Here is a 112082-nt window from a genome sequence, read left to right on the forward strand (position 1 = left end):
ATTGCGAAGCCTTCTGCCATCAATAAGCCACCCAATAAAACGAGGAACAGCAATGCCAACGTTTTAAAGCCGGGATAGCGCGTCACCAGATTATTGATTTTTTCAGCAGTCATTACCATCACGATTGCAGACGAGACAATCGCCGCGACCATAAGCGGGACATCACTTGTCAAACCGACGGCGGTTATCACCGAGTCCATTGAGAATACCGCATCCACAGCAACAATCTGCAGCAGCACTACCGCTAATCCAGTACGAGCATGAGTCGAGTGGCCAGATTCATTGTGATTTAACCAGCTCCACAACTCTTTCAGGCTTTTTGCCAATAAGAATGCACCACCCGCGATCATGATCACGTCTCTTCCAGTAAACGCTTGGTTTACGACGGAAAACAGTGGTTGAGTCAACTGCATAATCCAAGAGATAGAAAAAACCAATGCAATACGAGCAATAACGGCAAGGCCGATGCCAAGGTTTCTTGCCAGTTTACGTTGATGCAGTGGCAATCTTTCACATAGGACGGAGATAAAAACGACGTTATCAACGCCTAAGACAACTTCAAGCGCAAACAAAGTGGCAAAAATCGCCCAAGCCTCTGGTTGCATGAAAAGTTCTAACATGAGTACGCCTCCAGTGATGGGAAGACATACGGTGAAGGGTTCTGTCGACTAAAGGGGTCGTCCATTAATTATTTATACCTCTGTTACTTAAGGATCTTGAGTAAATCACCAAACAATCAACAACACAATGGCTATTTTTAATAGGTAATGACGGCTTTTCATTCGTACACAAACTATTCAGCCCTCGCACTAGAAAGATAAATAAAATAGAAATTCTAAAATTGAAGAAAGAAAAACGCCAAAGACCTAACAAATCCAAGAGAGTTCTTTAATCTTACAAAGCTCAAATTATTTTTACGCAACACGTTAAATACATTGAGCTCAAAGCGAAAGATGCTCATTTACGAGATAAACAATAGTAAAAATTTGTTTCATCCTGATATACTGCCAAAAATCATAAGAAACCATGCTATTTATGGACTACATTGCTCTTTCACGCATTAGCCTAAAACATCTCACTGTATTGCATATGTTGTTAACCACTCACAGTGTTACGCTTGCCGCAGAGCGCCTGTGTGTGACACCTTCGAGCGTCAGTAAAACACTTGGGCAATTACGTGAAACGCTGAAAGATGACCTTTTCTATCGCGATGGTACTCGCTTGGTACCAACGGCATTTGCGCTGCACATTGGCCCCTCAATCCATGGCATACTCTCTAGCATGAATGGATTATTACATCAGGGCTCATTTAATCCAGCTTACTATCAGGGCAGTTTCTCATTAGCTATGCGCGAAAGTTCGTTTGAGCTTTTTGCCCCAGTTCTACAGCATTTATCTCAGCAACTCGGTAATCACGCACATTTGAATGTGCATGCAAAAGAGGAAATGAGTTTTGATGCGTTGGTAAGAGGCCAAGTGGACTTTTTGCTGCTTCCACACGATCTTAGCCAGCCGCCCACGCAAAACAAAGACTTGGTATGGCAAACCATTCTGAAAGACGAAATGGTTTGTTTAATGGGACCATCAAATCCACTCTCTAAACAGCCTTTGTCTGTTGAAAGCTACCTCTGTGCAAGACACATTGGGATTCATGATAAAGATCTCTCACAACCTTATTTCGAGCAGAACCTCACACAAAGGCACTCGAAGCGAAATTTGGCTATGCGTGTAGCGGATTTTGGTTCAGCTGCGGTGATGTGTCAGCACTCAGATTACTTGTTCACCTGTTCCAAGCTTTGGGCAAGGGCGGCCATGCAAGCAAAAGGCTTGGTTGAACAATCCCTTCCATTCGATTATGGACAGGTAGCCTACAGCCTCGTTTGGAACAAAGCGAGCTTAAACGATCCGGCTTTAAAATGGCTACAAAAACAATTGCTCGATGCCTGTGCCATGCTAGATGCGTGAGTAAGATAACGAATCAAAACTGCATTACGTGAGTACAGTCGGCACTGCGATGGGGTTACTCACGTAACGTAAAAGTTCTGATTTTAAGCGTTCGATATCATGGCGCGAGCAGACATCCCAAGTTAGCGCCTCCCCCATGACTCCGTGATGTTGAAATGCATTTAAACGGATAAGCACCGATTCAGGTAAAGTACTTAAATAGCGCCCAATCGCTACGATTTCTATATCTAAATCACTTTTCCCTGGAATATGCAGTAACCGAACTTCATACAATTTTTCATGCTTTGCGAGGTACTGAAGCGTTTTGAATACACGATGATTATCACGCCCAGTTAGCCACTGGTGCGTCTCTGTCTGCCACGATTTCAAATCGATCATCGCACCGTCCAGAAAAGGAAGCACACGCTGCCAACCTGTCACTGATAAAGAGCCATTGCTGTCGATGAAACAAGAAAGGTGCTGTAACTCAGGATCTTGCTTGATCCCTTTAAACAGCTCAATAATGAACGGAAGTTGTAAGGTAGATTCCCCACCGGATACTGTAACACCACTGATGAAAAAGTGATGCTTGCGTATCAAATCGAGCATTGTTACCACAGAGTAGTCAGTAATTTTTGGATTAGATTGGTTCTGACATATCTCTATACAATGATCACAGTGGGTGCACTCCTCTTTAAGCCAAACAACGTTGTTGTTTTCGTCGAACTTCAGTGCGTCTGCCGGACATTTACTCACACAATCACCACAGTGATTACAATGGTTTATTGTATGAGGGTTATGACAGTTCAAACACTGATAGTTACAACCCTGTAGAAAGATGACTAGACGATTTCCTGGCCCATCAACACAAGAGAAAGGAAGGATACGAGTGACTTTTGCCAAAAGGCTTCCACTTCGTCTAGACATCTTGTTCTTTCCTAAACCGACCTTTACGCCTGCGTGTAGGTCGGTGTCATTTCATGACTCACCACACGTGGTGAGCGATCTAAAATCCCAGTATTTTTTGCCGCCTCTGCTCCCAGAAACGTCGTATTGGTTCTCGAACCTTCTGCATCATATTTTGCGATATCAGAAAGTTTAACCATGTATCCCGTAACGCGAATCAAATCATTTGAGGCCACATTCGCGGTAAACTCACGATAGCCTGCATTTAATGCCCCTTTGCACAAATTGAACATCGCTTCTGGGTTTGATTTCACCGTTTCATCAATCGTCAAAATATCGCTGATACCTGCACGATAATACTGGTGATGCTCAGCTGTTGCTTGTACATAAGTGACAGGGTCTGGCTCCGTGCCATAAGGAAGACGCACACCTGGCGTAACGCCAAGATCTAAGCTAATACCACCTTGAGCATGTAAGAGCGCTTTGCCATCCAAACCATATTTCACTGGGGTTGACTCCACTAGTTTCGCCAGTGTGGCTGAAACATCATGAGCAAAAGCATTCGCACGTTCATCTTTTCCGTACTGCCCCGTTTGGCCTTCTTTTTCGAACAGAAGGTTCACCGCTTCTGCCATACCATAAATGCCATACATTGGTGCGAAACGGGACTCTTCAATCAATCCTTCTTGCGTCAAAAATCCTTGAAAGAAATTGGACTTTTCATGCAAGTGCGTACTTCTAGCGTCCATCAACTCAACCATTAATTGATGGTATAGAGGTAAAACACTGTTTAAGAAGTCGTTACAATCCGATGCTCGTTCTGCGACTTCTTTTAGGTTCATTCGCACCAGCGTGTTTGAACCACCAGCCAGTGGCAGTGAATTGTAGCAACTTACAATACCAAAACGTGAACCGCTGTAGGCTTTCGAGTGCACAGGGTAATTGGCAATATGAGGCTTACTACACTCGCAAATATTCTGCGTCGCTTGACGAAGTAAATCATCAGGCGTGACCGACTCGTCGTACATGAACGTAAGATTTGGCGCAATCTGCTTGAGCTCGGCGTCCACTTTTAAAATAGTGCGACAAATAATGTTGTCTGTCGGTCCGACATTCACGTGCATAAACGCATCTGGCAATGTGCGATCCAACATGATCCAAAAATGTTTTAACTTTTTGTAAATTTGATTCTCTGTTAGGTCGCCTATGTAAGGCAGCAAGACATCATCCAACTGACCTAAATACACCGGAATATTCGTTACCGATGGAACATGATGGTAAATGATGGTGAGCATATTCAGCGCATCATCGAAATCGTCAGCTGGAAGCAACTCTAGATACTCAGAGCCTTGCGATAGGAACTTAGCGTAATCAGGCAGCACATAGCGTGGTTTGAAAGGTGCATGGCCTTCAAACATATCACAGATGATTCCTTCATCCATTGCTTGTCTTAGCGATGGGGAAATCGACATGTAAGGAATACATGCTTCCGCCTCCAAGGCCAAAAAGTTCGACTTTTGTTTTGGAGAAAGACGAACATCAGTCGCAATGTCTAGAAAACGTTGTTGTAGTTCAGAAAGGCTTTTCATCTGAGATGTCCCTGAAAAAGTAACCACAAACCCACAAGATAAAACATGGATTCTACCCCTAAAGAGTAACGTGATTTTACTCCGGCTTACCTGTTGCCACTAATGAAAATAAACAAAACGTCTATTTCCATAATGGAAATAAGCTAACGCTAAATTAGGTTATTGCAACTTACGCAATTGAAATAATCCAACCATGCACCGAACACGCGCTTTCTCATCGATTGGCCGTCGACAACATGACGCCCGCGCTAATAAATACTCCGCCAGTCAGGCGATTGAACAACTTGGCTCTTCCAGCGACAAACAGCCAATCTGAAGCTTTTACACCTAATAATGCATAAAATGTTAGCCAACTTAGCTCAAACACCACAAATGTAGATGCAAAAATCGCGTATTGAGCCAACAAAGGCGCAGAGGGATCAATGAACTGAGGAAACAAAGCGGTAAAAAAGACAATCGCTTTCGGGTTACTAGCGCCAACAATAAAACCACTAGTGAACGCGCTGATCCCATTCGAGGAGCTTTGGACGGCTGCCGTTTTGTCAAAGTCCGTTTGAGAAGAGCGCAGCGCTTGAATGCCTAACCAAATTAAATAAGCGGCACCACACCATTTGATGATATTGAAGACCAGCTCAGATGAGGCAATCACAACCCCTAACCCGGTAAAAGAAAGCGTTAGTATAATAGTGATCGCTGATAAACTGCCTAGCGCGGTCATGAGGGCAATACGAAACCCACTACTCACACCTTTACTTAAACACAGCAATGAGCTTGGCCCAGGCGATGCAGTGAGCACCAAAATGGCCAGGGTGTAAAAAATCCATGTATCAATTTGCATTGGCATCCCTTCCCGCAAAAAGTTGAGGGTTATATCTCAATCTTTATTGAGATATTCCTAGCTCAGTTTCCATCCATGAAACTCGATTCTTTAATAACCACCTAGTCCCTACATAATTTAGAAACCATTAATAGATAGTTATGCAATCAAAATACGCTCTGCATGCAAGGTTGTAAAGCATGTTTATTTTTCTTAATCATAAAAAGGCTTGGGATCGATTTCTAACGATGACGGAGCGACTGCTCTTTCTATTTTGTGTAGGCTATTTTTCAAATCGACCATCGCCACATCGATATAACGCTGATATTTGCGTGAGTAGAAACACTTCACTTCTGGCTTTAAAGCTTGAGAGTCATTTGAGGACCAAACAATACCAACACGCCCATCACTCAACTCAACAATAGAGCCCACTGGGTACATCCCAACGCAATTAATGAACTTGTAGACTAGGTCTGCATCTAAATGAAATGGCGTTAAACTCAACAAGATTTTAAACGCTTCTGCTGAGCTCATGCCTTTTTTGTAGCAACGATCGGCCGTCAATGCATCGTAAATATCAACAATACAACTCATGCGGCCGTGAATCGGAATCTCATCGCCCTTCAAGCCTCTAGGGTAGCCATTGCCATCTAACTTCTCATGATGCATCAAACAAACATCGCGACTCACATCACTAAGGCCCTTTACATGGAGAATAATCTCACCAGCGAACACTTGATGTAGCTTCATGTGTTCAAACTCTTCAGGTGTTAGTTTTGCTGGTTTATGCAAAATCTTGTCATCAACTTTAATTTTACCTACATCATGAATGATGCCACCAATAGCGAGCTGCTTTAATGTCTGCTTATCTAACCCCAAGTACTTACCAAATGATACTAAAAGGCAAGCCACATTGACGGAGTGTTCCAACAAGTAGGAGTCTTTTTTTCTGAGTGCAGAAACACATTGCAAAGCATCTGAGTCGATAAAAACGCTTTCAATGACATCATCTGCCCAAGCTTCTACCTCATCAACTTCAATGATTTTGCCTTCAAAAGTTTGATTCAATAGTTTCTGCGCCAGATCTTTTGCTTCCGCAATTAGCTTTTTGGCTCGTTTATGTTGAACATCTCTCGAGCGATAAGCGCGTTGAACCTTCGAAAAGTCAGAGGACTTGGGCTCTCGCTCTTCTTCTACGGCAACAATGGATTCATCCACAGGCTTAAAGACACACTTCTGAGAAGATAATGTTTGATCTACCCAAACATACTTCACGCCGCTCGCGGTAAGCTTCTTAATGCCCTCTGGGCTAGATATCCGCCCTGCATTGGCTAAATTTACGCGCTTGTTGTGCTCTATCGCGGTAACAAACATACCAACGCCGACATCAGCGAGCGCAATTTTGATTGAATTTTTTGGATCGTACTGCATAAAAAGAAAGCTTACTCGATATTAACGGCAGTATTATAAGAGATTTGATTAATTGGCGTGATAATAAATTAGAATTGATTACTATTAATGAGCATCCTGTCAATTAATAACCCATCGCGATCACTAAGCCCTTTTTGTTATTATGGTCTTTAGCCTAGCAAATATACAGATATGACACTCAAGAGCAGAACCTCTAACCGACACGTCTTAAAATAACTTGAAGATAATTATTCATAAATATTTATAGATTGCGGACAGCATCAATAACTGTATTTTATAAATGATTTTTACTGTTGACTATTTTTTATAAATGTCGATGATTAGCCGCCTAATCTTAGTATGTTATTAACCTAGTAGCGCATAAAATGATAGCCAAACAATTTGAACTGATACTTTTGTGATTGTAATGTACGCCAACAGATCAACTCTATGTTATCAAACCCCCACACTCATCTCTGATGCTAACACGCTCGAGGAGCAAATATCTTGACCACCATATTTGACCAACAAGCCTCAGATAGTGACCGAGAGTTCCTGAAAATCGTTGAAGAACGATTCATTCATATCTTCGACGTATTTAACGAAGGCCTCTTCTACATGGATGAGTTTGGTACCATGGTATTTTACAACAAAGGCTTCTATGAACAGCTCGGTATTAACGCTGGCCGAATCAGTTTAGAGCAGTGGTTAGAGCTTGTTCATCCTCTTGATCGAGAAAGGCTGTCCACAAGGGTCGATGCGCACATCACGACCAACAATACGAGGGTTACAACCACTTACCGAGTTCGTAAACCCAATGGACAATACGTCTGGATAGAAGGCGTAGCCATGACCAAAGAAACAGAACATGGCCATTACATGGTTGGCAGCCATCGCGATATTTCTGAGCGTAAGCTGATGGAAAGTTACATCCATCAAGTCGCATTTCATGACAACGCGTCAGGCATGGCTAACCGCGCCCATCTCTTGCTGGATATCGAAGACAGTGTACGTACCACCGATTCTTGCGCGTCTATTTGTTATATTCAGATCGAAGACATCAAATCTTACTTGAATCAATATGGCAGCGAACTGGTCGATGGATTAGTAGAGAAGTTGCTACAAACTCTCAGCCACTTGCCCTCTCCAAACAGCTCGGTGTATCGCGTGCATGATGATGACTTTGCGATTTTGATTCACGATGAGTGCTCAATAGAAGCGCTACAGAGTTACGCTGAAAGTTTAAAACAAACCTACCATGAAGCGGTGATTGAAGAAGGCCAATACCTAGGTAGCAACATTAGCATTGGTTTGTATCCTTGTATTGACCCTAGTCACTCCGCAGAGGAAATTTTACGTAAAGCGGCAAGAACTTGTCAGTACGCGAGCGAACAAAATAGAGACCGCGTCGCGGTCTACAGTGAGAAGACGCAGCATGCCGTTGATCGCTACTTCTTTATTGAGCAAGGTCTTAAAAGTGCGCTAGAAAAACAGACATTAAGTGTTAAGTTCCAGCCAATTATTGACGCCAAAAGCTCAAAAGTGGTGAGCTTCGAATCACTAGTGCGCTGGCGTAGCAAAGAGTTTGGCGAAATTTATCCCGACGAGTTTATCCCTGTAGCAGAGAACAAAGGATTGATCGTCGAACTGGGATATCAAGTATTTGCCAAAGCGTGTGAATTCATCAAAAACTACCGTGAACGTTACCAAAACCAAGTTCGTGTTAACGTGAACGTTTCTGTACTTCAGTTGATGAACAGCGAATTCCCTACGCGAATTAAAGCCATGGCGGATGAAGCAGGCGTTGACCCCGAGTCTATTGTTTTGGAACTGACAGAAACGTTTATTTTGGATAATAACCAGACGGCTATTGCCCCCCTAAGCACGCTCAGGGAGTTAGGTTTTGCACTCTCGCTCGATGACTTTGGCTCTGGTTACAGTTCATTAAATAGCTTCTTCGACTTGCCGATGACACAAATCAAAATTGATAAGTCGATGGCATGGAAGACACTGACCAATCGCTCTTCTCAAGAGTATTTGAAGTTTCTTATCACTATGTGTCAGGAAAATAATATTGAAGTGGTGATAGAAGGCATCGAAGACGCAAAAATGTGTGACTTCTTTTCCGAGATGGGCGTCGATTATTTGCAAGGTTATTGGTTCTCTAAACCACTCTCTGTTGCCAGTGCCAGTCGCTATTCATTGAGCTAAACCGTTCTTCGGCGAAATAATCCCAGAATTAACGCTATTCCGCACGGCCACGTTAAGCATGCTGAACTACTCACAGTAAATTTCAGACACTAACTGGCCGTGACGAAAACAACCTTAGAGAGCCTTGATTAACGTAGGCGCTCAAAAACAACACTCTGATCTAAGTGTTCGTGATATTGAGTGTAATCTAAGCCCATATCAAAGATATATTGAGTCACCAAGTTTCTAACGCACTCAATCAATTGGCTCGCTTGCCATGGCTTCTCAAAGTAGCGATCAATACCTGCGGAGTTAATCGCATTAATGGTATCCGTGTGCGTCGCCTGCCCCGTCAGAAGCACTTTACGTGTGCGAACAAAACGACTGTCTTGTGATACCTCTGTCAGTAGTTCCACTCCTGTTTTACCTGGCATGACATGATCGGAAATTATTAATGCGATCATCTCGCCTTCTGCATCAAGCTCATCCATCAGTTCTAGAACTTCACCTGCGGATTCGCAGTCTTCGATATTCAACCACTGATGTAACGGCTCTAAGTCTTGTAGAACCGCGCTTAATACCTCTCGTTGATCATCAACGCAAATTACATTAAGCTTCTCCATGTTCACCCTCTACTGGTAACTTGATTCTAAAAATTGTTTTTTCACTGTCGCTCTTTACCACAATAGAGCCGTTATATCCGGCGATAATGCGTTTCACAATCGACAGCCCTAATCCTAAACCAAACGACAACCCACCCTTTTTAGTGGTGAAGTTTGGCCGGAAAATTTTTCTGCGTGTCGCTTCATCGATTTCTGGTCCGTTGTTAGCAATCGTGACCAAAATTTTCCCCTTACTCTCTCGAGTATGTATTTCGATCCCCGGGTCTTCGGTTTGACCAAGTGCATCACACGCATTCTTTAAAATATTGACCCACACTTGTACGAGTTCGGTTTGAGAGCCAACAAAGTCCGGCAACTCCGCTGGGCTAAAACGTACGCTCACGCGTCTTAAGTCACTTTGCAATAGGGCCAGCGCTCGATTGATTGAGTCATTAATATTAAACGCTTCATCCAAATCGATATCCGTACGCCCCAATTGTTTCACTGAACGTACAATGCCAACAGTATGTTTAGAGGCAATACGCAAATCATGAAGGTCTCGCCCCATTTGCCAGAAACGTATCGCTTCTTCGGGTCTTTTTAACCAATGCTCCGACAGGAAATTATTTGGAACGGCACGTGCGAGATCACGCGCGAGATCCTTGGGTAAGCCGTAATATTTTTCGAAGTGACGCCCCCGCTTTCTCGCTTCGCTGGAAGAGACTTTCTGTCCTTGCATCAAACCAAAATCAAAAAACTGACTCGCTTCCGGATGAACTTCTTCAAGCAATTCCATGATGACCGACTCGAGTCGCTCTGATTTACTGCTTACCACACCAATAGCATTGTTCAACTCATGAGCAATACCCGCAGCAAGCTGTCCTAACGTTGTCATTTGCTCTGCGGTATGCAGCTTTTGTAACGCTTTTTCTTTAGCCAAGGCCTCTTGCATTGCACGCCGTTGACGCCGAGATAACTCGTTCACCATCACAGGCATAAATTGTGTCGTCAATGGTCCGTATGTCACCTCTTCCACCGCGGGCGTATCACGCTGTATCCAAGCCAGTTCAACGTCGGTTTGAGCAATAACTGTCGAAGAGGCCGTCCATGTACCAGAAAAGAAACTATGTACGCCAATAAACGCACCTTGAGACGCAGAAAATACCTGAATTGGCTTCTTGTCGTCTTCCGCATAATAGCCAGCCAACTCTCCTGAAAGCACGTAGTACAACCGATCGTTGTAGCCAGCTTGCTCGATCAGCACCGATCCGGATAAAACCGTTAATCGGCGTTCAAGATGGTTAAAATAGCGTTGTACTAACGCATCTAGTTTCGTTTCGTACATGGGTTACCCAATATGCCCAACGGTATGTAAAATCCAAACCATAACAAAACTAAGTAATACACCAATCACGCCCAGTACTGCACCGATACGAGCCATTTGGCTGCTTTCGACATGCCCAGTAGCATGAGCTAACGCGTTTGGTGGCGTACTGATTGGTAACGACATACCGAGTGACGCGGCAAATGTCACGACTAAGATCAGCGTCACTTCTCCACCCAATGGCGTTAACGAAGTCATCGAGGTACCTAGCGCAGCCATAATCGGCATAAGTAAGTTTGCAGTGGCCGTATGCGACATAAAGTTTGCCATTAACAAGCACAAGAACGCCGCACCAAACAAGACCACATATGGCGAGAACTGATCAAACGGAATACTGTGTACCACCAGCTTCGCAAGCCCTGTTTTATCCAGAGCAAGACCCAGAGCGATACCACCTGACACCAACCAAAGCACGTCCCAAGAAATTTTCTTCAAATCTTCCTTGTTGATAATGCCCGTCAATGAGAATACCGCGACCGGAATTAATGCCACTGTGTAAGAGTTCATCCCATGTGCTGACCCCATCAACCAGAGAATAATCGTACCTGCGAAGGTGACATAGACAATCATCGCTTTTGGTGTTTTCAAAAACTTGCTCTTAATGTTCAGATCGATGGTGGTTTGCTCGGCTTTATACAAAAAGCCAATCAGAAACCACGCTAGTGCCATCATTACAATGACGAATGGCACGCCAAATACCATCCATTCACCAAAGGTAATTAAGTTGTCACCAACCAAATATTTCAGCGCGATAGCATTCGGGGGCGTGCCGATTGGTGTACCAATACCACCAATGTTGGCGGCAACAGGAATACACAAGGCAAACGCAATTCGACCGGGATCTTTAGGCCCAAATACCGCAATCACAGGGGTTAGAATCGACAACATCATCGCTGTTGTTGCGGTGTTTGACATGAACATGGAAAAGACAGCGGTGATCAACATCAAACCCAACATAACGAACTTTGGGTTTTGCCCAAATGGTTTTAGCAACACGCGCGCTAAGTTGACATCCAGCCTGTACTTTGTCGCCGCCATAGCTAAGAAGAACCCACCGAGGAACAGCATAATAATCGGGCTAGCGAAAGTCGCCATTATCTCGTTATATTGCAACAGCTCACCAAAATGTGGCTGCCCTTCTTGCAAGCGAAAAAGCACGATGCTTTTATTCGAAACAAGCAATAATTCGAGCACAATGATAACGACCGAAGTGGCGTAGATTGGAATGGGTTCAAACACCCAACAGAGTGCAGCAAGCAAGAAGATTGCGATCACTCTCTGCTGGACGATAGTAATGCCATCAAATGGGAATGCAGAGAGGGGCATTAACCAAATAAGCAATGGTATCAATGTTGGAATAATGTATTTGAGATAAGGGCGCATAGTACTACTTCTCTTCCTGAGATTGTTAGCCAGACACGTTTGGCGTTTGGAACGCCATTACCCACCGCAATACCGAAGCTTTTAGGCTCTGACTAAGCCTTCAGAGACGAAAAATGCAGTAATGGCTTGTTCCAGAGAAGATTATGCACACTGTTTTCAAACAAAACTTTGGTGCGAGATCAATGAACTTGTTTTCACATTGGAAAACATTTTATATCTGTGTTCAAGCTCACTAAACGCTCACGATTTCAGTGAAATATACTTTTCCATCATAAAGTTAGTTAAGGTTTCTCCCCTAACTTCAGCACGTTGCTGAACCTTAACTTTGAACCCCATTTTCTCGTAGAAAGGTCGTGCAGTGATACTCACCTCAGAGTACAGTCGCTCTATTCCCTTTACTTTCGCCTGTGAAAATAGAAAAGACATCAAATCACGACCAATACCTTGGCCTTGATATTCATGGTGACAAAAGAAATGGTCAATCAGGCCGTCACTTTGCAAATCACAATAGCCAACGACCTGCCCTTCTATTTCCGCGATATAGGGTTGAATAGCATCCATTGTGCGTTGCCATGAATTGAGATCAAAATCTGATGGGGCCCAAGCTGAAACTTGTGATTCGGTATAATCGCGACGATTAATGACTCGTACAGTGTGGTAAAAAAGTGTCCACAATATTGGAGCATCCTCTGTACGATAGCGACGTATTGAGAGCATCGGTTCAACCATTCCTATTCGATAAATACCAAGTATTAACGCAAAGTAATACTGGTGAATTCATCATTTTCAATACCAACCACTAAAGGCTTTTCAAGCTGATCGCTGTTCATCAATACGGTGGTATTTAGCTCTCGACTTGATCTGCGTATTTTGCTTTTTCTGATGATATGTATATTCACAATGTAATCGGAATATTCCTTCGTGACTCCTCCAGAAAACTCCACATGTTCACTTTCATTATCTTGAACCACATGAAATTTTCGATTTGCTTGAATATCAGCGCAGAGTGAAGAGTCACCATAGTTCAGTACAACGGACGTTGGTTCACTATCTTGATTGGCAAAACAGCCAAATGCGAACGTGCATAATGCAAGTATACTTTTTGATTTAAACATTGGTTATTCAATTTCTAGTTATTTTTCTGCCATTTGCATTACCAAACAGCACTCCTTCCGTAATCGCCCATTGTGCCACAGGTGTACGCAAGTCTCTAAATACAGTAAAAGGATGTACGATAAAATTCCGCTAAAAATGGGGAAATCACAATACATCTGAGGATAAACCAGCCTATTTAATCGCCACCAACAACACCCAAGCAATTGTTTTTATTGAATTTAAAAGTAATAAACAATGTAAGCAATATACGTACAAGCTCTTACTTTTTCATACGCAACTAAGCAAGTTAATAGAGAGAGACAATATTGTCTATGCCGCATGTTACAAATCTGCTTACCTCATTATTACGTATGATCCGATATTGTGGCGCTAGCCTTCCCTTCTTTTTAACGAAGGGAAGATTTAACAATAAGGCTTGCACCTATTTTATAGCTAAAATCAATAAAGCATTTCCAACATCGGTTGGTCTAGGAGCGATCAATGAAAAACTCTCTCAGTTTTACTCATCTATTAAAAGTTGGCTTGATATCAATCGCAGCTTTGATGGGTGGATGCACTCAAGGAGATTGGCGTACCGCAAGCAGAGAACCTGCCGGTATCGCGCCTGACCCTTCCAATGTGAAACATGCCGTAATTGAGTTTTATGCCGCAGATGCATTTGGTTGGCGAGGCTGGTTTGCGGTGCACACTTGGTTTGCGATAAAGCCTGAAAATGCGAACGAATATACCGTGTATGAAGTGGTCGGGTGGCGCGTGAATCGTGGACAACCCGCTCTGTATCAATACCAAACGGGCACACCAGATCGCTACTGGTATGGTGCGAAGCCAGAAAAAATACTCTCAATACAAGGTGAAAAAGCCGATAAACTTACCCCCAAAATACAAAGCGTTATCAACCAATACCCTTGGGCTGAAGAATACACGTTGTTTCCAGGACCAAATAGCAATACATTCCCGGCTTGGGTGGGCAAGCAAATTCCGGAGTTAGAACTCGACTTGCCATTTAGAGCAATTGGTAGTGGCTACGCCAACGAGTAAAACAAAAGCTTGGTAACTGGCGCGTTTTACGTTCAGCGCATAGCACTATACCTATTGTGCGTCTTCACCTAACTCGGTTCTGTTTCTTCCGTTGCGTTTTGCTTTATACAGAGCGTTGTCAGCGTCTTTCATTACCGCTTCAATTGGCATATCGTTGCCTTTCCAGTGAGAAACTCCAAGTGATACCGTTACCTTACCAACGACCAGGAAATCGTGTTTTTCTACGTTATGCCTAATCCGCTCTGCGACATCAACCGCGTGATGAACATCCGTCGCTTCAAGGAACATCATGAACTCTTCCCCACCGGAACGGCAAAGATGATCATTCGCTCGGGCTTGCTCTTTCATCAACTGAGCGAATTCTTTGAGTAGATTGTCACCCACATCATGACCATAGTTATCATTGACGCTCTTAAAATGATCAATATCCAAAGCTAAAATAGAAAAAGCGGTGTTTTCTTGCTTAAACAAGCCTAGAACTTTGTCTAAGCCGCGTCGATTTAACAACCCAGTCATCGCGTCTGTTAGCGTATCCAGTTGCAGCTTATCAATGGTTTTTGAAACGAGACCAAACGCTTTGAGGAAACTGAGCTTCAAATGTGAAGCCTCAAAATACCAAGACTTAACCAGCTTCAAATCATCGATGGATGAAGAGTGTTCTTCCACTCCTCGAACAGCGCCAGCCAGTTGCCATAATGGTCTTGAAATAAGTAGAGAGAAGAACCAGATCAACAGCAGAGTTAATAAACCAATTGGAATCGATTTGAAAAATACACTCCACATCTGCTCATCTAGCACCATTAACGTCATTGATTTCGGGCGCTGAGCGACAATTCCCCACCCTGATGATTCAACTGGTGCATACCCTGCTAGCATTTCAACACCGCGAGAGTTCACAATTTCTTTGTTACCACGCTGACCCATTGTCACGGCGTTAATTGCCATATTATCGTTGATCACTTCACCAACCCGCGATTTATCTGGGTGGTAGATCAGCGTATTGCTTTCGTCCACAACGTAAAGGAAAGAGCCATCTTTGTAAGCATGCTGGCTAAGTAATTCCGCAAGAATATTATCCTTCTCTAAGTAGATAGTACCGCCGATATAGCCTAAATATTCATTGGACTGAGAAAATATAGGGTATGAGATCGTTAACAGATAATTTCCTGCGGGTGAGATGAATGGCTCAGTGACAACGGGCGCTTGAGCATTTAAAGATTGACGTTTTCTTTCACCAACGAGCTTTACACCTTTCACCTGAAGTGTCTCTGGTGATACAGAAATAATGACGCCTTTCGCATTAACGACAACCACAGAGTTGAATGATTTGGTTTGCTTTCTCAGCCTCTCCGCCTCTTCGTCAAGAAACTGAGCATCGTGCATCTTATCTTTTAGCAAGTTCGCACTGTATTTTAACTGCGACATTGAGCTTTCTATGAAAGAGTCCGTCATTTCTGACATTTTTTGCGCATAAACGCGGTTGGACTCTAACGTGTTATTGATGATGAGATCTCGTTGCACTCGATAGATCGAATAAAACGCATTGATCAAAGTGACAAGCACGCTGAAAACACACAGGATTACAATAAGGTTTCTAAGATTAAGTTTTTCTTTTCTTCTAAAGGACATTTGCCAACTGCCAGCTTCGATGGCTTTTTGTATGAATGAGCGTATAGGTTATATGAAATTGATTTAATTTTCAGGTAGGAAGTTGGGAGCAGTGTTAAATATTTTCTCACATAATAGAACGCAAAATGAGCTAATAAGAGAATTCAGTGACACAAAATAAATGCCGTGCCACTGTAATATCGCACAACTTTAAGCAAGCTCTGTGCTGGTCATTACCATTGTCTTTAATACATCGACAACAAGCTGATGATCATCTAACTGCGGTAAACCCGATACCGTCACAACCCCAATTAAACCAGAACCCATGATTCGAATTGGGAACGCGCCACCATGAGCACAATACTCACGCGCATCGAGATGTGGCTGATTTTCAAAATCACGCTGCTTTTGCTTATTGTATAGCGAGAGGTAGTAAGAGCTGCGACCATATCTCAATACTGAGTTTCGCTTTCTACGAACCCAATCCAAATGGTCAGCGCACGTTCCTGTCATCGCGTATTGAAATAGCGTTTGTCCAAAACCGTAGACCTCAATAGCCACAGCCGCGTCACAGGCTTCCGCCGCTTCTTTTAAAGCTAAACCAATAGACCACGCAACTTGATGGTTAAACTCTTTCAATTGAAGCTCATGCTCTTGTTGAGCGACGAGCTCAAGCGTTAAGCTCATGATTTCACCTGAATAGTTTTACCCGTTTTACTGCTTTCCAATGCCATCTCAATCAGAGCGATATTCTGTACTGCTTGAACGGCAGGAACCGGGTTATCAGTACCCAAACGAATGGCATCTGCTACACCAACAAAATAAGCTTGATACGCACCTCTCTCCGTTTTGATAGTTTGCGCTCCGTCTTCGTCGTAGCGGACACCGTATAACGCCTCGTCCTCTTCTGACCAAGCATCGTTCTCCGGTAATCGGCCTTCTTTTAAGTAACCTTCTTGAGGATCTAATCCGTATTTTTCATATTTAGCCTCAGTACCCAATACTTTATAACGCAGGTTTGGTTCTGGGCTGTATAAGTTTGAATGTAAATGCACAATATGGTCTGGGTAATGAAGCACTAAGTTGTAGTAATCAATCGTCGTCGCGCCCGGACGCATCATTCGACACTGTGCGTCTATCGCATCTGGCAAACCAAATAACACCAAGGCCTGATCGAGAAGATGGGGAGCAAGATCGAATAAAATACCACCGCCATCTTGAGCCTGCTCTCGCCAGCGTTGACGAACTTCAGGACGGTAGCGATCAAAGTGCGACTCAAACAGCCTCACATCACCTAACTTACCTTGTTCGATAAGCGATTTAACGGTGAGAAAGTCGCCGTCCCAACGCCTATTATGAAAAATGCTCAGAACCAATCCTTTTTCTTCTGCTAAGGCGATCAACTCATTCCCATCTTCTATGCGCGTTACAAACGGCTTTTCGACAATGACATGTTTCCCATTGTTCAACGCGCGCTTTGCGAGCTCGTAGTGCACGTCATTTGGCGCAGTGATGATCACAAGCTCAGCGTCACTGTCATCGAGTAAAGTATTGGCATCAGCAAACCACTGAGCATCTGGCCAATCATTTTGGACCGCTTCCTGTTGACGAGAACTTATTGCGCTCAACATCAAGTTTGGCAGTGCTTTAATGAAGGGTAAGTGGAAAGTTTTTGCTGAATATCCGTAACCAATCACGGCGGTCTTTACGGGATCGTAAGCCATACTAAGATTCCTTATTTCGGTGAAACAACAATACATTCAATATCATTGTGGTCGAGAAGTTGTTTAAAATCTGATTGAGGAGCATGATCGGTAATAACGATGTCGATCTTTGACAAATCACATACATGGTGAAAATTATCGCTTCCAATTTTGCGGGATTCACAAACGACAATGACTTGTTGAGCTTGCTCTATCATGGCTTGTTTCATGGTTGCTTCTAGCTCATTATTTGTCGTCAACCCTCGGGATGACAACGCGCACACACCAATAAACGCCTTATTCACATGATATTGCTTCATTTGCTGTTCTGCTTGTGCACCCAAGATCGCTCTGGCGTAGGGGTCAAAGTGTCCACCTAAGAAATGGACGTCCATTGATTCACTTTTTTCAGCAGCGATTAGTACGTCAATACTGTTGGTGACCACGTTGAGCTTATCTTCTTCACAGCGTGCTTTTTCTACGTAAAGTGGGAGCAGAGATAAGATAGTACTGGTATCAATAACAAGGTGGTCACGCTCATCCAAAAGCTTAGCGGCCGCTTGAGCGAGGCGATGCTTAGTGTCACTAATTGGTCGATTAGAGTACGCCTCTGTAGAGGAAGATATCGGGGCAAGCATGACGCCACCTCGGATTCTTTGTAATCCCGGTAGTTGGCTCAACTTGACTAAGTCTCGACGCGCTGAATCTCGCGAGATGCCAAAATACTCGCAAACTTCCGATAACGTTATTTTGTTTTGTAGCTCTAGCTTGGCTCTGAGCTCTATCAATCGCTCTTCTTGCGTCATTACTTAAATTCACTTAAGTGGTTTTAAGCAATGATGCCACACAGCAATCAAATAACCAATACGGACGCACGCAATATTTGCTTATGCTGATACCAAACAGAATTGTTAAGTTGAGGAGATGAAGAGCGTTTTGCTCATCACCCCCTATCACAAAATGTTTGGTGTAATGTTTACGTTGGTTGGGTCGCTACTTTTTCATCGCTTCTTTAAAAACTTGATTCCAATCTTGTTTCATATCGACAAACAACCAACCTTGCTCTTCACCCACTTTAAATGATTTGTCTAATTTCCCCACGTGAGAGTCTTTATCATACGCCCATTCACGCTTGTCATCCGTGTGATGGATAACCGCTGAAAATCGTGGGCCAGACCCCGCTTTAGTCCACTCTAGCATTTGTAAGTCACCGTCAGAATTACCAAATGCCATCACCGGGCGCTTACCAATGAAGTTCTGGATCGTGACAGGCTTCACCGCTTTATCATTCACAAAATCAATTTCTGGCAAGCGTTGAATCGTTGGCTGTCCATCAACGACCTGATACTCCGCTTTTAATGTCGTCCCAACGATATTTTGCGTTGGGATCCCGTACACTTCTGGTGCCCAAACACGCATGAAATCAATGCCACCTCCAGAAATTATATAGGTCTGGTAGTCATTTGCTCTCAAGTAGTCGAGTAACTCAAGCATCGGTTGATAAACCATTTCAGTGTATGGCTTTCCCGTCGTAGGATGAACGGCCGTTTTCATCCACTCCTTCACTTCTTGATGGAACTGATCAGTCGACATTCCAGAGTGAGTCGCCATAACAAGCTGCATCACACCTTCAAGGCCTTGCTTACCAACCCCCTCCAAGTCACCTTTTATTGCCGAAGCAAAAGGTTCTGTTGTTTTCCAATCAGGATGCTCAGAGGCCATCTCTTTCACTTTATCGATCGCAAAAAACAGCTGTAGATAAACGGGTTTTTCTGCCCATAACGTCCCGTCATTATCAAACGTAGCGATCCTTTGGCTTTCAGGAACATAAGCGTCCGAGCCTTGAGTCGTCGTTTTAGTAACAAACGCCATAATAGCTTGCTTAGCACCGGTGTTGTTCCATGACGGCAGAGGATCTTGCATATCAGCAGCAATGCTATAGCTAGACAGAGCAAAACTTGTCGCAAGGACAATCACCTTTAACTTTATAGCCATTTTAATTCCTTATATTGAGGTACGGGATGCAAATCCAAATGAAAGTATAGTTCACGATTAACAAGCGCAATTCAGAGCAACATATGCAACAACACCACAACGTGACACTGTAATAAAAAACACACTTCAATTAAAGAAGATTACCGATAAAGTGTTGAGTTAACTGGCGTCAACCTGCTCTGAAGTATTTTGACGCCCCTTTTTCTGATTAAGCTCATCAATCACGTAATCCGGAGCCACTTTCTTAAGTTCCGCTAAACACTGTTCAGACTTGGGGTTATCGTACCGAATGTAGATATCACACACTGCATAAAGCTGCTCCGGCGCGCCAGAGATCAAATAAGCTTTTTCAAAAGCGTCCACAGATTTTTTAAGATCTAACTCTTCTTGCAGAACACCATTTAAGTACCAAAAATAACTGTTGTTCTTTGCCATGTTAGCGGCCTTTTCAATTTCGCTAGCGGCATCATGCTTCTCACCAAGTCTTACTAGCGCCAATGACTTCGAGTAATGCAAAGCAGCGTTATCAGGAAAAAGTGTGATTGCTTCATCAAGTACTTGGATAGCTTGTCGATCTTTTTGTTGCGCTCGAAAATTGTCCGCATAGCTTAACCAGACTTGGGGGTTACTTGGCATCAGCTTGGTTAGCTCTGGATAAATCAATGCCGCTTTGTCCCACTCTCGATGCCAACGATATACATCGGCAAGGAGTAATCTAGAAACGTTGTCAGTTTTCTGCGACAAGTAGGATGTTAAATCAGTCACCGCGCCTTCAAGTGACTGTTGCTGCTCCGAACTTAAACTGGCGTAATCTCGAACCAAGTTTATCGCTGCGGTAATTCGAACCATTGCATCGTCATCACTTAGCAACGGGGAAACCAGACGCCAGCGATGATCTATCATATAGGGTTGAGCTCCTACAATTGCTGCTTCACGAATTCCAGCATCTGCATCTTTCAAACCACGAGCGACGGCAACCAAAGCGTTTTGGCTGGGGTAGTTGGCCAGTTCACGTAAAGCATCAATACGCTTTTCTGAAGACAACTTCTTGTTTTGTGCATCATAAGACAATTTTTCGACTTGCTGTGCTAGCGTCATTGGTTCTTCTTGAGATGCTATCTCAACGGGTGAAACTCTATCTGAATTGAGCGGAGGTTTATCTTGAGCCCAAGCGCCTTGGCTTAACGCTACACTCAGCGTGAAAGTTAAAAGTGACTTCGTAAAACGCGTTATCTTTTGCATTGATGAGACCTTACTTTTATAAAACTGGACCAGTTGAATCTTAGAACTTAGTGTCAAAAACAGGTCGATTAGACGCTTTCAGGTGTAAAACCTTATCGCTGTATTTACCGTGTACCACAGGGTTGCCCATCGCTCGTAAAATGTACGCCATTGATTTGTCGACATGCGCAAAAAACTTCTTCCAACCTGCACATAGATAGTTAAGGCCAGGCTCACCTTCTCTGGTGCGAATAAAGCGGTTTTTAGGGCATTCTCCAAAACATGCAAACTGATAATCGCAATTAACACACTGCTGAGGCAGTGTACGACTTTTAGCAAACCCGAATTTCTGCTGGTCAGGGCTATAAGCGAGAGTATCGAGTTTTTCGTGGTGAATATTTCCGATCTTGTATTCCGGGTAAACATAGTGGTCACACGCAAAGACATCACCGTTTGGTTCCATTGCTAAACCTTTGCCACAGATTTCACCTAGCGTGCATAGTGGGTTTTTGCTTCCCATCCATGTTTCCAAACTTGCTTCAAAATACTGTACAAAAACGTTACCAATATCATGCACGACCCACTCATTGAATATCGCGATAAGGAAGTTACCCCATGCTTCATCCGCCACACAAAATGGCTCGACAACTGAATCCTTGTGGCCGGGAATCAGACGTTTATCACCTTGCATTAATTGCTCATTGGGCTTCCAAGTTTGGGGCGCTGTTGCTCTGAAAGTTTGCTGCTCAACAATCGGAATAAACTGCATTTGAGGGGAACGTACTTCATCTCGTAAGAAGCGATACACTTCCAATGGGTTACGGCTGGTCAAGTTGTTCACACACGTGAGCGTTGCAAACTTCACTTCATGCTTATGCAATAGCTCAACGGCGTTCATCACTTGTTTAAATGTACCTCTTCCCGCTCGGTTTGTTCGGTAGGCGTTGTGCATCATCTCAGGGCCATCGATGCTTAAACCGACGAGAAAGTGGTTCGCTTTTAGAAACTCGCACCACTCATCATTAAGAAGCGTGCCATTAGTCTGAAGATCGTTAGAGAGCGTAATACCATGAGGGCGGTATTTATCTTGTAATTCAACAATTCTTTTGAAGTAATCCAACCCCAGCATGGTTGGCTCTCCACCTTGCCAAGAGAAGATAATTTCAGGTGTGTTCTGCCCTTCGATGTATTGGCGGATATAGCTCTCTAAGGTTTCGTCATCCATTATTGGCGAGCACCCTTGCTTATATTCCAACAAATCTTGTTTGCTTAAGTAATAACAATAAGTGCAATCGATGTTGCAAGCAGCACCAATGGGCTTTGCCATCACATGTAAACGCTTAGATGCTTTTCCGTTGAACTGAGGCCCTTGAGTTATGTGCATTCATCACCTTCTTAGTTGCTAACCTGTCCCCAATGATGTCAAACCTAATCATCGAGTTAATCGCCTAGGGTGATGATAATGTTCAATTATTCTCGGCGCTTGTTATAGTGTGTATAACCGTTTGTTATGGTTTTGCTTGCTAGACTTTCAGACCAAAGTTGTTGACGGAGTTGCCGAATGAAGCATCCCAAAAGTAAGATTATTTCCTTTGTCTCAACCATGTCGGTCACGCTGATAATTAATGGCTGTGCAACAACCCCACCACACTCTCTCGCTCAGAAAATCGATCAAGATATGGTTCTTGTCGAAGGTGGGCAGTTTACGATGGGCGCAGATAATCCATCAGCCAAAAAGTCAGAGCGCCCAGCTCGCACTGTTAACGTTGATGGATTCTATTTGTCAAAATTCGAGGTAACTCAATCGCTCTTTGAAGCTGTCACTGGCTCCTCTCTGAGCTACTTTCGAGATCCAAATACACCCGTCAATAATATTAGTTGGCAACAAGCCAATTATTTCATTAAGAAATTGAATGAAAAAACGGGAGAGCATTACCGTCTACCAACAGAAGCAGAATGGGAGTTTGCCGCTAAAGGCGGAATTTTAAGTAAAGGCTTCACTTTTTCTGGATCAAACAATATTGACGATGTGGCTTGGTATGCGAATAACTCGCACAATAAGGCTCATAAGGTAGGTCAAAAGCAACCAAACGAGCTCGGGTTGTACGATATGACAGGTAACGTAGGCGAGTTTGTGATTGATGCTTTTGACGAAGGTTATTACAAAACAGCGCCCAGTGATAATCCGGTAAACGCAAAAGAGGAAAAAGAAAGCCTTGCACACAAGTCTGTACGTGGCGGCAGCTTTGCTTATGACGCAGACGAATCTGAAAACTATCGCCGCGATTTTGCCAGCCAATCCGTCATTATGTCTGACATGGGCCTTAGACTAGCGAAAGACGTAGACTAAACTAAATAGAGAAAGTGGCGCGATAAAGGCTCCACTTTTTACTATTGGTGTTTAATCTCTACAGATTCGCAATAGATGCTTTCAGCTGATCAATAGCCTGCTTAGGAGCATAATTACTCAGCTCTTTTAGACACCTATCGAAAGCAAAAGCGACAGCACCTTTTTTATGATTTCTCGCTAGAACTTCGCATTGAGCATATAAATGTTGAGGGTTCCCACCAACTTTAAACGCAGTCTGCAATGCCTTACTGGCTTCCAGAACTTCACTTTTTTCCAAAGCTAGACCATAAACATACCAGTAGTGAGCGTTAGTCTTTCCTAGTTCTGCGGCATGTTTAAGTAGAGCTTTGGCCTCATCTTCCTTGCCTTGGCGTAACAAAGAAAGACCGGCACTGTAAGGTAATGAGCTGGATTTAGGCTGAGCTTTCATCCCTTGTTGTAACACCCAGAGCGCAGCTTTTTCTTTCCCGAGGCGTCTATACAGGTCCGATAAATTCACGTAACTATTTTCGAAATAAGGCTCGATACTTATCGCTTCTTGGTATAACGCAATTGCCTTATCGATTTCGCCTAAGCTGAGGTATACATTTGCCAAATTGGTTCTGCCGAAACCACGATCGGCGTTAAACTTTTGAATGTCCATGTACTCTTCAAGCGGTGGTTGAATCCTATCTTTTTGTAACGGCGTCATTTGCGCATAGCTGGTCACTAATACCGAAGCCGCCTCCGCCCTCACTGAAAGTACGGGATCATCTAGCAGTGGTTCTAAAATTCGCCATCGATCATGAAACTCATAACCAGACGAGCCCGCGACTGCGCCGAGTCTAATCATTTCATTCTCATTTTTAACGGCCCGTGCGAGCGAAACAGTCGTATTTTGGTCAGTATTGCCGCCCATTCGCTCTAATGCAGAAGCTCGTATGATGTCTTTTAATGATGAATCCTGAGCAGAGTAAGCCAGAGCATTCGCCGCCCCTTTGTGCCCAATTGCATCGGCATAAAACGCGACAGCAAAGTGTTGTTGATTGCGGTATTGAGAGTGAGGAAACCATTCGGCTATCTGCGCATCCGCCCACTGGTTATTCTTATCCTCATGACAAGACGTACATACATTAGGCGTGTCGATGTGTTTACTCAAGTCAGGTCTAGGTACGTGCCAACTGTGGTCTCTACGAGGATCGACTTGCATATAAGTCGTTTCTGGCATGTGACAAGTCGTACATTGTGACGCTTTGGATCCCGCTTCATGGAAGGTATGGTTTTCTGGGGTATATTCTGACGCAATATGACATTGTGAACATACCGCCTCTTCTGGGATGTTTAGCTTTGCCGAATGAGGATCGTGGCAATTGGTGCATGTTACGCCTTTTTCAGCCATTTCAGACTGAAGAAATGAACCGTAAACATAGTCTTCATCGTAAATTTGGCCATCGTGGTAGTAGAGTTCTGGAGTGATCAGGCTTAACCGATATTTATCTAAAAATGAGCCTTGAATGTGCTCACCAGTCTCATTTAACTGCGTTCGACGGCTGTGACATTGTGCGCACGTCTGAACTTGATTTGTTTCTGCGATTGCTTTTGGTTGTAACGTTCTGTGGCCCTTCTCAAATACCCACTCGGTTACCGCTTTAGATAAATTTCGGTCAAAACCATAGTGACTATCTGTATCGAAAAAGCCTCCTGTAGATGCGACCTTTTTCGCCAACTCGATGTGTCCACTTGCAGGGCCATGACACGCTTCACAACCAACATTGATCTCGGACCAAGACGTATTGTAGGTATTTTTGATTGCGTCATAGTTCTTCTTTAAATTGGTCGAATGACAGTCTGCACACATGAAATTCCAATTTTGCCCAGTGTTAGTCCAGTAAAACTCATCTGTCGTTGCTGTCTCTGGATAGAGGTAAAACCAGCGCTGACCACCTTCCGATTTCGTCCTTGAATCCCACGCAAAAGGAATGAGCTGTACACGACCGTCTTCAAACTCCACCATATATTGCTGTAACGGTTCCCAGCCAAATGTGTAGCTAATTTTATAATCATGCCATTGACCATCAGGGCCTTGAATATTGACCCAATACTCCTCGCCTTGTCTAAAAAAACGGTTGGGTTGCCCATCATGCGTCACTGTGCGGTTATCAAAATCACCTTGAACAGATTCTGAGTTTGCATGTTTCATTGCCATATCGTGATGAGAGCCCTTCCAAGCCTCCACCTCTTGTTGGTGACATTCCGCGCACGTTTGCGTGCCGACATATTCCAACCCAAGCTTCGTAGTATTTTGGGGACTCTCTATCACTGATGCCTGGGAAAAAAACGAACCACTCACCATGACGATACCCAAAAATAGACACCGAAACCGACCTGCCCACTGACTCATAACTATCCTTAGTATTTAGATGGTGCAACTTGAATCAATATAGTCGCTAACCCCTTGGTTATACAAATAATTAGAAGTGAAAGGCCTTCAAAATGAGTGCTCCATTCTTCGTCCCCCGATTAGGGAGTATCTCGGTGTTTTTGCTGAAACTTTATTCGTCTCACCAGCAATCTGCACTGGTGTTCATTAGTGACCCATCTCTATTTTTAAAACCTCCCCAAATCATCAGAATGACAAGTATTTTTATTTAGAAACAAATAGTTAAATACACTCAATAACTTATGGTTATAAAGAGTATAAGAGGATTTTTCTATACACATCATTAACTTATGCAGCACCTAAGCACAAGGTTTACTTGTGCTTCTCGTTACTCTCAACCACCTGGAGTTTTTTATGGCAAACCAATTGAGAAAAATCGCAGTAGGCATCGGACTGTTAGCAACGTCCAGCGCAGCGATGGCGGCAGACAAACCCAACATACTTGCAATTTTCGGTGACGATGTCGGTTACTGGAACATCAGCGCATATAACCAAGGTATGATGCGTTACAAAACCCCTAACATCGATCGTATCGCGAACGAAGGGGCTTTGTTTACAGACCATTACGGCCAACAATCTTGTACTGCCGGTCGAGCAGCATTCATTACTGGCGAAGAACCATTTCGCACTGGCTTGCTGACGATTGGTATGCCGGGTTCCGACCATGGGATTCCAGATTGGGCACCAACTATTGCTGACTTACTAAAAGACCAAGGTTATATGACAGCTCAGTTCGGTAAAAACCACTTGGGCGATCAAGATAAGCACCTACCTACCAATCATGGTTTTGATGAATTCTTTGGTAACTTGTACCACCTTAATGCAGAAGAAGAGCCCGAAACCTACTATTACCCTAAAGACCCAGAGTTCCGTAAAAACTATGGTCCTCGTGGTGTAATTAAATCTTATGCCGACGGTAAGATTGAAGATACTGGCCCAATGACGCGTAAACGCATGGAACACGCGGACGAAGAGTTCCTCGAAAGCACTTTATCGTTTATGGAGAAAGCTGTTAAAGCAGATAAGCCTTTCTTCATCTGGCATAACTCTACGCGCATGCACGTGTGGACCCGATTACAAGAGAAGTACCGAGGTAAATCCGGTGTTAGCATTTACGCTGATGGCATGTTAGAGCATGACGATCAAGTCGGCGTATTGCTCGACAAACTCGATGAGTTAGGCGTTGCTGACAACACCATCGTTATTTATACAACAGATAACGGCGCAGAGACCATGACTTGGCCTGATGGGGGCGCAACCCCATTCCACGGTGAGAAAGGCACGACTTGGGAAGGCGGTATGCGTGTGCCTCAACTTGTGCGTTGGCCTGGTGTCATTAAGCCAGGAACGAAAATCAACGAAATGATGGCTCATCAAGACTGGTTGCCAACATTGTTGGCGGCAGCTGGCGTTCCTGACGTGAAAGAAAAGCTTGCTGAAGGTTACAAAGCAAATGGTAAAGACTGGCGTGTCCATATAGACGGCTACAACTTCATGCCATACTTCGAGGGAAAAGAAGAGAAAGGACCACGTGAGTCTCTGCTCTACTTCACCTCAAATGGTGAACTAAACGCAGTACGCTGGAATGACTGGAAACTTCACTTTGCAACTCTAGAAGGAAACCTAAGCGACGCCGTGCGATCTGTACCAAACTGGCCTAAAATCATTCACTTACGTGCAGACCCATTTGAAAAAGGTCCTAGAGAGTCACAAATGTACCTACGTTGGATGGCAGACAACATGTGGTTGTTTGTACCAATTCAAGACGTTGTTGGCGACTTCTTTAAAACGTTACCTGAATACCCAATGCAACGCGGTACAACCATGAACCCTGCTTCTTTAAATTACGACTCTTTGCAGATGCAAGAAAAGATGCAGCAGTTAGAAATGCTTAAACAGGAAGTGAATAAAGTTAAGTAATTTTATTAATCACTCTATAGATTGCGTTACTGAGCCAGCAGAGTTCTGCTGGCTTATATTTGCTGAAGTAAGAACTATTCGTTCAGTTTACTATCGCAAAGAACAAGCATTCTGCCGTAGAGTCCTTTCTTACGAAACCACCTTTATCAAAGACCTGAGCACTTACCACCAGCTTCATCTTAAGTTCGTTTAGACTCATTACTTTCATATTTCAAATAGTTCGTAATCCCTATAGAAATCCTTTTCTCTAGGTGGAATAACCAAATAACCCTATGCGCTCGATAACAAATAGTTGATTTTTTGGAAGCATTGTTTATGTCACATGTTGTAACATTGCTTACCTAACGTATTGTAACAAGAGAGAATTGGATGTCTAAAGCGGAATCATCTTCCAGAAAGTTAAGCTTTATTGTTATTGGCCTCGTTTTTGTGGTTTGGCTATATAGCTTGTGGGCTGATCGAGTAACACCAATCACTGGCACCGCTCGGATTCATTCTTATCTTGTCCGCATTACTCCAGAGGTTTCGGGGAACCTAACTGAAATCCATGTTCGCAATAATCAAGTCGTCAATGCTGGTGATGTGCTTTTCGAAATTGATCCAAGAGATTATCAAATTAATCTGCGTTCAGCCGAAGCAAACTTAGCCATTGCTGGCCAAAACATTGGAGCCAACACCGCGGCTGTTGAAGTGGCACAAGCTAAGGTCATTGAATCACTCGCAGCTCGTGACAACGCAAGAGAACAAGCAGCTCGCGTAACCGAGCTCGCCGCCAAAGGGGTATTGAGTAAATCTGAGCTAGACAACGCCATCGAAGCTAAAGCACGAGCTCAAGCCACATTAGAGGCAGCAGAAGCGTCCTTAGCTCAAGCCAAGCATAATCTTGGTCCCGAAGGGCAAGATAATCCCCAGATTCTCGCAGCTATAGCAAATCTAGAAAAAGCGCAACTCGACTTACAACGAACGAAAGTGATTGCTCCATCAAAGGGGATCGTTTCTAACTTACAACTCACTGTTGGGCAAAAAGCGACGACTGGCTCACCTCTTGTCACTTTCATTGATCCGAGAGGCGTGTGGGTATCAGCGCTTGTTCGCGAAAACTCACTCGAGCATGTTCGTGCGGGACAAAAAACAAAGATTGTGTTGGATGCTTTACCTGGCAGAGTGTTTGAAGGGCGAGTAGAAAGCATTGGTTGGGGTACTGGTGGCAGTAACGACGTCGATCCGACAACTGGCTTTTTGGTTGCAGACAATAATTCCTTAAACGCACAGCGCTATCCTGTAAATATTGTTTTTGAAGGCGGAGATATTCCCGAAAACGTACGTTATGGTTCGAAAGCAACGGTCGCTTTTTTAACTGAGCAAAGCTCCTTTGGAGAGTGGCTGGCCTCTTTCTGGATGAGAGTGTTGAGTATCTGGACTTATGTTTCATAGTTCAGCAAACCCAATCATTAGATTGGTTTTCACTCCGATTCTTTTACTGTTTTACTTACAGTATTCAGGTGCGCCTACTCCCTTTATCGCGCCAATATTCGTTGTGATTTTTCTAACTCTGATGCCATCTAAACCCCCGTTCAACATGATGTTGAAATTGCTGGTAATACTCTCACTTCTCAGCTTTGGCATCGTAACTTTAGCAGGAGCGCTCATGAGCTCCCCTAGTGGCTTCTTACTGTTTACTTGGTCACTTCTCTGTTGGAGTTATTACCGAAGTCATCGCGATCCCAAAGACATCGTTTCGACACTCACTTTGATTGTTGTATTGATTATCGTGGTCACAAGCCAACAAATGGGGTTGTCGCTTGAGGGGTTGCCATGGGTCTTATTTACTAGCTTCATTGTTGCGTTGGTTGCCACATATATTAGCTTTTGGTTATTCCCTGGGGACGAAAAAGATATACAACCAGACCAAACCACTCTTGATGGTGCAAACGAACATATCGGGCTTATCGTCTTTAAAGCAACCGCATTGTGTGTTGTTTTGTACGCGCTAATATCATCTGGAAGCTCTCAAACGCTATTGATCGCAATAACATTTGGCAGCATGATTAAGCACCCAGTTAATCAAGACAGCCATTCCTTTGGGCGGTATCGAATTATCACTACAAGCCTAGGGATCTTGTTTACTATTCCATGCATGCTTGCAGTAGCCACAGGTGCACCTACTTACGTTGTACTTGGCGTTACCATCTTTTGTGGCCTGCAACTAGCGTGTTTTGCAATACGTCGACAGACACACTTAACCATCTATCAATTGCTTTTTACTAACTTCACTGTGCTGACTTACCAGATTATTAACAATACGGGCATCGAATCATTTTCTGCTCAAATGACTCGATTCGTCTCTATTTCTATCGCTATAGTTCTAGGGGTACTGGTTCTAAATTTATTTAGATCAGATCAAGAGGTGAAATAACTGCAGCCTCTCTTTCTTAAACTAACAGCGGCTGAGCGATATGAGCTTTCTCATTGAACGAAGCTTGAATAAATAAAAAAAGCATCGATCTTATACTCACATACAGAGGATTACTCCCTCCCAATAACCATTAACGTCCAATCAGAAGAGAAGAATTTTTCAAGTAAAAAAACAAGACTCGAATTGAGTCTTGTTTATAAATGTGGTCTGGATGAATACAGTTATGGCGTCGCTTTAAAACCGCGGATTAGCTTCTCCCGATACGCCGTAATAACCCTCATGATAGAGTCTTTTACATCCCCTATTTGCTTAGAGGGTTGACACCAAAGGCCAAAACCAAACTTAAAGCCTTCTAGTAATTCACAGACTTCAACGGGCTCTATATCATTATTAGAAAATTCGGAATGAGCCAGCGTTCTAGGAAGAATCGCCCACCCTAGTCCTGCTTCAACCATTTTTACAACAAGAGCCAACTGATCGACTTCTTCATGATTCGAACTGACGATAACTTTTTCACCCATTCCTTCTTCAATGAAAGATCGCAACACAAATTGCTTGCTATTCCTCAACGCAGTTAACACTCGGTCGGGTGCCATAGAAGCCAGTTCACCACCTTTCTGGACAAAGGGAACAAATTCAAAGTGACCTAAAAACGTCGAGTCTAGACTGTGTATTGCACGGCTATCATGTACATTTACAATACCGAACTGATACTCACCGGTCGCTAAACCCTCTTTGATCTCGTTACGGTTACGAACAAAAAAGTTAACTCGCATCATCGGAAAATCTGCCGCTAATTGAACACGAAGTAACACCAGCAAACGATGTGGGATGGCACTAGAATAGGCAATGCTGACACTCTCTAAGCCACCATGAGCAAGGCTCAATGCGACTTTGTCAAACGTACGGGCTTGTTCAATTGTTTGCTTTGCATAGTGGTAAAGAAGGCGAGCATCTTCAGTGGGTTCTACGGAACGGCCAACCCGATTAAACAAGCTCACAGCAAGTAAATCTTCTAAATTCGTAATAACCTGCCCGATGGTTGTTCTGTGCTTATTCAATTTTACAGCAGCCTTGCTAAACGAAAGCTCCTCGTAAACAGCAACGAATGCCAATAGTTGTTCAAGACTAAAATTCATAGGTTTTCTTATATCTTAGGGCTACATGGCTAAACTATCACAAGTTATTGAGAATGCTAGCTCGAAAGAGCGACGGTTAACCCGAGGCTTTTATCCTCATCACTAGATACGTAGTTATTCCGCACGTAAATGCGAAAACTTATCGCACTCACACTCTCCTTAAAGCACGTTCGACATCAGACGTAACTCATTACGAACTCTCTAAAAAATACATTGATGGATTTGATCCTACAAAAGCGATTATTACATTTGTAGGATTTCTCTTATCTTTGCATTCATCAAATAAATAGAGAAAAGCACCATGAACTCAATGCCACATGAGCTTGTGTGGGGTGAAGTTTACTTCCCACCCTTGCTGCTGGTTATTGCATTGGCTTACATGCTCACCATTTTGGTTGGAACCGTTGCGACAAAATTAGGGGTACACAAATACGTTGCGTTTCCAGCACTTGCAGAGCTGAGCCTAATTGTGATTTTTACTGGCGTTATTGGTCGATTCATAACCATCTTTTGAGGCAAATTCCGTGATAAAACGTTATCTAATCACATTTTTATTACTGTGTTCCGCTGGCACTGTAATTTTCAGTTACTACCAATCATACTCAAACAATCCTTGGACTAGAGATGGTCATGTCAGCGCGTACATTGTGTCTATAACGCCCCGTGTAACCGGGCAAGTCATCAAGGTGTATGTTGAAGACAACTCCCAAGTTAATGCGGGCGACTTACTGTTTGAGATTGACCCAAGCATTTATAAAGCGTCTTACCACAAAGCCCAGGCGGCTCAAAAGCAAGCCATTGCGTTATTAGCGAAAGCCAAAAATGAAGAACAACGTGCACTGGAACTAGAAAAGCGTACACCTGGCGCGGTATCGGTGCTGACGTTGAACAATTTGAACAACGCCGTAGAGACAGCAATCGCAAACGTGGAGCTGGCGAAAGCAAACGTCGAAGAAGCAAAACTGAACCTTGATTACACCAAGGTGTACGCTCCAACAAATGGTTACATCACCAATTTTAATCTGCGCACCGGCTCCCAAGTTGTCGCAAACTCACCAGTTGTAGCATTAATTGATGAAGACAGCTTTTGGATCGAAGGCTATTTCAAAGAAACGGATTTAGTTGGTGTTGATCCACAAGATAAAGCATACGTAACCTTAATGATGCACGACGAAATGGTGCTAGAAGGCAAAATCAAGAGCATTGGTTACGGCATCGCGAAGCAAGACGGTAGTACAGGTAACGACCTTCTGCCTAATGTGAACCCTAACTTTCAGTGGATACGCTTAGCTCAACGCATTCCAATTAAAGTGAAATTAGACAACTTACCAAAAGATTTTCAACTACGTGTCGGTATGACGGCATCCATCAAAATCATCAAACAATAAATGCGGTGAAATGTATGTTTAATGCCTCAACCAAAGAAGCAATAAAAGCTGCACTGTCTATCGTTATCGCAATCTGCCTCGCCTTATGGTTTCAATGGGAGAAACCCTATTGGGCAGCGATCGCCGTCGCGGTAATGGCATTAAATGAAAGCTTCGCTCACTCGATAAACAAAGGTCATAATCGCCTAGTGGGAACCCTACTGGGCATCGGCTATGCCTTTTTCCTCATCACAGCATTTTCTCAAGATCGCTTCTTGTTCCTGACTTTTTTTACCCTATTTTTAGGTGTATGCATTTTCATGTCGAGCGACGAAAAGTACGGTTATGTGTTCTCCATAGGCTTTGCTGTGTGCTCTATCATCGCTTGTATGGGAGGGTTTGATAGTCAAGTGACGTTCCATTTCGCAGTACTTCGAATGCAGGAAACTATTCTTGGCATCATTACCTTCTCCGTTGTTTATCGTTTGGTTTGGCCAGTGAATACTGAAGAGAATTTCATTCAACGCTTTGAGAGCAGCCGTGAGGTGTTGCTTAAAGCTATGGACAAACCAAATGACATTGATATTGATGCGCTTGAAACCAACACAACAAACATTGAGAAGATGTGCCAACTACTGGGATTACCGCTCACGGGCAGTTACCACCTCAAAGAACATCGAAAACTGTGGCATCAGCGCCTCGAAGAGATGAAACGTATTCAAGAACGATTACTTGAACAAGTGGAAAAGCCTCACTGTGATGATATTGACTGGAAACCTGTGGCTCAAAACCTGACGCTATTTGATATCGCTCAGCCAACCACGCATCTAATTGGTCGTACCTTATTGACTGAACAAGTGAACCAGAAAACATCTTGGCATCGTGAACACCGGACTTTCATACAGCACTTGAAAGAAGACCGCAGAAAGGTTTTACAAGGAATATCGATGTTTATCACCTCGTTATTGGTTTGGATTTATCTCCCTGTACCAGGTGGGTTTATATTCCCTATGTTGGCCGGTGTCTTTTCATCAATAGTACCTACAATGCCTCCTAGCGTTGTTAAAGATGCCTTCTTTGGCGTTTTGGGAACAGGTTCAGTGATACTGCTGCAATACATCTTCTTGATGCCCATGATGACTGAGCTCTGGCAACTAGGGTTATTTTATTTCATCAATATTATTTTGATTTGGGAGGTATTTTCTACACCACAGCTGATGATCCATAGAGTCTTAGGCGTCAATTTATTGGTGGTATTAACCTCAGGCGCACTTAACTTGACCCCGGAGTATCGTATCGAAACACCTTTACTCATGCTGGTAAACATCATGCTCATTTTGATGATCGCCAAGTTATTTAATGACCTGTTTCATCCCCGCGTAACCGCTTAAACAAGCAATTAAACTTAATAAGGAAATGCTTTGAACAATGGGTTAGATCAAATTACGTAATGGCAAATAACACTGCCCGAAAAGGTAAAAATTAACGACCAAACCAACACACTTTGAACAGGAAACATATGAAATATCAGCAGTGGGAATACTTTAATATCACGAAGTGAGAATAATATTTGAGGTTGAAGATCCCAACATGTAGCTAAAGATGCGCCTCTTTTGAGCCGAGGATGCTTGATCAAATACTCAGCATAGGATGAATAAACCGTCCACAACCCTAACAGCCCAAATAACTCGATGATAGAAATAACTTCCAGACTAAATGGCAATAGTGAAGGCCCACCAATGAGCAAGATAATTGCGAAGATCCACATCTTATTTTTCATTACACATCCTTGCTGCTGATTTACGCTTATTTATTACCAATAACAAAACCAAGTAAAAACTGTTGGCCATAAAAACGCAACCCAATGTTGAATTGCTCATTTCAAGCGTTGAGGTTTTCTCTTATACAAATATTTCCACCCACTAGCGCTCACTGAATGCCACTTTACTCGCGAGACTGATAAGCAGAATACCCGAAACACCTTCAAGAGTTCTTGAGTAACGCTGAGAGTGTGGACGACTAAATACCCAATTACCCACAGATGCGTACAAAACGTTACATGTCGTCGCAAGTGCGCTGAACAGCAAGCCAAGTACTAATAATTGCATTGATGTTGAGCTTGCAGACGTATCAATAAATTGAGGCAGAAATGACAGGAAGAATAACGCTACTTTTGGATTCAAGACGCTGACGATAACACCCTGAACAAACACATTTTTATTATTATCAACGTTTTTGTTTTCAACGATTTTACTTTCTCCACGCCACATGGACAGTAACGACTGAACACCTAAATAAACTAGGTAAGCAGCCCCTAACCATTTAACAACGCTAAAAGCCAAAGCTGAACTCAGAATTATTGCTGACAAACCTAAACATGCCGCTAGTGTATGAAAAAAGTAACCAACACCAAGCCCCAAAGCCGCTTTTAGCCCAGCAGAGAACTTACCTTTCATTGTATTGGAAACAATATAAATTACATCAGGTCCAGGAATCATGTTGATAGCGAGACAAGCGACAACAAATAATAATAGTGAGTTTGAATCCATTCTTTTCTCCAGATTAACTTCTTGCGGGATAACATCTCATCGAACTATGAGTAATGCAACGTCTAGGTTTCCGTTGGTTACCAAAGCGTCGACCGTGGCTCATTGACGTGCCTGCTATCGTAAGAGTCGCGGGGCCGGGGCTAGCGATGGCTGCGATAGCTGATACGACAATCAGTGAATAATTTATCTCTTCCATTTTTACTCTAAGCCTCCACATGAATTTTTATCAACGCTTATCGCGGAATACTCTATTGAATGTACATCAGAAGCGTAATCCTGATTAAAGCACCAAGTGTCACGAATCAAGCTGGGGATTCTCTAATATTTTACTGCTCCAAAATAACATCAAATCCACCATAAATGAGACGCTTTCCATCAAAGGGCATTGGGTTATTCTCAGGACTCATTCGAGGATCACCCATGATCCGCTGCCACCCTGAGTCTCGCACTTCTTTTGAAGGCCAGACTACCCATGAAAACACAACGGTTTCGTTGCTTTCAGCTTTAACTGCCATGGGAAATGATGTGATCTCACCATCTGGTACTTCACTTCCCCACGTCTCAATAACCTTTAAGGCCCCAAACTCCCTGAACATTTCTGCTGCTATTTTTGCGTGTGCGATATACTTTTCTTTATTCGCTGTCGGTACTGCAGCGACAAACCCATCAATGTATGACATAAGTAAACTCCTTTCATTGGAGTTATAACCATAGCTCAATAAAAAGAATGCACATGATGCCAAATCATAGAAGCAGGTACGTAATACAGCTTGAGAGCTACATTCCTAGCTTGGACTTTATATGCATATTTGAAAGGTATGTGTTTGGATCTAGCTTAGTTAGCGTATTTATAATTTCCAAAACGCTCGAATACTCAATACGTTCCTCTTCTGCATGCCCGATCCCACCTATTGTAAAGTGAGTAAAGCGGTAATCACGATAAACGTTTTGAAGCTGGCTAGAAATATCTTTGAGTAATCTTTTACTGAGGCTGAATGCAGGGTACTCACTATTTTCTGAAAGCTCTGCTGTAGATCCAATAGATACAATATTGCATTTATCGTTAAGTGAACCTAAAGCGTTAAGTTCATTGACTAAATTAAGATACCCAATCGGGCCAACATTCATAAACTCAATCAGTTCGTTTGTTGTCAATTTTGAAGACTCTCCCCACATCGACGCCAAATAAACTATGATGTCAAACTTTACACCTTTGAAGCACGTGTAATCTGGTTTTTTCTCCGGACTAACATCAATACGAACAGAAGCTACTCCATCCTCAACTAGCTTTGATCTAGAAATAGTATAAGTTTCTATACCCTGTAAGTTCGTAGCCAAGAACCTTCCTAGACCCTTACTACCTCCAACAATTAAAATCTGCATAACCCTGTTCCTTGGTTAAGATTGTCTTTCATATTATCCGCCAAACTGTGCATTAGGCATCACTTTAACGTTTCTATTGCCCTACTTAGTTCTATCTTCAATTTCATCGAATGGTTCGACTGAAATACGCTCTGCAATTTCACTCATCTTCTTCATTTTTTCTGGGTTACTAGTCTCCCAAAACCGCTCCCAGTCTTCACGTGTTCGCCACTTGGCAATAGTTAAAACCTTTTGGTACCTTATAAGAATGGAGCATAAAATAAACCTTGAGCAAAAAATACTTAAGGGTTGAGGCTCAGGTTTAAAAAATTTATTATTTACGCGCTTACACTATACACCATGATATCTACCAGCTTAAACTCAGTAACCTCCTCACAAAACTCTGGGTCGCCCCAAAGCTCACTGAGATTGTAGTTTAGGTGGACGTGGGCCAAAGTATCTAAGCAGGTTGTAAGAAAACGCTTTCACCTAACCTATGCACTGAAAACGCTAAGCGTTGGGAATCGCTCTTAAATGCTTTGTTGGCTTAACATAGGCTTAGGATTACTTTTTACTTTCTAAGCTTTTTAGCCTTGATCTGTACGCAGAATGAAAACCAACGAAGAAGAATGCATTCGTAGCCACTAGAGCCAGTCCAGCAATCTCGGGCAAATTGTAGCCAGTTATCATTGAAAGAATATAGTACTGAGCACATGCAGCCATAACACACACAGATAATGGACGAAGAAAAGTAACGCTCGGCGATAACTTTTCTTCAGATAACCTATAGAGCATCAATAATACATGTGAAAAATGAACCGTCGATAATAATAATATTATTATTAGCATTAAAACTAGCATCACAAATCTTCCGCTTGAAGTAGACATCTGCGAAGAAATTCCTTCTACGCACCTTTTGCATTTAAAAGAGACTGTTTGTTATAACTCTGATTTTGCCTTTGAGTATAGCTTATGCACGACTTCCAAATTAGAGAAATCTATACAATAAGCTATCTCTATCACGCAACCATTCTTGGACTTCGGACTCCTAATATTTGGTTGCAATACGAGAAGAAAGAGCAAAATTTTTGAACAACTGCTCATCACTTTGGAAGACTAAAGGGCTTGCGCTGAGCCCAAAACTAAAAACAGCAACAGAAATAACGCTGACTAGTTTTCATAGGTTCGTCCCCCTTTGCTTCTAAGAAATCATGATTCAGCTGACAAAAAAGTTATAACACTCGCTAGAGTGGTGAGTAACACTAGCACACAACTTAATTCGACCACAGTAAACACAAAAGCAGAAGAAACCCAAAAACGCTAAGTATTGCGAATCACTCTTAAATGCTTTGTTATGTGAGTTCTAATTTACTGTATTTAAAGCTAATGTAGATTAAACTCCGTTCAGTAACTATTATGAGGCGCAGACTATGGAAAGTTTTCACAGCGATTACAGAAAAGAGTTATGACTTAGGGCAAGACGCATGACTACTGTACGATTTGTCGAGAGCACGGAAAACTGACCAGAGAAAATATTGTACCTCAAGGTTGCGGTAATGTTGAAGACAAAGTAATCGTTAAAGTTACCAGAGTACCTAGGAACTTCTGAGAAACCCAAAGGAACCCCCTCTCAAGGCGGTATTCACTTTAGAACTGTTTGTGGAAAATGTAATAGCCTACTTGGAAGCAAATACGGCGGAGAGCTAATTGATTTCCGCAACGACATTGCTGAGCATCTTAGCAACCTAACTTTTGAGTACTCATTTAATAGAACGACCTACCGTCCGCATAAAACCTTAAAGTTAGCCAAAGCTTTCGTTGATCATTTGTTGGCAGCCACTAGCGTATTCAGACAGGCCACACGATCCTCTGTACACTGAGTTAGCCGAGTTTTTACTTAATGAAGCAGCCCCACTACCTGAAGATGCCGATATTTATTATTGGCTGTATCCATACAAACCGATAAAGATGCTTCGCTCTATTAGATCAATGAACATTCACAACCCGAGCTTTCGAGTTGCAGGAGATATATTAAAATTCTATCCGATAGCTGTTGGTGTTGAAGTATCATATATAAGTGCATAAGTGCGCTTAGACTAGATTTCTCAGAAAACCTGGAGAAAATGAGGTACTACTAATGAATAATGAAATTTGCACCATGGCTATTTAGCTGCAATAGTACATAACGCCGCGTTAAGGGGTGAGCAACGCTATCACCAAGCCTAAGCCATTGCACCGTAAACAAAAAAAAACCAACCTTGAACTGAAATGCCAAGCGTTGGGAATCACTCTTAAATGCTTTGTTAGCTGACTGCTAGCACTAGCTCAATATATCACTCTTATGACTTCCAACCTTTCAATGAGTGCGTCAGCCATCGACTTCAATTTATCTGGCTTTTTCTAGAGTAAGATTTCATTGTTGCTAATACATCAACTCTTAGCTTTTCTAACTGATTGCTCTCATCACCTGTATGGTCTGTGAGCACCATCCCTTCTAACTCATTTAACCATTTGTTAAAGGACTCAGGGTTTTCAGGTAGTAAAAGTAAAGTATTCTGGGGCTCTATTTTTAACGCAACCAGCAATAAGGGCGAAACTTCTCCAGAAATAGCTCCGCCTCTACGCTTCCAAATTTCTACCAAAGAAAAAAGTGCAGGAACCATTTCCAAAGCTTCTTTTTTTCAAGGTTTGTTTCTATAGATTGGTAGTTTTCTATCATCCAGTTATGTAAGAGATTCACCTCTTGGTTTTTAGCATACATTGGCAGTGAGAAAAAACAGACATCATAAGCATTATTATATTCCTTATCATTGTTGCTGCTCCAACTGGTTAGATATATCTATGGTGATTTTTATAGTTCGCAATTTCAGAAATATTTCTTTCAAAGCCAATTTGCTACTACCTACATAGTAATGTGACTTGGCTACTTTCCCCATGTTTTACCAGGCATCAAACAGCCGAGAGTGTCTTGATGATAATTTCCGGCATGGATTAGAATGAATGACCTACCCGGAACATTTTGTAGTTCATATACATTAGGATACCTAGATGAACTATAAGACAATAATTTGTATGTGCCTGCTTTGATTCTTTTGTCAGAGCCCTCCGTCATAGATTCTGGTCCTGCGGACTCAAGCACAAACCAACTTTTACTTACTCCTTCGATAGTCAACTTACCTAAAGTTGTCTCTCGCATTTGCTTTGTACAGTTTAGATTTAATTTAGCTTCATCTAACTTTTTCATTGTTCTGTACCTTACTATCACATCAATGAAATTAACAGAACAGTGTTATTACAACAGGTGTGTTTCATTATTAATGGAGGCATCGCTAACTTACATGAAATTGGGTGTTACGTTTTTTACACCAACTTTAGTGTAGACAGATAACACCCGCTTAAGTGGTGAGCAACGTTACCACAGCACTCAACCATTACACCGTAAACACTAAAACCAACGCATAGTAAAAATACCACGCGTGCCGAACCACTATTGAACAATTTGTTATGTTTATTATCCCCCGCCAGTACATTACCGTAAATGAGCCGAACCATTTCGCGGGCCACAAATTTAGCTTTTACCTGCTGCAAAAAAAGCAGAAAACCCCATAAACACAAAGGATATGAAGAGTGAAAACATAGAATATCGAATGACAGTAAACAACCAAGAACTACTTTAGGATACTTCGAGATATTTTCGCTACTTCTTACGTAATTAAAGAGAAGCACACTAGAAAAAGAAACAAACAAACGTAGATCGTTTTATATCTACTCGGGTCTAGTATTTCCATCTGTAACCCGAGGGAAATACTACTCCCAAGGAGCATTATCATTGAAGATATGAGCACTAGAAAAGCCGCAAATGCTAGTAACTAATACACATCCATGAACTCTCCTTTTCCACAATAAGCATTTAAATATTAACTATAGTTTTCTATACTCGACTAAGAAACATAACGCCGCGGTAAGGGGTGAGCAACGCCACCACTGGACCTGATCTATTGTGCCGTACAAAATGCCAATCGTTAGAAATCCGCCTTAAACGCTTTGTTATGTGCGTGCTTAACGGTAGCCCCTTACAGTGCCCTCGGTTTCACTTTTGTAGTTGCCAAGATACTCACCGCCACAGTTTTCGATAACCTTTTGGGAGGCAGGATTGTCATTTGAACAAGTAACAATAACTGAGTCAGTGACAATATGGCCTCGCACCCAAGCGAGGAGAAATGAGGCTACACCTTTACCACGAGCTGACGGTCTAGTTTCGTAGCCAACATGCCCAATGACATTTTCTACATTGGCATTAAGCCAGATACGCAATAATAAGTTGTGCTGGATAAATAACCGTTTGGTAATTCAGAAGTTGCCCTAGAACGTTCAGCCAAGCCTGATAAGTAAACTTAAGGATCTTGTTCAACGCCGAAATGCTTAGGGATACCCGACTCCAAATATTCTTTCGCGTAACTCGCTAATATAGGAGCTAAATTTGGACTCGCTTCTACTACTTCCAGTAGTGAGCAACGCTACCACTGAACCTAACCTATTGTGCTATAAATACTTAAGCTGAATAAAACCCAAAATGCCACGCGTTGTGAATCCCTCTTAAACAGTTTGTTATGAGGTGCGCTCTCACTGATGTTCAACTAGTCCCATTTTTTCCGCCGTAGCTAAAACATTAAAAGGGCCGCTAATTTCACCAGACAAAACTTCAACTTGCCGCAGGTCTAAATGCTGAATTTTTGAATCACTTGGCTTTTCGAAATAGATAAAGCCTTTTAAGATTCCATTTAAAGTGGTGATGTCTGCCTCATCTAATACAGCCTTGAGATTACTCGCTTCAGCTTGAGTACACTCATAGTCCTTAAGAAAATTAATGTATAGGAAGACTTCCCTCTTATCGTCAATACTCAAGCTTTCAAACCATTCAGATTTAGGGAAATCTAATACTGTTTGTTTACCAATTTTGTCACATTCTTGCCATTTATCATCCCATATTTTCAAGTAACTCAGCTTATCAACTTTTGCTGAGCAGCCAACGAGAAGCAGAAGTAATAGATAAATTAGTCCTTTTTTCATCATAAATCTCTAAGCTAAATAACGACGCCTCATAACGCCTTTTTAAGGGGTGAGCAACGCAATACAAAAGCTTCCGTATACCACCTTAAACACTAAAACAAACGCATTGTGAAAATGCCACGCGTTGCGAATCACTCTTAAACAGTTTGTTATGTGACTTGCCCAAAAACCTAATCACCAAAAAATAGTGGAGAAACAGCCAAGAGAACAGCACAGCTTAACTTAAAATAGAATACCGCTAGGAATACAAAATTCATCTTATTATTTTTAGGAACCGGAGTACCTAACAACACATCTGTTCTAGATGTAATACTTAGCGGAAAATATGTCTAATATAAACACTAAATAGACACTCAACGTTAATAATACCAAATCACCATTAATACGCATGAGAATTGGTACCAATAAAGGCATCAAAAAAAGCAAAGCAGACACATATAAACCAAAGCTTCAGTATGGAAGAAGTAGCAGCCCATTTAAATTTATTAGCTAATAGTTTGGGTATATACTCCATATTACTCCTTCTTTGTTCACTGGTGAACCCCACAAAAAGTAGATAGTACATAACTACATACTTTCGTACTCAACTGAGCTAACCTGCCCCAACGCTGAGTGTCTTCTTCTACGATTGTAAAATACCTCGATGTATTCGAAGATGCCCATTCGGGCTTCTTCGAGTGTTTGATAGTCGTCTGCGTATATCTGTTCGACTTTTAGTCGACTGTAGAACGACTCCATCACCGCATTATCCCAACAGTTACCCTGCCGGTTCATGCTCGGTACACCTCCATGCTTACGCATGAAGTCTTGATATTTATATGCTCTGTATTGTAAGCGGGTAATGACGCCCTTAGGCGGCTTACGTGAATCAAATGCCATTTTTAGGGCATTGGTGATGAGCTCGACGGTCATCGTTGTCCTTAGCGATCAACCCACAATGCGCCTTGAATGCAGGTCCATCACTGTCGCCAAGAAGAGCCAACGGCTCTTCACCCAGATATACGTGATGGCCGTAACCCACTTCTAATTTGGCTTCTCAGACTCAAAGTCTCTACGCAGTAAATTGTCGGCAACATTCGTCATAGCAGCCACATCCTTGCTGTATTTAAACCCTTTAACATTACGTGCCCTGATACCTTTTTCCTTCATGATATCAGCCACATAATTTACGCAGTAGGCATAGCTTTCAATGAACTCGTACTTCACTCTGCTGCTTCGCGAAGTACGCCGAGACCTTTTTTAGAAATTCCATTTCATCTTTGAGTCGCTTGTTCTCGCGCCTTAGCGCTCGAAGCACTTCGGACTCTTTCTTCAAGTAATCAACACCGTCTAAGGTGTTAAACTGTTTATCAGATGGGCGTGTGAACTGCTTCTTTGCGGAACTCTTCGGTGTACGCTGGATTACGATGTTTAGCCATAAATCACTCTTAATTAGCCCCTAGATCTAACTTAGTAAAGTGTCTACTAAACGTGGGGTACTCGGGAACATAACGCCGCGTTAAGGGGTACAGGCACGCAATACAAAAGCTACCGCACAGCACCGGAATCACTAGACCCAACGCAAACTGAAAATGCCACTCGTGCCAAATCCCTCTTAAACGCTTTGTTAGCGCGCTATTAAATTAAACAAGAAATTCTTTGGGGTCCTTTGACTTCCAGTCCTTTTTCCTCATTACCGTAATAACTATATTTTCTTGATACGCATCACCATCCACGTGAATCTTATTAACAGCACAAGGCATATTTATATGCGAAACCGTACAACTAATATCAAAGTGTCATTGTGACTCAACTTCTTAAGCGCCCCTACATGTAATGCTGTTAACCTGTTAAATATAGAGTTAAGCAGCAATCATTATCAATGGATTATTACGTGTTTCATTCATTCTATCTTTAACAAAGTGCTTAGATAACTTAAATGACATTTTATGGCGACGTAAAACCTCATTTACTGAACTTTCGAGCGCAGCTATTTGAGCTTGTGAAATCATGTTTACCCTCCATAAAGCTACGATAAAGCTCTTCAAGCTTCGAGTTCAATTCAGAGTCACTTTTCGCAGAAATTGAGCCAATTAACTCTGATTCACTTATATTTCCTAGCCTCACATCAAAGTTTTCATTATCAAAACTATCAACGAAAATATAAATTTCACTCCCTTCATCAAAGAATGAAGCAAAGTTATCATTAACAGACATATTAAATCTCATCTTTTCATCTCAATAATGTTTATAAATATTATGTCGACTTAGCGCGCTAACGCCACATTAAGGGGTGAACAACGCCACCACCTAACTTAAAACATTGTGCCGTAAACACAAAAGCCAGTTTAAACCAAAACTGCCAAGCGTTGTGAATCCCTCTTGAATACTTTGTTAGGTTTAAATCCAGACGCCAGCAATTGCCAATAAAGCAGCAAAAAACACACCGACACCAAACATCGTATAGTTAAAATATCGATAGGACTTTAAATCCTTTAAAACTTTATCCTCTGATTTTTCGCGTATCACAGCTTCAAAATACTTTTGATTTAAATTGAAAATAAAGAGTATCGATATAATCGCCAAACAAAAAGTAACTACGGCAATAGTAAAAATTAACTTGCTATTGCAAGTAATGTTACTCACATCTTGATAAGCGGCAATCAAAAGCCCTAGGGCGGCTGAAGATATAGCCAGTATAGCTTTGTTTGTCTCACTACCACTATTCAAGTAAGCACTTAAAATAACAGAATAATGGTTGATGTTCTTGCCTTCCAGTTCTTTCAACCAACGTACTCTATTCTCTTCTTCTGTTTCTGGCTTTGGCATAATACTCCATGAAACCTAACGCCTTGTTAAGGTGTGAGGCACGCAATACCGAAGCTCCCGCATACCACCTTAACCACTAAAACCAACGCATAGTAAAAATGCCACGCGTGCCGAATCACTCTTTAACAATTTGTTAGCCCTTTTTCAAAAGGTTAAGACTTGTATACGACAACCAAACCACCAAGATTGCCAGTAAGTTTAGAGAAACTGTTACTTCATTAACATTCACACTTATCGGTACTTCAATTCCAGAAGAAAAGGCTAAGGAAAAGTTAGGCGTTTCTATGCCTATCATCTGGATAAAATAAAGAGCGATCATTAACTTAAATACCCAAAGCTTCTTTTTTAACAACCCGTAAAAACTAGACAAGTTCAAGCTTAGCATCACTAAAACGATTGCAAATGCGAGAAAAAGACTCGAAGAGCTCAATTGATTAACTTGGGCAAGCAAGGTAAATAGTAGAAACAGAGTAACTGCAACAGATATACCCTGTAAACACAGCAAGAACTTTGTTCTTTTTAAGTGATTTTCAAACAATTTTTTATTTTCTCCTTGAGGGCTAACGCCCTGTTAAGGGGTGAGCAACGCAATACCGAAGCCGCTGCATACCACCTTAATCACTGAAATCAACGCATAGTGAAAATGCCACGCGTGCTGAATCACTCTTAAATTGTTTGTTAGGCGACTCAGTACGTTTCAAACTTTATAACACCAATTTCTATTGCTTCTTCATTTACGAATTTGAACCAAATGTTGTTGGTAATATCAGCAACAGTCATTTCTTCAGATAAATTCAACTTCTGTTTTTCCTCTTCAGTCAATTCCCTTGTCAACCAGAAGCTTTTCACGTAACTATTACTGCCATCATTTGTAAGATCTAAAACTCCTCTTAAAAGGCTTTCAGATTCATTTTTTGAAACACCTAAACAAAGTTCACCAATGCAAGTAGGTAACTCTAGCTTGCTTGGGCTACATTTCAATCCTGGATTGTCCAAATGAATACTCATTCTGGTAATAATGGATTGGGCTCCCATTGGACCTGAACTAAAAACCGCATAAATACCATTATCAGAAACATAACAATAACCATTTTCATGGTCACCATATGGGATACTTTGAAGTTGAGATTTACCGAGTTTTTTAGACACGTCATCAATTGTAGATTGATATATTTCAATTCCAACATAATCAGATGGTAAATCTACAGCTGCAACTAACCATAATGGCAATAATAAAAAGAGGAATAATATTCTATACATGACTTCCCTCGCCTAACGCTCTGTTAAGGGGTGAGCAACGCAATACTGAAGCCGCCGCATACCACCTTAAACACTAAAAAACCAACGCATAGTGCAAATGCCACGCGTTGCGAATCCCTCTTGAACAGTTTGTTAACTGATCGCCTTTCAGTTTTCGCCGATCTTTCAGCCACTTTCGCCAAAGCTCGTTTTGCTAATTAATGATTAGCAAAGCTAACTCAAATATGTATTTAACCAAAAAATTACCGTTTATCTTTAGTTGGAAATGCGTCTCACAACACCATACTTCGGCGATGTAAGTGCGCCGAACTAATCGCGAATGCCTTATATTATTAGAAGGCTTTGTGCCGCCTTTCACATCAGTAAACTTAAGTATTAAACTGAAATTAGTCGCATTAGCTCAGCTAAGGAAACCGACCGAACACGCTAAATCTCTGAACCTAGGAACGGTATCATTGTGCTTTCGTATTTTCTGCGCCAGTTAACGCCGCGTTAAGTGGTGAACAACGCCAACCACGAAACCTAAACCATTGTACCTTAGACACAAAATTCAACTTAAACTGAAATCGCCAAGCGTTGTGAATCCGCCTTAAACGCCTTGTTATAGCGCTTTGCCGTTTACAAGTGACCAATGATGAGGCATTAATTCACGTATAGTTTTTGAAAACCAATGCATTATCTGGAGTCGTAATTGCTGCTTTGACGTCCCCACCCCAGTGAACGAGGCGCTCTTGGCAAACCCCGCATGGTGACAAGATTAGAAACTCATCGTTCTCATTTTCACGACATAGGCATAATGAGTGGGTCACGCGCTCATTGAGTTTGTGAGCCTCTAAATAAGCTCCCACTTCCATACACAATGAAAGAGCATCATTTTCAGTATCAGGGGCAATACTTGTTAATATTTTCCCTGACTCAGTTCTAACAGCCGCAGCACCGCCCCACCCCGAAGGATATCTCATACTGACTAGTTCTACTGCTGCTTGATAAAGCTCTTTTTCGATATTATCCATGACCATCCATATTCAAATTTATCGAGCGCATATAACGCCCTGCTAAGGGGTGAGCAACGCAATACAAAAGCCGCTGCAAACCACCTTAATCACTAAAATCAACGCATAGTGAAAATGCCACGCGTTGCGAATCCCTCTTGAGCAGTTTGTTAGTCGCGAGGCACCGTTCGACAATTTTAAGCCGAACCAAGCTTTGCGAACAACAAACTTTATATGCTTTGATGCACTTAAGTCAGGCGTAGTCTCAAAGCGGGTAGTTAATGAAACCACTTAGAAAAAACAGCGCCGCAGAAAACGGACTGGCAACACCAAAAAGCGCTTTTGGAAAACCAATCTCACAGTGCGGACTTTCAACAAAGTCACTGAAACCACGTGGAACTAACAACAACAGAGAAAACGTCCTTTCAGCAAGTAAATAAGCTTTTGTACCAACAAACTCACCGAGCAGAGTTGCAACCAAAAACAAATTCTCGATTGCCCTGCTCTGTCAGAACCAAAGAACTAAACAACCGCTAGGACACTTGCAAAACTGTGGACTTTAAACAGTTGAAACTGAGTTTTGACCATCGACGATGAATCTTTATACCAAACAAACAGCTGCCAAATTTTAAGCTCAGAAACATGATTTTGATTGCTAGCTTTTTCTGGCGACTAACGCCGCGTTAAGGGGCGAGAACGCGATACCACCTAAACTTAAACATTATGCCATAAACACTTAAGCTGAACTTTGAGCTAGAACCGCCAAGCGTTAGGAGTCCCTCTGAAACGCTTTGTTAGGCTTATGCTGCATGAGATACACCAGCTCATTTTCGCCAACCATTACAAAACCTAACCTTGAATACAAGTGTTTAGCGGGATTTGTTTTTAATACACTAAGCCCAACCGAACTGCCCGTAAGGTTGGCTTTACCGATTAACATTGAAATAAGAGAACTTGCTATATTTTGATGTTGGTAGTTTGGATGGATTTGAATTTGGACAAGATACCATTCGTTAGAATCTTCGTTAAATTTTGCTTTGAACAAACCAGCCGAAGAACCAGCGACTTCAATAATTTTCGCATGTTCAAATTCGTATAATATTCGACTTAAATACGCATCTTCCGTTATAGGCATACCACAATCTTTAAGGTACTTACCCATCGTTATATCACGCAGATTAAGAAGAAAGTCGATATCTGAATCTACAGCTTGTCTCATGAATATTTCACTATCCCTCCAATTAAGCCTAACGCCCAGTTAAGGGGTGAAGCACACAATGACCAAGCCGCTGCATGGCACTTCAACACCGAAACCAACGCATACCAAAAATACCACGCGTGCTGAATCCCACTTGAACTGTTTGTTATGTTCGTAGCTTTTGTAACCCTTGTATTGCTTGGTTGGTCGAATCTATTAAGTCTGTACGCTTCAGTTTCGTTCGAATAGCCAATGCTTCAATAAACTGCTTTTCAGCGAGTTCATAGTTACCAAGCTCCACGTTTAATTTACCCAAGTGTTGTAAACTGAAACTCAAAGAAAGCTCACAACCGTAATCTTGGCTTTGTAAGTATGCTCTTTCAGCACCACCCATACCACCTGCGTATTGCAACGCAATACCTAAGCCGCCGCATACCACCTTAAACACTAAAACCAACGCATAGTGAAAATGCCACGCGTTGCGAATCCCTCTTGAACAGTTTGTTAGAGCGCAACTCACAGATTGAACAGAACTTTCAAAAGAGAATTTACCAAAGAAGATATTCCTAGAAATAGAACTAATGGCAAACCTATCGCTATTATCAGTTTAAACTCGACAAACTGACCTACAACCGCATCACCATATCTACCGCCCAAAAACTTTCTCGATTCGTCTCCTACCGTAGATTTGACTTCATCTGTGACCGTCTTGCGATCTTTACCGATGAACTCTTTAAACAACATAAAGCCGAAGGGAGCGATAATAATGCCTGCGATAAGATATGAAATGTATTCAATTATGTCCGTCATATTCACCTTTTTCTCCTGCGCTCTAACGCCTTGCTAAGGTGTGAGTAACGCAATACAAAAGCTACCGCACAGCGCCTTAATCACATAAGCCACCGCATAGTAAAAATGCCACGCGTTACGAATCACGCTTAAGCAATTTGTTAGTACATGCGCTACTTCTATTTGTGCGCTCCAAGATATTGAAAAGTCGCATAATATGAAAGGCTTTGAACATTGAAGTGAGAAGGGCAGCTACAAAACTTTACCCCGATTGAAATACGAAAGTTGGCTAGAAGAAAAACTCACTGAACTGCCCTACTTTCACTGGCTTCAAATTAGAAAAGGATTCTTTCCTCGTACTTAAACAGCCACACCAAAAGTAATCAAGGTTCTCTCAAAAGCCACCACGAAAATGAAGAAGCGCAAAAGAAATAGGCTAAGAGTTAGAAACCGTAAACGGTGAAACCAAAGCAAACACTCACCATATAGTGCCACCGGAAAGAACGTGAAAGGTGTAAAGACGAGCGCCAAAACAGATAAACACCAAAACTTATGACCTTTGGTGTCAAACCCGTACTAACGCCGCATTAAGGTGTGAGCGACGTTTGGCTATACTTGAGCGAAGCGAAAATGCCAAGCGTTGCAAATCACTCTTAAATGCTTTGTTATGCGTACTTTTCCTCGAACATCTGTTTATAGGATTTATTCTGCAATGCTGAACCTGTCAACCCAAACTTGCTAGCTAGGGCTTCAAGTTCCGACCTATAAGCAATTAGCATTGATGCATCGTCTGTCATGATAGCGAACTCAGCAAAGTCGCCAATACCATCTAATGAATCAACCGTGATACGAAACTTGCCAACGAAATAGATACTTCGAGTTTTGGTAGCCTTTAACGTAATTTCGTACCCCATAGTTTCAAGCATACTTCTAGCATTTTCTGCATCAGTGATATTAGTCGCTTCACATCGGTCTGCCTCAGGGCCTTTTACAATCCAAAGCTTAATACCCGAAGGCTTCATAGTACGAATACAGACACTCTTATTCTGCTGATACAATGATTTATCAGGAGTATCAAAATAACAATCGGATTCTAGATTGTCCTCAACCATTATTTCATGGGGTATATTTTTCAAAACATTCATGAAATTAGTCTTCGACTCAAGGCGGTACTTTAGCTCTACCTCATACTTGCCTTGAAAATGCTCATCGCTCATCTTGGGATCCTATAACAAAATGCGAATTTTACCATAAGAGAGAGTAGCTAATCATGCTCGTACGCATAACGCCCTGTTAAGGTGTGAGCAACGCAATATCGACGCTTCCGCACAACACCTTAACCATTAAACGCAACGCATAGCAAAAATGCCACGCGTTGCGAATCACTCTTAAACAGTTTGTTATGTAACTTTACTCAACCTCAGTCAACAAGCTCAGATTTTCTAGAAAAACAGGATCGTTTTCCAAAGTAAAACACTTCGCGAGTAAAGGAGACGTCTCATTCTTATAATTAATTGCGGGTTCATATTTTTTTACTAGCTTAGATACTTCAACGAAAGTGTCTGGTGATATAGAACTCATTTGCACTATACCTGCAGAGATATTTCTAATATCACCTAAGTCATAGTTTTTATGTTGAAAGTACTGATATAAACAATTCGCTCTCGCGAATTGCATTAATTGTTCATCGATATTATACTGGGGACCAGTATTAGCTTTTACAGATAATGACATCAGTAAAAGTATGAAAGTCATAACCTTGATCATGTGCACTCCCAGAACAGAACTTTGTGAGTGACTGATGCATACCCTTGGTATACACATTTATTCCCATCCCATAGGTCAGCATGCCCTGTCGCATCACTCCATCCGTCAACTTGATAGATAATTATGCCCTTACGCCCTTTAATTTTCTCTAGATGCTCTTCGGGAGTCAGCTCTTCAGGGCTAAAGTATTTTTCTGATAGGTATTTGATAAGAATTTTGACTCGAAAAATATACCAAAATTTATTTTGTCCCGAAGAGACTTGAAGACTCATTTTTCCTTCCGGACCAATCGCGTTGTAACGAGGAATTTTGTGTTCTACGCCGCTACCATTAAGAGCTTTGGAAACTCTAATAGCACAAGCGTTTGAAAATATACCTAGTTCGTAGTTCAAACCTACTTTACCACCAATTTTTTCAAAAACCACATTAGCTGGCAAAGCAGGGTAATTGGCACGAAGTTTTCCCATGTTGGCAATTTCATTTCCACCTCAATCCTTAGTAAGTATCTTAGGATATATAATGTGCCGCTGATTCGACCTCATGTAAAAAAGAGAAGAAAACTTTATGATTGAAATTATATAGTTTTGAAACTGACTAATCATGAAGTTACATAACGCCCTGTTAAGGTGTGAGCAACGCAATACCAAAGCCGCCGCATACTACCTTAAACACCAAACACAACGCATAGTAAAAATGCCACGCGTTGCGAATCACTCTTAAACAGTTTGTTAGCCGCTCATTCCCAACGGTTATTGCTTATTCAACAGGAATTTGCGTAAATCTCTCTCAGCACGCATAACAAACAGAATAAACACTTTGTCACCGTCTTGCTTATAGAAAACACGACATGGATTAACGACAACTTCACGATAACTTAAATGTTCTAGTTCGGGTGGAATACGACCTGACTCTGGGAAAGTTTGTAGGCGTGCAACTTTGGAGAAGATCGTTTGTACTAACTGCTTTGCCGCAACAATGTTTTCAACTGCGATGTATTCAGCGATATCGTTGAGGTCAGATAATGCTGGCTCAGTCCAGATTATTTCAGCCATTTTGACATTTTGTCCTTGGCTTCATCATGACTTACCACTTTACCGTCAGCTAGCGCGCGTTCGCCTCGTGCAATACCCTCCAGAATAGCCAAACGATTTTGCATAAACTCGTAATCAGCAACATCAACTAGATACGCGGATGGCTTACCATGCTCGGTAATTAACACTGGTTCTTTGGTGTCGTGGAGATCGGCAAGGATCTTAGTTGCTTGACGTTTAAGTGATGTAACTAGTTCTACTTTCATGAGAGCTGCTCCAAAGGAATACTATAGTGATACTATTCTATCACTTTGAGTATAGCAAGCACCATGACGGCTAACGCCCAATTAAGGGGTGAACAATGCCTCCACCTAAACCTAAAGCATTGTGCCATAAACACTAAATTTGAAGTAGAAGCAAAAATGCCAAGCGTTGTGAATCCCTCTTAAATTGATTGTTATATGCGTACTTGTTTGGGATACAACTGATTTAAAAAGTCTGCACACACACAAATGTGATGGTAAAAGTCTGGAACTAGAGAGTTTGAACCATGCGCTTGCGAGTTACGCAAACTAGAAATAACGTTGATCATACTTCGGCACCATTCATTAGCTGAATTCGGATTATCAATATGCCTAAAGCCATCATCAGTAACCCAACCTTTATCTACAGCATGAGTCAGCAATTTTCTAAGCATCAGAGGTCGATTTTTCTGCCCATAAATACCTACCTGTTCTGCTTTTAGTCGCAAGGCTGATTCGATAACTGTGTACGTTTTTAACTGAACTTCTGGAGCAAGTGCGTAAAAGAAATAGTAGTAAAGCCCCATATTTTTCGCCACATTAAATTGACCTCTAAGATCCTCAGGAACTTCATCATTTAATGTGACTTCTGATAGAGCCTCATGAGTTTTTTTGAGGTCAGGTACATAACCTGTAACTCGGCTAAGCAACTGATGCTTCTCATCAAGCTCTGTAATTTCCACTAATTTTTTGAATTCTTCCATGCTGCCAAACTCCGAAGCATATAACGCTCTGTTAAGGGGTGAGCAACGCATTACCGAAGCCACCGCATACCACCTTAAACACTAAAATCAGCGCATAGTAAAAACGCCACGCGTTGCGAATCCCTCTTGAACAGTTTGTTAACTGAGCGCCTTTCAGTTTTCGCCGATCTTACAGCCACTTTAGCCAAGGCTAGTTTTCCTAATTAATGATTAGTAAAGCTAACTCAAATATGTATTTAACTAAAAGATTACCGTTTACCTTTAGTTTGAAATACGTCTCACAACACCATACTTCGGCGATGTAAGTGCGCCGAGCTAATCGCGAATGCCTTATATTATTAGAAGGCTTTGTGCCGCCTTTCTCATGAGTAAACTTAAGTACCAAATTGAAATTAGTCGCATTAGCTTAATTAAGGAAACCGACCAAACACGCTAAACCTCTAAACCTCGTAACGGTATCAATGTGCTTTCATATTTTCTGCGCCAGTTAACGCCCTGTTAAGGTGTGAGCAACGCAGTACCGAAGCTCCCGCATACCACCTTAAACACTAAACGCAACGCATAGCAAAAATGCCACGCGTTGCGAATCACTCTTAAACAGATTGTTAGCAATATCTCTAACGCACCCACTTAATCTCTACTAAAGCCTCATACAACTCTGGGCGCATTACGAATTCATAGTGTCCATCTTGAGTGTCTTCAGAAGCCGGATTTCCAGTTGAGATTGTCCAGAACCACATTGTGCTGCCATCGTTTCTTTTTGGTGGTTCATAATTTAGCACTTCTGCCAATTCATGCCCCAAAGTTCCATACTTTAAATTTGCAGTATTGTAATTTGGGAAACCAACAACTTCGGCTAACTTAGTTGCTGTTATTGTCTGATTGTCAGACTTTGCCTGAGCCCGCAGCATTTCCAAATAACTAGTCGTATCTCGAAACCGACTTTTATCTCTTAGCTTGATCAACGCATTGATAAACTCTTGTTTTGACGCTGTAGATTCACATTCCATTAATCTGTCTCCTAGCCAATCTATCGTGATAAAGATTAGTAAAAGACCTGAACTTTTGCCTTATATTGCTAACGCCGCATTAAGTGGTGAGCAACGCAGACCACCGAACTTAAAGTATTGTGCCGTAAACACTGAAATTGAAGCAAACCGAAAATACCAAGCGTTGGGAATCCGTCTTAAATGCTTTGTTAGGCGATTTTTTCTTCGATGCTAAGGGCTGTTTTTAACAACTTTTCGTTGAACTCTTTGTTGTCGATTGAATAATGCGCTCTCCTGTGATACGTAGGGCATAGAGCGATAACATTTTCCGGGCAATCAGCACCACCGTCAGCAAGCCTAGTTAAATGATGGACTTCTAAATAAGGTCCATCCTTAGTTTCAAAGGGTGACTTGCTTCTGCAACCTTCACAAACCCCATTTGCGCGCTTTTTAGCATATAACTTTATAGCCTCACTGCGATAACGGACATGAACAACTTGTTCTTTAACGTCCACATCGTTCGGGGTCACTGCGGTAGCAATATCGCGTAATTGCTTAAGTGATTTACTTTTGGTTGGTTTTGTTAAGTAAGGAGCCCTTCCATTTACCACGCCTGGTCGCCTTGACTGTGGAAGTACGTCCAAGTGAAAAATGAAAGCATCTCGAAGCTGACCATTTTTGTCAGGTCGCTGCTCGATGTGGTGTTCAATGTAACTACATACTCCAACGAAACGCACAAAACCTTTTGTCGTCGACTCAAACAACAAGATTTCTTTTTTATTTTTCTGGTGCTCGAAGATTGCCAAATTACCTTTGACCATCTGCATATCACCTTCTTGGCCTTCGCCTGTATACCTAAACGTACCATCTGGGCCAAAAACATCAGAATAGCCGAACTCTTCACCAGCATCGCTGGTGAATATAAATACATAAGGATGATTAGCTGGTGTAGCAATACCACCATACTGTTGCCCTTTGTATACGCCGTGAATATCAGACCGACGGTTATAAATTTTACCAACTTCGAACAATGAACTCTCCTAATCGCCTAACGCCTTGTTAAGGTGTGAGGCACGCAACACCAATGCTGCCGCATAACACCTTAACCACCAAACCTAACGCATAGTAAAAATGCCACGCGTGCCGAATCACTCTTAAACAATTTGTTATACGAATTTCTTCAGTGCCAACACTTGCTGTTCAAATAACTCACAATCTGACTTTGAGTATGACTTGGCGACATTAACCCATTGAACGCCCGTTTCATCTATGTGGCGAAACTCGACTTGAAGTGCATATTTAGAGCAACGAAGAAGAGCAAAGACCAAACCTACGACCGTCAGACTAAGAACTAAAACTAGTAGCCATTGTGGTACCTCTTCCAACCTTGGAATAACTAACCAAACTGCCCCTGAAAAAAACACACACCCAGAATAAAACTTGACCTAAATTATCAAGAAAACTTAACTTTTTAACCCTAACATTGTTTATCTTAGACAAAGGATATGAGTCTTTCTTAAACCTGAACTCTTTTGAATCCAAGCTAAAATCAGTACTCTTGTACATAAATTCCCTCTATTCGTATAACGCCCTGTTAAGGTGTGAGCAACGCAATACCGATGCCGCCGCATACCACCTTAAACACTAAACGCAACGAATAGTGAAAATGCCACGCGTTGCGAATCACTCTTAAACAGTTTGTTAGTTTTTGGTTTTTACGTAATTGTCGAAAATTTGCTGTTGTTGTTCTTCAAAATTATCAAACTCAGCAAGTTTCAGACAGTTACACCCTGAAGGAGTTAGATAATAAGCAAAAACCTCACCACCAATGTAAACACGTTCATTTTCTGGCTTGGTGTTCTGTATTTCACGCTGTTCTTCCATCATATGAGGGATCAGTTCAATCAAATTACCGGTTGGTACACTACATTCAGGTTTAACAGCCGTGCCATATTGCAACAATTCAGATTCAAAATTACTTGTGGAGCGATATGCATATGACACAATTTGACCACTCTCTTCACAAACACCAAATTGATAAACTGTTGTAGTGAAATCATCGGGTAGCGAATGCTCAGCTTTATACTCACACCATAACTTTCGAAGTGCGTTTGGTGTATGAAAATCAAGATTTCTAATACCTTTAACAATCATCTGAGTGCTAGCATCAAGTAGCCATCTGTTTGCAAACCCGCTAGCACCTGCCCCTGCAACAATAGTTCTCAAGTGAGGGATGTAACCTGCTTTGGTTACAAACGCAAATGGTTCACCCGCGTTATCTACTGCCAAAGTATCTGTAGCTACCAGTGCTTGTGTGCTGTCTGTATAAAAAATTAATGATGACATTTAACCTCCAAAAACTAACGCCCAAATGCGATTTTTAATGAGGCAACTTCATGAACTTTGGCATGCTTTACGGTTTAAGTGATTCAAGAATTTGAACCGAAAATGCTGATTTGCCGACACCGAAAAACGAATGGCCAAAGACAACGAAAGTGAAGAAACCTAAAAATTTTGCCCTGTCGCATAACGCCCTGTTAAGGTGTGAGCAACGCTATACTAAAGCCGCCGCATACCACCTTAAACACAAAACGCAACGCATAGTAAAAATGCCATGCGTTGCGAATCACTCTTAAACAGTTTGTTATAACTCTGATTTTGCCTTAGTCAATAGCTTATGAACGTCTTCTGAGTTCGCGAAGTCTAAACAATATGCCAATTCTATTGCACTACCACTTTTTGATTTATAAGAGTCAATATTCTCATTGCTCAATAATTCACTGAGCTCAAAAAATGCATCCAAAGGCAAATTAGAAAACTCTCTGTAGCCTTGCATTGCCGTTACCGCATCTTTGGCCACATCGGAGCCCTTGTAATAAGTCGCAATACAAGAAGAAAGCGCATATTTTTTAAACAACTGCTCATCACTTTGAGTGCTCAATGGACTTGCGCTTAATCCCACGCTAAAAGTTGCAACAAATATAGTGCTGACTACTCTTCTAGTTTCCATAAGTACGCCTTCTTTGCTTGTGGGAAGTAACAACTATCCGTACATCTTGAGCCAGTCCAAATACTTGCATGCCCTGATGCATCTAGCCAAGTATCCACATCAACGATCAATATACCTTTGTAGTCAGCCAACTTATTCGCGTTAGGATTTTCAATTACAACCTCAGGATCACCAAACTTTTGATGCAAGAAGCTGATCAAATCCCTGACTCTGTAGATATACCAATTTCCCTGTCCACCAGATACAGTTTTATTTTTAATGTAAGGAACCTTAAAACCAGCATAATTAAGTACATATGACATCCGAATTGCACATGCATTTTCAAAACGGCCCTGCTCTGGTGTTAGCACATTGATATTGTGATTCACTTTACCACCAATTATTGTACCAACATCCGATACATCTCGGTTAACCTTTGCAAAAGCCACTTTCATTTTTAGTAAGCTAGGACGTGCTGCCACTTAAAAACCGCCCCATCAATTGTTTGAACGAAAAGGTCTCACAAAATAAGCAACCATACTAACAACAAGTTAATTGTTCTTGAGGCTCTTCAAGATCAAAGGTGTAACAATGAAACTGACAAAAGAGTTATAACGCCGCATTAAGGTGTGAGCAACGCAGCCACTTAACCTAAACCATTGCACCGTAAACACGAAACCCTACCTTGAACTGAAAATGCCAAGCGTTGGGAATCACTCTTAAATGCTTTGTTATGTTTTTAAGAAATGACTTACGACAATCCAACTAATTTCTTAAAATCTTTAAGACTATTGCACACCAGTCCAATACCGAAATCACCATTGTCTGCATGGTAAACTTTCCCGCTGTGTACTCCCGACAGGGAAATTAAGTATAAAGAATCATACGATAAAGCAACTGGGCATAAATGTTGTGTCTCTACAAAACCTTTGCTTATCTCAAAGTGCACCACATAATCTTCCAAGAAACCGAGATATTGATGAATCTCGATAATTTCGCGACTACTGCATATCTTTTCAAGGGATTCCGGCTGAGTGATATTTCCATAGTAATTGACTGTAAGTTCAATTTCTAATTCGGATAATTCACTATCGGCATAAGCAGTAAAAAACTCTATAAGTTCATCAGAAAGCTGATTACCGTATAGGTGATGAATATCTAGAAGGCTACTTTCAAAATCCATAACTTCAACCTGGGGAAAAAACATAACGCCGCGTTAAGGGGTGAACAACGCTATACCACCCAACTTAAACCATTGTGCCATAAACACAAAAGCCAAACTTTGAACCAAAACTGCCAAGCGTTGAGAATCCCTCTTGAACGCCTTGTTATGCGTGCGTTACCCGCATATTTTTAACCAATCTTTCTTAGTTGGCATCGTATCAAACTGCGGTATACCGTCATTTATGAAACCAACATCCCAACTTGCGCGAGAACCGACATAAACATGAGCAGAAACTTTCGTCTCCACAGGCTCGGACAATAGACCTGCGGGCACCCAATATGAATCACCGCTTGAGCTAATATTTGGTACTGGGCAACCACACTGACAACAAAACTCAGATTTAAAACCTGAGCTTGTAGAGAACGACCTAATTTGATGTTCGCCGGAACGCCACTTAAAACTTGATGCTTTAACAATCAACGCTGAGTTTGATGAAGAACCCGATATCTTGCGACACAGAGAACAATGGCATTGATAGATGGGTGGTAATTCGCCTGACAACTCAAACGAAACCTCTCCACACAAACAGTTTCCTTTCAAATTTAATTCTTCCTTGTTAATTAGTACGTTGGTGTACCCCACAAAAAGTAGACAGTACATAACTACATACTTTCGTACTCAACCGGACTGACATGCCCTAACGCTGAGTGTCTTCTTCTACGATTGTAAAATACCTCGATGTATTCGAAGATGCCCATTCGGGCTTCTTCGAGAGTTTGGTAGTCTTCTGCGTATATCAGTTCGACTTTCAGTCGACTGTAGAACGACTCCATCACCGCATTATCCCAACAGTTACCCTGTCGACTCATGCTCGGTACACCTCCATGCTTGCGCATGAAGTCTTGATATTTATAGGCTCTGTATTGTACACCACGGTCCGAGTGGATAATGACGCCCTTAGGCGGCTTACGTGACTCAAACGCCATTTTTAACGCATTAGTGATGAGCTCGACGGTCATCGTTGTCCCTAACGACCAACCCACGATGCGCCTTGAATGCAGGTCCATCACTGTCGCCAAGAAGAGCCAACGGCTCTTCACCCAGATATACGTGATGTCAGTGACCCATTTCTGATTCGGTGTCTCAGATACAAAGTCTCGACGCAGTAAGTTGTCAGCAACATTCGTCATCGCTGCCACATCCTTGCTGTATTTAAACCCTTTGCCATTACGTGCCCTAATACCTTTTTCCTTCATGATATCAGCCACATAATTCACACAGCAGGCATAGCCTGCTTCGTTGAGCTCTTCGGCTATTCGCACTGAGCCGTAACGTGCCCGGTATTGAGCAAAGGTACACATGACGAGCTGTTCAAAGCGCTTTCGCCGCTCTGAACGCTCACTTGGCGTATGATGACACCACTTGTAATAACCACCCCGACTCACCTCTAACGCACGACACATTAAGCTAATGGAATACTCACCTACATAGCTTTCGATGAACTCGTACTTCACTCTTGCTGCTTCGCGAAGTACGCCGAGACCTTTTTTAGGAATTCCATTTCATCTTTGAGTCGTTTGTTCTCGCGCCTTAACGCTCGAAGCTCTTCGGACTCTTTCTTCGAATAATCAACACCATCTAAGGTGTTAAACTGTTTATCAGATAGGCGTGTGAACTGGCGCTTCCAGTTCCGGATCTGCTGGGCACTAATGCCCAGCTCCTTGGCAACGGAAACTGCTGTTCGGCCAGGAAGACTGGCCAAGCGGACTGCTTCTTTGCGGAACTCTTCGGTGTACGCTGGATTACGATGTTTAGCCATAAATCACCTCTCAATTAGACCCTAGATCTAACTTAGTAAAGTGTCTACTAAACGTGGGGTACTCGGACGTATAACGCCGCGTTAAGGGGCGCAGGCACGCAATACAAAAGTGACCGCATTACGCCTTAACCACTAAACCCAACGCAAATTGAAAATTCCACGCGTGCCAAGTCCCTCTTTAACGCTTTGTTATGCCTCTTGCACTACCAGAATACCAAGTTTCTGAGCTAATTCCCTTGCCGCCACTTTTGGCGAAACATTACTCGTATCTACCGTTACATCACAAGTCATATGGTTATGTACAAGTGGATACTCCCACTCTGCCAAACCAATTGCTCTATCACCACGAGCAATCTCGCGAGCCATACAAACCTCTAAGCTACATTGCACTTTCACACAAACAACTTTGAAATTTTCGAGAAGCTTAAAAAGTGCGTCTATTTCGTCTTTGTTTACCCAGGCATTGTCGATGACAACGTTACATCCCGACTCTAAGATTGCTCTGACACAACGATGATAGCCATCGACCAACTGCGCATAATCGTAACCGGCTCGGTCAATAGGTTTACCAACCATCATACATTTTAGGTCCGAAGGCGGTAATGAATAGAGAACGCTGTCTACACTAAAGTTCAAATACTGCGTTGCCAACAGTTCCTGTAACTCTTTTGCCAGACTCGTTTTTCCTGAGCTTCCAGTTCCATTAAGCAAGATTACATCTGGATACATAGTAATTCCTTTTACCATATTGAGGCATAACGCCTTGTTAAGGTGTGAGGCGCGCAGTACCGAAGCCTCTGCATGCAACCTTAACCACTAAAACTAACGCATATTAAAAATGCCACGCGTGCCGAATCACTCTTGAACAATTTGTTATATTTTTACTTTTACGGGAGTTTGAACCCTTATTTTTTTAATTAAATCAGCAAGTTTCTGATAAGTATCAGGGATAGGTTCACAAGCTACAGCCATGTTCTCTGCAATCTCAGGTTTAGGTAAAACATATGTTGCTACCCCTTGCGTTTTTAAAAAGTTCACAATCTGAGCATAAAAAGGTTTACTTGAATCAAACACACTAATGAAATCTTGTTTTAAAACCTTAGGATTATTCTTTAAAAATGTGGTTTCAAAACATGCATCAATAAAATCTCTACAATCAAAAGACTCTTCAAAAGATCCACCTTGCTGACCACTTGGTAACGTAACTGTTGGTAAACAAGGAACTTTAAATAGATGAATATTACTAGGTAGAGAATTCAATGGTGGAACTTTCGAAGGATCGTCGTCGTCATAAGTAAAAATCATAGGACGATCATGGCTTAACGTTTGAGCCATAATTCTAATAACATGCCTCAGATTACCAATACCATTATAATTAGCAATAACGACACCATACTCAGAGAAATCTATTCCTAGCCCCTCTTCTAACAGGATTCTAAAAGCAACTTCTTCGCTCTCTCCCTCTACAAACAAATAAATACACTGCTCTAAAGCTGATACTTTACTTGCCTCATCCCATGCTCTCTCTAAACATAACTGCTCGTATATTGCATCGTCTTCAATACACTCAAAATCGGACATTCTGCCTCCAAAAATATAACGCCCTGTTAAGGTGTGAGCAACGCAATACCTAAGCTGCCGCATACCACCTTAATCACTTAAACCAACGCATAGTAAAAATGCCACGCGTTGCGAATCACTCTTAAACAGTTTGTTAGCTAATCTATAGCGAGAACATTGGCAGTTTACGCATCTTTGATCTAACGACAGGCGCACTTACGCTGAACTTTTTAGTAACTGAGTCAACAAGTTGGAAAAACCATTCAGGAGCATCATGCGCAACACGCACCTCTTGTATCAGTGTATTCAAGTTCACTTTCACAGTAGTACCGCGATCACCTTCTGGACGAGTTGAAAGTAGCTTCGCTGAAGGCTTGTAAGCCATCAGGCGAACTTCATTCTCAAACGCATAAAAGTCTGACTTATGCATCAAAGGAGCTAGACCATGGTATTCCTTAAAAGGTTCATCATCATGCGAAATATAATGGACTGGTGAAAGAACAAGGTTGTATTCAGGTGGACTTAGCACAGCACTTTTCAAGTGCTCGACATCAGTGACCACACAAACTGAGTTTGTGGAACCACCATAGATTTTCCACATTGCCATACTTTCAGACTTGTTAGCATGCCAACAGCTAACATCAACCCAGTGACGATGCTGCTTAAATACCGTTTCATGCTCAACTTCATCATGCTTGAAAGATCCAAAAACTGTATTGTAAGTACGATTTTCATACTCATCTTCTAGCTTTCGTCTCTGAATTGTTCGCTCTTCTACTTCTTCAGGGGTTGGCTTACTTGCTGACGGCATACTGCAAACAATTTGACTGAGGAGATTAGCCATCCCATTACTTACCATTATGTAGCTTGGTGTTAAACCGCCCTCGAGTTGATCTTCAAAACACGATACTCGAGAAAGGAATAAGTTACTGGTATCGAGCATATCTACGTATTTTGCAAAGTCGATTTATCTTTGTAGCTCAGTGCTACTTTCTATTTTTCCAACAACTTCCACTGAAACTCCTTTGATTTGCTAACGCCCTGTTAAGGTGTGAGCAACGCAATACCAAAGCCGCCGCATACCACCTTAAACGATAAACGCAACGCATAGTAAAAATGCCACGCGTTGCGAATCTCTCTTAAACAGTTTGTTAGCTTTATTTTAGAGAAGGTCTCTTGAAAAATTGACCACATTATCTCCAAATACACTTATAGCATCGTTTCGTAGTGATTTAATGAGCAACCTCAGTTCAATCAGATCGTTACCGTAGTCTGATATTTCATCCTCATCGTCAGAGTTCTCACAAACATGTGCCCATTGCTTTTCCAATGACTCCAAACCTTCTAGGACTAATTTCATATCCGAAGATGCTAAATCTAAAGTTATCCGTCTCAAACTACTTTACCCTCTTTTTTAAACACCCTTGTTGCTTTCAAAGCCATCTCTTCCAGTAACCCCTTATACTTATCTAAAGGCATATTTGTGATAGGTGCGATACCGTAATGATGTGGCTTATCGTTTACAAGCTTTAGCCCCTGAGGAGGGCGCGTGTTGGGTGGAAACCTCCAAACCCAACCCGTCATATTAGATTGGTTAATCCCAGTCTTGTCAAACACACTGATCCCCTTTCCATTAGCAATAATTACCGTTATACCGTTTAACTGCATCGTGTCCACATCCCTAGCTCTCACATGCGATAGCTTGGGAGTTTCCTTATTACCTATCCTAAATAGTTCTTCGGGTAAGATGTAAAAATCTTTCGGAAACATAATTAACTCCAGATGAAACAAAACCTGAACATTAATTACGAACTAACAAGTGACCTAATTGTCGATATTAAATATACGATGGAGTTAAAACTCGTGTGTAATAGCCATGAAAAGCTAACGCTCTGTTAAGGTGTGAGCAACGCAATACCGAAGCTCCCGCATACCACCTTAACCACTAAAACCAACGCATAGTAAAAATGCCACGCGTTGCGAATCACTCTTAAACAGTTTGTTATATGCAAATTTTTAGACTGGTAATTTGCATCGGTTCGCAGCTCGATAGATTGCTATTGCTAGTTGGGAAGTCATTTTATTTGGGTCCATTTCCTTCACTTTTCTTTCCTTTGATTTTTTAATCTGATCACTCTGTTTCTTGGTCATCTTTGCTCTCACATTCAGAACTAACATCATCCATTTTACCACCTGAAGCCAATGCCTCTGGCTCTACTTGATCACCTATGCTCTCAAGAAACCGTTCGCTAGCTTTTTGTTTGAGCGAACGTTTCTTAAGTTGTATTACATTATTTTTATCTTCATTCATGATCACAACCTCATATATAAGTAATCGCCCTTAACAACATATGTTAAACCAAAAGATTGATAGTACTTCTTAACATCATCATTTATTGGTTTCATTACCCGCACTTCTGTTGCACCCAGCAATTCTGCATATGTAATCATAGTAAAAAGTGTAGCGGGGAATACTCTTGCGCCAGATATATCTGGATTTGCCTCAATAAAATCTAACCTCATTGAGCTCCCATAATATGTTGGTCGACCTAATGATAAACTAAGAAGTTCACCTTTTGACCAAATTGCGAGTTCAAATCGTTTTGGGTATCTAAACTTAAAAGCTGCGTAACCCTCAATCCAATCCCAGTCAACTTTACGCTTTGTAGAGTTAGACCACCATCCAGCTAACTTTAGTGACTTTCCATCAATGCTCTTCAGCTCAATGTCTTTATATTCATTAGTTTTATTAAGTTTGATCTGAGCAGCTTTTATCGTATTCATTCTAACTTGCGAGTAACGCTACTCAGCATCTAGGTGTGTGGATTTCATAACGCCTCCTTTATTGGAAACATTTTTAAATCCCGCGTATTACTAAAACAAACGATTATTAAATCATTGAGAGGCATACCCCACTGATAAAATTGATATTTTCACCTTTTGCATATAACGCCGCATTAAGGTGTGAGCAACGCTACCACGAAACCTAACCATACCACCGTAAACACAAAACCCAACGATGGAATGAAAAATGCCAAGCGTTGGGAATCACTCTTAAATGCTTTGTTATGTTTGCCTATTGGCTAAGCTTGGCGATCAAAGAGTCTAGTACCATAAGATCATTTGCTTTTTCCATATACTCATCACTGTCTTCGTCCAATTGGGATAACAGAGCATGCTCTCTTTCTAGTTTTTCTTTTAAGCACAGCTTGATATAACGGAGCTCTTTTTCATTGAACATTTCAACCTACCTGTGAGTTTGGAGAATTAATAAAACATGGTCTGGCACTAGATTCTAACTGCTGTAATTTTGTCAAATATAAACTAAGAGGCATATCTTGAAGCGGACGAATTGTGAAATGATGCTTCCCTTTACTTCCACCTTCGTCCAACGAAACATGCAAACCATTTGGCATTTTAGTATGTTGTGGAATCTTCCACCACAACGTACCAAAATGAGGGTTTCGATAATTGAAGAGAGACAGCCCTCCGGATTTACAATCAACGAACTCAATTCCGTTTTTATTGTATATTTTTAAATCCCATACAGCCTCCATATCTCGTGGAGGAGTCGTTCGAATGTAATCAAACTTTGCCTTAATTTTGCGCCCGAGCCTGAACAAGTCAAAAGGTAAAGAAATATAGAATTTGATGGGCGTATGCATTTCTGTGTCCCTAGTTAGCGAATATGCAACAAGGGTAATTTCAGTGTGATATTCATCATAACGCCCGTTGTAGGCTTCTGGAGCTCAGTCAAAATCTCTAATTATCATATAACATTGAATTACATTAGCTTTTCGATGCCGCCGGCAAACATAACGCTCTGTTAAGGGGTGAGCAACGCTATGCCGAAGCCACCGCACACCACCTTAATCACCAAAACCAACGCATAGTGAAAATGCCACGCGTTGCGAATCCCTCTTGAACAGTTTGTTAGAGCGCAACTCACAGTTAACCATCAAACCTAACATTTAATTCATCGATAACTGTATTATCTTGAATGAGTTGAACTTGAATTTTGCTCACATCAGGTAAGTTTTGAAATGGTCCCGAAGGGTCATATGACTTGTAATATAGACGAACTCGGCTACCATCAGATTCAACTTTCTGAACGTCCATTCTCATATAATTGAATTCACCACTAACTTGCCAATATAGTTCCTTGAATGTGTTAACAAGAGTATCTGTATCTAAGTCTAACTCTGCTTTTCGAACTAAAGACTTAACGAACTCATATGTTTCTGTAGCTTCCATTTCTTACTTTCTCCTGCGCTCTAACGCCGCATTAAGGTGTGAGCAACGCTACCACGAAACTTAACCAGACCACCATAAACACAAAACCCAACGATGGAATGAAAAATGCCATGCGTTGGGAATCACTCTTAAATGCTTTGTTATTTGAATTTATTATGGGCTACTCTACTTCGATGAAATCATCATCATCAAACTTACCGCCATGTTGTTTCCTGTATTTTTCAAACTCTATATCTGTTTCTAAGTCACCAGTAGGCCAACCAGCATCTAGTTGTGCCAGCATGTCAGATACTGGCGACCAGCCGACAACATCAGAAGTCGTTTTATTCAACCAACATTTACCATCCCAGTATAAGTAGTCATACGAGCCAAAACCACTAAGATGTCTTAATGCAACTAAGTAGACACCAATTTCGCTAGGCTCTGTACCCTCAAACCATGTAGCTTTGATCTTAACTTTACTCATTATTTCTGATTCCTAAATGCTTCCGCCTTATCAATTAACCAACTCATATACTCGGACCTTCTCGCCTGCGCATGAGCACCATCCACCAAGAAATCGATTATAAAGTAAGTATTGATGCTTGTAGCACCCTCAGTATAAATTAAGACACTATCACTTGTATTACTATGGCCAAGTTTTAGCGTTTTAACTTTATCTAGTATATGAATATGCATTAACCCAGCATCTTCTGCTGCAGGAGCTGGTCTATGATATGGGACTTCTTTACCAAAATATGATACCCGATGACCTTGCTTGTGACGCTTAAAGTCATGAATTAATAAATCTAGGTCTTTGTTAAGTTTTCTTTCCTCACTGAGAGCCCTAGTTACGTATACTTTGACGTCCATGTTTAAACCGTTCCTCTTTTATTTGACTTCTACAAATTCAGTGGAACTTTCACTTTGCCTATTTTTAGCACGCTCAAAGCTTCTTTTTACTCTATTTATTGCAACATAATGAGGGGTGAAACCTTCCTGTTTTTTCGCCTTAGGCATTGATTTTTCTTTCATTTTTACTCCATTAAAGTTAAATATCTAAATCTAAATTCCAATAACGCCCTGCTAAGGGGTGAGCAACGCAATACCGATGCCGCTGCATACCACCTTAATCACTAAAATCAACGCATAGTAAAAATGCCACGCGTTGCGAATCCCTCTTGAGCAGTTTGTTAGTCGCGAGGCACCGAGCGACAATTTTAAGCCGAACCAAACTTTGCGAACAACAAACTTTATGTGCTTTGATGCATTTAAGTCAGGCGTAGTCTCAAAGCGGCTACTCAATGAAACCACTTGGAACAAACAACGCCGCAGAAAACGGGCTAAAAACACCAAAAATCACTTTTGGACAGACAAATTCACAGAGCTAACTTGCAACAAGTAAATCGGTTTCTGAAACAGAAAACCCAAGCACGATTTTCACAAACCCAGATGGCTAGAAATTGAAATACGAAAAACCAGCCAAAAACACACGGGCATTAGCCCTAAACATTCTGCTTTAAGTACGTTTTTCCTCGTTGGCAACTAACGCCTTGTTAAGGTGTGAGGCACGCAATACCGAAGCTTCCGCATACCACCTTAACCACTAAAACCAACGCATAGTAAAAATACCACGCGTGCCGAATCACTCTTGAACAATTTGTTATGTAGCCGACTTTCAGGGTAGTGCTTTCTGTCCAATTTGGATTTTGGGCGCAATACCAGCTTTGCGATACAAAGCTAGAGCAGATTCATTGAAAGAATATACTTCTAACCACAGCTCTTCTCCGCCGTTAGAAATAGCCCTTTCCTCAAATGCCTCTATTAGCGCCCGTCCAACACCCTGACTCCTAAAGCATGAATCCACAACAATCTGTTCAACGCTTGCGATCTTTCGCTGTTTGAGTGTCCAAGACTTACGAACCCATAGCTCACCAAAAACAAAACCTACTAACTGCCCATTACTTTCGGCTACCAGAAAAATCGAGCTTTCACTTTTGATTATCTTGTGTAGGTCTATTTTTTGTTCAATTTCTTCCGGTGATAAAAAGTCATCAGGTAAATTTGCTTGATGATACTCATTAAGCTGAAACTGTAGTTTCTTGATAACACTGATATCTTCAATGCGAGCTTGCCGAATATTTAACATATATAAATCCTTTTAACTTACCGTCCTCTCGCGGCTACATAACGCCCAATTAAGTAGTGAGCAACGCATTACAAAAGCTACCGCATTGCGCCGTAAACACCCAAAACCACCGCAAACCAAAACTGCCACGCGTTGCGAATCTGCTTGAATTGTTTGTTATGCGATTTTTCGACAACGCCAAGTTGGCCAACGAAAACATTACCTTAAACACGAAAAACTACAAACGTGCGAATAACTTTTTGTGATTCAAGAACCGACGAATTCAACATTTCGTAAAAAGGCCGCCACAGGCGCGGAACGCAGCTTTAACGCGAAGATTTGGCTTTTACTTACACGAAACTCAACGAGCCGGAATTTCAGCAAGCACCGGCTTTCCGTAAACTTGCCTTTTCCACACTTTGCGACCGAAAAAAGTCCCTCGCCCAAATGCGATTTTTAATGAGGCAAGTTCACGAACTTTGACATGTTTTACGGTTTGAATAATTCAAGAATTTGAGCCGAAAATACTGATTTGCCGAAACAGAGAAATGAATGGTTAAAGACAACGAAAATTAACGAGACCTTAAAATTTAGCCTTGTCGCATAACGCCTTGCTAAGGTGTGAGTAACGCAATACAAAAGCTACCGCACAGCGCCTTAATCACCATAAGCCACCGCATAGTAAAAATGCCACGCGTTACGAATCACTCTTAAGCAATTTGTTAGTACATGCGCTACTTCTATTTATGAGCTCCAAGATATTGAAAACTGAGATAATATGAAAGGCTTTGAACACTGAAGTGAGACGGGCAACTACAAAACTTTACCGCCATTGAGAGACGAAAGTTGGCTAGAAGAAAAACGCACTTAACTCCCCTGCTTTCACTGACTGCAAATTAGAAAAAGATTCGGTCCTCGCACTTTGATGGCAACACCCAACGAACGACAAGATTAACTTAGGAAATACAACGAAAACGAAGAAGCAACAAAGAAATAGGCTAAGAGTTAGAGATCGTAAACGGTGAAATCAACGCAAACACTCCCCATATAGTGCCACCGGAAAGAACGTGAAAGGCACATTTGACCAGGTGTAAAGACAAGCGCCAAAACAGATAAACACCAAAACTTATGACCTTTGATGTCAAACCCGTACTAACGCCCTGTTAAGGTGTGAGCAACGCAATACCGATGCTTCCGCAAACCACCTTAACCACTAAACACAACGCATAGTAAAAATGCCACGCGTTGCGAATCACTCTTAAACAGTTTGTTAAATTCGTTCTAACGTATACATGCCCAACTTTCTAATTTCATGGAGTAGAGGCTTTACAGACTCTCGACACTCAAAGTAAAGAGAACATGTATCGTCATAACCTTGTACGAAAACAGCCCGATATTCTGGAATTACGAGCTGCAAAGCATCAGCATCCGTAACTGAAAACCTAGATAAACGGCGGACAAACAAAGAACTGTTTCTTGGCTCCTTAAATATCAACCGACTAACAGATCTATATTTGTACTGGTAACACGAAACGTCCTCCGCTAGAAGACGATGAAACAAATGCCAACGCAGGTCGATATCGGCTTGTTGGTCTAACGAACGATTAGTAAAATATTGCTCAAACTCTTCTCGTGTTAACCAATGATCGAACACAGTGATTGCAACACATTGCCAATCTTCAATGCTCTCGTTCGTTTTATTGTCTAGAGCGGAATAAAGTGATTTGAGGCTACCCTGCACCCCTTTTGATACATTTCGAAATGCTCTCATAAACCCTCAAGAATTTAACGCCCAATTAAGGGGTGAACAACGCCTCCACCCAACCTAAAACATTGTGCCATAAACACTAAGTTTGAAGTAGAAACAAAAATGCCAAGCGTTGTGAATCCCTCTTAAATTGCTTGTTATAACCACATGTTCTCACGGACTTCATAGTGGCTAACATGACGATCTGGATTCAATTTGTACTTTTCATCCTCTGGATACAATTTGGCGACACTGATGTCTTCACCGGAAAATGCTTTGATACATTCAAGATCTTCCCAATAGGTCAACAACGTGATTTCAGCAAGTTCGCCTAAATCTCGATTTAAAATCTGAGCACCGAGGAAACCCTGTGTACTAGATGTATTTTTGATTCCTGTCTCATACAGGTATGCAATAAACCCTTCTTCATACTCTTTAGGGCAAGTAGCTTTCCATTCCCTTGCTATCATAAATACTCCATTTTATGCCGTGGTTATAACGCCGCATTAAGGTGTGAGCAACGCCAACACGAAACTTGACCAGACCACCGTAAACACTAGACCCAACGGTGGAATGAAAAATGCCATGCGTTGGGAATCACTCTTAAATGCTTTGTTAGGCATTTGCGTGCGCCATCAGTAGAACATTATCTATTTGTCTTGGACTTAAATCCAACTGCCATTGGGATAAAGCATGCCTCTGCAATGAAGAGCACTTCTGAACAAGTTTGTTGTACTCTTTATCTCCAGTCTTGGACGCTTTCGCTCGCCCGGTGATATGGGAAAAGTAAGAAATCGCTTTGACAGCCCTTGCATCATAGATATAAAACAAGTGAGGTAAATGAAAGTGCAAATATTTTGAAGCTAATGATCTCTTATCCAAACCACTGATATCTTTGAAAAGTTGAGTGACCTTCTCATGAACTTCGAGAACCTTATATAGAGAATCGTCGTCAATACGTGTAAATTGCTTTAGTTCGCATAACCACTCATCAATGTCTGACGCAACTATCTTAGGAGCTACAACATCAATATAGAAGTCTTCATTTGCGTACTCGGTCTTGTCCTTTCTCCGTTCGATAGCTGCAGCATATGACCTTCCAATAAGCCACACTTTTGCAATTACTTTAGCCGGTTCTTTATGTTCAAAAGCACTTTGGCAAAGATCGTATAAAACTTTATTTCCATAATCCCAGTAATTAGAGTCTAGCGACTGCTTTGCTAGTTGTTCGAATTCCAAACTTGCCTCCTGATGCCTAACGCCCTGTTAAGGTGTGAGCAACGCAATACCGAAGCTCCCGCATACCACCTTAAACACAAAACGCAACGCATAGCAAAAATGCCAAGCGTTGCGAATCACTCTTAAACAGTTTGTTAGCATTACGGTATCTCATAATTAAAGTCTTCACGTTCGACGTGTTGAGGTAAAAGACTTGAGTTGACACCGAACACACCATCTTTGAAGTCGGTACAGTCATTATTTACGATTACTTTGTCTCGATTTAAGACGATTAACCCTGCAAAATCTGTTTTGTTCCACTGACCGTCACCAATTCTCTCTGCGTTACACAGAACGTCGTAAACAATGTAACTGTAATTACCATTTTGGAACCTTAACCGACTTATCGCGCCGCCTGAACACCCACGAATGCTGAATACAGGAGAGCTTAAGCTAAGTTCAATTTTATCTTCATTCCCATATAAATATTTAACAGCTGCGTTAGGAGTCAGGCAAGCCGAAACATTTTTATTATCAATCTCACAAGAGAAGACGACTTTATCTTCAGCATCACACAAAGTACTTCCAAATACAGGGAAGCAAATTGCTAATAAACCTGTTAAACATAATATCGATTTCACTGAACTCTCCCCGTTATGCTAACGCCTTGTTAAGGTGTGAGGCACGCAATACCAAAGCTTCTGCATACCACCTTAACCACTGAACCTAACGCATAGTAAAAATGCCACGCGTGCCGAATCACTCTTGAACAATTTGTTAGCTTTCTAGCCAACGAAGTACGCTGAATCATTTTCTGCAAACAAACAATCCAACGGGTAAGGCAGCTCAAGCCTTGGCATATTTCCTTTTGAAAACCATTTAAGGCATACCGTTTCATCATCAAGTGCGGATTGAGAACAACTTTCTACTACACATTTGAACATGATAACTGTGTATTCAACTTGATCACCATTTGGGTATGTAAAACCAAAACCCTCACCGCCGAATACACCAAGTAGGCGATCTACTTTTACAGCCAAACCTGTTTCCTCGCGAACTTCCCTAATCAATGCTTGCACTGGCGACTCTTGAGGTTCAATCATTCCGGCTGGAAGGCTCCATGTGCCATCTGATTTTTGCTGAAGTAGTAGCTCTTTGTTTTCATTTAAAATGACACCCGCAACGCCGGGGATAAGAAGTGGCATTGTTCCAATCTTAGAACGAACCTCTTTGATATAGTCACTTGAGCTCAATTTTCCTCCTTGAAAGCTAACGCCCAATTAAGGGGTGAGCAACGCCTCCACCCAACCTAAGGCATTGTACCGTAACCACTAAAATTGAAGTAGAAGCAAAAATGCTAAGCGTTGGGAATCCCTCTTAAATTGTTTGTTAGGGCTGAAACTCTTTCACTTGCCCATTTTCCAATATATGCTCAATAACCCCATATGATTCAGATGCTGAGATTTTTACAAATCCACTTTCTTTCAGCCTAGTAATAGAAATATCGGCTGACATTTCTGCACTGATAGGGAAAAAAGCGCCCTCCGGTTCAGAATGCATAAAAAAGTCACCTAGTGGAGCTTTGCAATGTTGACAATGATTCATGTAGTAAAATGAATCGGTCGTTGCGGAATAATCCAAGTAATAACTTTTGAAGTGTAGATCCAAGTATACTCTCAGCCTCTCTGGGAGAAAGCTGACGTATAAATACTTGGTTAAGCCTTCAGAGCGCTCATCACTTTCAATGTCGATTGTGCCATGACTAGCAAAGGTAATGACTTCAGATGGTTTGTCGCACTTCCAGCAAAGCTCTGTCGATTGAAGCAGATAAAATGGAGAGATAGCTTTTTGCGATGCATGTTCATCATAAATCGGTAGCCAATTTTCAAATGGTCCCGTATCTAAACCTTTTGGAACAAACCACTTCTTTCTCTCTGAGTGCCAACGAGCGCCCAAAGACTTTACTTTCTCTTTATCCTCAAATGGAACTTCTAAATATGTTATTTCATCCATAAAAAGCTACCTATTTCGATAAGCCCTAACGCCCTGTTAAGGTGTGAGCAACGCAATACCGATGCCGCCGCATACCACCTTAAACACCAAACGCTACGCATAGTAAAAATGCCACGCGTTGCGAATCACTCTTGAACAGTTTGTTAACTGGATTTGCAAAGGCGGAGCGCTTGCTCTCCCGATTTTGCGATAATTACACGCTTATTTCTTGTAAGCGTCTTGAGTTTGTCCATTATTAGGGGTTTCGACTTTTTGGGATAGTCCCATAAAAATTTGATGAACTCGATATCAAACCTTTCACCGCAACCTTCAGCTAGATCTGGACGCTTACTACTTAATAATGTTCTCTTTAGTGCTCGATAGATACAAGTGTATCGGTTTACATCTAAGAATATTACTGTGTCACAAGCTTCAAATCTTATATCAAGGGTGCTCTGATAATTACCATCGATAATCCAACACTCGCTTTCACAAAGGCCTTTTTGAATTTTGATCCAGTCATCTTTTGGAATCTTAACCCAATTTGGTTTCCAATGTAGCTGATCGAGATGATGAACAGGCAAGTTCAACTCTTTACCTAATAGTGCCGAAAATGTGGATTTACCCGAACCGCCGGAACCAATGACCGCAATTCTTTTCATCGGACTTACCTCGTCATCAATCCAGTTAACGCCCGCTTAAGTGGTGAGCAACGCAATACCAATGTTTCCGCATACCACCTAAATCACTAAAATGAACGCATGGTAAAAATGCCACGCGTTGCGAACCCGTCTTAAAGCGTTTGTTAGCTGTATTTCACTCACAGACTATCAATCTAGGATTTCACGCAAGAATATAAGCTTTGGTATGCGACTACCTTTGTTATCAGCCCCCCAAACAACTGTAATGTGACCATTAATTGAGAGCTTATTCTTGAGATCCATCGGTTTAATTGTAGGGTCAAGTTGTAACTTAACACGCCGTTTGTGCAACGAAGGAGCTACAACTGCCCAACCCCGTTTTGCCGAGTCCAAGTCAATAGCACGAATTTCAAGTTTAACGTCATGAAAATCTTCGACAACGTCTTCGGATACTTCTGATTTAGATTTATATTCAGGCAATGCACGAACCGAAGCATTAGAAATTTGAATATTCGGATCTTCGTTGAACGTAATGGTAGCGTTAGGGTCAAGCTTGGCGGGCTTTACTACATTTAATGAGTTTTCAGCGAGTTTATCCTTGTCCTTGATTGCAGAAATAACGATATTCGTAAATTCCTCTGCCGTCATGTCAACCATTCCAGCACCAATTTGAATAATAGTATTATTGTTTGCTTCCACAGTAGCTTTAGCTTCTTTATCTGAAGGTGCAGATGACTTACCTAAGTAGTAAGCACCGCCAGCAAGAATCATTGCCACTAGCACAGCTGACAAGAAATTGGGGTTATTATTCATGATTTTCTCGATGCCTAGTTTTTGCCTTGTGTTATCGATGCATTCATCAAATCTTTGCTGATTTCCGAAAATCAGTTTTACGACTAAGTCTTCCCAAATGCTGTCTGACCGAAGTTCTTTAATAAAAACTTCAATATCAATTACTTTAGCATCAGGGAAAAGAGCCTCAAGTACTTCTGGAGCTTGTTTTACCAAACTTTCAAAAGCAATAAGCGAACGTGCGATTTCACCGACAGGTACGTATTCTTTATTGGAGTAATAAATACGCTGACTAACTTCTTGGTATTGCATATATTTTCTTAAGCATAATATCGACTGCCAATATAGTACATCGTTTCATATGCTAAGTCGTTGACTTACTTCACTATACAGCTAACGCCCTGTTAAGGGGTGAGCAACGCAATACAAAAGTATCCGCATACCACCATAACCACCAAACTCAACGCATAATAAAAATGCCACGCGTTGCGAATCCCTCTTAAACAGTTTGTTATGTTTGTACCATCAACGTTCAAAAGTAGAAAGATATCATTGCCCATTTTTTCGGATATACTTATCAATATATTCACTCTTTGCTTTATGGTATTCTTTCATTAGCTTATCGCTGACAGGGCGCTGTTTCTCATAATAATGCTTTCCTGATGAACTACGTGCCGAATCAGAAAGTTCGTGAATTACTTCCTCTCCAAGTTTTAAATAACGAGAAACTTCATCATCCTTTAATAAAAAAGTAGCTGTTTCCTCTCCAATGCCATAATCACATCTTGAATTTAGGATATAACTTTCCCCATCACTATATAAAAGCCAGTTATTATGTGTAGCCACAACTTTCATACTCTTAATTTCCCTATTATATATCATATTGTATTTTCGCTGTTACCAACATTGGCAAACATAACGCCGCATTAAGGTGTGAGCGACGCTTGGCTATACTTGAGCGAAGCGAAAACGCCAAGCGTTGCGAATCACTCTTAAATGCTTTGTTATGAGTTTTGCTGCCAGTCTTGCTCGTTCTTTATTCGTGGATCTACTTGGATATCTGGAAGATCATCAAAGTTAAAGCCATTTAATTCAGAACCACAATGCTTACAAACACTAGCCTCTCGCTTTACTAATTCAGAGCACTTTAAGCATTTTTTGTAGTGCCCACTACTAAGGGCTTTCTCTTCTAATACCTTCTCATTTGGCGAGACAATAAGTGCAATAATCCCACCTAGAATTGGAGATAGGAAGATAGAAATTAGAAAGAAAACTAAGCCAGACCTCCCCTTTCTGCCACTTGCGTATAAAGCAACTAGTATTGAGAAAATCACCCAAAAAACAGTATTGTAATGAACCATGTATAATAACCAAAAATCAGAGTTTGACTATTATAGCTGAGCTTCATATAAAACCAAACTCATAACGCCCAATTAAGGTGTGAGGCACGCAATATGGTGCTTCCGCATACCACCTTAACCACTAAAACCAACGCATAGTAAAAATGCCACGCGTGCCGAATCACTCTTAAATTGTTTGTTAGTACGCTGCTCCAAAACCTTTTGGTTTGCACCAACACATTGAAATATAGCACGAAACTTGTGGCTTAAAACGCTGAAGCTAAAGGGGCAACTACCAAACTAGAACTCAGCCTCAAAGCGCAAGTTAGCTAGAAGAAAAACACGCCAAACTACCCTATTTTGACCAGATTCAAATTAGCAAAGGATTCGGTCACCGAACTTTGACAACCGCACCAAAGAACCGAATTTAAGGCAAAAACCACCACACAAGAGAAACCGTGCCCACGAAATAGCCCAAAAGTTAGAAGCCGTAAACGGTGAAGTAAAAGCGGAAACTCCGCATATAGTGCCACCGGAAAGAACGTGAAAGGCACATTTGATCCGGTAAAAAGCTAGACAACGGAACTGATAAACACCGAAATTTTTACCGTTGATGCCAATCCCGTACTAACGCCCTGTTAAGGTGTGAGCAACGCAATACCGATGCCTCCGCACTCCACCTTATACACTAAACGCAACGCATAGCAAAAATGCCAAGCGTTGCGAATCACTCTTAAACAGATTGTTATGTTACGGTCTGATTTTTATGCTAATTTTTGGATTAAGCGATCTGAAATACTCTTCGATACACCTAACCATTCCATTGCTTCAGCCTTAGTAAGATCAATTCCACTCACATGCACAATTTCATTTCTCAAACGATACATTTTTAGAATTAGATCGGCTAAACCACTATCAATCTTCTCTGAACTTTGTAATTGCCGAACAATCTTGGTAATTGGCTGACGCTTACCGTCAGATCCCTTAGTGATAAGGATATTCTCTATATTTTGCCAAGATTGTAAAAATGCCCATTCTGGTGCTGTCTGCACTAATTCTAAATCACTAGCACTAAAAGACGAGCTAGGATAAGCAATGGTGATTCCTAATTCTATTGCATCACCTTTGACTTCATCGATAGCTTCAACCAGATCAATTTCTATATCGCCATACTTTGCTTTTTTTACTCGTTGTAATAGCTTGGCAACATCATTTTTGAAGTACAACAATGCTCCTGCGACGACTATTGGCCAAGCCAAATGTCCCACAAGATCAACAACTAACTTTAAATACTCGATCATTTACCTTTCCACTTGAGTAACATAACGCTCTGTTAAGGGGTGAGCAATGCAATACCAACGCTACCGCATACCACCTTAAACGCAAAACGCAACGCATAGCAAAAATGCCACGCGTTGCGAATCACTCTTAAACAGTTTGTTAGCAATATTCTTACAGCTTATGACCTTAGCTAGCAGGATCTACTGGGCAGTTTGGCGTAACTTCGTAATGAGAAGAATCTGTTTTCCATGCAGAGCCTGTCAGCAAGTCTGTCGGGATTGAGATAATACCAAAGTCGATTAGAACATTAAGGAACAAACTTTTACCCCATTGAAAACTATAGTCTGTAGTAACTGACGTCTGTTCACATCCAGGTTTCTGAGCAACTACAGTGTGAGCATCACCGCGCGGCACTGTAATACTCGCGTGATCCTTTCCATAGTATTTACCGTCAACAAATAACTTAGTCCCCTCTTCACGAGAGCTAAATGAGATTTGCTCATTAGAACCGTTGGTAATCGTAGAACAACCTGACACAAATAAAGAGCCCATAAGTAAAGAGCAAATTGTTAGTTTTTTCATTTTTGACTTATTGAATAAAAAGGGCGGAAATTATATTTACCACCCAAATCCATTCAATTTAAATCATCTATTGTTACGATTAATATTGCTAACGCCCAATTAAGGTGTGAGGCACGCAATACCGATGCTTCCGCATACCACCTTAACCACTAAAACTAACGCATACCCAAAATGCCACGCGTGCCGAATCACTCTTAAATTGTTTGTTATAAAGCGGACTCTACGTTAAACGCCTTTTCTAACCACACTGAGCTTATGTACTGCCCATGTTTCTTCGCATATTCATTGAAAACTCCGACTTCTCTGAAACCAAACCGTTTATGTAATGCAACTGATGCATCGTTTGGTAATGCAACACCCGACAATACACGATGGACACCATAGGCACGAATTGATGAGAACAACTGAGTATATAGTTTAGAACCTAAACCTTTCCCCTTTGCTTCTTGTGCCAGATAAACGGTCACTTCTGCGGTGTCGTCAAAAGCTGAAATTGCTCTGTACTGTTGGGAACATGCAAAACCTAGCAACACGCCGTTTTCTGTGGCTACATATAGTTGATATTTGGTAGTGCTAGCAAACTGAGAAAACCATTTCTGACGATTTTCCAGAGTAAATGGAACTTCCTCAAAGCGTGCATTAGTGTGCTCAATATAAAAATTAAAGATGTCGGTGATACCAGCAACATCTTCAAGTTTTCCTGTTCGAATTTCCACGAAATTTCCTTTTTCTTCGAGCTTTTGGTGTACCCCACAAAAAGTAGACAGTACATAACTACATACTTTCGTACTCAACCGGACTGACATGCCCTAACGCTGAGTGTCTTCTTCTACGATTGTAAAATACCTCGATGTATTCGAAGATGCCCATTCGGGCTTCTTCGAGAGTTTGGTAGTCTTCTGCGTATATCAGTTCGACTTTCAGTCGACTGTAGAACGACTCCATCACCGCATTATCCCAACAGTTACCCTGTCGACTCATGCTCGGTACACCTCCATGCTTGCGCATGAAGTCTTGATATTTATAGGCTCTGTATTGTACACCACGGTCCGAGTGGATAATGACGCCCTTAGGCGGCTTACGTGACTCAAACGCCATTTTTAACGCATTAGTGATGAGCTCGACGGTCATCGTTGTCCCTAACGACCAACCCACGATGCGCCTTGAATGCAGGTCCATCACTGTCGCCAAGAAGAGCCAACGGCTCTTCACCCAGATATACGTGATGTCAGTGACCCATTTCTGATTCGGTGTCTCAGATACAAAGTCTCGACGCAGTAAGTTGTCAGCAACATTCGTCATCGCTGCCACATCCTTGCTGTATTTAAACCCTTTGCCATTACGTGCCCTAATACCTTTTTCCTTCATGATATCAGCCACATAATTCACACAGCAGGCATAGCCTGCTTCGTTGAGCTCTTCGGCTATTCGCACTGAGCCGTAACGTGCCCGGTATTGAGCAAAGGTACACATGACGAGCTGTTCAAAGCGCTTTCGCCGCTCTGAACGCTCACTTGGCGTATGATGACACCACTTGTAATAACCACCCCGACTCACCTCTAACGCACGACACATTAAGCTAATGGAATACTCACCTACATAGCTTTCGATGAACTCGTACTTCACTCTTGCTGCTTCGCGAAGTACGCCGAGACCTTTTTTAGGAATTCCATTTCATCTTTGAGTCGTTTGTTCTCGCGCCTTAACGCTCGAAGCTCTTCGGACTCTTTCTTCGAATAATCAACACCATCTAAGGTGTTAAACTGTTTATCAGATAGGCGTGTGAACTGGCGCTTCCAGTTCCGGATCTGCTGGGCACTAATGCCCAGCTCCTTGGCAACGGAAACTGCTGTTCGGCCAGGAAGACTGGCCAAGCGGACTGCTTCTTTGCGGAACTCTTCGGTGTACGCTGGATTACGATGTTTAGCCATAAATCACCTCTCAATTAGACCCTAGATCTAACTTAGTAAAGTGTCTACTAAACGTGGGGTACTCGGACGCATAACGCCGCGTTAAGTAGTGAGCAACGCTAACCACCCAACCTAAACTATTGTGCCGTAAACACTTAAACTGAATCAAACCGAAAATGCCACGCGTTGCGAATCTGCCTTAAACGCTTTGTTATGTGCGAGCCTGCTCTTGCACCACCTTCACCCACTTGGAACGCCACTCCTGCGCTTCCATTGAGTCTGGCCAGAACTCTTTCTGTTTACGGATAAGCCCATTTTCTACCGTATGGAAAGTAATAGCACGCGCCTTTAGAACGCCATCAGTTATAGAAACATCAGTGACTACTGTTTCGCCATCGCAGACGATTGAACGAACGATGAACTCCCAAGTACCATTTGCGGGATAGTAAGAGTTGATTGCTGTGAAGTTGTCTCGTCCAACAATAAGCTCACCCGATTGAGGCCAAAACCCTTCAAAATCTGGGCTTAGCCACTCACTTGCTTTCGCGAAATCATTAGTTTTCATTGCGCCCCAAAAAGCTAAGACGACTTCCTTTGAATTCATTATTTTCCTCCAAGCACATAACGCCTTGTTAAGGTGTGAGGCACGCAATACCGAAGCTCCCGCATAACACCTTAACCACTAAAACCAACGCATAGTAAAAATGCCACGCGTGCCGAATCACTCTTGAACAATTTGTTATAAAGATTTTTTCTCAGTTGCCTTTTCATAGTCATTGAGTGCTCTATTGATGTGATACACAGAAAACAAGGCACTACCATCATTGAGCATATAAGAGCCTAATGGTAGGAAGATAACACCAGAAATAAGAAGGCTTGGCTCAAATCCAGTAACAATGGAGTAAATCGATAGTAAAAATGTTATGAACCCAAAGCCAGCTATGAGCAATCCAAACACCAAGTTATAAGAAGCAATAACCTTATCTAGGATATTTAATCTGATCCGGTACGACAAAAGTTCTACATCAGAAATATCAGGTAAAAGTTGGACTGTTTTCAAAACATGTCTGAAAGAGACCGTCGCCCCAACCCTTTCATTAAGTACATAAACTGCTTTTAACATTGGGAAGCTAACACGGGTACCATGAATACCTTTAAAACACTCAATATCTAGCTCATTTTTTAAATGAGTTTTTAGTTCTTCCGAGACACTTGGTTCTTGTAAAGCAGATAAAATTTGAGCCATTCTATTTTTTCTAAGTAAGAAGTAGTACTCGGTTACTCTAGGAGCATTTATAGCAATAGTTACGATCACTACAACAATCACAATCCAGTAATCGCCACTTTTTAGTAACTCAACAACTAAGTCCATTTATCGCGAAAGTCTCCTAATCTTTATAACGCCGCATTAAGGGGTGAACAACGCCACCACCTAACCTAAACCATTGTGCCGTAAACACTAAAGCCAATTTAAACCAAAACTGCCAAGCGTTGTGAATCCCTCTTGAATGCTTTGTTAGTTGCCAAACTTAAAGCTTTGATTTGAAGTTAATTACCGCTTTGCCAACGCTAGCTTTATGTACTTTAAAATTCTCAAATCAGGCGCAGTTTCAAAGCGCCTGTCACTGAAACCACCTGGAACTCAAAACGCCGTAGAAAACGAACTGACAACACCAAAAAGCTCATTTGAAAAGACAATATCACAGAGCTGACTCTCAACAAGTGAATCGGCTTCTGAAACAGAAAGTCCGACCACAAAAAACCAAAGCCTGATTTGTTCAAACCTAAAAGACTAAAATTTGGAATACAAAACCGAACCAAAAACACCGAACCTTAGCCCTAAACATTTTGTTTTAGCTGCGTTTTTCCTCGTTGGCAACTAACGCCGCGTTAAGGGGTGAAGGCACGCAATACAAAAGCTACCGCACAGCGCCATAAACACTGAACCCAACGCATATTAAAAATGCCACGCGTGCCAAATCCCTCTTAAACGCTTTGTTATACGCACGATCATTTAAGCCAAAATTCTATGCCAAGCCCTACTTTGAAACTATGATCTTTATGTGCTTTGATGCAATTAAGTCAGGCTTAGACTTACAGCGACTTGCCACTGAAACCACTTGGAACAAACCGCGTCGCAGAAAACGGACTGGCAACACCAACATGCGCTTTTGGAAAGACAATTTCACAATGAGGTCTTTCCACAAACTCACTGGAACCACGTGAACTCACCACACCAGAGAAAGCGCCCTTTCAGCGAGTAAATACGCTTTTACAAAGGCAAAATCACAGTGCTTAATTTCAACGAAAACTGAAGCCTGGACTACCCCAAACAATCAGCACCAAAGAAAAAAGCCACCGATAAACGGCGGGCCAAAACTGAGCCACGAATCAAGGAAAATTAAGATTGAAACCGGATTATCTCGACGCCAAAACACCAGAACTCAACGCTGAAAATCGCGATTTTTGACCTGCACTTTTAGACTTTCTTCATATAGCGTATAACGCCCAATTAAGGTGTGAAGCACGTAATGACTAAGCCGCTGCATGGCACTTCAACACCAAAAACCAACGCATGCCAAAAATGCCACGCGTGCTGAATCACTCTTAAATTGTTTGTTATACGTAATTGCCCTTCCATGGCTATGGTGCCTAAATCGACATCAAAATCATATTAAAGAACAGCGGTAAACAAATCGCTAAATTAGCCATATCAGTGCTTGATATACTTTTCAATTTTGTTACGACCAAGACCATAACCCAGACCGTAACAGCAGCAAGAAATAAATCATTATCTAAGTCACTGTAATAATCAAACTTATCAAGTGAAGATAAAAGATCAGCCTCTTTCGTTTCCACCGCGTTTCTAAGCACATCATTCGCAATTGAACGATAATATTTCGAGAAACTCAGGAGAGTCAATTGAACCAGTGTGGCTACTATTAAAAATATCTTCATACTCTCATTACGTATAACGCCCAATTAAGGTGTGAAGCACGCGACCACAACACTTAATTTGACCACCATAATCACTGAACTCGACCCAAACCAAAAATGCCAAGCGTGCTGAATCACTCTTAAATTGTTTGTTATAAGCGTACTACAAGGCGAAGTGCAGTAGAATTTTCGAAGCCCGTTCCTGACACACTTCAGATTGCTTTGCCCTTTCAGAAAACTCATTAGAGAACTTGGCGATAGCTTTTAAAAAGTCTATTACCAGAATATCAACATTGATACCTACCACTTTACCCTCACCAATTTCTTTTGAGGCGATCATAAACGCTTCAACAACTGGATGTTGAGGGGGACCACTAATGTACTGAATCTCTCTCACTCTATTGGCTTTTGATAAGTCAGAAGTTGAGGTGTGAGTATGTAACACTGCACATCTAGCTCCCCAAAGATCATCTGCATTACACTCTAGTGATTCATCTTCAAGCATATATTTGTTCACCCACGATTTAAACTAACTACCTGTCGCTTTTTCTTGGGAATCTGGAGCGTCTAACAGCCCACATGCATCTATTGTGGAGTAAATAATTGTTAATGCTTGTCCCATGAACTTGTTTTTGTGTAATAAATCTACAGCCTCGATAACTGTAATGAAATACTTATCGATATTTGTTTGTTCCATGATGCCCTCCTAGCTTATAACGCCGCATTAAGGTGTGAGCAACGCTGCCACCAAACCTAAACCATTACGCCATAAACCCGGAACCCAACCTTGAACTGAAATCGCCAAGCGTTGGGAATCACTCTTAAATGCTTTGTTATGTGAATTTTTCCAGCGCACTCAATACACACAACCATTAAACTCAATGACTTGACTGCTTAGAGCGTGACCAACATTGTAAGTCTTAACCATGCCTCCACGGTAGACAAACTCGTTCCAATTTTTCTGCTGTATATCGTAGTAATGAATAGGACAAACTAACTCTGAATACCCTGAACTTCGATATACATCTGGCTCATAAGCAAAGAGAAAAGAATGAGTTACACCAAAAGACACCAAGTATTTATCCAGTTCTTTTACGATGACTTTGGCTAAGCCCAGACCACGCTTATTTGGCGCAACAGCGATGCCGCCAACTATGCCCGCTTTGAAGCTTCTTGATCCTTGTGACATTAAACGACTGTAAGCAAAACCAGTAGCGATAATCTGATTTTCGTCTTCGATGAGAGCTGCACAAACGAACTCGTGATTAAAGTTGACCGTAGAATCTTGGCCAAAAACCGAGTTTAGATGTGTATTAAGTGCAGCTTCATGCACCTCGATTTCACCATTTTCGACGACTGATATTTTCAATATGCGCTCCATTCACATAACGCCCTGTTAAGGGGTGAGCAACGCAATACAAAAGTCGCCGCATGCCACCTTAAACACTAAAACTAACGCATAGTGAAAATGCCACGCGTTGCGAATCCCTCTTGAACAGTTTGTTAGCACTAAAATGGGATATCGTCGTCAAAGTCCATTGGCGGTTCGTTATAAATTACTTTTGGTTCGAGCTTGTCTTCATTTTTTAGAAGTTCATCTACACCAAGTTCAGTTATTGAGTAAGCATAATAATCGTAACCTTGCTCATCAGATTCAACGCTTTTACTAACTAACCCCATTCTCTCTAACTTGATTAAAGAAACCTGTAATACAGACTCTTTAACACCTTTTAACCCATTGTAGATACTATAAAACGAAATGCCCTCGGGATTGTTAGTTTGACTTTTTAGGCACTCTGCTAAAAAGTGATAGTCTTTATCCCTTAGCTCGTAGTTAGCTGGATTGGCAACAATTCTCTTATTCTCAGAAAGAGCTACATGGCTAATTAACCCTAACCTTTCAACTTCGGATTTAATCAATGAGCAAGCACGATTTGTTGCTGAAACCAAGTCATTATCACTACGTGTTGCCTCATAATCCGCTGGAGTAACTCCTAACAGATCTGTTGGCAAATGCATTTCTACATTTCTTGGCTTTAGGATAAACGAACGAGATTTCCCAATAGCACCAACAAACAAACCCATCTCAAAAATAACATTATCTCTTACTACATGCTCCTTACGACTTCGGATTGAAGTAATATCATCGGGAGCGAATATAAATAGTGCAAAATCTACAGTTGACGATTTCTCAACCAAATCATCAATGGTTGACGAAGAAAGCTTAAATGTGCCGTTTTTCCATATAGTCACTTCAAAATCGTGATCTAAATTCACATTAACAGCCTCAGCGATGGGTAAGCTTTCTGCCGAGGAAGCTATAAATAACCTTGGTTTTCTCACATGTAACTCCGTCTTATATTATTTTTGTGCTAACGCCCTGTTAAGGTGTGAGCAACGCAATACCAAAGCCACCGCATAACACCTTAAACACTAAAACTAACGCATAGTAAAAATGCCACGCGTTGCGAATCACTCTTAAACAGTTTGTTAGCTGGACATTTTTAATGACCTCCAATGTTTTTCAAGCTGCTCGTGGGCAAGAGACATTCGTTCATAAAAGTTATTAGCGTCATTTGATAGTTGAAATTTAGTATGATTAACTACCTTCTGAGTCTCAGACAGCTCTTGCATTGTTAATTTTGGAGCTTCAATTTGAAATGCTTCAAACGCTAACTTCGCACTATCATGAATTTTTTTGAATATGAGTTTGTCATATTCATCTATTGTGGTTTGCATACCTAACTCTTTTATTTCACTATATTCATACTTTTGACGTAACGTATGACAATCCATTCTCAATTTATAAGTAACATCTAAAATGGAGTTCCAACTGTTACTTATCTCCTCTATCAACTTTCTTCGTCGATCTCTTTTACGCCAAATATAAGTTACTAAAAGTGCAATAATGGCAACTAGAGTGCCTAACAGTGTTAAGTAATCAGAGGCTTTCATGTCTAAAGAAACAAGTAAACCATTAAAAAAAACCAAAATCTCATTAGCTAAATCTTTCATCTTATCCCTATGTACTGCTAACGCCGCGTTAAGTGGTGAACAACGTAACCACTTAACCTAAACCATTGTGCCGTAAACACTAAAGCCGATTCAAACTAAAAATACCAAGCGTTGTGAATCCGTCTTAAACGCTTTGTTATGCATTTATAAACCTCCACACAGGTCTAAGTAATTTCCTGTCGAGAACGATGATTTTTCCGATGAGAGCCAATAAATGGCTTCTGCCACTTCTTCTGGCTCACCACCACGCTGAAGAGGGATAATACTCTTCAACCTCTCAACCCTTTCAGGCTCGCCACCATCAGCGTGCATTTCCGTATGTATCAACCCCGGACGAACACAATTTACTCTAATCCCCTCAGAGGCAACTTCTAGTGACAAGCCTTTTGTTAGTGTATCAATTGCCCCTTTTGAAGCCGCATAATCAATGTACTCATTTGGCGAGCCAGAGCGAGATGCTCCCGATGAAACATTTACAATGACGCCTCCGTGGCCACCATGACGAGTAGACATGCGTTTAACTGCCTCTCGGCAACAAAGAAAGTAGCTAGTCACATTGTTTGTCAAAATTGTATTGATTCTGTCGGCCGTCAGTTCCTCAAGACGAGACTGTTTACGCAAAATTCCTGCATTGTTTACAAGTACAGATAATGAGCCTAGCTCTTCGTCAATTTGTTCGAACAGCCTCAACACATCATTTTCAACGGAGACATCTGCTTGAACTGTCATGCAACGACCACTCGCAGACCTAATATCTTGAGCTAGCGCTTCAGCCGAAGCCGAATTGGACTTGTAATTAATGCAAACCGCATAACCTTTTGACGCAAATAATTTGGAAGTCGCAGCGCCGATACCTCGGCCACCACCTGTGATTAAAACCACTTTAGAATCATTCATAAATCATCCTTGAATCGTAAAATTGGAGGAATGCATAACGCCCAATTAAGGTGTGAGGCACGCAATACCGATGCCGCCGCATACCACCTTAACCACTAAAACCAACGCATACTAAAAATGCCACGCGTGTCGAATCACTCTTAAATTGTTTGTTAGGTGCGTAGCTTAATCTTGCACTAATCTGACCCATTTTGCCCGCCATGCCTGTACTTCCATTGGGTCTGGCCAGAACTCTTTTTGCTTAATTATCAGGCCATTTTCAACGGTATGAAATGTTATAGCGCGTGCTTTTTGGACACTATCTGTAATTGATACATCAGTGACAACTGTTTCACCGTCGCAAACTACAGAGTGGATTGTAAATTCCCAAATACCATTCGCAGGGTAATAGGAATTGATAGCTGTGAAGTTGTCTCGGCCAATAATGAGTTCACCTGACTGCGGCCAGAAACCCTCGAAATCTCGGCTAAGCCACTCGCTTGCTTTGGCAAAGTCATTTGTTTTCATCGCATCCCAAAAAGCTAGGACGACTTCCTTTGAGTTCATGATTTTCTCCAAGCACCTAACGCCGCGTTAAGTAGTGAGCAACCCGACCACCCAACTTAAACCATGTCACCGTAAACACAAAACTCAACCAAAACAAAAATGCCACGCGTTGCGAATCTGACTTAAACGCTTTGTTAGCTTATTACTTTCCGAGCATTACAAACTAAAACAATAACTTACTTTGGCACTAAACGTGAAGCCGAAATTATAAACATAATAGCCGAGAACTTCAGGCGATGAACTTAGTATTAACTTGAGCTTTGCCAAAACCACCGAGTGTGGAGACTCACGGAACTTCATCCACCAAGGCTCGTATCGGATTTGCTAGTTTCAAGTGCAATACCTTGCAATAAATGAAACAGAGGCGGTACTGAAATTACCACCAACAAACCAAGACCAAGTAACTTTACGACCGCACACGGCAAAAATGACCGCTTAAAAAATGTTACTTACTACCGCGGATACAGCTAAAATATTTGCCAATCAGATAGCTCACTTTGACGATATGCCCTACCTAAGATTAGCTATATGCGTTTGATTTTTCAGACTGTAAGCTAACGCCGCATTAAGGTGTGAGCGACGCTTGGCTATACTTGAGCGAAGCGAAAACGCCAAGCGTTGCGAATCACTCTTAAATGCTTTGTTATGCAAATTTTCTCACTTGCAAAAAGTCTCAATATACAGTGCTTCTACCTTGTCTCTAGCCCACTGAGTGCGACGCAAGAACTTAAGCGAAGACTTGATAGATGGGTTGTTGTAAAAGCAATTGATTTGGATTTCTGCGTCCAAGCCTTCCCAACCATAGTGTTCCTGTAGACGGACAAGAATTTTCTCTAGCGTCAAACCGTGTAATGGGTTATTTGGTTGTTCTTGGCTCATTTAGGGGTTTCCTGAAATACTTAAAATCCACCTAAGTCTACCAGATTGGCGTCAAGAACTTACTAGTTTTGCCCACGTTTATCGTTGTCTGTTTGAACCATCAGAAACGAACAGGAATGAGCTGTAGAGTAAAATTTCCGCCATTTGCATAACGCCGCATTAAGGTGTGAGCGACGCTTGGCTATACTTGAGCGAAGCGAAACTGCCAAGCGTTGCGAATCACTCTTAAATGCTTTGTTAGAATTTTCCAGTCCCGATGATTTCTTCCAAAACAGAATCCATTCCGTACAGCTTTTCTCTGACTATCGAGTTGAGTTCTTTCAATGAGTCCAATGCTTCTTTTGTTCCTAGGACCTCACTTGTATAGACTACAGAGCGAATATCAGCTTCATGCCAATGCTCACTTGGAATTCCCGCCAATTCATTTGCACTAGGGTTTCCTGGATAGTAATGAAGAAAATACTTACCCTCTTTATTCTCTATAATTGACCACGTGTGTTTGTTGTCATAAACAAAAAAACATTCCGAATCCATGTCACCTTGAACAACATTCGTGATTGACTCAGAATTTGAAATCATTGCGTTAATCGCCGTTACAATTTTACTCATTAGTATCTCCGACTAAATGATCAATATTTTTTACGTTAAGGTGTCTGAGACGTTCTCTCAACTCACTGACTAGTGCTCGCTTTTTAGGCTCAGACAACTGCTTTTTGCCTAAAGCATACATATCAATATCAGAGAGAGAAGATGAAAAATGCTGCTTTAACTTATCATTACCTTTGATCTGACCAACGATCTCATTAAGAATATTGACTATTTTTTCATTTTCATTTTCGTCTTTAGCATTGTATTCGTTTAGCTTTTCCAACTTCTCTTTAACTTCGGAAAGAGATAACTGATATGTATAATTCACTAACATTCTGAATACAGCAGTGAAGCTCTCTTTTTTGGCAAGAAATAAATAAATCGCAATCGAAGAGGCTCCAATCGTAACGATGTTGGAAATCAAAGATATCCATTTCATTAACTCATCCAATTCTATCTCCTTTATTAAATGAAAATTCTAACGCCCTGCTAAGGGGTGAGCAACGCAATACCTAAGCCGCCGCAAACCACCTTAATCACTAAATTCAACGCATAGTAAAAATGCCACGCGTTGCGAATCCCTCTTGAGCAGTTTGTTAGCTGTGTTTTACAACACGATCTTTGCTCCCAACATACCAAGAGCTGCGATAGCTACCATCGTAAACCAAAGGTAAATCATAAAAGATAGGTATAATGAAAATAAACCTCTCACAGCTTTATCTATGTTTGCACCTTCATCGTGCTGTAAGAAGTACGCTAGTTCTGCTGTAGGTATTGATCCAGCAAAGCTCTTAAATTTGAACTTTACCATCATCAAGCCCATTGAGACTGGAAGACTAGATACTAATAAAATGATTCCCACCGAAATCCAGACATTCTCAGGGGATTCATTACCTAAAACTACTGCTGCTCCAATCAACACTAAAAGCATTCCCAGAAAGCCCTTAAAAGATGACAACAATGAGTCTCTTGTTTTTATATACAGCCAGAATAGCGGCTTATCGAATTTTCTCATTTTTTCCTCAAACAGCTAACGCCCAATTAAGGTGTGAAGCACGCGACCACAACACTCAAACTGGACGCCGTAATCACTAAACTAGGCCCAAACCGAAAATGCCAAGCGTGCTGAATCACTCTTAAATTGTTTGTTATAGCTCAGCTATGTGTGACAGAGTTTCTGGATGACGCTGAACCAACTTTAGAAGGGTTACAGCTTGTCCATTTGGTGCGCTACGCCCCTGTTCCCAGTTTTCTAGCGTACGAGATGATGTGTGCAGCAAACGAGCAAACACACCGCGAGACATATTAAACTGTTCTCGAATACTCACGATTTCATCAGGTGAGATATTTAACTCACTGATGTCGTTAACTTGATGAGTTTTAAGGGTAAGCTTACCCTCTGAATGCTCTTTAGCCTCAACAAGTGCTGAACTTAACTCTGCAAATAGATCACGATTGCTCATTATGCCACGCCTCCATAAAAGCCTTTAGTTGTTTCTTTTGGTCTGCGGTTAAGTCGGCCATTTCATTCTTGCCGTAAATCGTCAGCAAGTAGAAACGGCGCTTTTCATCGAGGAAGTAATAGATAACGCGAGAGCCACCACGCTTGCCCTTACCTTTACTTGCAACTCGAATCTTTCGCAAACCACCTGTACCTTGAATCACGTCACCCTGCTTCGGGTTAGACATTAACTCAGCTTGAAAAAGCCTAAACTCATCATCGCTGAGATATTCATTGCGGTACTTTTCAAATATGGTTGATTCGACAAATACACTTTTCATACTCAAAGTATACGCAAGTAACGTACAAATAGCAAAACTATACGTGATTAACGTAGCTATGATTTTGGGGCGGTAGATCTGACCTGAGCTATAACGCCGCATTAAGGTGTGAGCAACGCTACCACAAAACCCAATCATACCACCGTAAACACAAAACCCAACGATGGAATGAAAAATGCCAAGCGTTGGGAATCACTCTTAAATGCTTTGTTATAGCTCATTTTCAATATAGGTCGAGAGCCTTGAGCATTTTAAGTCCATCAAAAGGAGCATTGAAGTATGTGTCTGAAAATTCAATTAGTTGCTGTACCCCAAGGCTATTAACGTCTCGAATCTCGTCAATTGATCGAACGGACAGTGACTTCCACTCCTTATAGGGGGTCTCGTCTCCAGAAATTGCCACATAGCGAAGCATGCTTTCAGTATACTCCCCACGCTCTTTAGCCGAACATTGATTAGAAGCATGCTCAAAAGAGAACAGAATTACCTTTTGACGTTGGGAAATTGATAAGGACTTAAACCATTCGCTATTAATAGGCTTTTGATAATTGAAGAGCTTTCTTTGACCTTTACAATAGTCAACTCTTTCATTTAGTAAATCATATTTGCTTGCCATTTCCTTAGCAAGATAACTGTTCCAAGATTCATCAGCACACGAAAAACTAGAAAATAATATTGCTGATAAAACAACAACACCCTTACAACGCATTGTATACACACTCCCAAAACTTGCGCTCTTCACCGTGGGTTTCCAGTGAGGCTTTTAGAGCGATTTGTTCCAGTCTACCACGCTTAATGCTGTCTACAGATGCCACTGCTTCATAATATAAAGTCCAATCGTAAGTAGTCGCATTATAAGAAGCTGATGCCAGAGCCACACCTTTGTAGGATTCTCGGCCAGCAAAAATTTGGAAGAAAGGAACTGTCATCAAAATTTTATCTAGAACAGTCGACATATCAACAATGTGATTCATTTGATCAATGTATTCGATCGTTCTTGGTGATGGCTTTAAATTCTCAATTTTACAAAACTCGCCTTTAGCCATGATTCCTTACCTGTTGTCTTAAACCTTAGGCAATTCTATCTTAGTTCTAAGGCTTTAAGCACATGTCAACTTGACTGAACTTATAGGCTAAATCACTAAATTGAGCCCAGAAGTAATGAGCTATAACGCCCTGTTAAGGGGTGAGCAACGCAATACCGAAGCTGCTGCATACCACCTTAATCACTTAAACTAACGCATAGTGAAAATGCCACGCGTTGCGAATCCCTCTTGAACAGTTTGTTATACGATGACTCACAGCAAGCGCTGAAACTGACCGTTTTTAGCTTTGAAGCCCAGTTTGTTAAACAAAGCTTGAGACCTAAAGTTACCCTCATCAATATCGGCAGACAATTTTTCAATGCCCAAAGATTTAGCATGAGAGAATAATAAACTAAGAGCTTCCGACATATACCCTTGTCGCCAGTACGATGAATTTAGTAAGCACCCGACCTCACAGGAATCACCGCTATCACTAAAGCTATGTAAGCCGCAGGTTCCAATAACTTTGCTTGTCGCTTGCTCCATAACAGCCCATTCAAACGATTCATCTGATTTCTCTAGTCGGACGACGCTTTCTAGCATCTGAACTACCATATCTTCCGATGTGAAAACTGGGTCTGAAGCAAATTCCATTGTTTGAATGTCACCATAAATTTCAAACAAATCATCAGAATCATTCGTTTGAATTGACCTCAAAACAATTCTACTTCCGTGTAAATCAGGCTTCATTTTTCTCCTTAATCGTATAACGCCCAATTAAGGTGTGAGCAACGCCTCACCCAAACCTAAAGCATTGTGCCATAGACACTAGAATTGAAGTAGAAGCAAAAATGCCAAGCGTTGTGAATCCCTCTTAAATTGCTTGTTAGGCAATAGATCCAATTTCCTGCGTATAGCCCTCTGATACTTGTACTTCAGACACTGATGTTTCGGGATAAACCCAATTAGTCCAATTTTCAATAAGCCAGCTCTTGCTAATGGCTTGAACTTTTCCTTTCGCACGCGCCTCTAATGGCAGTCCACCTTCATGGTGACCACTTTTATAACCAGTGGTGCAAACAAGAGAAAAACCACTTTCGGAAGCTGAGTCTAAAAACAGCATAAAGTCGACAACAGATTCGAATGGATAAGTAGCAGGAAATCTAAACACAGTTCCCCGCCACAAGTTCTCATCTTCTAATTCTACTAATTTTTTCCATTCCATAACTGCAAAATTCCTGATATTGCCTAACGCCCTGCTAAGGGGTGAGCAACGCAATACAAAAGCCGCCGCAAACCACCTTAATCACAAAAATCAACGCATAGTGAAAATGCCACGCGTTGCGAATCCCTCTTGAGCAGTTTGTTAGTTTGCAAACCCAAGGAGTTGATTTTACGTTATTTTAAATTTTGAAAACAATAAGCTTTATGTGCTTTGATGCACTTAAGTCAGGCTTAGTCTCAAAGCGGCTAGTCAATGAAACCACTTGGAACAAACAACGTGGCAGAAACCGAACTCACAACACCAAAAAACTCTTTTGGAAAACTAATCTCACAGTGCAGACTTTCAACAAAGCCACTGAAACCACGTGGAACTTACCACATCAGAGAAAACGTCACTTCAGCGAGTAAATCGGCTTTTGTCGAGACAAACTCAACGAGCAGAGTTTCAACAAAAAAGTTCAACTCATTTAACCCAAAAGTCGCCGCACCAAAGAATAAATCAATCTATGCCTGATTTGGACTTTGACCACGCAAATTAACACTGAAATTGAACGCCGATACAACAATTTCGACTTTGAGCTTTTCCCACTAGATCTTGTGATACAGCTACGTTTTTCCTCTTGCAAACTAACGCCCTGTTAAGGGGTGAGCAACGCAATACCGAAGCCGCCGAAAACCACCTTAATCACTAAATTCAACGCATAGTAAAAATGCCACGCGTTGCGAATCCCTCTTAAACAGTTTGTTAGCTGTTGATTTGTATAAATGCATCGTTTTCATAGTAATACTTAACTGCACTTAGGAGCTCGCTAGAACTAAAATCTGTTTTCTGTTCATGTAGATTACTTTTTACACTTTGAAGGTCTGCTACGCTAAGGAAACTTTTATATCCTTTCTCGAACGGATAAATTGGCTCATCATCGTCATCACGCTCTTCTTCTAGATCATCATCGATGATGAGAATCCGTGACGACATGCAAATAGACTGCTCATAGAATATATAAGCACATAGATTCCATTCGAAAGATTCAATTTTACTCATTACCTTTTCAAGGTCTGACTCTAATCGCAAAAGATTTTCCTCATAAAAACAGCTAACGCCCAATTAAGGTGTGAGTAACGCGACCACGAAACTCAACCATACCACCGTAAACACTGAACTCAACAATGGAATGAAAAATGCCAAGCGTTAGGAATCACTCTTAAATTGTTTGTTAGAGGTACATTAATCTAGGACATCTTTGAAGTGATTATAGATCTCTTTGACCATTTCTCTTTGTCGAACATCTTGTATATGACTTAAAACATCTTCACGTTCAGATTCTGAAAGCTTTGCAATTGCACGAACTAGAGCGTTAACGAACGGCTCTGTGAACTCACTGGTTACCTCAGATAATCTTTCTGATAATTTAGGTACCAATGACTCTAAAACATTAGCGAGCTCTTCCTTTGGAATGTGTTTATTTTCATATTCTTCTTTGATTTTGTCGATTTGTTCCTTTTGTTCTAGCTCGATTTCTCGTTTTAAGACAGATTCAATTTTTTCAGGTGAGAACGTCTCCGTATATTTTAAAGCAGAGTCAACAACCTTACTTTGACTATCAATAGCCGTCGATTGTTGTTCGATAATTCCCTTCGTTTCATTTATGACTTTCTCTTGTTGAGTTATACGGTCCAAAAGGACTTTATTCTTATTTTTCTGATATAGAAAAATAAATACCAGAAGAATTGAATTAAGAATTCCGAAATAGTCTTGATATTGCATAATTTCCCTTGTGCCTCTAACGCCGCATTAAGGTGTGAACAACGCGACCACGAAACTTAACCTTACCACCGAAAACACTGAACTCAACGACGGAATGAACAATGCCAAGCGTTGAGAATCACTCTTAAATGCTTTGTTATAGCACGGGGTCAATAGTCCTTTTCAAGCAAATAATGCAACTTTAAAATCAGGGACGCAATTTCGCTAGCTGTAGAATTTTTAATCCTACGCAATGTATGCGAAACAGAGCCCTCCACAATATTTCCTTGAAAATCCTTGTAAGGACCATACTTCGTTAATTTACTCTGAATCTCTTCCCATATCAGCAACAAATCGTCGGGGAAATGATGATCAACCAAATTACAAGTAACATCATTTACTGCTTTTAGACGTGAGCGAGCGTCGCCCTCCCCGATACATAGGCATTCGACAGCATCTTTAATATGTCTTTTTACATATTGATATTTAAACATATATTTGTCATTTTCCACTTAGTGCTATAACGCCTTGCTAAGGTGTGAGTAACGCAACACAAAAGCTACCGCACAGCGCCTTAATCACCATAAGCCACCGCAAAGTAAAAATGCCACGCGTTACGAATCACTCTTAAGCAATTTGTTAGTACATGCGCTACTTCTATTTGTGCGCTCCAAGATATTGAAAAGTGGCATAATATGAAAGGCTTTAAACACTGAAGTGAGACTGGCAGCTACAAAACTTTACCCCGATTAAAAGACGGAAGTTGGCTAGAAGAAAAATGCACTGAACTCCCCTACTTTTACTGGCTTCAACTTAGAAAAGGATTCGGTCCTCGTACTCCGACGACAGCATCAATTCCAGCCAAGATTCACTCAGAAGCCGCCACAAAAATGAAGAAGCACCAAAGAAATAGGCTAAGAGTTAGAAACCGTAAACGGTGAAATCAAAGCAAACACTCCGCATATAGTGCCACCGGAAAGAACGTGAAAGGTACGAACTGAAAGGTGTAAAGACGAGCGCCAACACAGATAAACACCAAAACTGATAACCTTTGATGCTAAACCCGTACTAACGCCTTGTTAAGGGGTGAGCAACGCAATACTGAAGCCGCTGCATACCGCCGTAATCACTAAAACCAACGCATAGTAAAAATGCCACGCGTTGCGAATCCCTCTTGAACAATTTGTTAGCTTAAATTATGTAGCACCAAGCCACACCACCCCAAAACATAATATTCAAAGTCCAGACCATCACACTTTGGATAGGGAGCATATGAAAAACTAACTGTGGACATGCCCTAAGCTCTCTCAGCGAGAACAACATTTGAGGCTGGAAGTCCCAACTGGTAGCTAAACGCAGACCTCTTTTAAAGCGAGGATGATTCACCAAATATTCGGCGTAAGATGAATAAATTGTCCACAATCCGAAAAGACCAAACAGCTCAATTATCGAGATAACTTCCAAACTAAATGGCAATAATGAAGGTCCACCAATGAGTAAAATACCTGCAAATATCCATTTTTTACTTCTCATTACACATCCTTGTTAATGATTTAAGCTAACGCCCTGTTAAGGTGTGAGCAACGCAATGCCGATGCCTCCGCATACCACCTTAAACCCCAAACACAACGCATAGTAAAAATGCCACGCGTTGCGAATCACTCTTAAACAGTTTGTTATGCCTATGCTAACCACCTAGAAAATCTAGTATTTTTTGTCCAGTACCTAGACCTCGTTTGTAAAACTCAGTGTGACCGCAGCTACTGCATGATAAGAAATAAAAACGGTGTTTGTTGTAATTGAAAAATGTACTCCAAAATCCACCACTGGCTCTTAACTCACCAACCTCATATGACTCTGAACCACATTTATCACAGCAGTATTCAAACTTCGATTTCACTTTGTCATTCCCTAACAGGTGGTTTGCCATCTGCTTGTTTGCAAGCTCTTTGCCTAAAGACCCGCACTTTTCACACTTCAATGATGAGTGTTCATTGCTATGCCCGCACCCAAAGCACTCCCATTTACTATCCATATTTCCTCTTATAGGCTTAACGCCTTGTTAAGGTGTGAGGCACGCAATACCTAAGCTTCCGCATAACACCTTAACCACTGAAGCCAACGCATAGTAAAAATGCCACGCGTGCCGAATCACTCTTGAACAATTTGTTATGTTCACGGCTACTCTAAATCAACGGTAAGGTTAATATCTTTAAACTGCTCGAACTCTTGCGGACTTAGACTCAATAAAAATTCGAATGGGGAGCTGTTCTTTACTGCTTTTTCGACCGCGTTATCAAACGAGCGAAGCCCACTAGTTTTTAGTACCGAGAATTCGGTAACCTCAGCTTTATCATTAAGTTTGAAGTTTACACGGACATCGTACCCTAGATACTCATCTTGCTGATTCAATTCATCTTGTATTCGCACTTTCATCAAGGATGCATTGTGAACTAGTCTAGCCTCTGGCGAATCATTGAAACCAACACACCCAGCAACAAACATTGATATTAATGCAATAAAAATTGCGTTTTTCATTATTAACGTTCCTTGAACATAACGCCGCGTTAAGTAGTGAGCAACGCAGACCACCAAGCTTAAAGTATTGTGCCGTAAACACAAAATTCAAAGCAAACCGAAAATGCCGAGCGTTGCGAATCTGTCTTAAACGCTTTGTTATGTGATATTTTGCTTATCTGATAGTTTTCTATACCGCCACTCTCCTAGAAACCAAGAGATAACATTAAACGGAATACCAATTGCTAATAACAACATCACCGTCGTAGGCAACTCAGTGAGAAACTCTCCCCATCGGTTTTGGTTAGTAAAAAGAGCAAAACCAGCAAACTTCCCGAGAAAGAGTCCCCCGCTAATGATTAAAGTTTGAGTGGTTATGTAGTAAGCAGCACCTTTTTGTCGTTTATTTGCCCAGTTTTTAAACCATTTATTTTGAGACTCTGTCATCTTGTTCCTTTCACTTTGGTGTCGGTCTTATCTAACCTAACCATATGAAACTAAGATACAATTTAATTGAAAACTTATACGAGCAATATCGCGATTTAGGTATATCACATAACGCCTTGCTAAGGTGTGAGTAACGCAATACAAAAGCTACCGCACAGCGCCTTAATCACCATAAGCCACCGCAAAGTAAAAATGCCACGCGTTACGAATCACTCTTAAGCAATTTGTTAGTACATGCGCTACTTCTATTTGTGCGCTCCAAGATATTGAAAAATAGCATAATATGAAAGGCTTTGAACACTAAAGTGAGACAGGCAGCTACAAAACTTTACCGCATTGAGAGATGAAAGTTGGCTAGAAGAAAAACGCACCAAACTGCCCTACTTTCACTAGCTTCAAATTAGAAAAGGATTCTTTCCTCGTACTTCAACAGCCACACCAAAAGTAACCAAGGTTCTCTCAAAAGCCACCACGAAAATGAAGAAGCGCCAAAGAAATAGGCTAAGACTTAGAAGCCGTAAACGGTGAAATCAAAGCGGACACTCCGCATATAGTGCCACCGGAAAGAACGTGAAAGGCACTAACTGAAAGGTGTAAATACGAGCACCAAAACAGATAAACACCAAAACTTATGACCTTTGATGTCAAACCCGTACTAACGCCTTGTTAAGGTGTGAGGCACGCAATACCTAAGCTTCCGCATACCACCTTAACCACTGAAATCAACGCATAGTTAAAATGCCACGCGTGCCGAATCACTCTTGAACAATTTGTTATGCGCGTTCTCCACGATTGAACGCAGCTACGGTAGCGCGTAATCTAGTCAACTTAAACTCTGTAAGTAACACTGTAACAAAAGACAATATAGAAACGGAGATAAGTGCAATATTTATCAAGGTATTACCACTAAACTCATAAATACCTGATAGACCACTAAATAGTAAAAGACTGGCAATTATCGATAAAATCGAATCATTCGTTTTCACTTTATACTCATCAGCAGATATATCTTTTATTATCGAAACCGGATTTGAAAGTCCGTCAAGCCTAACTGCAATTTTTCCTTTTTTAATTTTAACTTTTATGCCAGAGCTTCTTAATGAATTAGCTAAATCTTCCATGATTGATTATCTCCATTTCTGCAAGCGCATAACGCCGCATTAAGGTGTGAGCAACGCTACTACGAACCTAAACCATTGCGCCAAAAAACACGAAACCCAACCTTGAACTGAAAATGCCAAGCGTTGGGAATCACTCTTAAATGCTTTGTTATGTATAGCGGCTAGAGAGACCAATTGTAGCTTTTGAAAAACACATGATCTATAGGAAGAACCGGGCACAACAATGCCCCTTCAAGCGGCTTACTGACCGCGATTACTTTTGAAACCTCATCAATCATTACACCAACAGATTCAAGAGAACAGTTCTGTTCGACACTTACCCCCCATTTTTCAGCTTGATTAGAAGATATAGGTTGACCTAGAAGAATGGCTACTTTGTTACCTTTTACACTGAGTGTCTGTAAATCACCTTGAGCATTAACTGCCCAATTACATGGAGAAGTTAGTTTTGTTTCAAAAATGGTAGACTCTTCAAACAAAGTACAAGATGATCCATTGTTAACTGACAGATTAAATGCTAACGAAGAAAAACTAACAAACGATAAAAGTAGCGCAGTTATTTGTTTCACTGTTTTATCTCCCAAAACCAAACTTCATCACCAAGATTAATCCAATCAGGGGCGCCTCCCTTCATATGCTCGCCATCCCAAACGTCAATGTGATCGGTACTACCCCACCCATTCCTGATAAAGATAATCCCTCTCCGACCAATTAATGATTTTTCTCTTTGATCTTTAATAAGCTCTTTATTTCCAAATATATTAGGGTTAACAGAGATCCAATTTGCTAACTCTTGGGCTGCTAAAATGTGTCTCGGACTATGTTTAAAGCCAGGGTAGCAGCGCCTATTAGGATATTTTTGGTCAAAAGTTGAAGTGTCGATACCTATTTCCTCCAGAGCAACCCCCATACGAATAGCACACTGATTAGGAAAATGAGCCCTATCACAAGGAGATTTTGGGTATGGATGGTTTTTCCATAACTTGGCAAATTGAATTACTGACACTGTACGTACCTCACTGAAACAAAAAAAGTACTCTAACACACTCAAAATAATCAAACCTGTTTCATATTAAATAGTGCGATCATTCTTTCGAAACTCGGATACATAACGCCGCGTTAAGTGGTGAGCAACGCAGACCACCGCAACTAAACCATTGTGCCGTAAACACTTAAGCCGAAGCAAACCAAAACCGCCAAGCGTTGTGAATCCGCCTTAAACGCCTTGTTATGTTCGTTCTATTCTGTTTCAAACTCCCTCAAGAGCTTCTCGACAAACTCGCCCAAATTGTTAGCAAATAGATTGCATTCCATTTTATCGTGGTCTGCAAAGCCAACCGAAAATTCCGTATTTGTATGGTTGATCACGTAATAATCACCACAACCATTGTGACCAATTATAAAGTATCGATCTGGCCACTTTTCTCCAAAATAACCACTTTCTCTTACCTCTAGATTTCCTGAGATTATTTCATCAGCATTAGTAAGAAAATGGAAATCTTCTGCTTCAGTGCCAGCCAAAGTTTCGGGGTAATTTAAAAGCGCCTGCTTATAACAATTAGGAAGCATGACCCCTATCTTGCTTTCAATTAGATTCACCTCTTCTGACTTCATTATTACTCCTAGAACATAACGCCTTGTTAAGGGGTGAGCAACGCAATCCCGAAGCCGCCGCACACCGTCTTAATCACCTAAACCAACGCATAGTAAAAATGCCACGCGTTGCGAATCCCTCTTGAACAATTTGTTATACGAATGTCTTCAGTGCCAACACTTGCTGCTCAAATAACTCACAATCTGACTTTGAGTATGACTTGGCGACATTAACCCATTGAACGCCCGTTTCATCTATGTGGCGAAACTCGACTTGAAGTGCATATTTAGAGCAACGAAGAAGAGCAAGAACCAAACCTACGACCGTCAGACTAAGAACTAAAACTAGTAGCCATTGTGGTACCTCTTCCAACCTTGGAATAACTAACCAAACTGCCCCTGAAAAAACACACACCCAGAATAAAACTTGACCTAAATTATCAAGAAAACTTAACTTTTTAACCCTAACATTGTTTATCTTAGACAAAGGATATGAGTCTTTCTTAAACCTGAACTCTTTTGAATCCAAGTTAAAATCAGTACTTTTGTACATAATTTCCCTCTATTCGTATAACGCCGCGTTAAGTGGTGAGCAACGCTACCACCAGACCTAAGCTATTGTGCCGTAAACACTAAAGCCGATTCAAACTGAAAATACCAAGCGTTGGGAATCCGTCTTAAACGCTTTGTTATACGCTTTCTGTACCTTGGATTAAATTTAGTTGAACATTATGAACGACTTCGACAACCATTGGCTCAAGATTATCACCTAGTTTGAGTTCTAGCTTCGGAGAGGATGTGTATGTAGAAAGGGCTTGTTTAATAGCGGCATAGTTATCTTCAACGACCATTTGTAACTGCTTGACAGTTAAATATAGAAAGTCAGACTGCGTTATGGCATGAATAGGGTGTTTACTTGAAGAGTAGCCACCTCCCATGGGTAGATATTCCGTACCATCATTCACAATTACAGTAGTAGTAGTTGCTTTCTTCCTTAACGTTCTTCTTTCGTCAGTTGTTAAAATTGGAGAATTAGAGTTTGTTTTAAAAATATATGGTCGTAACACATTCGGCCAGTTGTCATGCATGACTTGAATTAAGTCAGTATTCGTCCAAGTGACTACCGAACCACCTGCTTTCTCATGTTGTAATATGTCGATCAAATAAGCGTCACTGCCACTAAAGTAAATAAAAAGTAATTCGTCACTTCTATTCTCTTCAAAATGTAAGTGATGTATTCCCCATTCAGCCAAAAGTAAGTCTGCAAATTTGGATTGATTCAATTTCAGAACTCGATTGCTGAGTAGAGCATTTACATCATCGCCTCTTGACAGTTTACTGGCAAGCTCGACAATTTTATTAGAGTTCGATAGCTTATCTGATATGTGGATATTCCACTTCTGTACGGGCACACGCCTAGAGTATACGGTAAAGAAATGGTTCAAGAGATTAAGTAGATCATAATGCTCGATTTTTTCTTTTAACTCCTCAGAACGCCTATCTTGTTGACGTAATTGTTCTGGAGATGGAACGATTAATCCGGATTCTCTCAATGCTAGTTGTAACTCTCCAGACAAATCTGATAGAAAATCTATATTCATTTTATTCTCCAAATCCCAAAAAGCGTATAACGCCGCATTAAGGTGTGAGCAACGCTACCACGAAACTTAACCATGCCACCGTAAACACTAAAGCTGAAGTAAACCGCAAATGCCAAGCGTTGGGAATCACTCTTAAATGCTTTGTTATAACGCATTGCCCATTTTATACAACCAATCTGGCAGCGTATTGTTAAACCACTCTAAGTATTTGGATTTTTGGGGTTTATCTCTACCAACCAGAATGTTGATGACTTCAATTGCTATCCATGTTTTTGCGACAATTAAATTAGTCAGAGGAGTTGGAGGTAAGTTACTAGAACCCACTTTTCCATATTGTTCGATAATTGATTCAAATGCATCTATTGAACCCATACCTATGACTAAAGGGGCTAAATCTATTGTTGGACACCCTAAACCAAATCGCTCCCAATCAAATAACACCAATTCACCGCTTAGTCTGCGTCCCCAGTTACCGTTGTTGGTGTCGCCTGAGATATAAGATTGCATATTAAATATTGAATGCTCTGAGTTTTGAATATGATTAAGTGCATCGATTGAAACATCGGGTAACTTAAGGTGCGTTAACGCGTGAGAGGTCGCTTCTTTAGACCACTGATGTTGGCAAATTTGAAAAGGCTCTTCAATCACAGAACTGTGTAAGTTTGCTAACTGTTCGTATGTTTCTAATGATTGGAACAATTCAGAAATCGAAACTGTTTGAGGGATGTACTCTATGACTAGAGTAGAGCCAGAAAGGTGAAGTACTTTAGGACTTTGAACACCAGATTGGATGATTTGGGGGGCTACTGTTTCGTAGAATTCCCTTTCAACAGATGAAACATCACTTTTTTGTATGCAGTGTTGACCGCCGAACTCAATTAATTTTACCGTCGAACTGCCCATTTGCGCTAAGTCTAAATTACTCACAGATCTCTCCTGCGTTATAACGCCCTGTTAAGGGGTGAGCAACGCAATACCGAAGTCGCCGCAAACCACCTTAATCACTAAATTCAACACATAGTGAAAATGCCACGCGTTACGAATCACTCTTAAGCAATTTGTTAGTACATGCGCTACTTCTATTTGTGCGCTCCAAGATATTGAAAAGTAGCATGATATGAAAGGCTTTGAGCACTGAAGTGAGACGGCCAGCTACAAAAGTTAAACTCAATTGAAAAACGAAAGTTGGCTAGAAGAAAAACGCACTGAACTACCCTACTTTCACTGGCTTCAAATTAGACAAGGATTCTTTCCTCGTACTTCAACAGCCACACCAAATGTCATCAAGGTTCTCTCAAAAGCCACCACGAAAATGAAGAAGCACCAAAGAAATAGGCTAAGAGTTAGAAACCGTAAACGGTGAAATCGAAGCGAACACTCCGCATATAGTGCCACCGGAAAGAACGTGAAAGGTACAAACTGAAAGGTGTAAAGACGAGCGCTAAAACAGATAAATACCAAAACTTATGACCTTTGATGTCAAACCCGTACTAACGCCCAATTAAGGTGTGAAGCACGCAATGACCAAGCCTCTGCATTTCACTTCAACACCAAAAACCACCGCATGCCAAAAATGCCACGCGTGCTAAATCACTCTTAAATTGTTTGTTAGGTTTGTAGCCTACCATTCACTCTGAACAATAACAGTTTTCGTTGAACCAAAGTATTCAATAACAGTGACACCAATATTAGAAAACACGTGATACCCACAGTGCTCAGTGAAAATAGCCACCTGACCTTTATCTGGATTGTCCAAAGCAAATGCATGATTGAACTTACAATAAGATTCATCTTCAAATATGACTTCAACATTATCTGGTGAGAAGTCATAACACATCAAACCAGACTCAGAAATTTCATCAGCACTGCGATTCAGCTTAGAACTTAAAAGACCAGCCCATTCTACAACAAGATTTTTTCTCATTTTTTCCCATTAAAACCTAACGCCCTGTTAAGGGGTGAGCAACGCAATACAGAAGCCGCCGCAAACCACCTTAATCACTAAAACCAACGCATAGTGAAAATGCCACGCGTTGCGAATCCCTCTTGAACAGTTTGTTATAGCTCAAGCGTAAACGTATTGCTCAACTCTCTTACCCCGGTCATCAACTGTAATAGCTTTAACATATACCTGGTGATTTTTAGCCATGTAGACTTGAAGATAAAACTCTTTAAGGCGTTCTAAAGAAACATTGTGACTAGCTGCATGTTTTGGAAGCCACTCTCGGTAGTAACCTATTGATTTTCTAATTCTCGGAGTAAGCCTAAACAACTCCTCAGTACGAGCTGGAACCCAAGAAATCTGAACTGGCTTACCTTTGTTCAGGCGAGCTAAAGTATATAAGTCTTCAAATATAAATGCGTCATCAACATAGTTGCACCCACCAACAAATGAGTGAGTGAAGTTGTGAGCCATTGATTTAATTAACTTATACTTCATGTTACCCCTGAGCTATAACGCCCTGTTAAGGTGTGAGCAACGCAATACCGAAGCTCCCGCATACCACCTTAAACACTGGCGCCAACGCATAGTAAAAGTGCCACGCGTTGCGAATCACTCTTAAACAGATTGTTAGCATTCTTGGTTTGTAGGTTGCTGATTACTATCTTTATTACACGAATTTGAATTTTCAAATTTACTAAGATTATCAGCCGTAGAATACACGTCTGCGGTTTTTTGTATTGGCTCGATTACTTGTTGGGCTTTGTTAGCTGTAGAGTTAATTTCTCCAGTGTCATTCACTGTATCAATTACCCTAGTGCTGTCCGATATAGTTGAAACTCTGTCTATGTTGCGAGTTGCTTTCCCAATATCAGCTAACCCGCCTATGATTGATAAGGCCACTGCTATCGCGCCACCACCAATGAACACATTTTTCATACTCTACCCTCTGAATGCTAACGCCGCATTAAGGTGTGAGCAACGCTACCACCAGACTAAGCCTATACGCCTTAAACACGAAACCCAACGATGACATAAAAAATGCTAAGCGTTGGGAATCACTCTTAAATGCCTTGTTAGTTTTTTGTTTCTAGAGAGTGCTTATTTTCCAAGTCTTCTACCCTGTTTTTTAGTTTCTCTAACTTTCGAGAATAAATAAAGAAACCGATTTGAGAACATACTACGGCCACATAGAACAGGTTATCTCTGTGTTGAGCTGGAGCATCATTCCACAACCATATAGCGAAGACAGTGACAAGCACATAAGAAATAATATTTGAAATCATTGATGAAGCCCCGAAACCAATCGCACACTTCGATTTTCTAACTCTGTATTTACTTTTTTTAATTCAGACTTATTAAACGCAACAGCTCCCCAAATGACAAGCATAGCTAAACCACCTCTGCCAAGTTTACCTCTAGCTTTAGATTCCTTGTATAGGTCTTTGATTCCAAGGCTTGAAGCACTAATACCTATATAACTAGCGAAATTGTCTAAAAAGCTATGAAAATCTTTATCAGACTGTAACTCTTTCTCAGTCATTGACTACATGCCATATTGCGGGTTAACAAAAGTAGTGTCTAACGCTCCTGTTACTAGTTTTCCCATTAAGGCTCTATTCGAAACACTTCGTATCAATTTCATAGCATCCACTCGTTGCTTCTGACTGAGATGTCTATACAAGATCATCGAACAAATCGCATCTACTTCTACTTTTCCCGCCCCAACAAGTAGTTCTGGTTTAAAATCGATTATTTTAGCTAGTATTCTTAATTGTTCTTGCTCATTGCTTGGCAAATTATACGGTAAACTGCTAACTGAAATTACGTTACTCATTACTCATCCATGTATAATTTTAGGACTTATTCTAAAAAAGAATAATATATGCACTTAGTGGTGTATAGAAGATGTTATGAAACTAACGCCTTGTTAAGGGGTGAAGCACGCAACACCGATGCTACCGCATACCACCCTAATCACTTAAACCAACGCATAGTAAAAATGCCACGCGTGCTGAATCCCTCTTGAACAATTTGTTATACGCGTCCTATCGGTTGTACTTAACCTTATTCAGAACTTCTTTTAGTTCATGCGTTTTCTCAAGGTTTACACCGTGAATATTGGCTAAAGCACAAACATAATACAAGACGTCATATAACTCTTCTGCGATTGAACCTTTTAATTCATCTAGCGTTGGTTGCCCACTTTTACCTTTGCGAATAGATTCTGATAATTCGCCAACTTCTTCGATTAGTTTTAAAAAATAGTGTTCAGATTGCTCTGGCGCATAATCGAATTCTTTTATATGACTTTGTAACTCAGATAACTTCATAACGTCCTTTTTGTATCATTTTCCATTAAGCGTATAACGCCTTGCTAAGGTGTGAGCAACGCAATGACCAAGCCTCTGCATTGCGCCAAAATCACTAAACCCAACGCAAGCTAAAAATGCCACGCGTTGCGAATCACTCTTAAGCAATTTGTTATGTGCGTAGCTCAATTTATTTATGACCAGGTTCTTTGACTGTTTTTCTGCTCTTTTTCCAAAAATGCTTTTTCAAGGTCAATATCATACCTATTAGCAATGGAACACAAGTAGATGAAAATATCTGCTAACTCATCGCTAATGTCACCAACTTTAGATGTTGGATCTATGGCGATGCCTTCTGCTTTACGCACCGCTTTAAATAATTCACCTACTTCTTCACCAAGAAGCAGACATTTCTCATTCACAAGTTGTTCTGAAAATCCTCGCTCAACTTCAAGCTCTGCTACATATTTCTGAAAATCGATTAATCTCGCATTTGACTTCAAAACTGGCATAAATACTCCTTTTTCCGGAAAGCACATAACGCCCTGCTAAGGGGTGAGCAACGCAATACCGATGTTGCCGCAAACCACCTTAATCACTAAATTCAACGCACAGTAAAAATGCCACGCGTTGTGAATCCCTCTTGAGCAGTTTGTTAGTTTGCAAACCCAACACGTTGATTTTACGTTATTTTAAACTTTGCAAACAATAAACCTTATATGTTTTGATGCACTTAAGTCAGGCGTAGTCTCAAAGCGGCTACTCAATGAAACCACGTGGAACAAACAACGCCGCAGAAAACGAACTCACAACACCAAAAAGCGCTTTTGGAAAACCAATCTCACAATGCGGACTTTCAACAAAGTCACTGAAACCACGTGGAACTTGCCACACCAAAGAAAGCGTCATTTCAGCGAGTAGATCGGCTTTTATACCAACAAACTCAACGAGCAGAGTTTCAGCGAAAAAGTTCAACTCAGTTAACCCAAAAGTCGCCGCACCAAAGAACAAATCAACCGTTGAAACGATACCAATTTTGGATTTTCATCACGCTAGTTAACACTAAAATTGAAAGCCAATACGACAACTTAAACTTTGAGCTTTTACCACTAGATCTTGCGATATAGCTGCGTTTTTCCTCTTGCAAACTAACGCCCTGCTAAGGGGTGAGCAACGCAATACCGAAGCCGCCGCAAACCACCTTAATCACTAAAATCAACGCATAGTAAAAATGCCACGCGTTGCGAATCCCTCTTGAGCAGTTTGTTAGTCGCGAGGCACCGAGCGACAATTTTAAGCCGAACTAAACTTTGCGAACAACAAACTTTATGTGCTTTGATGCATTTAAGTCAGGCGTAGTCTCAAAGCGGCTACTCAATGAAACCACTTGGGACAAACAACGCCGCAGAAAACGGACTGACAACACCAAAAAGCGCTTTTGGAAAGCCAATCTCACAGTGCGGACTTTCAACAAAGTCACTGAAACCACGTGGAACTTACAACACCAGAGAAAACGTCATTTCAGCGAGTAAATTGGCTTTTATACCAACAAACTCACCGAGCGAAGTAGCAACCAAAAACAGACTCTCGATCGCCCCGCTCTATCACCACCAAAGAACGAAACAACCGCTTGGTAAATAGCAATGCATTGATCTAGAACCGATGAAACTGAGCTTTGACCGTCGAAGATGGAACTATGAATCAAACAACCAGTAGCCAAGTTTTGAGCTTAGAAACATGAATTTGACTGCTAGCTTTTTCTGGCGACTAACGCCGCATTAAGGTGTGAGCGGCGCTTGGCTATACTTGAGCGAAGCGAAACTGCCAAGCGTTGCGAATCACTCTTAAATGCTTTGTTAGGGCACAGTTCTCAAAGATGGCCACCTTACTAACCAGCCCTTTGAATTTACACGATTTTCAAACGTTTCTCGTGACCTTTTAGGATTATGTGTGACACAGTAACCAAATAAGGATTCGTACCCAAAGGCTGCAATACATTCATAGCTACCAGGTGCGACTTGTCGAATGGCAACAGCTGTCTCTTGTTCTGGCCAATAACTCATAGCATCAAGGGAGCTAGTGTATGGTAAATCGCCATTTCGAGTATGCATGAGAGCTTGATTACGAACTTGCCAATTAATTTCTGGCATTAGCTGATTGAGCTGAGATTCATACTGTAAATATGCTTTAGGGTCACTCTCGTCAGGAGCAAAGTAAATAACATCCGCATCGTTCAATGGTGTCGCCGCATCAAAACCATGCAGTGCATCCCAAACAAGATTACGAACGAAACCAGCTGCAATATAGCATTGAGGCAAGCCCAATTTAGAGACGTACTCTAAGGCTTTAACTCTAACTGGATCTTGTTGGATTAATTCTACGATTTTGTCCATTTCCGCCCTGTGCCCTAACGCCCTGTTAAGGGGTGAGCAACGCAATACTGATGCCGCCGCATGCCGCCTTAAACACTAAAACCAACGCATAGTGAAAATGCCACGCGTTGCGAATCCCTCTTAAACAGTTTGTTATGAGCGTACTTACGTTGCCCACTTACCAGACAAAAAGTTTGAAACAAACGAGGATAAGCGCAACTGTGATAAGGCCAACCCAACCGATTGTTCGTGTTATTGTTTCCGGTGATTGTGTATTGAAATGAGGAAATAAAATGGCCCCAAAAGATAACAGTGGCACAAAACCATATAATTGCCCCATTTGTGATGACGTGCCCAAAGGGAAAGGCGGAACAAACAAATACAAAATCGTATACGCAATATAGGCAAGCATTGCAATACCGGCTTCCTTTACCGACGTATCACTTTCTCCATACCAAAAGTAGAAACCCACAATGACACAAAAAACAGCCACACTGATCAACAGAACTATTCTCCTAATTACCCTTTAGCTCATAACGCCGCGTTAAGGGGCGCGGGCACGCACTACAAAAGTGACAGCATAACACCTTAACCACTAAACCAACCGCAAACCGAAAATGCCACGCGTGCCAAGTCCCTCTTGAACGCTTTGTTATGGCGATTTACTTTAGACTTGCTTGAATTATTAATAGCTCAATTTCATTGTTCGATGTGTTAACCAAACCATGTGTGCCAAAGCGTTTATTAACTATCATATCTCCTGAAGTCACTTTTCTTTCCTTGCCTTCAATGGTCATGGTACCTTCACCTTTCAAAATGATATACATTTCTTCATCGTCTCCATGAGTATGCTCGCCCATAGAGCTTCCCGGTGGCATAACGACACGAATAGCGAAATCCCATGCACCATCGAAATCTTTACGCCTGAACGCACGATAGATGTCTATAGAGCCTTCTCCATCATGGCTGTTTTCATCCACTTCTTTATCGCAAGTGTAAAAATTACGTATCATTTTTTCCGAATTCCTTTCTGATTATTTTCCGCAGATCTGCAAAGCGCCATAACGCCCGCTTAAGTGGTGAGCAACGCAATGCGATGTTTCCGCACACCACCTAAATCATTAAATTTACCGCAAACCACAAATGCCACGCGTTGCGAATCCGTCTTAAAGCGTTTGTTAGCCGTTGGCTCCGGCCTTTCGCGGCTTGCCGCCACCCCGCTCTAGAACCAAACCGCCGCACTGGATTTCGAAATGTCTGCTTGTTTCAACAACCAAGAAACAACAGCTTGGCTAGGAATTCAAATCATGCTGTAAAAGTTGAAACACTGGACACAAACAACGGGTGTTTCGGTGCGTGTAGCGAAGAAAACAACCAAATTCACGCGACCGGTTTGATGGCCATACTCGATAATAACCATCGGCTATGAAAAAGCGGATTTGGCTATTCAAACCTCGGACTGAGTACATTCAATGGGCAAAGGCGGCTAACGCCGCATTAAGGGGTGAACAACGCCACCACCTAACTTAACCTATTGTGCCGTAAACACTTAAGCCAATTCAAACCAAAACTGCCAAGCGTTGTGAATCCCTCTTGAATACTTTGTTAGTTGCCAGACCCAAGGCTTTTATTTAAGGTTTATTACCGCTTTGCCAACACCTATTTCTCGTGTCCTAAAACACTCAAATCAGACGCAGTTTCAAAGCGCCTGTCACTGAAACCACTTGGAACACGCAACGCCGTAGAAAGCGAACTGACAACACCAAAAAGATCTTTTGGAGAAACAATGCCACAAAGCTGACTTTCAACAAGTAAATCGGTTTCTGAAACGGCAAACCAAACTAGGAAAAGATCGAGGCTCAATTTCCGCTAACCAAGAACCCGAAGTTCGAAGTTCGAAGTGCAAAATAGAGCAAAGCACACGAACGATTAGACCTAAACACTCTGTTTTAGCTGCGTTTTCCTCGTTGGCAACTAACGCCGCATTAAGGTGTGAGCAACGCAGCCACCAAACCTAAACCATTGCGCCATAGACACGAAACCCAACCTTGAACTGAAAATGCCAAGCGTTGGGAATCACTCTTAAATGCTTTGTTAGCTTTGAAGCTTATATTTTCGTCGAACTTCATTAACTAAACGATGCCTTGAACTATTTAGCCTTTCATGTGGGGCAAAAGGTGAACTAGCGTTATCCAATAGGTTAACAAAGTATTCGAGGCGCTTTATTTCGTTACTATCAAGTACATCACGTTCTAACAGGGCTTTGATTTTTTCAACCGCGAATCCTTTCGCTGCTATATCTTCCGGAAGCCCCGTTTGAGTGCAAAGCCCATAAGTGCCTTGTAGAAAATGCTCCCAGTCTTCCATGATTATTTCGTTCAACCCTGGGGTAGCAACCTCACATTTTGAACCTTTTAAAACAGAAAGTGCCCTGCTATAACGATTAGAGAACTCCTCGAATACGCGCTCTTCACTTTTTAATGTGTGATCTGTACTTAACCAAGAAATATAGCCTTTTGCATAGTACTCCATGACATAATTCTCACTGTGAGCACCAGTAAATGAACTACAGTTGAGTGCAACATCTAACTTGTATGATGCCAGTGGCATCAGCTTCTTTGTTTGATAAGATCTAATCTCTTGTTGGTCGATTTTCGTTACGCTCGCCAGTTCTTCCAGAGTAATGAAGTTTTCGTTCAAATAGTTAACAAGCATCATAAGAATAATTCCATTATACGCAGCCAAAATACAGACATCACAGTATCATACACTGGAATTAAAATCGTAAATTATGATAGTTTGCTACTAAAAAGCTAACGCCCTGTTAAGGTGTGAGCAACGCAATACCAAAGCCGCCGCATACTACCTTAAACACCAAACACAACGCATAGTAAAAATGCCACGCGTTGCGAATCACTCTTAAACAGTTTGTTAGCCGCTCATTCCCAACGGTTATTGCTTATTCAACAGGAATTTGCGTAAATCTCTCTCAGCACGCATAACAAACAGAATAAACACTTTGTCACCGTCTTGCTTATAGAAAACACGACATGGATTAACGACAACTTCACGATAACTTAAATGTTCTAGTTCGGGTGGAATACGACCTGACTCTGGGAAAGTTTGTAGGCGTGCAACTTTGGAGAAGATCGTTTGTACTAACTGCTTTGCCGCAACAATGTTTTCAACTGCGATGTATTCAGCGATATCGTTGAGGTCAGATAATGCTGGCTCAGTCCAGATTATTTCAGCCATTTTGACATTTTGTCCTTGGCTTCATCATGACTTACCACTTTACCGTCAGCTAGCGCGCGTTCGCCTCGTGCAATACCCTCCAGAATAGCCAAACGATTTTGCATAAACTCGTAATCAGCAACATCAACTAGATACGCGGATGGCTTACCATGCTCGGTAATTAACACTGGTTCTTTGGTGTCGTGGAGATCGGCAAGGATCTTAGTTGCTTGACGTTTAAGTGATGTAACTAGTTCTACTTTCATGAGAGCTGCTCCAAAGGAATACTATAGTGATACTATTCTATCACTTTGAGTTTAACAAGCACCATGACGGCTAACGCCGCATTAAGGTGTGAGCGGCGCTTGGCTATACTTGAGCGAAGCGAAACTGCCAAGCGTTGCGAATCACTCTTAAATGCTTTGTTATATTTTTGATTTGTATAGGACTTTTTGCCCTGCTTCGATGACTTCACTCTGTAACTTATAACGCTGGCTAGGTTGGTACGTTTCATCGTAGCAAGCAGCTAATTTGTTTATAGACTGATTTAGAAGCTCTTGTTCTTGAACATTTCGATCCAGCAATAGATTAAGGCTATAAACTGATTTCAGCAATTCTTGCTTACTAGATGACTCAATATCCGGATCAGCTAAAGTCACCAAATTGGAAAGGTGTTCTTGTACATTTTTATGCCATTGAAGATCTAACTCTTTAGCTCTGTCGAGCTTAGCTTGTATATGACTTTTTCGATGCTCATTACGCACGATAACGAACGTAACAATCAGCTGTACGACCACGGTAATCAGAGCAACTGCGACCATGCCTTTAACCGTTAAATCTGCAGCTTGAACAGCGGAGTCAGGGTTACTTTTAACTATCTTAGTTAGTTCCAAGATGGCATTAACTATATCTTTATTTTCCACGGAATCTCCAAAAAATATAACGCCCTGCTAAGGGGTGAGCAACGCAATACCGAAGCCGCCGCATACCACCTTAATCACTTAAACCAACGCATAGTAAAAATGCCATGCGTTGCGAATCCCTCTTGAGCAGTTTGTTAGTTTGCAAACCCAAAGCGTTGATTTTACGTTATTTTAAGCTTTGCAAACAATAAAACTTATGTGTTTTGATGCATTTAAGTCAGGCGTAGTCTCAAAGCGGCTACTCAATGAAACCACGTGGAACAAACAACGACGCAGAAAACGAACTCACAACACCAAAAAGCGCTTTTGGAAAACCAATCTCACAATGCGGACTGTCAACAAAGCCACTGAAACCACATGAACTTACCACACCAGAGAAAACGACATTTCAGCAAGTAGATCGGCTTTTGTACCAACAAACTCAACGAGCAGAGTTTCAGCAAAAAAGTTCGACTCAGGTAACCCAAAAGTCGCCGCACCAAAAAACAAATCAACCGTTGAAACGATGCCAATTCTGAATTTTCACCACGCTAGTTAACACCTAAATTGAACGCCGATACGACAATTTCAACTTTGAGCTTTTACCACTAGATCTTGCGATATAGCTGCGTTTTTCCTCTTGCAAACTAACGCCCTGTTAAGGTGTGA

The 112082-nt window shown here is 41.4% G+C and carries 139 protein-coding genes and 3 pseudogenes (1 of these 142 running past the window's edge); 12 read left to right on the forward strand and 130 right to left on the reverse strand.

Annotated elements, in window-relative coordinates:
* Positions 1-620 carry the 5' portion of a TerC family protein gene (locus J8Z23_RS08455; protein WP_047008736.1) on the reverse strand. Its footprint begins 151 nt before the window's first position, so only the first 620 of its 771 coding nucleotides appear in the window; the start codon lies at positions 618-620; its stop codon lies off the left edge, out of view.
* 415 nt (positions 621-1035) lie between these two features.
* Between J8Z23_RS08455 and J8Z23_RS08460 the strand changes: the two genes are divergently transcribed.
* Complete coding sequence (locus J8Z23_RS08460) at positions 1036-1965, forward strand: LysR family transcriptional regulator (RefSeq protein WP_301659390.1); 930 nt, start codon at positions 1036-1038, stop codon at positions 1963-1965.
* Between the two features lie 24 nt (positions 1966-1989).
* Here J8Z23_RS08460 and J8Z23_RS08465 read toward each other — a convergent pair whose 3' ends face one another.
* The 4 genes from J8Z23_RS08465 to J8Z23_RS08480 form a co-directional block, all read right to left on the reverse strand.
* A complete protein-coding gene (locus J8Z23_RS08465) occupies positions 1990-2871 on the reverse strand; it encodes a YjjW family glycine radical enzyme activase (RefSeq protein WP_301659391.1) in 882 nt (293 codons plus the stop codon).
* Positions 2872-2894: 23 nt separating this feature from the next.
* Positions 2895-4439 carry a YjjI family glycine radical enzyme gene (locus J8Z23_RS08470; protein ID WP_139060276.1) on the reverse strand — a complete coding sequence of 515 codons (1545 nt, stop codon included), beginning with the start codon at positions 4437-4439 and terminating at the stop codon, positions 2895-2897.
* A gap of 214 nt (positions 4440-4653) precedes the next feature.
* On the reverse strand, positions 4654-5277 hold the full coding sequence (locus J8Z23_RS08475; protein WP_182019445.1) for a LysE family translocator: 624 nt from the start codon (positions 5275-5277) through the stop codon (positions 4654-4656).
* 192 nt (positions 5278-5469) lie between these two features.
* Positions 5470-6687 carry an HD-GYP domain-containing protein gene (locus J8Z23_RS08480; protein WP_005394162.1) on the reverse strand — a complete coding sequence of 406 codons (1218 nt, stop codon included), beginning with the start codon at positions 6685-6687 and terminating at the stop codon, positions 5470-5472.
* A 486-nt stretch (positions 6688-7173) separates the two neighbouring features.
* Here J8Z23_RS08480 and J8Z23_RS08485 point away from each other — a divergent pair, with 486 nt between their 5' ends.
* On the forward strand, positions 7174-8877 hold the full coding sequence (locus tag J8Z23_RS08485; RefSeq protein WP_006741581.1) for a putative bifunctional diguanylate cyclase/phosphodiesterase: 1704 nt from the start codon (positions 7174-7176) through the stop codon (positions 8875-8877).
* Between the two features lie 128 nt (positions 8878-9005).
* On the opposite strand, the gene J8Z23_RS08490 is transcribed toward J8Z23_RS08485, so the two are convergent.
* The 5 genes from J8Z23_RS08490 to J8Z23_RS08510 all read right to left on the reverse strand — a co-directional run bounded on the left by J8Z23_RS08490 (position 9006) and on the right by J8Z23_RS08510 (position 13340).
* Complete coding sequence (locus tag J8Z23_RS08490) at positions 9006-9479, reverse strand: response regulator (RefSeq protein WP_047008729.1); 474 nt, start codon at positions 9477-9479, stop codon at positions 9006-9008.
* Positions 9466-10803 (reverse strand): sensor histidine kinase, encoded by a 1338-nt coding sequence (locus tag J8Z23_RS08495; protein WP_150918634.1) that lies wholly within the window; start codon positions 10801-10803, stop codon positions 9466-9468. Before J8Z23_RS08495 ends, J8Z23_RS08490 begins: the two co-directional genes overlap by 14 nt.
* Before the next feature lie 3 nt (positions 10804-10806).
* Positions 10807-12225, reverse strand: a complete 1419-nt coding sequence (locus J8Z23_RS08500) for an SLC13 family permease (protein WP_005394158.1) — start codon at positions 12223-12225, stop codon at positions 10807-10809.
* Between the two features lie 240 nt (positions 12226-12465).
* Positions 12466-12942, reverse strand: coding sequence for a GNAT family N-acetyltransferase (locus tag J8Z23_RS08505; RefSeq protein WP_145474062.1), 477 nt, complete (start codon positions 12940-12942; stop codon positions 12466-12468).
* A 35-nt stretch (positions 12943-12977) separates the two neighbouring features.
* A complete protein-coding gene (locus J8Z23_RS08510) occupies positions 12978-13340 on the reverse strand; it encodes a hypothetical protein (RefSeq protein WP_434632952.1) in 363 nt (120 codons plus the stop codon).
* 481 nt (positions 13341-13821) lie between these two features.
* Here J8Z23_RS08510 and J8Z23_RS08515 point away from each other — a divergent pair, with 481 nt between their 5' ends.
* The gene (locus J8Z23_RS08515; RefSeq protein WP_301659393.1) at positions 13822-14379 is read left to right on the forward strand and encodes a DUF3750 domain-containing protein; all 558 of its coding nucleotides are present in this window, start codon (positions 13822-13824) and stop codon (positions 14377-14379) included.
* Between the two features lie 51 nt (positions 14380-14430).
* Here J8Z23_RS08515 and J8Z23_RS08520 read toward each other — a convergent pair whose 3' ends face one another.
* From J8Z23_RS08520 to J8Z23_RS08550, 7 genes are all read right to left on the reverse strand, one after another.
* Positions 14431-16008: a sensor domain-containing diguanylate cyclase gene (locus tag J8Z23_RS08520; protein ID WP_301659394.1), complete on the reverse strand. Its 1578-nt coding sequence runs from the start codon at positions 16006-16008 to the stop codon at positions 14431-14433.
* A gap of 189 nt (positions 16009-16197) precedes the next feature.
* Positions 16198-16674, reverse strand: a complete 477-nt coding sequence (locus J8Z23_RS08525; protein WP_005393342.1) for a heme-degrading domain-containing protein — start codon at positions 16672-16674, stop codon at positions 16198-16200.
* On the reverse strand, positions 16671-17711 hold the full coding sequence (locus J8Z23_RS08530) for an oxidoreductase (protein ID WP_301659395.1): 1041 nt from the start codon (positions 17709-17711) through the stop codon (positions 16671-16673). Before J8Z23_RS08530 ends, J8Z23_RS08525 begins: the two co-directional genes overlap by 4 nt.
* 11 nt (positions 17712-17722) lie before the next feature.
* Positions 17723-18496: a DeoR/GlpR family DNA-binding transcription regulator gene (locus J8Z23_RS08535; protein WP_301659396.1), complete on the reverse strand. Its 774-nt coding sequence runs from the start codon at positions 18494-18496 to the stop codon at positions 17723-17725.
* Positions 18497-18683: 187 nt separating this feature from the next.
* Complete coding sequence (locus J8Z23_RS08540) at positions 18684-19685, reverse strand: HAD family hydrolase (RefSeq protein WP_434632955.1); 1002 nt, start codon at positions 19683-19685, stop codon at positions 18684-18686.
* Positions 19686-19844: 159 nt separating this feature from the next.
* On the reverse strand, positions 19845-20927 hold the full coding sequence (locus J8Z23_RS08545; protein WP_434632957.1) for a hypothetical protein: 1083 nt from the start codon (positions 20925-20927) through the stop codon (positions 19845-19847).
* Positions 20928-20967: 40 nt separating this feature from the next.
* The gene (locus J8Z23_RS08550; RefSeq protein WP_434632960.1) at positions 20968-22290 is read right to left on the reverse strand and encodes an anaerobic sulfatase maturase; all 1323 of its coding nucleotides are present in this window, start codon (positions 22288-22290) and stop codon (positions 20968-20970) included.
* Between the two features lie 177 nt (positions 22291-22467).
* On the opposite strand from J8Z23_RS08550, the gene J8Z23_RS08555 reads away from it, so the two are divergent.
* Positions 22468-23256 carry a formylglycine-generating enzyme family protein gene (locus tag J8Z23_RS08555; RefSeq protein WP_134646705.1) on the forward strand — a complete coding sequence of 263 codons (789 nt, stop codon included), beginning with the start codon at positions 22468-22470 and terminating at the stop codon, positions 23254-23256.
* Positions 23257-23314: 58 nt separating this feature from the next.
* Here the strand turns inward: J8Z23_RS08555 and J8Z23_RS08560 are convergent, their stop codons facing one another.
* Positions 23315-25636: a multiheme c-type cytochrome gene (locus tag J8Z23_RS08560; RefSeq protein WP_434632964.1), complete on the reverse strand. Its 2322-nt coding sequence runs from the start codon at positions 25634-25636 to the stop codon at positions 23315-23317.
* Positions 25637-26029: 393 nt separating this feature from the next.
* Here J8Z23_RS08560 and J8Z23_RS08565 point away from each other — a divergent pair, with 393 nt between their 5' ends.
* The 3 genes from J8Z23_RS08565 to J8Z23_RS08575 all read left to right on the forward strand — a co-directional run bounded on the left by J8Z23_RS08565 (position 26030) and on the right by J8Z23_RS08575 (position 30011).
* Positions 26030-27595, forward strand: coding sequence for an arylsulfatase (locus tag J8Z23_RS08565; RefSeq protein ID WP_434632966.1), 1566 nt, complete (start codon positions 26030-26032; stop codon positions 27593-27595).
* A 369-nt stretch (positions 27596-27964) separates the two neighbouring features.
* Positions 27965-29029, forward strand: coding sequence for an HlyD family secretion protein (locus tag J8Z23_RS08570; RefSeq protein ID WP_434632968.1), 1065 nt, complete (start codon positions 27965-27967; stop codon positions 29027-29029).
* The gene (locus tag J8Z23_RS08575) at positions 29019-30011 is read left to right on the forward strand and encodes a DUF2955 domain-containing protein (RefSeq protein ID WP_395202001.1); all 993 of its coding nucleotides are present in this window, start codon (positions 29019-29021) and stop codon (positions 30009-30011) included. Before J8Z23_RS08570 ends, J8Z23_RS08575 begins: the two co-directional genes overlap by 11 nt.
* A gap of 221 nt (positions 30012-30232) precedes the next feature.
* Here the strand turns inward: J8Z23_RS08575 and J8Z23_RS08580 are convergent, their stop codons facing one another.
* Positions 30233-31150, reverse strand: a complete 918-nt coding sequence (locus J8Z23_RS08580; protein WP_434632971.1) for a LysR family transcriptional regulator — start codon at positions 31148-31150, stop codon at positions 30233-30235.
* A gap of 301 nt (positions 31151-31451) precedes the next feature.
* Here J8Z23_RS08580 and J8Z23_RS08585 point away from each other — a divergent pair, with 301 nt between their 5' ends.
* The 3 genes from J8Z23_RS08585 to J8Z23_RS08595 are packed head-to-tail and all read left to right on the forward strand — an operon-like array spanning position 31452 to position 33908.
* Positions 31452-31664 (forward strand): DUF1656 domain-containing protein, encoded by a 213-nt coding sequence (locus J8Z23_RS08585; RefSeq protein WP_048626481.1) that lies wholly within the window; start codon positions 31452-31454, stop codon positions 31662-31664.
* 10 nt (positions 31665-31674) lie between these two features.
* Positions 31675-32538, forward strand: coding sequence for an HlyD family secretion protein (locus J8Z23_RS08590; RefSeq protein ID WP_031780619.1), 864 nt, complete (start codon positions 31675-31677; stop codon positions 32536-32538).
* Positions 32539-32552: 14 nt separating this feature from the next.
* Positions 32553-33908, forward strand: coding sequence for an FUSC family protein (locus J8Z23_RS08595; RefSeq protein WP_301659402.1), 1356 nt, complete (start codon positions 32553-32555; stop codon positions 33906-33908).
* Between the two features lie 47 nt (positions 33909-33955).
* Here the strand turns inward: J8Z23_RS08595 and J8Z23_RS08600 are convergent, their stop codons facing one another.
* The gene (locus J8Z23_RS08600) at positions 33956-34297 is read right to left on the reverse strand and encodes a hypothetical protein (protein ID WP_074191397.1); all 342 of its coding nucleotides are present in this window, start codon (positions 34295-34297) and stop codon (positions 33956-33958) included.
* Between the two features lie 142 nt (positions 34298-34439).
* Positions 34440-35066 carry a LysE family translocator gene (locus J8Z23_RS08605; protein WP_164666850.1) on the reverse strand — a complete coding sequence of 209 codons (627 nt, stop codon included), beginning with the start codon at positions 35064-35066 and terminating at the stop codon, positions 34440-34442.
* A 53-nt stretch (positions 35067-35119) separates the two neighbouring features.
* On the opposite strand from J8Z23_RS08605, the gene J8Z23_RS08610 reads away from it, so the two are divergent.
* Positions 35120-35248 carry a hypothetical protein gene (locus J8Z23_RS08610; RefSeq protein WP_255199988.1) on the forward strand — a complete coding sequence of 43 codons (129 nt, stop codon included), beginning with the start codon at positions 35120-35122 and terminating at the stop codon, positions 35246-35248.
* A 144-nt stretch (positions 35249-35392) separates the two neighbouring features.
* Here the strand turns inward: J8Z23_RS08610 and J8Z23_RS08615 are convergent, their stop codons facing one another.
* The 101 genes and pseudogenes from J8Z23_RS08615 to J8Z23_RS09115 form a co-directional block, all read right to left on the reverse strand.
* The gene (locus J8Z23_RS08615) at positions 35393-35746 is read right to left on the reverse strand and encodes a DUF1428 domain-containing protein (protein WP_012841750.1); all 354 of its coding nucleotides are present in this window, start codon (positions 35744-35746) and stop codon (positions 35393-35395) included.
* A gap of 97 nt (positions 35747-35843) precedes the next feature.
* Positions 35844-36449, reverse strand: a complete 606-nt coding sequence (locus J8Z23_RS08620) for an SDR family oxidoreductase (RefSeq protein ID WP_170903380.1) — start codon at positions 36447-36449, stop codon at positions 35844-35846.
* A gap of 2360 nt (positions 36450-38809) precedes the next feature.
* Positions 38810-39091, reverse strand: a complete 282-nt coding sequence (locus J8Z23_RS08625; RefSeq protein ID WP_301659403.1) for a hypothetical protein — start codon at positions 39089-39091, stop codon at positions 38810-38812.
* 260 nt (positions 39092-39351) lie between these two features.
* Positions 39352-39672 (reverse strand): DUF5675 family protein, encoded by a 321-nt coding sequence (locus J8Z23_RS08630; protein ID WP_301659404.1) that lies wholly within the window; start codon positions 39670-39672, stop codon positions 39352-39354.
* Positions 39673-40487: 815 nt separating this feature from the next.
* Positions 40488-40933 (reverse strand): annotated as a pseudogene (locus tag J8Z23_RS08635) (GNAT family N-acetyltransferase).
* Between the two features lie 118 nt (positions 40934-41051).
* Positions 41052-41501: a hypothetical protein gene (locus tag J8Z23_RS08640; protein WP_256895170.1), complete on the reverse strand. Its 450-nt coding sequence runs from the start codon at positions 41499-41501 to the stop codon at positions 41052-41054.
* Between the two features lie 564 nt (positions 41502-42065).
* A complete protein-coding gene (locus tag J8Z23_RS08645; protein WP_301659405.1) occupies positions 42066-42410 on the reverse strand; it encodes an IS3 family transposase in 345 nt (114 codons plus the stop codon).
* Positions 42411-43442: 1032 nt separating this feature from the next.
* Positions 43443-43694, reverse strand: coding sequence for a hypothetical protein (locus tag J8Z23_RS08650; protein WP_256895168.1), 252 nt, complete (start codon positions 43692-43694; stop codon positions 43443-43445).
* A gap of 183 nt (positions 43695-43877) precedes the next feature.
* On the reverse strand, positions 43878-44306 hold the full coding sequence (locus tag J8Z23_RS08655) for a hypothetical protein (RefSeq protein ID WP_301659406.1): 429 nt from the start codon (positions 44304-44306) through the stop codon (positions 43878-43880).
* A 133-nt stretch (positions 44307-44439) separates the two neighbouring features.
* Positions 44440-44844: a hypothetical protein gene (locus J8Z23_RS08660; protein ID WP_301659407.1), complete on the reverse strand. Its 405-nt coding sequence runs from the start codon at positions 44842-44844 to the stop codon at positions 44440-44442.
* Positions 44845-44993: 149 nt separating this feature from the next.
* Positions 44994-45566 carry a hypothetical protein gene (locus tag J8Z23_RS08665; protein WP_301659408.1) on the reverse strand — a complete coding sequence of 191 codons (573 nt, stop codon included), beginning with the start codon at positions 45564-45566 and terminating at the stop codon, positions 44994-44996.
* Positions 45567-46167: 601 nt separating this feature from the next.
* Positions 46168-46579, reverse strand: a pseudogene (locus J8Z23_RS08670) (cytidine deaminase).
* Positions 46580-46823: 244 nt separating this feature from the next.
* Positions 46824-47039, reverse strand: coding sequence for a hypothetical protein (locus J8Z23_RS08675; RefSeq protein WP_301659948.1), 216 nt, complete (start codon positions 47037-47039; stop codon positions 46824-46826).
* Between the two features lie 288 nt (positions 47040-47327).
* Positions 47328-47777, reverse strand: coding sequence for a GNAT family N-acetyltransferase (locus tag J8Z23_RS08680; protein ID WP_434632984.1), 450 nt, complete (start codon positions 47775-47777; stop codon positions 47328-47330).
* A gap of 145 nt (positions 47778-47922) precedes the next feature.
* Positions 47923-48204, reverse strand: a complete 282-nt coding sequence (locus J8Z23_RS08685) for a hypothetical protein (protein WP_434632987.1) — start codon at positions 48202-48204, stop codon at positions 47923-47925.
* A 68-nt stretch (positions 48205-48272) separates the two neighbouring features.
* Positions 48273-48566, reverse strand: coding sequence for a hypothetical protein (locus J8Z23_RS08690; protein ID WP_230689976.1), 294 nt, complete (start codon positions 48564-48566; stop codon positions 48273-48275).
* A gap of 644 nt (positions 48567-49210) precedes the next feature.
* Positions 49211-49762, reverse strand: coding sequence for a class IV adenylate cyclase (gene cyaB / locus J8Z23_RS08695; protein WP_301659324.1), 552 nt, complete (start codon positions 49760-49762; stop codon positions 49211-49213).
* Positions 49763-49955: 193 nt separating this feature from the next.
* Positions 49956-50312 (reverse strand): hypothetical protein, encoded by a 357-nt coding sequence (locus J8Z23_RS08700; protein ID WP_301659323.1) that lies wholly within the window; start codon positions 50310-50312, stop codon positions 49956-49958.
* Positions 50309-50779, reverse strand: coding sequence for a type VI secretion system amidase effector protein Tae4 (locus tag J8Z23_RS08705; RefSeq protein WP_434632991.1), 471 nt, complete (start codon positions 50777-50779; stop codon positions 50309-50311). Before J8Z23_RS08705 ends, J8Z23_RS08700 begins: the two co-directional genes overlap by 4 nt.
* A 282-nt stretch (positions 50780-51061) precedes the next feature.
* The gene (locus tag J8Z23_RS08710; protein ID WP_053397237.1) at positions 51062-51364 is read right to left on the reverse strand and encodes a type II toxin-antitoxin system RelE/ParE family toxin; all 303 of its coding nucleotides are present in this window, start codon (positions 51362-51364) and stop codon (positions 51062-51064) included.
* Positions 51352-51609 carry a type II toxin-antitoxin system Phd/YefM family antitoxin gene (locus tag J8Z23_RS08715; protein WP_053397238.1) on the reverse strand — a complete coding sequence of 86 codons (258 nt, stop codon included), beginning with the start codon at positions 51607-51609 and terminating at the stop codon, positions 51352-51354. Before J8Z23_RS08715 ends, J8Z23_RS08710 begins: the two co-directional genes overlap by 13 nt.
* Before the next feature lie 191 nt (positions 51610-51800).
* Positions 51801-52349 carry a hypothetical protein gene (locus J8Z23_RS08720; RefSeq protein ID WP_434632996.1) on the reverse strand — a complete coding sequence of 183 codons (549 nt, stop codon included), beginning with the start codon at positions 52347-52349 and terminating at the stop codon, positions 51801-51803.
* A gap of 617 nt (positions 52350-52966) precedes the next feature.
* Entirely contained in the window at positions 52967-53359 is a 393-nt protein-coding gene (locus tag J8Z23_RS08725; RefSeq protein WP_005464480.1) for a hypothetical protein, read from the reverse strand.
* A gap of 188 nt (positions 53360-53547) precedes the next feature.
* On the reverse strand, positions 53548-54369 hold the full coding sequence (locus J8Z23_RS08730) for an HNH endonuclease (protein ID WP_301658718.1): 822 nt from the start codon (positions 54367-54369) through the stop codon (positions 53548-53550).
* Between the two features lie 135 nt (positions 54370-54504).
* A pseudogene (locus J8Z23_RS08735) lies at positions 54505-54904 on the reverse strand (DUF6232 family protein).
* Positions 54905-55039: 135 nt separating this feature from the next.
* Positions 55040-55684: a hypothetical protein gene (locus tag J8Z23_RS08740; RefSeq protein ID WP_301658716.1), complete on the reverse strand. Its 645-nt coding sequence runs from the start codon at positions 55682-55684 to the stop codon at positions 55040-55042.
* Positions 55685-55982: 298 nt separating this feature from the next.
* On the reverse strand, positions 55983-56348 hold the full coding sequence (locus tag J8Z23_RS08745) for a T6SS amidase immunity protein Tai4 family protein (RefSeq protein WP_301658715.1): 366 nt from the start codon (positions 56346-56348) through the stop codon (positions 55983-55985).
* On the reverse strand, positions 56330-56809 hold the full coding sequence (locus tag J8Z23_RS08750; RefSeq protein WP_301658714.1) for a type VI secretion system amidase effector protein Tae4: 480 nt from the start codon (positions 56807-56809) through the stop codon (positions 56330-56332). The genes J8Z23_RS08745 and J8Z23_RS08750 overlap by 19 nt, the downstream gene beginning before the upstream one ends.
* 269 nt (positions 56810-57078) lie before the next feature.
* Positions 57079-57510, reverse strand: coding sequence for a hypothetical protein (locus tag J8Z23_RS08755; RefSeq protein ID WP_256895158.1), 432 nt, complete (start codon positions 57508-57510; stop codon positions 57079-57081).
* Positions 57511-57666: 156 nt separating this feature from the next.
* Positions 57667-58152, reverse strand: coding sequence for a GFA family protein (locus J8Z23_RS08760; RefSeq protein WP_434633001.1), 486 nt, complete (start codon positions 58150-58152; stop codon positions 57667-57669).
* Positions 58153-58154: 2 nt separating this feature from the next.
* Positions 58155-59006 carry an IS3 family transposase gene (locus J8Z23_RS08765; protein ID WP_434633003.1) on the reverse strand — a complete coding sequence of 284 codons (852 nt, stop codon included), beginning with the start codon at positions 59004-59006 and terminating at the stop codon, positions 58155-58157.
* On the reverse strand, positions 59003-59311 hold the full coding sequence (locus J8Z23_RS08770) for a transposase (protein WP_004413754.1): 309 nt from the start codon (positions 59309-59311) through the stop codon (positions 59003-59005). The genes J8Z23_RS08765 and J8Z23_RS08770 overlap by 4 nt, the downstream gene beginning before the upstream one ends.
* 189 nt (positions 59312-59500) lie before the next feature.
* The gene (locus J8Z23_RS08775) at positions 59501-60040 is read right to left on the reverse strand and encodes a chloramphenicol phosphotransferase CPT family protein (RefSeq protein WP_301658712.1); all 540 of its coding nucleotides are present in this window, start codon (positions 60038-60040) and stop codon (positions 59501-59503) included.
* A 144-nt stretch (positions 60041-60184) separates the two neighbouring features.
* Positions 60185-60892 carry a TOPRIM nucleotidyl transferase/hydrolase domain-containing protein gene (locus J8Z23_RS08780; RefSeq protein WP_301658711.1) on the reverse strand — a complete coding sequence of 236 codons (708 nt, stop codon included), beginning with the start codon at positions 60890-60892 and terminating at the stop codon, positions 60185-60187.
* Positions 60893-61034: 142 nt separating this feature from the next.
* A complete protein-coding gene (locus J8Z23_RS08785) occupies positions 61035-61715 on the reverse strand; it encodes a DUF2971 domain-containing protein (protein WP_301659081.1) in 681 nt (226 codons plus the stop codon).
* A gap of 548 nt (positions 61716-62263) precedes the next feature.
* Positions 62264-62641 carry a hypothetical protein gene (locus J8Z23_RS08790; RefSeq protein WP_025611528.1) on the reverse strand — a complete coding sequence of 126 codons (378 nt, stop codon included), beginning with the start codon at positions 62639-62641 and terminating at the stop codon, positions 62264-62266.
* 361 nt (positions 62642-63002) lie between these two features.
* Positions 63003-63182, reverse strand: coding sequence for a hypothetical protein (locus tag J8Z23_RS08795; RefSeq protein WP_009696803.1), 180 nt, complete (start codon positions 63180-63182; stop codon positions 63003-63005).
* A gap of 2 nt (positions 63183-63184) precedes the next feature.
* Positions 63185-63655 (reverse strand): hypothetical protein, encoded by a 471-nt coding sequence (locus J8Z23_RS08800; RefSeq protein ID WP_301658710.1) that lies wholly within the window; start codon positions 63653-63655, stop codon positions 63185-63187.
* Positions 63656-63947: 292 nt separating this feature from the next.
* Positions 63948-64112: a hypothetical protein gene (locus J8Z23_RS08805; RefSeq protein WP_162836306.1), complete on the reverse strand. Its 165-nt coding sequence runs from the start codon at positions 64110-64112 to the stop codon at positions 63948-63950.
* Between the two features lies 1 nt (position 64113).
* The gene (locus J8Z23_RS08810; protein WP_434633010.1) at positions 64114-64536 is read right to left on the reverse strand and encodes a hypothetical protein; all 423 of its coding nucleotides are present in this window, start codon (positions 64534-64536) and stop codon (positions 64114-64116) included.
* Between the two features lie 286 nt (positions 64537-64822).
* On the reverse strand, positions 64823-65125 hold the full coding sequence (locus J8Z23_RS08815; protein ID WP_301660105.1) for a hypothetical protein: 303 nt from the start codon (positions 65123-65125) through the stop codon (positions 64823-64825).
* 160 nt (positions 65126-65285) lie between these two features.
* Positions 65286-65591 carry a hypothetical protein gene (locus tag J8Z23_RS08820; RefSeq protein ID WP_301660104.1) on the reverse strand — a complete coding sequence of 102 codons (306 nt, stop codon included), beginning with the start codon at positions 65589-65591 and terminating at the stop codon, positions 65286-65288.
* On the reverse strand, positions 65591-65977 hold the full coding sequence (locus tag J8Z23_RS08825; RefSeq protein ID WP_301660103.1) for a type II toxin-antitoxin system YafO family toxin: 387 nt from the start codon (positions 65975-65977) through the stop codon (positions 65591-65593). The genes J8Z23_RS08820 and J8Z23_RS08825 overlap by 1 nt, the downstream gene beginning before the upstream one ends.
* An 18-nt stretch (positions 65978-65995) precedes the next feature.
* Positions 65996-66139 (reverse strand): hypothetical protein, encoded by a 144-nt coding sequence (locus tag J8Z23_RS08830; RefSeq protein WP_213901585.1) that lies wholly within the window; start codon positions 66137-66139, stop codon positions 65996-65998.
* Positions 66140-66782: 643 nt separating this feature from the next.
* Positions 66783-67253: a GNAT family N-acetyltransferase gene (locus tag J8Z23_RS08835; protein ID WP_152815896.1), complete on the reverse strand. Its 471-nt coding sequence runs from the start codon at positions 67251-67253 to the stop codon at positions 66783-66785.
* A gap of 1249 nt (positions 67254-68502) precedes the next feature.
* Positions 68503-69003, reverse strand: coding sequence for a hypothetical protein (locus tag J8Z23_RS08840; RefSeq protein ID WP_020838873.1), 501 nt, complete (start codon positions 69001-69003; stop codon positions 68503-68505).
* Positions 69004-69137: 134 nt separating this feature from the next.
* Positions 69138-69449 carry an antibiotic biosynthesis monooxygenase family protein gene (locus J8Z23_RS08845; protein WP_301659071.1) on the reverse strand — a complete coding sequence of 104 codons (312 nt, stop codon included), beginning with the start codon at positions 69447-69449 and terminating at the stop codon, positions 69138-69140.
* A gap of 145 nt (positions 69450-69594) precedes the next feature.
* Entirely contained in the window at positions 69595-70218 is a 624-nt protein-coding gene (locus tag J8Z23_RS08850; protein WP_301659072.1) for a hypothetical protein, read from the reverse strand.
* Between the two features lie 140 nt (positions 70219-70358).
* A complete protein-coding gene (locus J8Z23_RS08855) occupies positions 70359-70838 on the reverse strand; it encodes a hypothetical protein (RefSeq protein WP_301659073.1) in 480 nt (159 codons plus the stop codon).
* Between the two features lie 144 nt (positions 70839-70982).
* A complete protein-coding gene (locus J8Z23_RS08860; protein WP_045618343.1) occupies positions 70983-71450 on the reverse strand; it encodes an NUDIX domain-containing protein in 468 nt (155 codons plus the stop codon).
* 136 nt (positions 71451-71586) lie between these two features.
* Positions 71587-72210 (reverse strand): DUF5710 domain-containing protein, encoded by a 624-nt coding sequence (locus tag J8Z23_RS08865; protein WP_069534215.1) that lies wholly within the window; start codon positions 72208-72210, stop codon positions 71587-71589.
* Positions 72211-72353: 143 nt separating this feature from the next.
* The gene (locus J8Z23_RS08870; protein WP_301659553.1) at positions 72354-72851 is read right to left on the reverse strand and encodes a DNA topology modulation protein; all 498 of its coding nucleotides are present in this window, start codon (positions 72849-72851) and stop codon (positions 72354-72356) included.
* Positions 72852-73019: 168 nt separating this feature from the next.
* Positions 73020-73934 carry a hypothetical protein gene (locus J8Z23_RS08875; RefSeq protein ID WP_140374039.1) on the reverse strand — a complete coding sequence of 305 codons (915 nt, stop codon included), beginning with the start codon at positions 73932-73934 and terminating at the stop codon, positions 73020-73022.
* 237 nt (positions 73935-74171) lie between these two features.
* The gene (locus tag J8Z23_RS08880; RefSeq protein WP_025787418.1) at positions 74172-74477 is read right to left on the reverse strand and encodes a hypothetical protein; all 306 of its coding nucleotides are present in this window, start codon (positions 74475-74477) and stop codon (positions 74172-74174) included.
* Between the two features lie 149 nt (positions 74478-74626).
* Positions 74627-74983, reverse strand: a complete 357-nt coding sequence (locus J8Z23_RS08885) for a hypothetical protein (protein WP_434633022.1) — start codon at positions 74981-74983, stop codon at positions 74627-74629.
* Between the two features lie 743 nt (positions 74984-75726).
* Positions 75727-76263, reverse strand: a complete 537-nt coding sequence (locus J8Z23_RS08890; protein ID WP_434633025.1) for a hypothetical protein — start codon at positions 76261-76263, stop codon at positions 75727-75729.
* Between the two features lie 166 nt (positions 76264-76429).
* Entirely contained in the window at positions 76430-76825 is a 396-nt protein-coding gene (locus J8Z23_RS08895) for a hypothetical protein (protein ID WP_140095693.1), read from the reverse strand.
* 206 nt (positions 76826-77031) lie between these two features.
* The gene (locus J8Z23_RS08900) at positions 77032-77541 is read right to left on the reverse strand and encodes a GNAT family N-acetyltransferase (RefSeq protein ID WP_434633029.1); all 510 of its coding nucleotides are present in this window, start codon (positions 77539-77541) and stop codon (positions 77032-77034) included.
* A gap of 58 nt (positions 77542-77599) precedes the next feature.
* The gene (locus J8Z23_RS08905; RefSeq protein WP_434633003.1) at positions 77600-78451 is read right to left on the reverse strand and encodes an IS3 family transposase; all 852 of its coding nucleotides are present in this window, start codon (positions 78449-78451) and stop codon (positions 77600-77602) included.
* The gene (locus J8Z23_RS08910; RefSeq protein WP_004413754.1) at positions 78448-78756 is read right to left on the reverse strand and encodes a transposase; all 309 of its coding nucleotides are present in this window, start codon (positions 78754-78756) and stop codon (positions 78448-78450) included. The genes J8Z23_RS08905 and J8Z23_RS08910 overlap by 4 nt, the downstream gene beginning before the upstream one ends.
* Positions 78757-78946: 190 nt before the next feature.
* On the reverse strand, positions 78947-79339 hold the full coding sequence (locus J8Z23_RS08915) for a nuclear transport factor 2 family protein (protein ID WP_301659958.1): 393 nt from the start codon (positions 79337-79339) through the stop codon (positions 78947-78949).
* A 135-nt stretch (positions 79340-79474) separates the two neighbouring features.
* The gene (locus J8Z23_RS08920) at positions 79475-80107 is read right to left on the reverse strand and encodes a hypothetical protein (RefSeq protein WP_434633033.1); all 633 of its coding nucleotides are present in this window, start codon (positions 80105-80107) and stop codon (positions 79475-79477) included.
* 1280 nt (positions 80108-81387) lie between these two features.
* Complete coding sequence (locus J8Z23_RS08925) at positions 81388-81594, reverse strand: hypothetical protein (RefSeq protein ID WP_237704933.1); 207 nt, start codon at positions 81592-81594, stop codon at positions 81388-81390.
* 241 nt (positions 81595-81835) lie between these two features.
* Positions 81836-82177 (reverse strand): hypothetical protein, encoded by a 342-nt coding sequence (locus J8Z23_RS08930; RefSeq protein ID WP_301659829.1) that lies wholly within the window; start codon positions 82175-82177, stop codon positions 81836-81838.
* Between the two features lie 24 nt (positions 82178-82201).
* Positions 82202-82369, reverse strand: coding sequence for a hypothetical protein (locus J8Z23_RS08935; protein WP_301659824.1), 168 nt, complete (start codon positions 82367-82369; stop codon positions 82202-82204).
* Positions 82370-82528: 159 nt separating this feature from the next.
* Positions 82529-83041, reverse strand: a complete 513-nt coding sequence (locus tag J8Z23_RS08940; protein ID WP_077672878.1) for a GNAT family N-acetyltransferase — start codon at positions 83039-83041, stop codon at positions 82529-82531.
* A 140-nt stretch (positions 83042-83181) separates the two neighbouring features.
* A complete protein-coding gene (locus J8Z23_RS08945) occupies positions 83182-84015 on the reverse strand; it encodes a TIR domain-containing protein (RefSeq protein WP_042779892.1) in 834 nt (277 codons plus the stop codon).
* 147 nt (positions 84016-84162) lie between these two features.
* Positions 84163-84687: a hypothetical protein gene (locus tag J8Z23_RS08950; RefSeq protein ID WP_434633039.1), complete on the reverse strand. Its 525-nt coding sequence runs from the start codon at positions 84685-84687 to the stop codon at positions 84163-84165.
* 144 nt (positions 84688-84831) lie between these two features.
* Positions 84832-85584 carry an SDR family oxidoreductase gene (locus J8Z23_RS08955; RefSeq protein ID WP_434633042.1) on the reverse strand — a complete coding sequence of 251 codons (753 nt, stop codon included), beginning with the start codon at positions 85582-85584 and terminating at the stop codon, positions 84832-84834.
* A 165-nt stretch (positions 85585-85749) separates the two neighbouring features.
* Entirely contained in the window at positions 85750-86130 is a 381-nt protein-coding gene (locus J8Z23_RS08960) for a nuclear transport factor 2 family protein (protein ID WP_180821003.1), read from the reverse strand.
* Between the two features lie 657 nt (positions 86131-86787).
* Positions 86788-87009: a VF530 family DNA-binding protein gene (locus tag J8Z23_RS08965; protein ID WP_004400149.1), complete on the reverse strand. Its 222-nt coding sequence runs from the start codon at positions 87007-87009 to the stop codon at positions 86788-86790.
* 237 nt (positions 87010-87246) lie between these two features.
* Positions 87247-87618: a hypothetical protein gene (locus tag J8Z23_RS08970; RefSeq protein ID WP_191907439.1), complete on the reverse strand. Its 372-nt coding sequence runs from the start codon at positions 87616-87618 to the stop codon at positions 87247-87249.
* Entirely contained in the window at positions 87611-88048 is a 438-nt protein-coding gene (locus J8Z23_RS08975) for a hypothetical protein (RefSeq protein ID WP_150918945.1), read from the reverse strand. Before J8Z23_RS08975 ends, J8Z23_RS08970 begins: the two co-directional genes overlap by 8 nt.
* 156 nt (positions 88049-88204) lie before the next feature.
* A complete protein-coding gene (locus J8Z23_RS08980; protein ID WP_301659825.1) occupies positions 88205-88612 on the reverse strand; it encodes a hypothetical protein in 408 nt (135 codons plus the stop codon).
* 133 nt (positions 88613-88745) lie between these two features.
* Complete coding sequence (locus tag J8Z23_RS08985) at positions 88746-89060, reverse strand: helix-turn-helix domain-containing protein (RefSeq protein WP_017049537.1); 315 nt, start codon at positions 89058-89060, stop codon at positions 88746-88748.
* Entirely contained in the window at positions 89047-89379 is a 333-nt protein-coding gene (locus tag J8Z23_RS08990) for a type II toxin-antitoxin system RelE/ParE family toxin (protein ID WP_301659827.1), read from the reverse strand. The genes J8Z23_RS08985 and J8Z23_RS08990 overlap by 14 nt, the downstream gene beginning before the upstream one ends.
* 223 nt (positions 89380-89602) lie before the next feature.
* Positions 89603-90088 (reverse strand): hypothetical protein, encoded by a 486-nt coding sequence (locus J8Z23_RS08995; protein ID WP_301659188.1) that lies wholly within the window; start codon positions 90086-90088, stop codon positions 89603-89605.
* Entirely contained in the window at positions 90078-90425 is a 348-nt protein-coding gene (locus J8Z23_RS09000) for a hypothetical protein (protein WP_140101478.1), read from the reverse strand. The genes J8Z23_RS08995 and J8Z23_RS09000 overlap by 11 nt, the downstream gene beginning before the upstream one ends.
* Before the next feature lie 252 nt (positions 90426-90677).
* Complete coding sequence (locus J8Z23_RS09005) at positions 90678-91154, reverse strand: GNAT family N-acetyltransferase (RefSeq protein ID WP_434633053.1); 477 nt, start codon at positions 91152-91154, stop codon at positions 90678-90680.
* Between the two features lie 136 nt (positions 91155-91290).
* A complete protein-coding gene (gene imm45, locus J8Z23_RS09010) occupies positions 91291-91629 on the reverse strand; it encodes an Imm45 family immunity protein (protein WP_301659305.1) in 339 nt (112 codons plus the stop codon).
* Between the two features lie 744 nt (positions 91630-92373).
* Positions 92374-92670: a DUF7716 domain-containing protein gene (locus J8Z23_RS09015; protein WP_434633056.1), complete on the reverse strand. Its 297-nt coding sequence runs from the start codon at positions 92668-92670 to the stop codon at positions 92374-92376.
* A 183-nt stretch (positions 92671-92853) separates the two neighbouring features.
* Positions 92854-93393 carry a hypothetical protein gene (locus J8Z23_RS09020; RefSeq protein ID WP_031778161.1) on the reverse strand — a complete coding sequence of 180 codons (540 nt, stop codon included), beginning with the start codon at positions 93391-93393 and terminating at the stop codon, positions 92854-92856.
* Positions 93394-94563: 1170 nt separating this feature from the next.
* Positions 94564-94905, reverse strand: coding sequence for a hypothetical protein (locus tag J8Z23_RS09025; protein ID WP_069537329.1), 342 nt, complete (start codon positions 94903-94905; stop codon positions 94564-94566).
* 154 nt (positions 94906-95059) lie between these two features.
* A complete protein-coding gene (locus J8Z23_RS09030) occupies positions 95060-95407 on the reverse strand; it encodes a zinc ribbon domain-containing protein (RefSeq protein ID WP_005448158.1) in 348 nt (115 codons plus the stop codon).
* Between the two features lie 146 nt (positions 95408-95553).
* On the reverse strand, positions 95554-95910 hold the full coding sequence (locus tag J8Z23_RS09035; RefSeq protein ID WP_069490865.1) for a cell envelope integrity protein TolA: 357 nt from the start codon (positions 95908-95910) through the stop codon (positions 95554-95556).
* Positions 95911-96048: 138 nt separating this feature from the next.
* The gene (locus J8Z23_RS09040; protein WP_301659598.1) at positions 96049-96336 is read right to left on the reverse strand and encodes a hypothetical protein; all 288 of its coding nucleotides are present in this window, start codon (positions 96334-96336) and stop codon (positions 96049-96051) included.
* A gap of 773 nt (positions 96337-97109) precedes the next feature.
* Complete coding sequence (locus tag J8Z23_RS09045) at positions 97110-97457, reverse strand: hypothetical protein (RefSeq protein WP_145531947.1); 348 nt, start codon at positions 97455-97457, stop codon at positions 97110-97112.
* A gap of 161 nt (positions 97458-97618) precedes the next feature.
* On the reverse strand, positions 97619-98026 hold the full coding sequence (locus J8Z23_RS09050) for a hypothetical protein (RefSeq protein WP_025769021.1): 408 nt from the start codon (positions 98024-98026) through the stop codon (positions 97619-97621).
* A complete protein-coding gene (locus tag J8Z23_RS09055) occupies positions 98023-98463 on the reverse strand; it encodes a type VI secretion system amidase effector protein Tae4 (protein ID WP_301659555.1) in 441 nt (146 codons plus the stop codon). The genes J8Z23_RS09050 and J8Z23_RS09055 overlap by 4 nt, the downstream gene beginning before the upstream one ends.
* A gap of 233 nt (positions 98464-98696) precedes the next feature.
* Entirely contained in the window at positions 98697-99071 is a 375-nt protein-coding gene (locus J8Z23_RS09060; protein WP_301659556.1) for an SMI1/KNR4 family protein, read from the reverse strand.
* Positions 99072-99204: 133 nt separating this feature from the next.
* Positions 99205-99603: a hypothetical protein gene (locus J8Z23_RS09065; protein WP_434633065.1), complete on the reverse strand. Its 399-nt coding sequence runs from the start codon at positions 99601-99603 to the stop codon at positions 99205-99207.
* A 136-nt stretch (positions 99604-99739) separates the two neighbouring features.
* On the reverse strand, positions 99740-100651 hold the full coding sequence (locus J8Z23_RS09070) for a hypothetical protein (RefSeq protein WP_301658983.1): 912 nt from the start codon (positions 100649-100651) through the stop codon (positions 99740-99742).
* Positions 100652-100795: 144 nt separating this feature from the next.
* Positions 100796-101578 (reverse strand): phosphotransferase family protein, encoded by a 783-nt coding sequence (locus J8Z23_RS09075; protein WP_301658984.1) that lies wholly within the window; start codon positions 101576-101578, stop codon positions 100796-100798.
* A 694-nt stretch (positions 101579-102272) separates the two neighbouring features.
* Complete coding sequence (locus J8Z23_RS09080; protein ID WP_434633068.1) at positions 102273-102575, reverse strand: hypothetical protein; 303 nt, start codon at positions 102573-102575, stop codon at positions 102273-102275.
* A gap of 141 nt (positions 102576-102716) precedes the next feature.
* Positions 102717-103091 (reverse strand): hypothetical protein, encoded by a 375-nt coding sequence (locus J8Z23_RS09085; protein ID WP_301659353.1) that lies wholly within the window; start codon positions 103089-103091, stop codon positions 102717-102719.
* A 132-nt stretch (positions 103092-103223) separates the two neighbouring features.
* Positions 103224-103532 carry a hypothetical protein gene (locus J8Z23_RS09090; RefSeq protein WP_434633070.1) on the reverse strand — a complete coding sequence of 103 codons (309 nt, stop codon included), beginning with the start codon at positions 103530-103532 and terminating at the stop codon, positions 103224-103226.
* Between the two features lie 343 nt (positions 103533-103875).
* Complete coding sequence (locus tag J8Z23_RS09095) at positions 103876-104136, reverse strand: hypothetical protein (RefSeq protein WP_256965169.1); 261 nt, start codon at positions 104134-104136, stop codon at positions 103876-103878.
* Positions 104137-104139: 3 nt separating this feature from the next.
* Positions 104140-104430 (reverse strand): hypothetical protein, encoded by a 291-nt coding sequence (locus tag J8Z23_RS09100; protein ID WP_256965168.1) that lies wholly within the window; start codon positions 104428-104430, stop codon positions 104140-104142.
* A 211-nt stretch (positions 104431-104641) separates the two neighbouring features.
* Positions 104642-104926, reverse strand: a complete 285-nt coding sequence (locus J8Z23_RS09105) for a MazG nucleotide pyrophosphohydrolase domain-containing protein (RefSeq protein ID WP_017448465.1) — start codon at positions 104924-104926, stop codon at positions 104642-104644.
* A 173-nt stretch (positions 104927-105099) separates the two neighbouring features.
* Positions 105100-105417, reverse strand: a complete 318-nt coding sequence (locus J8Z23_RS09110; protein ID WP_301659351.1) for a MazG nucleotide pyrophosphohydrolase domain-containing protein — start codon at positions 105415-105417, stop codon at positions 105100-105102.
* A 247-nt stretch (positions 105418-105664) separates the two neighbouring features.
* The gene (locus tag J8Z23_RS09115) at positions 105665-105880 is read right to left on the reverse strand and encodes a hypothetical protein (protein ID WP_301659350.1); all 216 of its coding nucleotides are present in this window, start codon (positions 105878-105880) and stop codon (positions 105665-105667) included.
* Positions 105881-106282: 402 nt separating this feature from the next.
* On the opposite strand from J8Z23_RS09115, the gene J8Z23_RS09120 reads away from it, so the two are divergent.
* Positions 106283-106546 carry a hypothetical protein gene (locus J8Z23_RS09120; RefSeq protein ID WP_140090027.1) on the forward strand — a complete coding sequence of 88 codons (264 nt, stop codon included), beginning with the start codon at positions 106283-106285 and terminating at the stop codon, positions 106544-106546.
* Between the two features lie 215 nt (positions 106547-106761).
* Here J8Z23_RS09120 and J8Z23_RS09125 read toward each other — a convergent pair whose 3' ends face one another.
* The 8 genes from J8Z23_RS09125 to J8Z23_RS09160 form a co-directional block, all read right to left on the reverse strand.
* Positions 106762-107298 carry a nucleotidyltransferase family protein gene (locus J8Z23_RS09125; RefSeq protein ID WP_167426466.1) on the reverse strand — a complete coding sequence of 179 codons (537 nt, stop codon included), beginning with the start codon at positions 107296-107298 and terminating at the stop codon, positions 106762-106764.
* Positions 107299-107455: 157 nt separating this feature from the next.
* Complete coding sequence (locus J8Z23_RS09130; protein ID WP_230818582.1) at positions 107456-107770, reverse strand: hypothetical protein; 315 nt, start codon at positions 107768-107770, stop codon at positions 107456-107458.
* A gap of 169 nt (positions 107771-107939) precedes the next feature.
* Positions 107940-108290, reverse strand: coding sequence for a cupin domain-containing protein (locus J8Z23_RS09135; protein ID WP_104971868.1), 351 nt, complete (start codon positions 108288-108290; stop codon positions 107940-107942).
* A gap of 646 nt (positions 108291-108936) precedes the next feature.
* Positions 108937-109140, reverse strand: a complete 204-nt coding sequence (locus J8Z23_RS09140) for a hypothetical protein (RefSeq protein WP_434635298.1) — start codon at positions 109138-109140, stop codon at positions 108937-108939.
* A 231-nt stretch (positions 109141-109371) separates the two neighbouring features.
* The gene (locus J8Z23_RS09145) at positions 109372-109995 is read right to left on the reverse strand and encodes a DUF6058 family natural product biosynthesis protein (protein WP_301659357.1); all 624 of its coding nucleotides are present in this window, start codon (positions 109993-109995) and stop codon (positions 109372-109374) included.
* Between the two features lie 234 nt (positions 109996-110229).
* Positions 110230-110532, reverse strand: a complete 303-nt coding sequence (locus tag J8Z23_RS09150) for a type II toxin-antitoxin system RelE/ParE family toxin (protein ID WP_053397237.1) — start codon at positions 110530-110532, stop codon at positions 110230-110232.
* A complete protein-coding gene (locus tag J8Z23_RS09155) occupies positions 110520-110777 on the reverse strand; it encodes a type II toxin-antitoxin system Phd/YefM family antitoxin (protein ID WP_053397238.1) in 258 nt (85 codons plus the stop codon). The genes J8Z23_RS09150 and J8Z23_RS09155 overlap by 13 nt, the downstream gene beginning before the upstream one ends.
* A gap of 159 nt (positions 110778-110936) precedes the next feature.
* A complete protein-coding gene (locus J8Z23_RS09160; RefSeq protein ID WP_434633078.1) occupies positions 110937-111434 on the reverse strand; it encodes a hypothetical protein in 498 nt (165 codons plus the stop codon).
* Positions 111435-112082: the final 648 nt, after the last annotated feature.

Source organism: Vibrio sp. SCSIO 43086, from assembly GCF_051132235.1.
GTDB classification, from domain to species: domain Bacteria; phylum Pseudomonadota; class Gammaproteobacteria; order Enterobacterales; family Vibrionaceae; genus Vibrio; species Vibrio diabolicus.

What these genes read in the sequence shown, in the direction of transcription:
- J8Z23_RS08620 (WP_170903380.1), bottom strand. Translation starts at nt 36,449, where the DNA reads ATGCAGATTTTAATTGTTGGAGGTAGTAAGGGTCTAGGAAGGTTCTTG.
- J8Z23_RS08995 (WP_301659188.1), bottom strand. Translation starts at nt 90,088, where the DNA reads ATGCGTTGTAAGGGTGTTGTTGTTTTATCAGCAATATTATTTTCTAGT.
- J8Z23_RS08640 (WP_256895170.1), bottom strand. Translation starts at nt 41,501, where the DNA reads ATGATGAAAAAAGGACTAATTTATCTATTACTTCTGCTTCTCGTTGGC.
- J8Z23_RS08835 (WP_152815896.1), bottom strand. Translation starts at nt 67,253, where the DNA reads ATGTTAAATATTCGGCAAGCTCGCATTGAAGATATCAGTGTTATCAAG.
- cyaB (WP_301659324.1), bottom strand. Translation starts at nt 49,762, where the DNA reads ATGAGCGATGAGCATTTTCAAGGCAAGTATGAGGTAGAGCTAAAGTAC.
- J8Z23_RS08490 (WP_047008729.1), bottom strand. Translation starts at nt 9,479, where the DNA reads ATGGAGAAGCTTAATGTAATTTGCGTTGATGATCAACGAGAGGTATTA.
- J8Z23_RS08890 (WP_434633025.1), bottom strand. Translation starts at nt 76,263, where the DNA reads ATGATCGAGTATTTAAAGTTAGTTGTTGATCTTGTGGGACATTTGGCT.
- J8Z23_RS08530 (WP_301659395.1), bottom strand. Translation starts at nt 17,711, where the DNA reads ATGGCTTACGATCCCGTAAAGACCGCCGTGATTGGTTACGGATATTCA.
- J8Z23_RS08580 (WP_434632971.1), bottom strand. Translation starts at nt 31,150, where the DNA reads ATGAATTTTAGTCTTGAACAACTATTGGCATTCGTTGCTGTTTACGAG.
- J8Z23_RS08825 (WP_301660103.1), bottom strand. Translation starts at nt 65,977, where the DNA reads ATGGACGTCAAAGTATACGTAACTAGGGCTCTCAGTGAGGAAAGAAAA.
- J8Z23_RS08880 (WP_025787418.1), bottom strand. Translation starts at nt 74,477, where the DNA reads ATGAAAGTTGTGGCTACACATAATAACTGGCTTTTATATAGTGATGGG.
- J8Z23_RS08840 (WP_020838873.1), bottom strand. Translation starts at nt 69,003, where the DNA reads ATGAGAGCATTTCGAAATGTATCAAAAGGGGTGCAGGGTAGCCTCAAA.
- J8Z23_RS08795 (WP_009696803.1), bottom strand. Translation starts at nt 63,182, where the DNA reads ATGAATGAAGATAAAAATAATGTAATACAACTTAAGAAACGTTCGCTC.
- J8Z23_RS09080 (WP_434633068.1), bottom strand. Translation starts at nt 102,575, where the DNA reads ATGAGAAAAAATCTTGTTGTAGAATGGGCTGGTCTTTTAAGTTCTAAG.
- J8Z23_RS08955 (WP_434633042.1), bottom strand. Translation starts at nt 85,584, where the DNA reads ATGAATGATTCTAAAGTGGTTTTAATCACAGGTGGTGGCCGAGGTATC.
- J8Z23_RS09120 (WP_140090027.1), top strand. Translation starts at nt 106,283, where the DNA reads ATGAAACCACTTGGGACAAACAACGCCGCAGAAAACGGACTGACAACA.
- J8Z23_RS08875 (WP_140374039.1), bottom strand. Translation starts at nt 73,934, where the DNA reads ATGCAATACCAAGAAGTTAGTCAGCGTATTTATTACTCCAATAAAGAA.
- J8Z23_RS09065 (WP_434633065.1), bottom strand. Translation starts at nt 99,603, where the DNA reads ATGTACAAAAGTACTGATTTTAACTTGGATTCAAAAGAGTTCAGGTTT.
- J8Z23_RS08760 (WP_434633001.1), bottom strand. Translation starts at nt 58,152, where the DNA reads ATGTACTGTCTACTTTTTGTGGGGTACACCAACGTACTAATTAACAAG.
- J8Z23_RS08480 (WP_005394162.1), bottom strand. Translation starts at nt 6,687, where the DNA reads ATGCAGTACGATCCAAAAAATTCAATCAAAATTGCGCTCGCTGATGTC.
- J8Z23_RS08470 (WP_139060276.1), bottom strand. Translation starts at nt 4,439, where the DNA reads ATGAAAAGCCTTTCTGAACTACAACAACGTTTTCTAGACATTGCGACT.
- J8Z23_RS08705 (WP_434632991.1), bottom strand. Translation starts at nt 50,779, where the DNA reads ATGGGAAAACTTCGTGCCAATTACCCTGCTTTGCCAGCTAATGTGGTT.
- J8Z23_RS08885 (WP_434633022.1), bottom strand. Translation starts at nt 74,983, where the DNA reads ATGGTTCATTACAATACTGTTTTTTGGGTGATTTTCTCAATACTAGTT.
- J8Z23_RS09150 (WP_053397237.1), bottom strand. Translation starts at nt 110,532, where the DNA reads ATGGCTGAAATAATCTGGACTGAGCCAGCATTATCTGACCTCAACGAT.
- J8Z23_RS09110 (WP_301659351.1), bottom strand. Translation starts at nt 105,417, where the DNA reads ATGCCAGTTTTGAAGTCAAATGCGAGATTAATCGATTTTCAGAAATAT.
- J8Z23_RS08745 (WP_301658715.1), bottom strand. Translation starts at nt 56,348, where the DNA reads ATGGAAACTAGAAGAGTAGTCAGCACTATATTTGTTGCAACTTTTAGC.
- J8Z23_RS08680 (WP_434632984.1), bottom strand. Translation starts at nt 47,777, where the DNA reads ATGAGACAAGCTGTAGATTCAGATATCGACTTTCTTCTTAATCTGCGT.
- J8Z23_RS09005 (WP_434633053.1), bottom strand. Translation starts at nt 91,154, where the DNA reads ATGAAGCCTGATTTACACGGAAGTAGAATTGTTTTGAGGTCAATTCAA.
- J8Z23_RS08845 (WP_301659071.1), bottom strand. Translation starts at nt 69,449, where the DNA reads ATGATAGCAAGGGAATGGAAAGCTACTTGCCCTAAAGAGTATGAAGAA.
- J8Z23_RS08615 (WP_012841750.1), bottom strand. Translation starts at nt 35,746, where the DNA reads ATGTCATACATTGATGGGTTTGTCGCTGCAGTACCGACAGCGAATAAA.
- J8Z23_RS08920 (WP_434633033.1), bottom strand. Translation starts at nt 80,107, where the DNA reads ATGGACTTAGTTGTTGAGTTACTAAAAAGTGGCGATTACTGGATTGTG.
- J8Z23_RS08805 (WP_162836306.1), bottom strand. Translation starts at nt 64,112, where the DNA reads ATGTTCAATGAAAAAGAGCTCCGTTATATCAAGCTGTGCTTAAAAGAA.
- J8Z23_RS08555 (WP_134646705.1), top strand. Translation starts at nt 22,468, where the DNA reads ATGAAGCATCCCAAAAGTAAGATTATTTCCTTTGTCTCAACCATGTCG.
- J8Z23_RS08575 (WP_395202001.1), top strand. Translation starts at nt 29,019, where the DNA reads ATGTTTCATAGTTCAGCAAACCCAATCATTAGATTGGTTTTCACTCCG.
- J8Z23_RS09105 (WP_017448465.1), bottom strand. Translation starts at nt 104,926, where the DNA reads ATGAAGTTATCTGAGTTACAAAGTCATATAAAAGAATTCGATTATGCG.
- J8Z23_RS08790 (WP_025611528.1), bottom strand. Translation starts at nt 62,641, where the DNA reads ATGTTTCCGAAAGATTTTTACATCTTACCCGAAGAACTATTTAGGATA.
- J8Z23_RS08505 (WP_145474062.1), bottom strand. Translation starts at nt 12,942, where the DNA reads ATGCTCTCAATACGTCGCTATCGTACAGAGGATGCTCCAATATTGTGG.
- J8Z23_RS08710 (WP_053397237.1), bottom strand. Translation starts at nt 51,364, where the DNA reads ATGGCTGAAATAATCTGGACTGAGCCAGCATTATCTGACCTCAACGAT.
- J8Z23_RS08800 (WP_301658710.1), bottom strand. Translation starts at nt 63,655, where the DNA reads ATGAATACGATAAAAGCTGCTCAGATCAAACTTAATAAAACTAATGAA.
- J8Z23_RS08830 (WP_213901585.1), bottom strand. Translation starts at nt 66,139, where the DNA reads ATGAAAGAAAAATCAATGCCTAAGGCGAAAAAACAGGAAGGTTTCACC.
- J8Z23_RS09085 (WP_301659353.1), bottom strand. Translation starts at nt 103,091, where the DNA reads ATGAAGTATAAGTTAATTAAATCAATGGCTCACAACTTCACTCACTCA.
- J8Z23_RS09020 (WP_031778161.1), bottom strand. Translation starts at nt 93,393, where the DNA reads ATGCAATATCAAGACTATTTCGGAATTCTTAATTCAATTCTTCTGGTA.
- J8Z23_RS08965 (WP_004400149.1), bottom strand. Translation starts at nt 87,009, where the DNA reads ATGAGCCAAGAACAACCAAATAACCCATTACACGGTTTGACGCTAGAG.
- J8Z23_RS09000 (WP_140101478.1), bottom strand. Translation starts at nt 90,425, where the DNA reads ATGGCTAAAGGCGAGTTTTGTAAAATTGAGAATTTAAAGCCATCACCA.
- J8Z23_RS08815 (WP_301660105.1), bottom strand. Translation starts at nt 65,125, where the DNA reads ATGGAAGCTACAGAAACATATGAGTTCGTTAAGTCTTTAGTTCGAAAA.
- J8Z23_RS08545 (WP_434632957.1), bottom strand. Translation starts at nt 20,927, where the DNA reads ATGCAAAAGATAACGCGTTTTACGAAGTCACTTTTAACTTTCACGCTG.
- J8Z23_RS08585 (WP_048626481.1), top strand. Translation starts at nt 31,452, where the DNA reads ATGAACTCAATGCCACATGAGCTTGTGTGGGGTGAAGTTTACTTCCCA.
- J8Z23_RS08960 (WP_180821003.1), bottom strand. Translation starts at nt 86,130, where the DNA reads ATGAACTCAAAGGAAGTCGTCCTAGCTTTTTGGGATGCGATGAAAACA.
- J8Z23_RS08970 (WP_191907439.1), bottom strand. Translation starts at nt 87,618, where the DNA reads ATGAGTAAAATTGTAACGGCGATTAACGCAATGATTTCAAATTCTGAG.
- J8Z23_RS08540 (WP_434632955.1), bottom strand. Translation starts at nt 19,685, where the DNA reads ATGGCTATAAAGTTAAAGGTGATTGTCCTTGCGACAAGTTTTGCTCTG.
- J8Z23_RS09095 (WP_256965169.1), bottom strand. Translation starts at nt 104,136, where the DNA reads ATGACTGAGAAAGAGTTACAGTCTGATAAAGATTTTCATAGCTTTTTA.
- J8Z23_RS08985 (WP_017049537.1), bottom strand. Translation starts at nt 89,060, where the DNA reads ATGAGCAATCGTGATCTATTTGCAGAGTTAAGTTCAGCACTTGTTGAG.
- J8Z23_RS08560 (WP_434632964.1), bottom strand. Translation starts at nt 25,636, where the DNA reads ATGAGTCAGTGGGCAGGTCGGTTTCGGTGTCTATTTTTGGGTATCGTC.
- J8Z23_RS08700 (WP_301659323.1), bottom strand. Translation starts at nt 50,312, where the DNA reads ATGATCAAGGTTATGACTTTCATACTTTTACTGATGTCATTATCTGTA.
- J8Z23_RS08605 (WP_164666850.1), bottom strand. Translation starts at nt 35,066, where the DNA reads ATGGATTCAAACTCACTATTATTATTTGTTGTCGCTTGTCTCGCTATC.
- J8Z23_RS08655 (WP_301659406.1), bottom strand. Translation starts at nt 44,306, where the DNA reads ATGCCAAAGCCAGAAACAGAAGAAGAGAATAGAGTACGTTGGTTGAAA.
- J8Z23_RS08535 (WP_301659396.1), bottom strand. Translation starts at nt 18,496, where the DNA reads ATGACGCAAGAAGAGCGATTGATAGAGCTCAGAGCCAAGCTAGAGCTA.
- J8Z23_RS08950 (WP_434633039.1), bottom strand. Translation starts at nt 84,687, where the DNA reads ATGAAAGATTTAGCTAATGAGATTTTGGTTTTTTTTAATGGTTTACTT.
- J8Z23_RS08870 (WP_301659553.1), bottom strand. Translation starts at nt 72,851, where the DNA reads ATGAAAAGAATTGCGGTCATTGGTTCCGGCGGTTCGGGTAAATCCACA.
- J8Z23_RS08525 (WP_005393342.1), bottom strand. Translation starts at nt 16,674, where the DNA reads ATGAGCTTAACGCTTGAGCTCGTCGCTCAACAAGAGCATGAGCTTCAA.
- J8Z23_RS09035 (WP_069490865.1), bottom strand. Translation starts at nt 95,910, where the DNA reads ATGAAAAACGCAATTTTTATTGCATTAATATCAATGTTTGTTGCTGGG.
- J8Z23_RS08915 (WP_301659958.1), bottom strand. Translation starts at nt 79,339, where the DNA reads ATGAATTCAAAGGAAGTCGTCTTAGCTTTTTGGGGCGCAATGAAAACT.
- J8Z23_RS08770 (WP_004413754.1), bottom strand. Translation starts at nt 59,311, where the DNA reads ATGGCTAAACATCGTAATCCAGCGTACACCGAAGAGTTCCGCAAAGAA.
- J8Z23_RS08475 (WP_182019445.1), bottom strand. Translation starts at nt 5,277, where the DNA reads ATGCAAATTGATACATGGATTTTTTACACCCTGGCCATTTTGGTGCTC.
- J8Z23_RS09100 (WP_256965168.1), bottom strand. Translation starts at nt 104,430, where the DNA reads ATGAGTAACGTAATTTCAGTTAGCAGTTTACCGTATAATTTGCCAAGC.
- J8Z23_RS08650 (WP_256895168.1), bottom strand. Translation starts at nt 43,694, where the DNA reads ATGTCTGTTAATGATAACTTTGCTTCATTCTTTGATGAAGGGAGTGAA.
- J8Z23_RS09155 (WP_053397238.1), bottom strand. Translation starts at nt 110,777, where the DNA reads ATGAAAGTAGAACTAGTTACATCACTTAAACGTCAAGCAACTAAGATC.
- J8Z23_RS09145 (WP_301659357.1), bottom strand. Translation starts at nt 109,995, where the DNA reads ATGATGCTTGTTAACTATTTGAACGAAAACTTCATTACTCTGGAAGAA.
- J8Z23_RS09125 (WP_167426466.1), bottom strand. Translation starts at nt 107,298, where the DNA reads ATGGACAAAATCGTAGAATTAATCCAACAAGATCCAGTTAGAGTTAAA.
- J8Z23_RS09030 (WP_005448158.1), bottom strand. Translation starts at nt 95,407, where the DNA reads ATGGATAGTAAATGGGAGTGCTTTGGGTGCGGGCATAGCAATGAACAC.
- J8Z23_RS08865 (WP_069534215.1), bottom strand. Translation starts at nt 72,210, where the DNA reads ATGGATGAAATAACATATTTAGAAGTTCCATTTGAGGATAAAGAGAAA.
- J8Z23_RS08595 (WP_301659402.1), top strand. Translation starts at nt 32,553, where the DNA reads ATGTTTAATGCCTCAACCAAAGAAGCAATAAAAGCTGCACTGTCTATC.
- J8Z23_RS08910 (WP_004413754.1), bottom strand. Translation starts at nt 78,756, where the DNA reads ATGGCTAAACATCGTAATCCAGCGTACACCGAAGAGTTCCGCAAAGAA.
- J8Z23_RS08460 (WP_301659390.1), top strand. Translation starts at nt 1,036, where the DNA reads ATGGACTACATTGCTCTTTCACGCATTAGCCTAAAACATCTCACTGTA.
- imm45 (WP_301659305.1), bottom strand. Translation starts at nt 91,629, where the DNA reads ATGGAATGGAAAAAATTAGTAGAATTAGAAGATGAGAACTTGTGGCGG.
- J8Z23_RS09040 (WP_301659598.1), bottom strand. Translation starts at nt 96,336, where the DNA reads ATGACAGAGTCTCAAAATAAATGGTTTAAAAACTGGGCAAATAAACGA.
- J8Z23_RS08510 (WP_434632952.1), bottom strand. Translation starts at nt 13,340, where the DNA reads ATGTTTAAATCAAAAAGTATACTTGCATTATGCACGTTCGCATTTGGC.
- J8Z23_RS08980 (WP_301659825.1), bottom strand. Translation starts at nt 88,612, where the DNA reads ATGAGAAAATTCGATAAGCCGCTATTCTGGCTGTATATAAAAACAAGA.
- J8Z23_RS08720 (WP_434632996.1), bottom strand. Translation starts at nt 52,349, where the DNA reads ATGGAAGAATTCAAAAAATTAGTGGAAATTACAGAGCTTGATGAGAAG.
- J8Z23_RS08725 (WP_005464480.1), bottom strand. Translation starts at nt 53,359, where the DNA reads ATGGAATGTGAATCTACAGCGTCAAAACAAGAGTTTATCAATGCGTTG.
- J8Z23_RS09070 (WP_301658983.1), bottom strand. Translation starts at nt 100,651, where the DNA reads ATGAATATAGATTTTCTATCAGATTTGTCTGGAGAGTTACAACTAGCA.
- J8Z23_RS08600 (WP_074191397.1), bottom strand. Translation starts at nt 34,297, where the DNA reads ATGAAAAATAAGATGTGGATCTTCGCAATTATCTTGCTCATTGGTGGG.
- J8Z23_RS08665 (WP_301659408.1), bottom strand. Translation starts at nt 45,566, where the DNA reads ATGTATAGAATATTATTCCTCTTTTTATTATTGCCATTATGGTTAGTT.
- J8Z23_RS08630 (WP_301659404.1), bottom strand. Translation starts at nt 39,672, where the DNA reads ATGAAAAAGTTAGATGAAGCTAAATTAAATCTAAACTGTACAAAGCAA.
- J8Z23_RS08645 (WP_301659405.1), bottom strand. Translation starts at nt 42,410, where the DNA reads ATGACCGTCGAGCTCATCACCAATGCCCTAAAAATGGCATTTGATTCA.
- J8Z23_RS08785 (WP_301659081.1), bottom strand. Translation starts at nt 61,715, where the DNA reads ATGGCTAATCTCCTCAGTCAAATTGTTTGCAGTATGCCGTCAGCAAGT.
- J8Z23_RS09045 (WP_145531947.1), bottom strand. Translation starts at nt 97,457, where the DNA reads ATGGAAGATTTAGCTAATTCATTAAGAAGCTCTGGCATAAAAGTTAAA.
- J8Z23_RS08780 (WP_301658711.1), bottom strand. Translation starts at nt 60,892, where the DNA reads ATGTCCGATTTTGAGTGTATTGAAGACGATGCAATATACGAGCAGTTA.
- J8Z23_RS09015 (WP_434633056.1), bottom strand. Translation starts at nt 92,670, where the DNA reads ATGAGTAAAATTGAATCTTTCGAATGGAATCTATGTGCTTATATATTC.
- J8Z23_RS09060 (WP_301659556.1), bottom strand. Translation starts at nt 99,071, where the DNA reads ATGAAGTCAGAAGAGGTGAATCTAATTGAAAGCAAGATAGGGGTCATG.
- J8Z23_RS08990 (WP_301659827.1), bottom strand. Translation starts at nt 89,379, where the DNA reads ATGAAAAGTGTATTTGTCGAATCAACCATATTTGAAAAGTACCGCAAT.
- J8Z23_RS08740 (WP_301658716.1), bottom strand. Translation starts at nt 55,684, where the DNA reads ATGTCATCATTAATTTTTTATACAGACAGCACACAAGCACTGGTAGCT.
- J8Z23_RS08810 (WP_434633010.1), bottom strand. Translation starts at nt 64,536, where the DNA reads ATGCATACGCCCATCAAATTCTATATTTCTTTACCTTTTGACTTGTTC.
- J8Z23_RS08755 (WP_256895158.1), bottom strand. Translation starts at nt 57,510, where the DNA reads ATGGATTTTGAAAGTAGCCTTCTAGATATTCATCACCTATACGGTAAT.
- J8Z23_RS08495 (WP_150918634.1), bottom strand. Translation starts at nt 10,803, where the DNA reads ATGTACGAAACGAAACTAGATGCGTTAGTACAACGCTATTTTAACCAT.
- J8Z23_RS08565 (WP_434632966.1), top strand. Translation starts at nt 26,030, where the DNA reads ATGGCAAACCAATTGAGAAAAATCGCAGTAGGCATCGGACTGTTAGCA.
- J8Z23_RS08820 (WP_301660104.1), bottom strand. Translation starts at nt 65,591, where the DNA reads ATGAGTAAAGTTAAGATCAAAGCTACATGGTTTGAGGGTACAGAGCCT.
- J8Z23_RS08465 (WP_301659391.1), bottom strand. Translation starts at nt 2,871, where the DNA reads ATGTCTAGACGAAGTGGAAGCCTTTTGGCAAAAGTCACTCGTATCCTT.
- J8Z23_RS08520 (WP_301659394.1), bottom strand. Translation starts at nt 16,008, where the DNA reads ATGTCCTTTAGAAGAAAAGAAAAACTTAATCTTAGAAACCTTATTGTA.
- J8Z23_RS08515 (WP_301659393.1), top strand. Translation starts at nt 13,822, where the DNA reads ATGAAAAACTCTCTCAGTTTTACTCATCTATTAAAAGTTGGCTTGATA.
- J8Z23_RS08775 (WP_301658712.1), bottom strand. Translation starts at nt 60,040, where the DNA reads ATGTATCCAGATGTAATCTTGCTTAATGGAACTGGAAGCTCAGGAAAA.
- J8Z23_RS08895 (WP_140095693.1), bottom strand. Translation starts at nt 76,825, where the DNA reads ATGAAAAAACTAACAATTTGCTCTTTACTTATGGGCTCTTTATTTGTG.
- J8Z23_RS08550 (WP_434632960.1), bottom strand. Translation starts at nt 22,290, where the DNA reads ATGCACATAACTCAAGGGCCTCAGTTCAACGGAAAAGCATCTAAGCGT.
- J8Z23_RS08935 (WP_301659824.1), bottom strand. Translation starts at nt 82,369, where the DNA reads ATGGAACAAACAAATATCGATAAGTATTTCATTACAGTTATCGAGGCT.
- J8Z23_RS08570 (WP_434632968.1), top strand. Translation starts at nt 27,965, where the DNA reads ATGTCTAAAGCGGAATCATCTTCCAGAAAGTTAAGCTTTATTGTTATT.
- J8Z23_RS09090 (WP_434633070.1), bottom strand. Translation starts at nt 103,532, where the DNA reads ATGAAAAATGTGTTCATTGGTGGTGGCGCGATAGCAGTGGCCTTATCA.
- J8Z23_RS08715 (WP_053397238.1), bottom strand. Translation starts at nt 51,609, where the DNA reads ATGAAAGTAGAACTAGTTACATCACTTAAACGTCAAGCAACTAAGATC.
- J8Z23_RS08610 (WP_255199988.1), top strand. Translation starts at nt 35,120, where the DNA reads ATGCAACGTCTAGGTTTCCGTTGGTTACCAAAGCGTCGACCGTGGCTC.
- J8Z23_RS09135 (WP_104971868.1), bottom strand. Translation starts at nt 108,290, where the DNA reads ATGATACGTAATTTTTACACTTGCGATAAAGAAGTGGATGAAAACAGC.
- J8Z23_RS08930 (WP_301659829.1), bottom strand. Translation starts at nt 82,177, where the DNA reads ATGCTTGAAGATGAATCACTAGAGTGTAATGCAGATGATCTTTGGGGA.
- J8Z23_RS09025 (WP_069537329.1), bottom strand. Translation starts at nt 94,905, where the DNA reads ATGAGAAGTAAAAAATGGATATTTGCAGGTATTTTACTCATTGGTGGA.
- J8Z23_RS08690 (WP_230689976.1), bottom strand. Translation starts at nt 48,566, where the DNA reads ATGACGGACATAATTGAATACATTTCATATCTTATCGCAGGCATTATT.
- J8Z23_RS08625 (WP_301659403.1), bottom strand. Translation starts at nt 39,091, where the DNA reads ATGGTTCCTGCACTTTTTTCTTTGGTAGAAATTTGGAAGCGTAGAGGC.
- J8Z23_RS08500 (WP_005394158.1), bottom strand. Translation starts at nt 12,225, where the DNA reads ATGCGCCCTTATCTCAAATACATTATTCCAACATTGATACCATTGCTT.